Origin of the sequence: Dactylosporangium sp. NPDC050588 (assembly GCF_040654975.1) — a bacterium.
Classification (GTDB): Bacteria; Actinomycetota; Actinomycetes; order Mycobacteriales; family Micromonosporaceae; genus Dactylosporangium; species Dactylosporangium maewongense.
On sequence record NZ_JBFAJA010000001.1, the window covers coordinates 1 to 114,113 of the forward strand.

113 protein-coding genes, 3 tRNA genes and 1 pseudogene (1 of these 117 running past the window's edge) are annotated in these 114,113 nt (G+C 70.7%); 94 read left to right on the forward strand and 23 right to left on the reverse strand.

The features are described from left to right. Positions 1–96: 96 nt before the first annotated feature. The 4 genes from AB0I21_RS00005 to AB0I21_RS00020 form a co-directional block, all read right to left on the reverse strand. Complete coding sequence (locus AB0I21_RS00005; protein WP_360557855.1) at positions 97–2,259, reverse strand: cell division protein FtsK; 2,163 nt, start codon at positions 2,257–2,259, stop codon at positions 97–99. 90 nt (positions 2,260–2,349) lie between these two features. After that, positions 2,350–2,529 carry a hypothetical protein gene (locus tag AB0I21_RS00010; protein WP_360557857.1) on the reverse strand — a complete coding sequence of 60 codons (180 nt, stop codon included), beginning with the start codon at positions 2,527–2,529 and terminating at the stop codon, positions 2,350–2,352. A gap of 89 nt (positions 2,530–2,618) precedes the next feature. After that, entirely contained in the window at positions 2,619–3,488 is an 870-nt protein-coding gene (locus AB0I21_RS00015) for an ABC transporter permease (protein WP_360557858.1), read from the reverse strand. A gap of 60 nt (positions 3,489–3,548) precedes the next feature. Next, positions 3,549–3,857: a DUF6284 family protein gene (locus AB0I21_RS00020; protein ID WP_360557859.1), complete on the reverse strand. Its 309-nt coding sequence runs from the start codon at positions 3,855–3,857 to the stop codon at positions 3,549–3,551. A 23-nt stretch (positions 3,858–3,880) separates the two neighbouring features. Between AB0I21_RS00020 and AB0I21_RS00025 the strand changes: the two genes are divergently transcribed. Together AB0I21_RS00025 and AB0I21_RS00030 are read left to right on the forward strand one after the other, a co-directional pair. Further along, positions 3,881–4,141 carry a hypothetical protein gene (locus AB0I21_RS00025; RefSeq protein WP_360557861.1) on the forward strand — a complete coding sequence of 87 codons (261 nt, stop codon included), beginning with the start codon at positions 3,881–3,883 and terminating at the stop codon, positions 4,139–4,141. Between the two features lie 100 nt (positions 4,142–4,241). Beyond that, positions 4,242–5,732 carry a helix-turn-helix transcriptional regulator gene (locus AB0I21_RS00030; protein ID WP_360557862.1) on the forward strand — a complete coding sequence of 497 codons (1,491 nt, stop codon included), beginning with the start codon at positions 4,242–4,244 and terminating at the stop codon, positions 5,730–5,732. Here AB0I21_RS00030 and AB0I21_RS00035 read toward each other — a convergent pair. Both AB0I21_RS00035 and AB0I21_RS00040 read right to left on the reverse strand, forming a co-directional pair. Then, positions 5,729–9,292: a tetratricopeptide repeat protein gene (locus AB0I21_RS00035; RefSeq protein WP_360557864.1), complete on the reverse strand. Its 3,564-nt coding sequence runs from the start codon at positions 9,290–9,292 to the stop codon at positions 5,729–5,731. The genes AB0I21_RS00030 and AB0I21_RS00035 overlap by 4 nt on opposite strands. After that, positions 9,289–9,720 (reverse strand): hypothetical protein, encoded by a 432-nt coding sequence (locus tag AB0I21_RS00040; RefSeq protein ID WP_360557866.1) that lies wholly within the window; start codon positions 9,718–9,720, stop codon positions 9,289–9,291. Before AB0I21_RS00040 ends, AB0I21_RS00035 begins: the two co-directional genes overlap by 4 nt. 420 nt (positions 9,721–10,140) lie before the next feature. On the opposite strand from AB0I21_RS00040, the gene AB0I21_RS00045 reads away from it, so the two are divergent. From AB0I21_RS00045 to truA, 58 genes are all read left to right on the forward strand, one after another. Next, complete coding sequence (locus AB0I21_RS00045; RefSeq protein ID WP_360557867.1) at positions 10,141–10,467, forward strand: hypothetical protein; 327 nt, start codon at positions 10,141–10,143, stop codon at positions 10,465–10,467. A gap of 160 nt (positions 10,468–10,627) precedes the next feature. Beyond that, complete coding sequence (locus tag AB0I21_RS00050) at positions 10,628–10,846, forward strand: hypothetical protein (RefSeq protein WP_360557868.1); 219 nt, start codon at positions 10,628–10,630, stop codon at positions 10,844–10,846. A gap of 143 nt (positions 10,847–10,989) precedes the next feature. Continuing rightward, positions 10,990–13,446 (forward strand): bifunctional diguanylate cyclase/phosphodiesterase, encoded by a 2,457-nt coding sequence (locus tag AB0I21_RS00055; RefSeq protein ID WP_360557870.1) that lies wholly within the window; start codon positions 10,990–10,992, stop codon positions 13,444–13,446. Between the two features lie 575 nt (positions 13,447–14,021). Beyond that, positions 14,022–14,094 (forward strand) — tRNA-Thr (locus AB0I21_RS00060). A gap of 34 nt (positions 14,095–14,128) precedes the next feature. Continuing rightward, a tRNA-Met gene (locus tag AB0I21_RS00065) sits at positions 14,129–14,201 on the forward strand. A gap of 100 nt (positions 14,202–14,301) precedes the next feature. Next, positions 14,302–14,469: a 50S ribosomal protein L33 gene (gene rpmG, locus AB0I21_RS00070; RefSeq protein ID WP_033357682.1), complete on the forward strand. Its 168-nt coding sequence runs from the start codon at positions 14,302–14,304 to the stop codon at positions 14,467–14,469. An 83-nt stretch (positions 14,470–14,552) separates the two neighbouring features. Beyond that, on the forward strand, positions 14,553–14,999 hold the full coding sequence (locus AB0I21_RS00075; RefSeq protein WP_344501851.1) for a MaoC family dehydratase N-terminal domain-containing protein: 447 nt from the start codon (positions 14,553–14,555) through the stop codon (positions 14,997–14,999). 1 nt (position 15,000) lies between these two features. Then, positions 15,001–15,399, forward strand: a complete 399-nt coding sequence (locus AB0I21_RS00080; RefSeq protein WP_344501850.1) for a MaoC family dehydratase — start codon at positions 15,001–15,003, stop codon at positions 15,397–15,399. A gap of 123 nt (positions 15,400–15,522) precedes the next feature. Continuing rightward, positions 15,523–15,595 (forward strand) — tRNA-Trp (locus AB0I21_RS00085). 175 nt (positions 15,596–15,770) lie between these two features. Beyond that, positions 15,771–16,235, forward strand: coding sequence for a preprotein translocase subunit SecE (gene secE / locus AB0I21_RS00090; protein WP_360557873.1), 465 nt, complete (start codon positions 15,771–15,773; stop codon positions 16,233–16,235). Positions 16,236–16,288: 53 nt separating this feature from the next. Continuing rightward, positions 16,289–17,002, forward strand: a complete 714-nt coding sequence (gene nusG, locus AB0I21_RS00095) for a transcription termination/antitermination protein NusG (protein WP_360557875.1) — start codon at positions 16,289–16,291, stop codon at positions 17,000–17,002. Positions 17,003–17,122: 120 nt separating this feature from the next. Next, positions 17,123–17,554, forward strand: a complete 432-nt coding sequence (rplK, locus tag AB0I21_RS00100; protein ID WP_033357679.1) for a 50S ribosomal protein L11 — start codon at positions 17,123–17,125, stop codon at positions 17,552–17,554. Positions 17,555–17,636: 82 nt separating this feature from the next. Then, entirely contained in the window at positions 17,637–18,359 is a 723-nt protein-coding gene (gene rplA, locus AB0I21_RS00105) for a 50S ribosomal protein L1 (RefSeq protein WP_360557877.1), read from the forward strand. 61 nt (positions 18,360–18,420) lie between these two features. Further along, positions 18,421–19,203: an ATP-binding cassette domain-containing protein gene (locus AB0I21_RS00110; RefSeq protein ID WP_360557879.1), complete on the forward strand. Its 783-nt coding sequence runs from the start codon at positions 18,421–18,423 to the stop codon at positions 19,201–19,203. Beyond that, complete coding sequence (locus tag AB0I21_RS00115; protein WP_360557881.1) at positions 19,200–19,889, forward strand: hypothetical protein; 690 nt, start codon at positions 19,200–19,202, stop codon at positions 19,887–19,889. The genes AB0I21_RS00110 and AB0I21_RS00115 overlap by 4 nt, the downstream gene beginning before the upstream one ends. A gap of 247 nt (positions 19,890–20,136) precedes the next feature. Then, positions 20,137–20,706 carry a 50S ribosomal protein L10 gene (gene rplJ / locus AB0I21_RS00120; RefSeq protein WP_360557882.1) on the forward strand — a complete coding sequence of 190 codons (570 nt, stop codon included), beginning with the start codon at positions 20,137–20,139 and terminating at the stop codon, positions 20,704–20,706. A gap of 39 nt (positions 20,707–20,745) precedes the next feature. After that, entirely contained in the window at positions 20,746–21,132 is a 387-nt protein-coding gene (gene rplL, locus AB0I21_RS00125) for a 50S ribosomal protein L7/L12 (protein WP_360557884.1), read from the forward strand. Between the two features lie 525 nt (positions 21,133–21,657). Continuing rightward, entirely contained in the window at positions 21,658–25,083 is a 3,426-nt protein-coding gene (locus AB0I21_RS00130) for a DNA-directed RNA polymerase subunit beta (RefSeq protein ID WP_344501842.1), read from the forward strand. Positions 25,084–25,166: 83 nt separating this feature from the next. Continuing rightward, entirely contained in the window at positions 25,167–29,054 is a 3,888-nt protein-coding gene (locus AB0I21_RS00135; protein WP_344501841.1) for a DNA-directed RNA polymerase subunit beta', read from the forward strand. 75 nt (positions 29,055–29,129) lie between these two features. Next, positions 29,130–29,465: a hypothetical protein gene (locus AB0I21_RS00140; protein WP_360557886.1), complete on the forward strand. Its 336-nt coding sequence runs from the start codon at positions 29,130–29,132 to the stop codon at positions 29,463–29,465. A gap of 1 nt (position 29,466) precedes the next feature. Continuing rightward, positions 29,467–29,934, forward strand: a complete 468-nt coding sequence (locus tag AB0I21_RS00145) for a hypothetical protein (RefSeq protein WP_360557888.1) — start codon at positions 29,467–29,469, stop codon at positions 29,932–29,934. Between the two features lie 367 nt (positions 29,935–30,301). After that, positions 30,302–30,676, forward strand: a complete 375-nt coding sequence (gene rpsL / locus AB0I21_RS00150) for a 30S ribosomal protein S12 (RefSeq protein ID WP_033357671.1) — start codon at positions 30,302–30,304, stop codon at positions 30,674–30,676. A 1-nt stretch (position 30,677) separates the two neighbouring features. Continuing rightward, positions 30,678–31,148, forward strand: a complete 471-nt coding sequence (rpsG, locus tag AB0I21_RS00155; protein ID WP_033357670.1) for a 30S ribosomal protein S7 — start codon at positions 30,678–30,680, stop codon at positions 31,146–31,148. Between the two features lie 46 nt (positions 31,149–31,194). Then, positions 31,195–33,294, forward strand: coding sequence for an elongation factor G (fusA, locus tag AB0I21_RS00160; protein WP_360557890.1), 2,100 nt, complete (start codon positions 31,195–31,197; stop codon positions 33,292–33,294). Positions 33,295–33,424: 130 nt separating this feature from the next. Next, positions 33,425–34,618 (forward strand): elongation factor Tu, encoded by a 1,194-nt coding sequence (gene tuf, locus AB0I21_RS00165; RefSeq protein ID WP_344501837.1) that lies wholly within the window; start codon positions 33,425–33,427, stop codon positions 34,616–34,618. Positions 34,619–34,958: 340 nt separating this feature from the next. Beyond that, positions 34,959–35,267: a 30S ribosomal protein S10 gene (gene rpsJ, locus AB0I21_RS00170; protein ID WP_018347762.1), complete on the forward strand. Its 309-nt coding sequence runs from the start codon at positions 34,959–34,961 to the stop codon at positions 35,265–35,267. Between the two features lie 11 nt (positions 35,268–35,278). Next, a complete protein-coding gene (gene rplC, locus AB0I21_RS00175) occupies positions 35,279–35,950 on the forward strand; it encodes a 50S ribosomal protein L3 (protein WP_360557892.1) in 672 nt (223 codons plus the stop codon). Beyond that, positions 35,947–36,612, forward strand: coding sequence for a 50S ribosomal protein L4 (gene rplD / locus AB0I21_RS00180; protein WP_344501835.1), 666 nt, complete (start codon positions 35,947–35,949; stop codon positions 36,610–36,612). Before rplC ends, rplD begins: the two co-directional genes overlap by 4 nt. A 2-nt stretch (positions 36,613–36,614) precedes the next feature. After that, positions 36,615–36,917 (forward strand): 50S ribosomal protein L23, encoded by a 303-nt coding sequence (gene rplW, locus AB0I21_RS00185; protein ID WP_203845079.1) that lies wholly within the window; start codon positions 36,615–36,617, stop codon positions 36,915–36,917. Positions 36,918–36,929: 12 nt separating this feature from the next. Beyond that, a complete protein-coding gene (gene rplB / locus AB0I21_RS00190; protein WP_344501834.1) occupies positions 36,930–37,769 on the forward strand; it encodes a 50S ribosomal protein L2 in 840 nt (279 codons plus the stop codon). Between the two features lie 12 nt (positions 37,770–37,781). Further along, positions 37,782–38,063, forward strand: a complete 282-nt coding sequence (gene rpsS / locus AB0I21_RS00195; RefSeq protein WP_203845081.1) for a 30S ribosomal protein S19 — start codon at positions 37,782–37,784, stop codon at positions 38,061–38,063. Between the two features lie 26 nt (positions 38,064–38,089). Beyond that, positions 38,090–38,620, forward strand: a complete 531-nt coding sequence (rplV, locus tag AB0I21_RS00200) for a 50S ribosomal protein L22 (protein ID WP_360557895.1) — start codon at positions 38,090–38,092, stop codon at positions 38,618–38,620. Continuing rightward, positions 38,620–39,465 (forward strand): 30S ribosomal protein S3, encoded by an 846-nt coding sequence (gene rpsC, locus AB0I21_RS00205; protein WP_344501833.1) that lies wholly within the window; start codon positions 38,620–38,622, stop codon positions 39,463–39,465. The genes rplV and rpsC overlap by 1 nt, the downstream gene beginning before the upstream one ends. Positions 39,466–39,468: 3 nt before the next feature. Then, positions 39,469–39,894 carry a 50S ribosomal protein L16 gene (gene rplP, locus AB0I21_RS00210; protein ID WP_190249381.1) on the forward strand — a complete coding sequence of 142 codons (426 nt, stop codon included), beginning with the start codon at positions 39,469–39,471 and terminating at the stop codon, positions 39,892–39,894. Then, positions 39,894–40,133: a 50S ribosomal protein L29 gene (rpmC, locus tag AB0I21_RS00215; protein ID WP_344501832.1), complete on the forward strand. Its 240-nt coding sequence runs from the start codon at positions 39,894–39,896 to the stop codon at positions 40,131–40,133. The genes rplP and rpmC overlap by 1 nt, the downstream gene beginning before the upstream one ends. 2 nt (positions 40,134–40,135) lie before the next feature. Next, on the forward strand, positions 40,136–40,417 hold the full coding sequence (gene rpsQ, locus AB0I21_RS00220; RefSeq protein WP_033357658.1) for a 30S ribosomal protein S17: 282 nt from the start codon (positions 40,136–40,138) through the stop codon (positions 40,415–40,417). A gap of 76 nt (positions 40,418–40,493) precedes the next feature. After that, the gene (gene rplN, locus AB0I21_RS00225) at positions 40,494–40,862 is read left to right on the forward strand and encodes a 50S ribosomal protein L14 (RefSeq protein ID WP_033357657.1); all 369 of its coding nucleotides are present in this window, start codon (positions 40,494–40,496) and stop codon (positions 40,860–40,862) included. 2 nt (positions 40,863–40,864) lie between these two features. Further along, a complete protein-coding gene (rplX, locus tag AB0I21_RS00230) occupies positions 40,865–41,179 on the forward strand; it encodes a 50S ribosomal protein L24 (RefSeq protein ID WP_033357656.1) in 315 nt (104 codons plus the stop codon). Further along, positions 41,179–41,742 carry a 50S ribosomal protein L5 gene (gene rplE, locus AB0I21_RS00235; protein WP_344501831.1) on the forward strand — a complete coding sequence of 188 codons (564 nt, stop codon included), beginning with the start codon at positions 41,179–41,181 and terminating at the stop codon, positions 41,740–41,742. The genes rplX and rplE overlap by 1 nt, the downstream gene beginning before the upstream one ends. A 13-nt stretch (positions 41,743–41,755) precedes the next feature. Continuing rightward, the gene (locus AB0I21_RS00240) at positions 41,756–41,941 is read left to right on the forward strand and encodes a type Z 30S ribosomal protein S14 (protein ID WP_033342853.1); all 186 of its coding nucleotides are present in this window, start codon (positions 41,756–41,758) and stop codon (positions 41,939–41,941) included. 64 nt (positions 41,942–42,005) lie between these two features. Continuing rightward, positions 42,006–42,413 (forward strand): 30S ribosomal protein S8, encoded by a 408-nt coding sequence (gene rpsH / locus AB0I21_RS00245; protein WP_033357654.1) that lies wholly within the window; start codon positions 42,006–42,008, stop codon positions 42,411–42,413. Positions 42,414–42,426: 13 nt separating this feature from the next. Then, on the forward strand, positions 42,427–42,969 hold the full coding sequence (gene rplF, locus AB0I21_RS00250; RefSeq protein ID WP_344501829.1) for a 50S ribosomal protein L6: 543 nt from the start codon (positions 42,427–42,429) through the stop codon (positions 42,967–42,969). 8 nt (positions 42,970–42,977) lie between these two features. Next, complete coding sequence (gene rplR / locus AB0I21_RS00255; protein WP_344501921.1) at positions 42,978–43,361, forward strand: 50S ribosomal protein L18; 384 nt, start codon at positions 42,978–42,980, stop codon at positions 43,359–43,361. A 14-nt stretch (positions 43,362–43,375) separates the two neighbouring features. Continuing rightward, positions 43,376–43,999: a 30S ribosomal protein S5 gene (gene rpsE, locus AB0I21_RS00260; RefSeq protein WP_344501828.1), complete on the forward strand. Its 624-nt coding sequence runs from the start codon at positions 43,376–43,378 to the stop codon at positions 43,997–43,999. 2 nt (positions 44,000–44,001) lie between these two features. Next, positions 44,002–44,184, forward strand: a complete 183-nt coding sequence (rpmD, locus tag AB0I21_RS00265; protein WP_033357651.1) for a 50S ribosomal protein L30 — start codon at positions 44,002–44,004, stop codon at positions 44,182–44,184. Between the two features lie 4 nt (positions 44,185–44,188). After that, complete coding sequence (gene rplO / locus AB0I21_RS00270; RefSeq protein ID WP_344501827.1) at positions 44,189–44,650, forward strand: 50S ribosomal protein L15; 462 nt, start codon at positions 44,189–44,191, stop codon at positions 44,648–44,650. Positions 44,651–44,909: 259 nt separating this feature from the next. Further along, on the forward strand, positions 44,910–46,247 hold the full coding sequence (secY, locus tag AB0I21_RS00275; protein ID WP_344501826.1) for a preprotein translocase subunit SecY: 1,338 nt from the start codon (positions 44,910–44,912) through the stop codon (positions 46,245–46,247). After that, positions 46,247–46,900, forward strand: a complete 654-nt coding sequence (locus AB0I21_RS00280) for an adenylate kinase (RefSeq protein ID WP_344501825.1) — start codon at positions 46,247–46,249, stop codon at positions 46,898–46,900. The genes secY and AB0I21_RS00280 overlap by 1 nt, the downstream gene beginning before the upstream one ends. Before the next feature lie 2 nt (positions 46,901–46,902). Next, positions 46,903–47,742: a type I methionyl aminopeptidase gene (gene map, locus AB0I21_RS00285; protein WP_360557897.1), complete on the forward strand. Its 840-nt coding sequence runs from the start codon at positions 46,903–46,905 to the stop codon at positions 47,740–47,742. 238 nt (positions 47,743–47,980) lie between these two features. Continuing rightward, positions 47,981–48,502 carry a DUF1707 domain-containing protein gene (locus AB0I21_RS00290; RefSeq protein ID WP_360557899.1) on the forward strand — a complete coding sequence of 174 codons (522 nt, stop codon included), beginning with the start codon at positions 47,981–47,983 and terminating at the stop codon, positions 48,500–48,502. A 187-nt stretch (positions 48,503–48,689) separates the two neighbouring features. Then, complete coding sequence (infA, locus tag AB0I21_RS00295) at positions 48,690–48,911, forward strand: translation initiation factor IF-1 (RefSeq protein WP_007073013.1); 222 nt, start codon at positions 48,690–48,692, stop codon at positions 48,909–48,911. 75 nt (positions 48,912–48,986) lie between these two features. After that, entirely contained in the window at positions 48,987–49,103 is a 117-nt protein-coding gene (rpmJ, locus tag AB0I21_RS00300) for a 50S ribosomal protein L36 (RefSeq protein WP_014687778.1), read from the forward strand. Between the two features lie 181 nt (positions 49,104–49,284). Then, positions 49,285–49,665, forward strand: a complete 381-nt coding sequence (gene rpsM / locus AB0I21_RS00305; protein ID WP_344501822.1) for a 30S ribosomal protein S13 — start codon at positions 49,285–49,287, stop codon at positions 49,663–49,665. 41 nt (positions 49,666–49,706) lie between these two features. Further along, complete coding sequence (rpsK, locus tag AB0I21_RS00310) at positions 49,707–50,117, forward strand: 30S ribosomal protein S11 (protein WP_033357646.1); 411 nt, start codon at positions 49,707–49,709, stop codon at positions 50,115–50,117. A 2-nt stretch (positions 50,118–50,119) separates the two neighbouring features. Further along, positions 50,120–50,746, forward strand: coding sequence for a 30S ribosomal protein S4 (gene rpsD, locus AB0I21_RS00315; RefSeq protein WP_033357645.1), 627 nt, complete (start codon positions 50,120–50,122; stop codon positions 50,744–50,746). Between the two features lie 85 nt (positions 50,747–50,831). Further along, positions 50,832–51,857, forward strand: coding sequence for a DNA-directed RNA polymerase subunit alpha (locus AB0I21_RS00320; RefSeq protein ID WP_033357644.1), 1,026 nt, complete (start codon positions 50,832–50,834; stop codon positions 51,855–51,857). A gap of 28 nt (positions 51,858–51,885) precedes the next feature. Next, positions 51,886–52,434, forward strand: a complete 549-nt coding sequence (rplQ, locus tag AB0I21_RS00325; protein ID WP_360557902.1) for a 50S ribosomal protein L17 — start codon at positions 51,886–51,888, stop codon at positions 52,432–52,434. A 76-nt stretch (positions 52,435–52,510) separates the two neighbouring features. Then, positions 52,511–53,317: a tRNA pseudouridine(38-40) synthase TruA gene (gene truA, locus AB0I21_RS00330; RefSeq protein ID WP_360558108.1), complete on the forward strand. Its 807-nt coding sequence runs from the start codon at positions 52,511–52,513 to the stop codon at positions 53,315–53,317. Positions 53,318–53,370: 53 nt separating this feature from the next. On the opposite strand, the gene AB0I21_RS00335 is transcribed toward truA, so the two are convergent. After that, positions 53,371–56,262 carry a hypothetical protein gene (locus tag AB0I21_RS00335; RefSeq protein ID WP_360557904.1) on the reverse strand — a complete coding sequence of 964 codons (2,892 nt, stop codon included), beginning with the start codon at positions 56,260–56,262 and terminating at the stop codon, positions 53,371–53,373. A 137-nt stretch (positions 56,263–56,399) separates the two neighbouring features. Here AB0I21_RS00335 and AB0I21_RS00340 point away from each other — a divergent pair, with 137 nt between their 5' ends. Genes AB0I21_RS00340 through AB0I21_RS00355 form a run of 4 tightly spaced genes read left to right on the forward strand, consistent with a single transcriptional unit; the run spans position 56,400 to position 59,816 of the window. Then, positions 56,400–57,026: a methyltransferase gene (locus tag AB0I21_RS00340; protein ID WP_360557906.1), complete on the forward strand. Its 627-nt coding sequence runs from the start codon at positions 56,400–56,402 to the stop codon at positions 57,024–57,026. Between the two features lie 3 nt (positions 57,027–57,029). Next, the gene (locus AB0I21_RS00345; RefSeq protein WP_360557908.1) at positions 57,030–58,682 is read left to right on the forward strand and encodes an ATP-binding cassette domain-containing protein; all 1,653 of its coding nucleotides are present in this window, start codon (positions 57,030–57,032) and stop codon (positions 58,680–58,682) included. A 56-nt stretch (positions 58,683–58,738) separates the two neighbouring features. Continuing rightward, positions 58,739–59,542, forward strand: a complete 804-nt coding sequence (thiD, locus tag AB0I21_RS00350; RefSeq protein WP_360557909.1) for a bifunctional hydroxymethylpyrimidine kinase/phosphomethylpyrimidine kinase — start codon at positions 58,739–58,741, stop codon at positions 59,540–59,542. A gap of 28 nt (positions 59,543–59,570) precedes the next feature. Further along, entirely contained in the window at positions 59,571–59,816 is a 246-nt protein-coding gene (locus AB0I21_RS00355; protein WP_344501816.1) for a DUF2630 family protein, read from the forward strand. A gap of 24 nt (positions 59,817–59,840) precedes the next feature. Here AB0I21_RS00355 and AB0I21_RS00360 read toward each other — a convergent pair whose 3' ends face one another. The 3 genes from AB0I21_RS00360 to nirB are packed head-to-tail and all read right to left on the reverse strand — an operon-like array spanning position 59,841 to position 63,777. After that, entirely contained in the window at positions 59,841–60,950 is a 1,110-nt protein-coding gene (locus AB0I21_RS00360) for a uroporphyrinogen-III synthase (protein WP_344501815.1), read from the reverse strand. Between the two features lie 29 nt (positions 60,951–60,979). After that, complete coding sequence (gene nirD / locus AB0I21_RS00365; protein ID WP_360557911.1) at positions 60,980–61,330, reverse strand: nitrite reductase small subunit NirD; 351 nt, start codon at positions 61,328–61,330, stop codon at positions 60,980–60,982. Continuing rightward, positions 61,327–63,777 (reverse strand): nitrite reductase large subunit NirB, encoded by a 2,451-nt coding sequence (gene nirB, locus AB0I21_RS00370; RefSeq protein WP_360557912.1) that lies wholly within the window; start codon positions 63,775–63,777, stop codon positions 61,327–61,329. The genes nirD and nirB overlap by 4 nt, the downstream gene beginning before the upstream one ends. Positions 63,778–63,980: 203 nt before the next feature. On the opposite strand from nirB, the gene AB0I21_RS00375 reads away from it, so the two are divergent. The 11 genes from AB0I21_RS00375 (at position 63,981) to tsaE (ending at position 76,947) form a co-directional block, all read left to right on the forward strand. Then, on the forward strand, positions 63,981–64,691 hold the full coding sequence (locus AB0I21_RS00375; protein ID WP_360557914.1) for a hypothetical protein: 711 nt from the start codon (positions 63,981–63,983) through the stop codon (positions 64,689–64,691). Between the two features lie 142 nt (positions 64,692–64,833). Continuing rightward, on the forward strand, positions 64,834–66,186 hold the full coding sequence (locus tag AB0I21_RS00380) for a nitrate/nitrite transporter (protein ID WP_360557916.1): 1,353 nt from the start codon (positions 64,834–64,836) through the stop codon (positions 66,184–66,186). Between the two features lie 161 nt (positions 66,187–66,347). Beyond that, positions 66,348–66,791, forward strand: coding sequence for a 50S ribosomal protein L13 (gene rplM / locus AB0I21_RS00385; RefSeq protein ID WP_360557918.1), 444 nt, complete (start codon positions 66,348–66,350; stop codon positions 66,789–66,791). 44 nt (positions 66,792–66,835) lie between these two features. Then, positions 66,836–67,324, forward strand: coding sequence for a 30S ribosomal protein S9 (gene rpsI / locus AB0I21_RS00390; RefSeq protein WP_344501919.1), 489 nt, complete (start codon positions 66,836–66,838; stop codon positions 67,322–67,324). A gap of 106 nt (positions 67,325–67,430) precedes the next feature. Then, positions 67,431–68,783 (forward strand): phosphoglucosamine mutase, encoded by a 1,353-nt coding sequence (gene glmM / locus AB0I21_RS00395; RefSeq protein WP_360557920.1) that lies wholly within the window; start codon positions 67,431–67,433, stop codon positions 68,781–68,783. A gap of 118 nt (positions 68,784–68,901) precedes the next feature. Further along, the gene (locus AB0I21_RS00400) at positions 68,902–69,660 is read left to right on the forward strand and encodes an SDR family oxidoreductase (RefSeq protein ID WP_344501808.1); all 759 of its coding nucleotides are present in this window, start codon (positions 68,902–68,904) and stop codon (positions 69,658–69,660) included. Positions 69,661–69,795: 135 nt separating this feature from the next. Then, positions 69,796–71,661, forward strand: a complete 1,866-nt coding sequence (gene glmS / locus AB0I21_RS00405; protein ID WP_360557922.1) for a glutamine--fructose-6-phosphate transaminase (isomerizing) — start codon at positions 69,796–69,798, stop codon at positions 71,659–71,661. Positions 71,662–71,695: 34 nt separating this feature from the next. Continuing rightward, entirely contained in the window at positions 71,696–73,129 is a 1,434-nt protein-coding gene (locus tag AB0I21_RS00410; protein WP_360557923.1) for an NAD(P)H-hydrate dehydratase, read from the forward strand. 1,111 nt (positions 73,130–74,240) lie between these two features. Then, the gene (gene alr / locus AB0I21_RS00415) at positions 74,241–75,371 is read left to right on the forward strand and encodes an alanine racemase (RefSeq protein WP_360558110.1); all 1,131 of its coding nucleotides are present in this window, start codon (positions 74,241–74,243) and stop codon (positions 75,369–75,371) included. After that, positions 75,368–76,453: an alpha/beta hydrolase gene (locus AB0I21_RS00420; RefSeq protein WP_360557925.1), complete on the forward strand. Its 1,086-nt coding sequence runs from the start codon at positions 75,368–75,370 to the stop codon at positions 76,451–76,453. Before alr ends, AB0I21_RS00420 begins: the two co-directional genes overlap by 4 nt. After that, entirely contained in the window at positions 76,450–76,947 is a 498-nt protein-coding gene (gene tsaE, locus AB0I21_RS00425) for a tRNA (adenosine(37)-N6)-threonylcarbamoyltransferase complex ATPase subunit type 1 TsaE (RefSeq protein WP_360557927.1), read from the forward strand. Before AB0I21_RS00420 ends, tsaE begins: the two co-directional genes overlap by 4 nt. 14 nt (positions 76,948–76,961) lie before the next feature. Here the strand turns inward: tsaE and AB0I21_RS00430 are convergent, their stop codons facing one another. Beyond that, positions 76,962–79,016 carry an Hsp70 family protein gene (locus AB0I21_RS00430; protein WP_360557929.1) on the reverse strand — a complete coding sequence of 685 codons (2,055 nt, stop codon included), beginning with the start codon at positions 79,014–79,016 and terminating at the stop codon, positions 76,962–76,964. A 124-nt stretch (positions 79,017–79,140) separates the two neighbouring features. Here AB0I21_RS00430 and tsaB point away from each other — a divergent pair, with 124 nt between their 5' ends. From tsaB to AB0I21_RS00460, 6 genes are all read left to right on the forward strand, one after another. Next, on the forward strand, positions 79,141–79,815 hold the full coding sequence (gene tsaB / locus AB0I21_RS00435) for a tRNA (adenosine(37)-N6)-threonylcarbamoyltransferase complex dimerization subunit type 1 TsaB (protein ID WP_360557930.1): 675 nt from the start codon (positions 79,141–79,143) through the stop codon (positions 79,813–79,815). Further along, entirely contained in the window at positions 79,812–80,255 is a 444-nt protein-coding gene (rimI, locus tag AB0I21_RS00440) for a ribosomal protein S18-alanine N-acetyltransferase (protein WP_344501800.1), read from the forward strand. The genes tsaB and rimI overlap by 4 nt, the downstream gene beginning before the upstream one ends. Continuing rightward, positions 80,245–81,288 (forward strand): tRNA (adenosine(37)-N6)-threonylcarbamoyltransferase complex transferase subunit TsaD, encoded by a 1,044-nt coding sequence (gene tsaD / locus AB0I21_RS00445; RefSeq protein ID WP_360557932.1) that lies wholly within the window; start codon positions 80,245–80,247, stop codon positions 81,286–81,288. The genes rimI and tsaD overlap by 11 nt, the downstream gene beginning before the upstream one ends. Positions 81,289–81,756: 468 nt before the next feature. Beyond that, positions 81,757–82,014, forward strand: coding sequence for a hypothetical protein (locus AB0I21_RS00450; RefSeq protein WP_344501918.1), 258 nt, complete (start codon positions 81,757–81,759; stop codon positions 82,012–82,014). A gap of 78 nt (positions 82,015–82,092) precedes the next feature. After that, positions 82,093–83,871, forward strand: coding sequence for an ABC transporter ATP-binding protein (locus AB0I21_RS00455; protein ID WP_360557934.1), 1,779 nt, complete (start codon positions 82,093–82,095; stop codon positions 83,869–83,871). Next, entirely contained in the window at positions 83,871–85,616 is a 1,746-nt protein-coding gene (locus tag AB0I21_RS00460; RefSeq protein ID WP_360557936.1) for an ABC transporter ATP-binding protein, read from the forward strand. Before AB0I21_RS00455 ends, AB0I21_RS00460 begins: the two co-directional genes overlap by 1 nt. Positions 85,617–85,620: 4 nt before the next feature. Here the strand turns inward: AB0I21_RS00460 and AB0I21_RS00465 are convergent, their stop codons facing one another. Together AB0I21_RS00465 and ybaK are read right to left on the reverse strand one after the other, a co-directional pair. Further along, complete coding sequence (locus tag AB0I21_RS00465) at positions 85,621–85,905, reverse strand: DUF1707 domain-containing protein (protein ID WP_360557938.1); 285 nt, start codon at positions 85,903–85,905, stop codon at positions 85,621–85,623. Positions 85,906–85,945: 40 nt separating this feature from the next. After that, entirely contained in the window at positions 85,946–86,425 is a 480-nt protein-coding gene (gene ybaK / locus AB0I21_RS00470; RefSeq protein WP_354890841.1) for a Cys-tRNA(Pro) deacylase, read from the reverse strand. Positions 86,426–86,442: 17 nt separating this feature from the next. Between ybaK and AB0I21_RS00475 the strand changes: the two genes are divergently transcribed. Beyond that, positions 86,443–87,189: a hypothetical protein gene (locus AB0I21_RS00475; protein WP_344501794.1), complete on the forward strand. Its 747-nt coding sequence runs from the start codon at positions 86,443–86,445 to the stop codon at positions 87,187–87,189. On the opposite strand, the gene AB0I21_RS00480 is transcribed toward AB0I21_RS00475, so the two are convergent. Then, positions 87,183–88,331: a class I SAM-dependent methyltransferase gene (locus tag AB0I21_RS00480; RefSeq protein WP_360557941.1), complete on the reverse strand. Its 1,149-nt coding sequence runs from the start codon at positions 88,329–88,331 to the stop codon at positions 87,183–87,185. The two genes, AB0I21_RS00475 and AB0I21_RS00480, sit on opposite strands and share 7 nt — an antisense overlap. A 4-nt stretch (positions 88,332–88,335) precedes the next feature. Next, positions 88,336–89,118: a hypothetical protein gene (locus tag AB0I21_RS00485; protein WP_360557943.1), complete on the reverse strand. Its 783-nt coding sequence runs from the start codon at positions 89,116–89,118 to the stop codon at positions 88,336–88,338. Positions 89,119–89,349: 231 nt separating this feature from the next. Between AB0I21_RS00485 and groES the strand changes: the two genes are divergently transcribed. The 3 genes from groES (at position 89,350) to AB0I21_RS00500 (ending at position 93,011) form a co-directional block, all read left to right on the forward strand. Beyond that, positions 89,350–89,664, forward strand: coding sequence for a co-chaperone GroES (gene groES, locus AB0I21_RS00490; protein WP_203845131.1), 315 nt, complete (start codon positions 89,350–89,352; stop codon positions 89,662–89,664). A gap of 92 nt (positions 89,665–89,756) precedes the next feature. Next, the gene (gene groL, locus AB0I21_RS00495) at positions 89,757–91,406 is read left to right on the forward strand and encodes a chaperonin GroEL (protein WP_360557945.1); all 1,650 of its coding nucleotides are present in this window, start codon (positions 89,757–89,759) and stop codon (positions 91,404–91,406) included. A gap of 138 nt (positions 91,407–91,544) precedes the next feature. After that, positions 91,545–93,011, forward strand: a complete 1,467-nt coding sequence (locus tag AB0I21_RS00500; protein ID WP_360558112.1) for a molybdopterin-dependent oxidoreductase — start codon at positions 91,545–91,547, stop codon at positions 93,009–93,011. A gap of 178 nt (positions 93,012–93,189) precedes the next feature. Here the strand turns inward: AB0I21_RS00500 and AB0I21_RS00505 are convergent. Beyond that, positions 93,190–93,528, reverse strand: a pseudogene (locus AB0I21_RS00505) (WhiB family transcriptional regulator); the annotation flags it as partial. 180 nt (positions 93,529–93,708) lie between these two features. Between AB0I21_RS00505 and AB0I21_RS00510 the strand changes: the two are divergent. Next, on the forward strand, positions 93,709–94,470 hold the full coding sequence (locus tag AB0I21_RS00510; RefSeq protein ID WP_360557947.1) for a LuxR C-terminal-related transcriptional regulator: 762 nt from the start codon (positions 93,709–93,711) through the stop codon (positions 94,468–94,470). A gap of 64 nt (positions 94,471–94,534) precedes the next feature. Here AB0I21_RS00510 and AB0I21_RS00515 read toward each other — a convergent pair whose 3' ends face one another. After that, the gene (locus AB0I21_RS00515) at positions 94,535–94,927 is read right to left on the reverse strand and encodes a DUF5319 domain-containing protein (protein WP_327008183.1); all 393 of its coding nucleotides are present in this window, start codon (positions 94,925–94,927) and stop codon (positions 94,535–94,537) included. A gap of 155 nt (positions 94,928–95,082) precedes the next feature. Here AB0I21_RS00515 and guaB point away from each other — a divergent pair, with 155 nt between their 5' ends. Both guaB and AB0I21_RS00525 read left to right on the forward strand, forming a co-directional pair. Next, positions 95,083–96,603: an IMP dehydrogenase gene (gene guaB, locus AB0I21_RS00520; protein ID WP_360558114.1), complete on the forward strand. Its 1,521-nt coding sequence runs from the start codon at positions 95,083–95,085 to the stop codon at positions 96,601–96,603. Between the two features lie 38 nt (positions 96,604–96,641). After that, positions 96,642–97,760: a GuaB3 family IMP dehydrogenase-related protein gene (locus AB0I21_RS00525; protein WP_360557949.1), complete on the forward strand. Its 1,119-nt coding sequence runs from the start codon at positions 96,642–96,644 to the stop codon at positions 97,758–97,760. Positions 97,761–97,913: 153 nt separating this feature from the next. Here AB0I21_RS00525 and AB0I21_RS00530 read toward each other — a convergent pair whose 3' ends face one another. Both AB0I21_RS00530 and AB0I21_RS00535 read right to left on the reverse strand, forming a co-directional pair. After that, on the reverse strand, positions 97,914–98,327 hold the full coding sequence (locus AB0I21_RS00530) for a roadblock/LC7 domain-containing protein (protein ID WP_344501915.1): 414 nt from the start codon (positions 98,325–98,327) through the stop codon (positions 97,914–97,916). Positions 98,328–98,329: 2 nt separating this feature from the next. Next, positions 98,330–101,530, reverse strand: coding sequence for a nitrate- and nitrite sensing domain-containing protein (locus AB0I21_RS00535; RefSeq protein WP_360557951.1), 3,201 nt, complete (start codon positions 101,528–101,530; stop codon positions 98,330–98,332). Positions 101,531–101,732: 202 nt separating this feature from the next. On the opposite strand from AB0I21_RS00535, the gene AB0I21_RS00540 reads away from it, so the two are divergent. Next, on the forward strand, positions 101,733–102,992 hold the full coding sequence (locus AB0I21_RS00540; RefSeq protein WP_360557952.1) for an ABC transporter substrate-binding protein: 1,260 nt from the start codon (positions 101,733–101,735) through the stop codon (positions 102,990–102,992). Here the strand turns inward: AB0I21_RS00540 and AB0I21_RS00545 are convergent. Next, positions 102,970–104,202 carry a hypothetical protein gene (locus AB0I21_RS00545; protein ID WP_360557954.1) on the reverse strand — a complete coding sequence of 411 codons (1,233 nt, stop codon included), beginning with the start codon at positions 104,200–104,202 and terminating at the stop codon, positions 102,970–102,972. The genes AB0I21_RS00540 and AB0I21_RS00545 overlap by 23 nt on opposite strands. 117 nt (positions 104,203–104,319) lie before the next feature. Here AB0I21_RS00545 and AB0I21_RS00550 point away from each other — a divergent pair, with 117 nt between their 5' ends. From AB0I21_RS00550 to AB0I21_RS00570, 5 genes are all read left to right on the forward strand, one after another. After that, a complete protein-coding gene (locus AB0I21_RS00550) occupies positions 104,320–106,005 on the forward strand; it encodes a GMC family oxidoreductase (protein WP_360557955.1) in 1,686 nt (561 codons plus the stop codon). Positions 106,006–106,159: 154 nt separating this feature from the next. Next, positions 106,160–107,713: a glutamine-hydrolyzing GMP synthase gene (guaA, locus tag AB0I21_RS00555; RefSeq protein WP_360557956.1), complete on the forward strand. Its 1,554-nt coding sequence runs from the start codon at positions 106,160–106,162 to the stop codon at positions 107,711–107,713. Positions 107,714–107,786: 73 nt separating this feature from the next. Continuing rightward, on the forward strand, positions 107,787–108,722 hold the full coding sequence (locus AB0I21_RS00560) for an NUDIX domain-containing protein (RefSeq protein ID WP_344501783.1): 936 nt from the start codon (positions 107,787–107,789) through the stop codon (positions 108,720–108,722). A gap of 108 nt (positions 108,723–108,830) precedes the next feature. Next, entirely contained in the window at positions 108,831–109,559 is a 729-nt protein-coding gene (locus tag AB0I21_RS00565; protein WP_360557958.1) for an NUDIX domain-containing protein, read from the forward strand. A gap of 290 nt (positions 109,560–109,849) precedes the next feature. Further along, the gene (locus AB0I21_RS00570; RefSeq protein WP_360558117.1) at positions 109,850–110,809 is read left to right on the forward strand and encodes a CDP-alcohol phosphatidyltransferase family protein; all 960 of its coding nucleotides are present in this window, start codon (positions 109,850–109,852) and stop codon (positions 110,807–110,809) included. 629 nt (positions 110,810–111,438) lie between these two features. On the opposite strand, the gene AB0I21_RS00575 is transcribed toward AB0I21_RS00570, so the two are convergent. From AB0I21_RS00575 to AB0I21_RS00585, 3 genes are all read right to left on the reverse strand, one after another. Next, complete coding sequence (locus AB0I21_RS00575) at positions 111,439–112,707, reverse strand: phosphatidylserine decarboxylase (RefSeq protein WP_344501781.1); 1,269 nt, start codon at positions 112,705–112,707, stop codon at positions 111,439–111,441. 82 nt (positions 112,708–112,789) lie between these two features. Continuing rightward, a complete protein-coding gene (locus AB0I21_RS00580; protein ID WP_360557960.1) occupies positions 112,790–113,059 on the reverse strand; it encodes a hypothetical protein in 270 nt (89 codons plus the stop codon). Beyond that, positions 113,056–114,113, reverse strand: partial view of a PspC domain-containing protein gene (locus AB0I21_RS00585; RefSeq protein WP_360557962.1) — the 3' portion only. 898 nt of this gene lie beyond the right edge of the window; 1,058 of the gene's 1,956 nt are visible here — the last part of the coding sequence; the start codon falls outside the window, past its right edge; its stop codon occupies positions 113,056–113,058. The genes AB0I21_RS00580 and AB0I21_RS00585 overlap by 4 nt, the downstream gene beginning before the upstream one ends.

A 114,113-nucleotide genomic window follows, 5' to 3' on the forward strand; every position in this document is an offset into this window, starting at 1 on the left:
TGGCGCTACCCGCTACCTCGGTGGGTAGCGGCTGGCCAGGTTGGTAGCGGGGTGGGTAGCGGCGGCGCTACCGGGTAGCGGCGCCGCCGCTACCGTTCAGGCGCTCTTGCGGCGGTCGATCGCGGTGTCCACATCGGACACGCGGGCGCCTCGGAGGACCTCGCCGCGCACCTTGACGTTCACGCTCGGTACACGGTCGCGGAGTTGCGCGGAGATCGCGTCGGCGGTGATGTCGGCGTAGTGCTCCGGCAGGGCGTCGGCGAGCCGGGCGGCGATGGTGGCCCAGTGCAGGCCGTTCTCCCCGGCGAGGAACACCGACCGGACGTCGGCGAGGGTGTCGCGCAGGTCGCGGGTGATGGTCTCGCCGATCGCGGCGCCGGACAGGGTGCCGGCGGCCTGCCGGTGCTTGCGGGCGGCGGTGAGGATCTTCTCGGCGTCGGTGTGGTCGGCGAGGTACGTGCGCACCGTCGGCGTGTCGTCGCTGGCGCCGTAGAGGTAGCCGACGCCCCGGTACTGCGGGCCGCTGGGCAGCGCGGACGCGTCGTAGCCCTCGCTGTACGCCTCACCGCCCAGGACCGCCTCGGAGACGACGCGGTTGCCGCATTTGAGCGCGAACCGCACGGCGTGGTTGTCCCGGTACCGGTTGAACAGCCGCCCGACGTCACCGGCACCGACGCCGGAGGGCTTCTGGCTGCTGGACAGCAGGATCACGCCCGCCGAGGGGCCGACGGCCATGATGTAGGACAGCAGCGCGGCGATCTCCTTGTTCTGCTCCTGGCTGTCCAGCTCGTAGTACGCCTGGAACTCCTCCATCACCAGCATCCACACCGCGAGCTGCGGATACTTCCGCGACAGCTCCCGCGTGATCTTCCCCTCGGGGCACTCGACCGTGGACAGGGAGGAGAGGAAGTCGTTGACCTCCTGGATGTGGGCCTTGACCTCGCGGAGCACCTCCAGCAGGTGCTCGACCGGGTCGTTGTCGCGGCTGTTGGGCACGGTGCCGAACACCATGCGGTGCGCCACGAGGCGGAACTTGTCCCAGTCCGGCGACATCTTGCCGTCGACCACGATGAGCCGCACGTACGGGTCGAGCGCGGCGAACAGCGCCAGGAGCCGGGTGGCGAACGTCTTGCCCTTGCGGGGCTGAGCGCCGACCATCACCGACACCCACATCAGCAGCAGCCCGACCTTCCGGCCGCGCTCGTCGAGGCCGAACGGCGCTTCGGTCCAGATGTCGCGGACCTTGCCGTCCAGCAGCGGCGTGCGCCCGGCCGGGATGGCGAGGGGGTCGCGGTCGGCGACGAACAGCACGTGCCGCCGGTGGCTGGACGGGTCGCGGGTCAGGAACACCTGGTTCACGGACACGTCGAGGCCGGATGCGATGGCGCCCTTGGCGTTGAGGACGTGTTCCCACGTCTTGCCGTACGGCAGGTCGATGACCACCTGCGAGCCGGAACCGGAGGCGTCGCGGGACATCGTGGAACCGAAGGTGACCTGCTGGTTGGGCTTGTCCGGGTGGCCGAGCCCGGCGGCGTAGTAGGCGCGCAGGATGATGTCGGGGTTGACCCGCCGGTACCGCCCGGCGACCACCGCCGGGCGCAGGATCGGCTTGTCCTGCGGGCGGCCGAGACGCGCCAGCCCGCACACCAGCCCGGCGGCGGCCAGCCCGGTCACCCACCACGGGGCCATGGCGTAGGCAACCGGACCGCCGATGGCGAGGGCGGCGGTCTCGGCGGCCAGGACGATGCCGCGCCATGCACGGGTGGCCTTGACCTCGCGGTGCAGCTTGTACCAGGTCGCCGGGTCGTTCGCGTCGGCGGCGGCCTGCCGGAGTCCGTACTGCTCCGACAACCACCACCACCGCAACTGGCGGCCGACTACCTTGAACAGGCCCACGGTGGCCCAGAACCCGGCCTGCATCGCGTACCAGGGCGCCCGGACGGCGTGGTACCCGGCGCGGTGCAACGCGTCCTCGGCGATGTCGCGGACGGTCGCCTTGAAGTTCTGCCAGCCCAGCAACCGCGTCGGGATGATCGGGCGGCGCCCCTTCGCGTCGGCCGGCGGCGCGTCGACCAGCACGCCACCGCGCTCCGGCTCCTCGTCGAGCGGGATGTCGAAGTGGCTGTCGGCGTTGGTGCCGTCCCGGCGCGCGCGGGCGGCGCCCAGGTCGACCACGTCGGCGACGTCGGCAACCTCGGACTCGTACTTGGACCAGTCGAACCCGTTCGGGTGCTCGCGGTCCGGTTCGTCGCTCGTCATGCTGGAGGTCTCCTGACTTCCTGATGGAGGGAAGGGGGACCGGTGCGCGGTCACGGTTTCCTAGGCCTTGGGGCCGCGCACCGGGCGGAGCTAGAACGGGTTGCGGGGCAGCGGGTCGCCCTTGACCAGCGCCGCGAGGCTCTGGCTCAGGTGCTCGGCGATGTACTGCCGGTCGGCCCACTCGTTGTCGAGGTGGTTGTTGCTCCACGCGGCCAGCTCGGACAGCACGCGCAACAGCGCTTGCAGATCGGCTTCGGCGTTGCTGGTCATAACGGTCTTCTCCTGACTTCCTGATGGAGGAAAGGGGACCGGTGCGCGGCCACGGTTTCCTAGGCCTTGGAGCCGCGCACCGGGCGGAGCTAGTCGCGGTTGGCGTGGATGAGGTGGGCGAGTGCGGCGCCCATGCCGAGCACGGCCACGGGCAGGCAGGCAACCGCCGTGGTGATCCACCAGGGCGCCGAGGTGACCCCGGCGGCGGTGAGCAGGTGGTACGCGACCTGTCCGGCGGCGCCGAAGATGAGCGACCCGACCGCGGACCAGCGGGCGAACCGGCGCACCGACGCGCCGTAGGCGCTGGAAAGCCACACGGCCAGGGCGTACGCGGCGTACGTCTCGACGCCGATCGGGAGGGTGATGGCGGTGTTGATGCTGAACCCGTCGGCGATGCCCGGGAGCGGGTGGATGACGCCGAACCCGGTCAGCTCGCCGAGGCCGACCCACCCGGACCAGATCGCGACGAACGCGGGCAAGGCCAGGACCCAGACCGGCCAGGAGCGCGGCTTGCGCCCGGCGGGCGCCACGGTGGGCGGCGCGGCCGGGGCGGGCGGCGTGGTGATGTTGGCGCCCGGGTGTCCGTCACCCGTGGCCAGCGGCGATGCCTCGGGCGTCTCGGCGACCAGCTCGACGTCGACCGGCACGGCAGGCTCGGGGGTGTCGGTGTCCGGCTCCAGGTCCGGCACGACGTGCAGCGACCGAACGGCCGGGGGCTGCGCCCACGGCGAGGTGGGCGGCTCGGGAGTGGCGGTGCGCTCGTCGGCCTCGCGCTGGCGGGTGTCGCGCTCGTCGGTGAGCGCCTCTCGGATCGCGTTGGCCTTCGGCGCGCCGATCTTGAACTCCTTCATGAGCGCGTTGCGGGACGGGATGTCGCCGATCGTCTCGGCGAGGGCTCGGGCCTGCGGCATCAGCGCCTCGATCGGGGCGGGGTAGGCGCTGGCAACGGCGTTGGTCATCTCAGACCTCCGAGAGGAGTAGGTGAGGGTGGCGGAAGCAGCAGCGGTCGTCATGCGCGTTCACGCGGCCCGGCGGGTGGCGCTCGAACGGCGCACGAACAGCGCGACGGTCTCGCGGATCACGGCCGTCCGGGCGTGCCGCAGGCGCCGCACCTCCAGGCCGTCGACCGGGCCGGTGCGGTCGAGCATCTTGAGCTGCACGTCCAGCAGGTCAAGCTCCGCCTCGATCAGCGGCCACTCGTCGTCGATCTGTGCCAGATCCTCGGCGGTCGGTTCGGATTTCACAGGGTGTCCCTTCAGCGGTTCCTGGAAGCTTGAAGCGCTTCTCTGTTGCGCAACACGGTAGCGATACGCAGACCTGTTGCGCAAGGGTGTTGCGGTACTGTCGGCGAATGACCGATGCGCGAGACAGGCTCGTCACGGCGGCGAAGCGCTACCGGCGCACCGAGGCCGCTCACGAGGAGGCGCGCCGCGAGGTGCAAGAAGCGCTGGTGGCTGCCCTAGAGGCCGGGGTCGGCCCTACGGAGGTCCAGCGGTTGAGCGGCCTCACCGGTGCGTACATCCGCAAGCTGGCACGCGAGCGAGGGGTTCCGCCGGCGCCGCCGGGACCGAAGTCGTCTGCCCGTGTTCATGGGGATCAGTCAACCGCCTGACCAGCCGGAAGTTGAGACCGTCAATGCGGCGGCAAGCAGGCGCCGACTAGGCATCGACTAGGCATCTGTCGGCAAGGCGGAATAAAAACGGGGAGGAATCATGCCGAATAGCAAGCCCGGCGCGACGCCCAACATCGCGCTGTACAACCTGCGAGACTCTCGGGCAGAGACTCAGGACGACGTGGCGGAGGCCCTGAACAGGCTCGCCGACGCGCGAGGTGTGAAGACGGCCATCACCGGTAACCACGTCTCCCGATGGGAGCGAGGTGTCGTTCACCCGAGTCGGCTGCACTGCCAGCTGCTGGCCGCGCACTTCGGCGTCACGGTCGCCGAGCTCGGCCTGACGCGGCAGCGAAGCGTCCCGGCAGGGCACCCCGGACGGGTGCTCGGCGCGCCCGACAACGTCCTGTCGATCGACGACACGGCTATGGAGGAAGACCCACGCGTGGAAGAGTCACAGCGCGAATGGCTGCACACCCGCCGCAGGCTCAACGCTCACCATCTGCCGCTGGCGCAGTCCGCAGCGCACCTCTATCCGGAGGAGTACCGCATCGGTGAGACGGGAGTCCTGTCTCGGCCCGACTGGATGCACTCGCCGATGCTCGACCTGCGGGACATCGAGCTGGTGTACGAGCCGGACGCGCCGCCGCCGGAGGTCGACGGCACGGAGGAGTTCACCAGCCACCTGCGCCCGCTCCGCGCGCCCGGCCAGCGGTACCAGCGGTACAGCCACGCAATCCGCGACGTGGCGCGCCCGAAGCTGCTGGAGAACCGGTACTCGTGGCGCCTGCTGGAGGCGGCCTTCTCCGACGGGAAGGGCAGGCTCCGCTTCGGCGACATGAACTACTTCGACGCGATGGACACGTGCGAGGCGATCGCGCACGAGACCAGCTCGGTACTCCTGGTCAATGACGGCCAGGTCGCGCCGGCCACGTGGCGCGGCATGCGCTTCCGGAAGGCCATCGGCGACCCGTTCGACCTGGCGCGCCGGGCGATGCTGCTCTCCATCAACACGCTGACCATCCGCAAGGACGGCTCCTCGGCGAGCATGATCCTGCACAAGCGCAGCGCGGCGAACGTCGCCACCTCCGGCGGCGTCATCGGCGTCATGCCGGCCGGTGTCTTCCAGCCCTCCACGGTCCGCACCAGGGACCACAGCAACGACTTCGACCTCTGGCGCAACATCATGCGCGAGTACTCGGAGGAGTTCCTCGGCAACCCGGAGCACTCCGGCGACGGCCCAGGCGCCGACTACACCCAGGAGCCGATGCGCTCCCTGGACAAGGCGCGCGACGAGGGCGGCATCCGTGTCTTCTTTCTCGGCATCGGCGTCGGCGCCTTGGACCTGTGGGGCGCCATCGAGACCGTCGCCGTCTTCGACGCCGAGGTCTTCGACGAGATCTTCACCGACATCGTCCACATCAACGACGAGGGCTCGGTCCTCCGCGTGGGCAGCGCACTACCCACGGTCCACATTCCCTTCACTAAGCAGGTGATCGACGATCTCTGGGCCACCGGCCGCCTCGCGACAGAGACCGCGCTGACGCTTAGGGCGGCATGGTCGAATCGGGAGCAGTTGCTTGGTCGCTAAGCCCGACGTAGGCGATCGTCGTTCGAATTTACTGACCTGTGCGAAGCCTCTTCAAGCTGTCGGCGGAGGTCGTTGGCCTCCTCCGTGCGTCCGAGAGCCGTCAGCACATCCGCAAGGGTTGTGAAAGCGGCGAGCAGCTTTCGGCCGAAAATCTGTGGCAGTTGTTCGGCCAGCACTCCGAAAATATCGATTGCCTCCGTGATCGCGTCCAGCGCATCGGGCTTACCCTCTCGTGCTTTCACACAAGCCCTCGCGTAGGACCGCAATGACATAGCGAGGCTGGCCTGGTAGGCGGCCGGGTCAAGCAGGGCCAGTGCGCGGAAGATGCCAACGGCTTCCTCGGCGGCGGTCAGGGCATCTTCCCATCTGCCAAGCCCAGACAGATGGTTGCCGAGGTTATGTAACGACCCGGCGAGGGCGAGTAGGTGCGCACCCGGGTTTGCGTCGGCAAGCTGGCGGCGGATGTCGAGGGCTTCCTTTGCCGCTGCCAACCCCTCCTCCCACAGGCCGAGCGCGGATAGGCGGTTGCCGAGGTTATTCAGCGATGCGGCGAGGTCGGGCTGGTAGGCGGCGGGGTTGCCTTCAGTCAGGCGGCGGTAAATTCCGGTGGCTTCCTTAACCGGGTGTAGGGCCTCCTCCCGCTGGCCGAGCGCGGATAGGCGGCTGCCAAGGTTATTCAACGATGCGGCGAGGTCGGCCTGGTAGGCGTCCGGGTTGACCTCGGCCAATTGGCGGCGAATGTCAACGGCTTTCTCAACTGCGGTCAGGGCCTCGTCGTGCCGGCCGAGTTCGGCGAGGTGATTACTAAGGTTATTCAACGACGCGGATAAGTTTGGCAGATAGGCGGCGGAATTGCCCTCGGCCAATTGGCGGTAGATGCGGGTAGCTTCCGCAGTGGACGCGAGAGCTTCGTCCCGTTTGCCCAGTTTGGACTTGAGCATGCCAAGGTTGTTCAACGCTGTGGCGAGGTCGGGCTGATGGGCGGCGTTGTTCGTGCCGGACAGTCGGCGACGAATAGCGACAGCTTCCTCAATCATGGACAATGCTTCGTTCCGCCGACCGAGTTCGGCCAGGTGGCCGCCGAGGTTGTTCAACGCTGCGGCGAGGGCAGGCTGGTAGGCCGCCGAGTTGGTCTCGGCGAGCCTGCGATAGATGCCAACGGCTTCCTCGGCTGCGACCAAGGCAAGGTCTTGATGGCCTAGCTCCGCAAGATAACTGCCGAGATTGTTCAACGACATGGCGAGGTCGGGCTGGTAGGCGGCGGGGTTGTTCTTGGAAAGCCTGCGGCGAATGGCAACGGCTTCCTCGGCTGGAGCGAGAGCAGCGCTTCGCTGCCCTAGGCGGAAGAGGTGACCTCCGAGGTTGTTTAACGACATGGCAAGGTCAGGCAGATAGACAGTGGGCTCGGTATCGGCCAACCTGCGGTGGATGTCGATGGCTTCCGTGGCAGCGGCGAAGGCTGCGTCTTGCTGGCCGAGCTCCGAGAGGTGGGCACCTAGGTTCATCAGCGACACGGCGAGGCTGGGCTCGTAGGCGGCGGGGTCGGCCTTGGAAAGCCTGCGGCGAATAGCGACAGCTTCCTCGACTGGGGCCAGTGCCTCCTTCCGCAGGCCTTCGTCGGACAAGAACATGCCAAGGTTGGTCAACGCTGTGGCGAGGCCGGGCTGGTAAGCGTCGGGATCGGTCTCGACCAGTCTGCGGAAAATGCCAATGGCTTCGTGGGCTGCCGGCACGGCCTCCTTGCGTTTGCCTACCTCAGACAGGAACGTGCCGAGATTGATCAACAATTCGGCTAGGCCGGGCAGATGGGCCGGGTCGGCCTCGGCCAGTTGACGACGGATGTCTAGGGCCTTCTCGGCCGCGGCCAAGGCTTCGTCTCGTCGGCCAGCGTTGGAGAGACGCCAGGCGTGGTTGGCATGGATTTCGGCGTGAATGACGGGGTCGCTGCTGGTGGTGAGCCGGTGGTGGGCAAGAGTGGTGGTGATGGCGGCAGCGGCAGGGTCGAGGTCAATGTGTCGGTTGCCAGGTAGCAGAGCCGCGATCGCTTCAAGCGCAGTGGGGTCAACGTGGGGGAGGTCGGCTAGTCGTGTGAGGGTGGTTCCGCCAGCTGCCAAGGCAATGCTTGGATGCTGCCGGACAAATGGATATAGCACGTTAGTAGCGATGTGAGGCCATCGCTGAGCGGTTTCGACCAGTACGGTGAGTGCTGTCGCTGTCCACGCTGATGGGACGTTGTCGGCGGCCGATAGCAGTGCAGCCGGTGCGGCGATTGCCCAATCATCGACGAGCCCGCCGGTGTTGGCGTGCGGGTGGCCGGGGGTGCACAGGGCGATAAGATCTTCGCCGAGTCGGTCGGGATGTAGGGCTTCGAAAACGGTGGCTGGGTCGGCGGGCGGAACGCATGCTCGGTGATCATCGATAAGCTGATCGGCATCGGGAACATTTGCAGCTAGGTCAACGCGGAAGATTGCAGCTCTGGCGGTAAGGCGCGGCAGGGCACCGGTAAGCGTCGCAACAAACGTCACACGATGCATTACCTCCGGCCGAGTGCGCATGGGATCCTCGGCGCGGGTGTGCAGGTGTTGCCAGTGTGCGTACTCACGGCGCAACAAGTACGCCGAGATCGCATGCGGCGCAGTTGGAGTAGCGTCCCCGTGGCGGTAAGCCTCGACTGCGGCGAGGGCGGCCATGTGAACCGCGAGGACTTGCGCGAATCCGGGTTGCTCCAGACCGGGTGGCGCCGACCACACAGAGTTGTCGTTGACGCCGAGCGCGGTTGCGAAGTGCTGGGCGGCGGCGCCGTACAGGTCGTCGCGGTTCTGATTGAGTCCGAGCGGCGGCAGTACTGAGTCGTCGGCGCTCATGCCGAGGTCACTGTCCAGCCGGTCGGCGACTGCCTGCCACCAGAACCCGGACGAGCGGGCCAGCAGAAGTACCCGTAGCACGAACGGTGTCCGTGCGGCGATGGCGTGCAGGTCGGTCAGCAGCGCCAGCAAGTGCGAAGCGGGCCATCGGTCGGCGTAGTCGACAACCACCAACACCCGGCCGTCGGTCAGCAGATTTACCCGACTGGCCGGAGCATCCAAACCCAGCGCCGTCGTCGCAGGAACACCTGAGGCGGTTGCGCCTGGAGTGGTGGTGTGGACTGCTCGCCAGACAGTCCAGCCTGTAGCGCTGCAAAGAGCGGCGAACTCGTCGGCGAGGCGGGTCTTGCCCTGCCCGCCGGCAGAGTGGATCAGGCGGACGGTCGGCGCGTCGGACTCCGCCCATTCCGCGAGATCGTGCACCTGCTGTTCGCGGCCGGTGAACGGCACCACCCGGTAGCGGGGCAGGAGCAGCCGGCTTGGCTGCGCGCGTGCGCTTGATTGCGGCAGTTTCTGCGCCTCGGCCTGGAACTCCTTGATCTGATAGGTCAGCGGCGCCCGCGAGTTGATTGTGAGGGTCACTGCTCCGGCGACGTCGCTGAGCTGGATCACCGGCCCGAACGCGAGGCTGCCGATTACCGCCTGCGAAGCAGTAGTCTTCTGCCACCCGGTGAACAACCGGGACCAGTCGCTCACCGGTCGATGTCGGCGTCACCGCCGACGCCGTCAACCTGATGCACCGACCCGGCCACCTGCGACCCGGTCACGGACTGCCCGCCCGGCGGTGCTGCCAGCGGGGTGGACGGCGCGGGCGGTGGAACCACCGGGCCAGCTGGCGGCGTGCCGGTCGAGCCGATGCGGACGTTGCCCTGAACGCCACGGACCTGCGTCACACCGCCGCCGACCGATGATCCAGTCACCGACTGTCCGCCCGCCCCTGAGCCACGGCGAGCCAGCATCACCCCGTACGCCGACAGAGCGAGCCCCAGCACCGCGCAAACAGCGCCGACTACGCTAGCGATCTTGTCGGCCGCGTCCAGATCGGCGACCGCTCCCCACACCCCGCCGCCGATCAGCAGCAGCCCACCCGCCACGCACGCTCCGGCCCGCCATCCCTGCGTCATTGCTTCATCATCGACGGCGGTGACGACAAGGGCAGTCGCCGACCGGTCACCGACAGTGTGACTCGGCCGTGGTCGGACAGATCAGCTCGATTGGCCGACCGGTCAGATAGGGCGTGAGGGAGCGGTGCCTTGGCGGCGCCACAACTTGCGGCACGGCAACAGCGCGGCAACAGGAGGATGATTCGGGGTGTTTGTGCAGCTAGAGGGCTTTGGTCGGTTCGGACTGTAAATCCGTCGCGAAAGCTACAGAGGTTCGAATCCTCTACCCGCCACCGGCAAGACAGCACGGCCCCGGACCGGGGGTGACTCTGGTCCGGGGCCGTTCTCGTTCCGGCGACCCCCGGACCTGTAGGCAAGCTACCGGTTGAGCTCGACCCCGAAGCTCCGAAAATTGTCGTACATGCGTTCTAAGATGTACCCATGAATGAGCGGCAGTGGTGGAACGGGCGGTGGTCCCGGCTCGGGCGGCGGGACGTCTTCGTGCGCAACGCGGCCGACGGTCGGTGGCAGGTGGAGCTCCGGCGCGGCGGCCCCGACGGGCGGCTCCGGGTCCGGTCGTTCGACTCCGAGCGGGATGCGGTCGGCTGGGTCGAGTCCGCGGTCCTTGCCGACGACGACCCCGAAGCCGGTTGGCGTGAGATGCGCGACGAGGCCAACCGTCTCCCGTCCGTCAGGGGACGAAAGATGGGCAGGTCTGACTCCCGGCGTCGCGGAAAAGTTGCCAGGGATTTAGATCAGGCGGGCTGATGTAGCCGGATCGCCACTATCGGAATCGGCCGAAAGGTCGATTCTTCCGTGGCGGCGCTTCATCCTGGCCCTCGCACTGTTGGATCAGACGTTGGCTGTGGCAGGATCGTGGGTATCCATACGGGACCCTGATGTCACTGCGATCGCATGGGAGCGACAGATGCGAGAGACGACGCCTGGCCGGTGGATGACACGGTTCGCGGTGATGATCGGCGCTGGCGTGGTTGCGCTCGGTGTCTCGGCCGGTGCAGCGCATGCGAGCACGGACAGTGAGGGATCTGTGGTGAGACTGGTGAGCGTTCTGCGCGCCATCCAGCCGCACGCTGCCCCGCCGGTGGTCGAGCCGATCTTTGTCACTGAAGGCTGGGACTGGAGCTAGCCGGACCGCCCGCGTCGCGGACGGTGTGATGCACCAGGCTCCATGCCCGAAAGGTAGGGGAATGGGTGCCGGCTCCAAAGGTTCCGATCAGCCGCTCTGAGGTCCACTCGTGGCTGATCACGGCTCCCCTGTTCGTCCTGGGGGTGCTGCTCTCGCTCCCTATCCTGCTCTCGGACCGGCCGTCACACGTCGGGCACCACTATGGTCACGCGCTGGCGCTGCTGGCGCTCGCGACCCTCGCCACGCCGCTGGAGCTCCGCTTCGACATCAGGCGGCAGGGCCTGAGCACCAAGATGAACGAGATCCCGCTTATCCTGGCGCTGTACTACCTCTCGCCGTGGCTCGTCCTGGCGGTGCGGGTGACGGCCGGGCTGCTGTGGAACATCTTCGGCGCGCGGTTCAGCTCGCACAAGGTCGCCTTCAACGCCGCCAGCCACTTCGCCGGCACCGCGACGGCCAACCTGATCGTGTTCCAGTTCGGGCTGCACGGCGGCGGCTCGCCGCTGACGTGGCTGGTGCTCGGCATGGCCATCCTCGCGGGCAACGTGGTCACCCTGGCTGCCATCGCGGGCGTCATGGTGCTGCTGCAGGGCGTCGGCCAGCTGCCGCAGTTCCTGAAGTCGTCGGTCCCCGGGTTCGCGGTGATGGGCGTCAACATCGTGCTGGGCCTGGTCATGCTGCTCGCCCTGGTGGCCAGCGACTGGGGTGCGCTGCTGCTGGTCGCGCTGGCGATCGTGCTGTTCATTCTGTATCGCTCCTACACGCAGTTCTTCCGGCAGCACCGCAACCTCACCGAGATCTATGCGTTGACGCGTGAGATCGCCGCGACCAACCACGACGGCACACTGCCGGACGTGCTGCTCGGTCGGGTGCGGGCGCTACTGACCGCGGACTCGGCGACGCTCTGGCTGCCGCGGCACGGGCGCCATCACGAGATGCTGCTGTCGTCCAGGTTCGACTACCAGGGGCTGCTGGACAGCGCCCCGACACCGGACCTGTTCCGGCAGCTGGCGATGCGCACCGGGCAGACCGTCGTCGCCGGGCCCAGGGCCGGCGGGCCGGAGCTGCAGTCCGCGCTGCAAGAGGCGCAGGTCAAGGACATCATCGTCGTGCCGCTGCGCTCCAGCGGCGTCGCGATCGGCACGCTGGAGGTCGCCGGCCGGCTCGGCGCCCAGGTGCTCTTCGGCAAAGAAGACGTGCAGCTGCTGGAAACGGTGTCGCTGCAGGTCGGCGCGGCGGTCGAGAACAGCCGCCTGGTCGACCGGCTCCAGTTCGACGCCAACCACGACGCGCTCACCGGCCTGGCCAACCGGCGCCGGATGCTCACCGCGTTGGGTGAGGCGATGACCGGCCGGGGACCCCGCGAGGTCGTCGCCGTGCTGCTGTTCGACGTCGTGGCGCTGCGCGAGGTCAATGAGTCGCTGGGGCACGACGCCGGCGACCAGGTGCTGATCCAGGTCGCGAAGCGGCTGCGCGGGCTGGCGCCGCAGGGTGCGCTGGTGGCACGGGTCGGCGGCGACGAGTTCGCGGTCGAGCTGCGCACGGCCAGCGCCGAGGCGGCCGCGGCGGTCGCCGACACGCTGCGGGCGGGGCTGCGCGACCGGATGGTCATCGACTCGCTCACGATCGACGTCGACACCAACGTCGGTGTGTCGATCTACCCGGACCACGGCTCGGAGCCCGAGGCGCTGCTGCAGCGGGCCGTGGTGGCCACGTCGGTGGCGAAGTCGCGCGGGATCGTCCAGCTGTTCAACGCCGGCCTGCAGTCGCGCTCCGTGCGGCGCGTCGGGCTGGCCGCGGACCTGGACGCCGCGCTCAACACCGGCGAGCTGGAGGTCTACTTCCAGCCCAAGGTGTCGCTCAAGGACCGCCGGCTGGTCGGGGTGGAGTGCCTGGCCCGCTGGGAGCATCCGGTGCACGGTCAGGTGGCGCCGCCGGACTTCGTCGCGGTCGCGGAGCACACCGGTCAGCTCGCCCGGCTCAACAGTGTGGTCCTCAGGGAAGGCATCCGCAGGGCCCGTGAATGGGCCGACGCCGGGCGTTCGCTCACCGTGGCGGTCAACATCTCGGTCCGCACCCTGGGCGACGCAGACTTCCCGTTACAGGTGTCGGAGCTGCTCGAGGAGCACGGCGTGCCGGCCGAGCGGATCATCCTGGAGCTCTCCGAGCAGGAGCTGCTCGGCAGTGGCCGCAGCGGTCCCGCCCTGAAGCGCCTGCGCGAGCTGGGCGTGCTGCTGTCCGTCGACGACTTCGGCGCGGGCCGGTCGTCGTTCGCGGACCTCAGCCGCCTGCCGGTGCAGGAGGTCAAGATCGACCGCGCGTTCGTGCAGGGAATGGCGACCGACACCGCGGATCTCGCGATCGTGCGGACCGTCGTCGACATGGCCCGCCACTTCGGGCTCGCCGTGGTCGCCGAAGGCGTTGAGAGCGAGCTCACACTCGGGTTGCTCGAAGACATGCACTGCGATATGGGTCAGGGCTTCCTGTTCAGCCGCGCACTGCCCTACGAGCGCTTCGAGTCCTGGCTCCAGATCCAGGCCGACGCCGACCCCACCGTCCCACCCGCGGGCGAGGTCCGCTGGCTCCGCGCCGTGCCGTAGCCCCACTCCAGCCGCCGAGCCCCGTGCCCTGCGCCGTGCCGTAGGTCCGCCAACCGATGCGGCGGGGCGACACGGGCGGGGCGATGCGGCCAGGGACGCGGCTCCGGCGCGGTGGTCACCAGGCGTGGGCGTGCCGGGCGTAGGGCGTGCCGGGCGTAGGGCGTGCCGGCGGACGTTGCCCCTAGAGGCCCCTGTGCCTCTCGGAGAGGCCCGAGCGGTTCCACGACATGTGGGGACCAAGGGTCCCGGTCGTCCGCCGACCTCCCGGCCGAATCGTCACCCGGCGGCGGACCCCGGTGCAGGGGTTCGTGGCGACACGCGAAGCAGCGCCCTGGACCGGGTCTGCGCGACATTCAGGACGGCAGGGCAGGCAGTGATGCTGGACGGTGGCGCATCCGCGAGAAGGGGGTGACGTGGCCCACTCGGCGAGTGTGGGAAGGATCGGCCGGGGCGGGGAGACACGCCGGAGGCAGGGGGCACAAGCTGGGCAAACACCACTTCGGGGAACTCGATTTCGTGCCACGGCGAGGGCCGTGTACGCTTAGCGAGCGCATGTGCGGGATCGCACTTGATGCGCCCCCTTAGCTCAGTCGGCAGAGCGTCTCCATGGTAAGGAGAAGGTCTACGGTTCGATTCCGTAAGGGGGCTCGAGAGACCGGGCTTGAGTCATCGAGTCCGCCGCGGCGGTGTAGCTCAGATGGTAGAGCAAGCGGCTCATAATCGCTGTGTCGCCGGTTCAAGTCCGGCCACCGCTACAGACGCACCACAGAGGTCGCCCGATTCGGCGACTGCCAGTGTGAGCCGCTATGCTCGTTCGCTGGACCTGAACCCCGCTCTGAAGGAAGGCACTTCGCCATGGCCAAGGCGACCGACGTTCGTCCGAAGATCACGCTGGCGTGCACGGAGTGCAAAGAGCGGAACTACATCACGAAGAAGAACCGCCGTAACGACCCGGACCGCATCGAGCTGAAGAAGTTCTGCCCCCGGGACGGCAAGCACACCGTGCACCGCGAGACGCGGTAACCAGTCTCAGGAACGAAGGAACCAAGGAACAAAGCCCCGGCCCACGGCCGGGGCTTTTTCGTGTCAGCGGTAAGTTGCACACCATGCCGTTGGATCAGTCGTACATGGGTCGGGTGTTTCCGCCGACCCCGCCATACGAGGTCGCCCGGGAGAAGATCCGGGAGTTCGCCGACGCGGTGAGCGCCAGCGACCCGGTGCACCGGGATCTCGCCGAGGCGCGCGCCAAGGGCTACAAGGACGTGATCGCCCCGCCCACGTTCGCGATCATCCTGAGTCAGAACGCCGGGCAGCAGCTGGTCGAGGACCAGGCGTTCGGGTTGGACTACAGCCGGGTGGTGCACGGCGGGCAGACGTTCCGCTACGAGCGGCCGATCGTCGCCGGCGACCACCTGGTGACGGTGATGGCGGTGGAGGAGATCAGCAGCCGCGCCGGGCACGCGTTCCTGACGACCAGGCACGAGGTGTCGACCGTCGAGGGCGAGCTCGTCGTGACGATCTGGACCCGGCTCGTGGTCCGTGGGGAGGGCTGAGATGCAGGTCGGCACCGTTTTCCCGCCGCAGACGTTCCAGGTGACCCGCGCCGATCTGGTGCGGTATGCGGGGGCCTCCGGCGACTTCAACCCGATCCACTGGAGCGACCGCGTCGCGACCTCGGTCGGGCTGCCGGGTGTCATCGCGCACGGCATGCTGACGATGGCCCTGGCGGGACAGGCGGTTGCCTGCTGGGTGGGTGGCACCGCGTCGATCGTCGAATACTCCACCCGGTTCGCCAACCCGGTGGTGGTCCCGGACGACGACAAAGGCACCGAGATCGTGGTGAGCGGCGTCGTGAAGCGGGTAGCGGAGGATGGTGTCGCGCAGATCGACATCACCGCCACGTGCAACGGCGACAAGATTCTTGGTGCCGCAAAAGCCCTGGTCAGGGCGTAGGGGGCGACTCGGTGGAGGGGGGTGGTTGGGATATCCCACCCGAACCCGTACACTGGTCGCCCGTGGGGTGAGCAACCTCTCGGCACCCTCTGAAGAGGGGTCCGGGAGGCGCGATCACCACGAAGGGGTGTGGCGCAATTGGCAGCGCAGCGGTCTCCAAAACCGCAGGTTGCAGGTTCAAGTCCTGTCGCCCCTGCGCCGAAGGCCTGACCTGGGTCTGGGGTGCCCGATCCGCCGATCGGGTCGGACCTCCAGCGGTCACGGGTTGGTCCCGCCGAGTGCCGCCGGCTCATCGCCGGTGGCCCTGGTCGGGCGGATCCGCGGGCCACTCATCGGACCGAGCACTCGCGAGATCACGGAAGAGGGCGAAAGTGGCCGAACGCAGGCGACGCGGGACCGACCCCGCCGACGATCGCCGTGACGAGGAGCTCAGCGCCGAGGACGCGGCCATCGAGGAGGAGTTCGCCGATGAGCTCGATGAGCTCGACGGCGACCTTGGCGATGACGTGGACGCCGATGACGACGACGCGGACGGCAAGACGGTCCTGACGAAGTCCAAGGACGCGAAGGCCAAGTCCAAGGACGTCAAAGAGACGGACAAGAAGAAGACCAAGGTCAAAGAGGGCAGCTCGAACAACATCTTCGCGCGGCTCATCAACTTCGTCCGCGAGGTTGTCGCCGAACTGCGTAAGGTGATCTGGCCGACCCGCAAGGAGCTGACCACTTACACGGTGGTTGTCGTCGTGTTCGTGATCGTGATGCTGACGATCGTGGGTGGCCTCGACTACCTGCTCGCCAAGGGCGTCCTCTGGGCCTTCGGTAACAAAGCGGAGTAGTCCACAGCGGACCGGCCGCAGATGCGAAGACTTGACAGACGGAAGTGAGCAGCGTGCAGGAATTCGACGAGACCGCCTCAACCGACGACGAGCAGCACGAGGAAACGTCGACGGTGATGACGGCCGCCACGCCCAGCACGGCCCCCGAGCCGGCAGGGGCGGCGACCGACGCCGAGGACCCCGTCGCCGAGCTGCGTGCCGCACTGCGATTCGCGCCCGGTGACTGGTTCGTGGTGCACTCCTACGCCGGGTATGAGAACAAGGTCAAGACGAATCTCGAGACCCGTATCACGAGCCTCGACATGGAAGAGTTCATCTACCAGGTCGAGGTCCCGACTCGTGAAGAGGTCGAGATCAAGAACGGCAAGCGCACCCAGGTGCAGAACAAGGTCTTCCCCGGCTACATCCTCGTCCGGATGGAGCTGACGGCGGAGTCCTACTCGTGCGTGCGCAACACGCCCGGCGTGACGGGCTTCGTCGGCGCGACCGACCGGGCCGACCGGCCGGCGCCGCTGTCGCTGGACGAGGTCCTCAAGTGGCTCGCGCCGGTGGTGCAGCAGGAGGGCAAGAAGGCGGGCAAGCCCGAGGTCAAGGTCCTCGACTTCGAGGTCGGCGACTCGGTCACCGTCACCGACGGCGCGTTCGCCTCGCTGCAGGCCACGATCAGCGAGATCAACGCCGATCAGCAGAAGCTCAAGGTCCTGGTCTCGATCTTCGGCCGGGAGACCCCGGTCGAGCTCAACTTCAACCAGGTCACGAAGATCTAATTCGTCTGCGGTACGCTTGAGCGTCCGGCCAAGTGCCGGGCGCTCAGTCGTGCGTGGAGACGGTCGCGAGCCGTCATACAACAAGGCACGAAACTCCAGCCCAGGAAGACGAAAGCAGCCATGCCTCCGAAGAAGAAGCTCGTCAAGACCTTCACGCTTCAGTTGCCGGGCGGCCAGGCCACTCCGGCGCCGCCGGTCGGCCCCGCGCTCGGTCAGCACGGTGTGAACATCATGGAGTTCGTCAAGGCGTACAACGCCCAGACGGAGTCCCAGCGCGGCGACATCATCCCCGCGCAGATCAGCGTCTACGAGGACCGGACGTTCACGTTCATCCTCAAGACCCCGCCCGCCGCCCGCCTGCTGCTCAAGGCCGCCGGCGTGCCGAAGGGATCGGGCGTGCCGCAGAAGGACAAGGTCGGCTCGATCACCAAGGCCCAGCTGCGCGAGGTCGCCGAGAAGAAGATGGCCGACCTCAACGCCAACGACATCGAGCAGGCGGAGAAGATCATCGCCGGCACCGCCCGTTCCATGGGCATCGTCGTCAAGGACTGACGGCACCACCGAAGACCCAAGACCAAGGAACACGTGGGAGGGCGCACGAGCGCCCGCACCTTGACCACAGGAGCAAAGCGACATGTCGCAGCACGGCAAGAACTACCGCAAGGTCGCCGACCTTGTCGACCGCAACGCCCTGTACAGCCCGCTCGGTGCGGTGAAGCTGGCCAAGCAGACCAGCACCGTCAAGTTCGACCCCACCGTCGAGGTGGCCATGCGGCTGGGCGTCGACCCCCGCAAGGCCGACCAGATGGTCCGTGGCACGGTCAACCTGCCCCACGGCACCGGCAAGACCGCCCGCGTCATCGTCTTCGCGCAGGGCCCGAAGGCCGCCGAGGCCGAGGCCGCCGGCGCCGACGCGGTGGGCACCGACGACCTCGTCGCCCGGATCCAGGAAGGCTGGCTGGACTTCGACGCGGCGATCGCCACCCCCGACCAGATGGCCAAGATCGGCCGGATCGCGCGGATCCTGGGCCCGCGCGGCCTGATGCCGAACCCGAAGACGGGCACGGTCACGATGGACGTCACCAAGGCGGTCAACGAGATCAAGGGCGGCAAGATCACCTACCGGGTGGACAAGCACTCCAACCTCCACCTGATCATCGGCAAGGCGAGCTTCTCCGAGCAGCAGCTGGTGGAGAACTACGCGGCGGTCCTCGACGAGGTCAACCGGGCCAAGCCGAGCGCGGCCAAGGGCAAGTACCTGAAGAAGATCTTCATCACCACCACCATGGGCCCCGGCATCCCGGTCGACCCGAACCGCACGCGCAACCTCCTCGAGGACGACGCGTCCGCGGAGTAAGCACAGCGGCACGACGACGGCGGGCATCCGAGGGTGCCCGCCGTCGTCTATGTTCGGGGGCGTGCAGTTCCACGACGTCTGGTTCCGGTACGCCCGTAATGCGGCGTGGACCCTGCAGCACGTCGACCTGGAGCTCGGTCCCGGCGAGACCGCGGTCGTGCTCGGCCCCAACGGCTCCGGCAAGTCGACCCTGCTCCAGCTCGCCGCCGGGGTGCTGAGGCCCGGCCGGGGCGCGGTCTCCGGAAGGCCGCCGGTGGTGGGCTGGGTCCCGGAGCGGTTCCCCGCCGACCAGCCGTTCACCGCCCGGGCCTACCTGACGCACATGGCGGCGATCCGCGGAGCCGACAGCGCCGGCATCGACGAATGGGCCGACCGCCTCAATTTCGTGGGGTTTCTCGATGTACGCCTGAGCCGCCTCTCCAAGGGCTCCGCCCAGAAGGTGGGCCTCGTCCAGGCGCTGCTGGACCCGCCGGGCCTGCTGGTCCTCGACGAGCCGTGGGAAGGCCTCGACGCCGCGACCCGTGAACAGGTGCCGGCGATCGTCGCCGACGTCGTGGCCCGCGGCGGGTCGGTGCTCATCAGCGACCACCTCGGCGAGGTCGCCCGCCTGCCGGGGGCCCGCCGCTGGCACGTCCGCGACGGCCGGGTGAGCGAAGACAGCCGGGTGGGCGAAGGCGGCCGGGTGGGCGAAGGCGGCCGGAAGGGCGCGACCGGCCCCCGGGGCGAGCGCCCCGCCGCCAGGCGCATCATCGAGCTCGCCGTCGCGGCGACGCACGCGGACCGGGCGGTGGCGAGGCTGCGCGCCGACGGGTTCGACGTCCTCGGCGTCCGGGAGGAGCGGTGACCGCGCTGGTCAGGATGCGGCTCGCGGGCTTCGTCCAGACGGGCCGGGCCGCCGCGCCGCTGCTGGCCGCCCTGGTCGTGCTGTCCATCCTGTACGGCGGCGGGCAGTCCCAGGCCGGCGAGGCCTACGGGGTGTCCGCGGCCGTGCTGTTCGCGGTCCTGGCCTGGCAGACGAAGCTCCTGCTCGACGTGGAGCCCGACGTGCAGCGGCGGATCGGCCGGGTCGCGCTCGGCGCCGGCCGGGAGACCGCCGCGGGGGTCGCCGCGGCGCTGGTCGCCGCCCTGCCGGTGATCCTGGTCGCGATGATCCTTCCGTGGCTCGTCGGCGGCGTCACCGGACCGCAGAAGGCCGGCGACCCGCCGCTGGGGGAGGGCATCGCGCTCGGCCTGTGGGCGCACCTGCTGCTGCTCCTGCCCGCCGTCGGCCTCGGCGCCCTGGCCAGCCGCGCGGTGTCCGGGCAGGCGGCCCGCGGCCTGGCCATCCTCGTCGGCGGCGTGGTCATGGCGGTCGTGCTCGGCCTGAAGAGCTCGCCGGCGCCGTGGCTGGCCCCGCCGCTGATGACCACCGCCCGCGACACCGTCGGCGGCGCCGACCCGACTGCCGTCGCCGTCACCACCGGCTGGGGCGTCGTGTGGGCCGCGCTCGCCGTCGCCGCCTACGCCCACCTGCGGCGCACCAGGCCGTAGACGCGCCGCGATTTGGTGGCGCACGGCGAGTCAAGTACAGTTTCCAGCGAAACCCGAAGACCGCTGGTCATGTCCGCGTGAGCGGACATCGAAGGCCCTGTGTCAACGCAGGCGACCCGCGCAGGGCCGGACAAGCGTTGCCGACACATGTCGCTCCGCCCCGTGCGCCCCTGCGCCCGGGGCGTTTTTCGTTGCCGCGAGTGCGCCCGAGAGCGTGGCCAGCACCGTAGCAAGAGAGAGGAGGGACATGGCGGACAAGCCGGTTCGAGACGACAAGGCCACCGCGGTCGCGGAGCTCACCGAGAGCTTCCGGGGCTCGACGGCCACCGTGCTGACCGAGTACCGCGGCCTGACCGTGGCGCAGCTCAAGACCCTGCGCCGCAGCCTGGGCCGCGAGACCACGTACGCCGTCGCGAAGAACACGCTCGCGAAGCGTGCCGCGACGGACGCGGGCATCAGCGGGCTCGACGATTTGTTCTCCGGTCCTACCGCGCTCGCTTTCGTCTCCGGCGACCCGGTCGAGGCGGCGAAGAGCCTCCGCGAGTTCGCGAAGGCCCACCCGCTGCTCGTCATCAAGGGCGGCGTTTTCGAGGGCAAGGCCATCAGCGCGGACGAGGTCCGTCGCCTGGCCGACCTGGAGTCCCGTGAGGTGCTGCTGGCCAAGCTGGCCGGCGCCATGAAGGGCAGCCTGTCCAAGGCGGCTTCGCTGTTCCAGGCGCCGCTGTCCAAGACGGTCCGCACGGTCCAGGCCCTGGCCGACAAGCGCGCAGAGGCATCCGGTAGCGCGGCAGAGGAATCCGGTAGCGCGGCCGAGTAGGCCCGTGCTCCACACCACTTTTTCGAAAGGAACGCCAACATGGCGAAGCTGAGCACCTCCGAGCTCCTCGACGCGTTCAAGGAGATGACCCTGATCGAGCTCTCCGAGTTCGTGAAGGAGTTCGAGACCACGTTCGACGTGACCGCGGCCGCCCCGGTCATGATGGGCGGCGGTGGCGGCGGCGCCGCTGCGCCGGTCGAGGAGAAGGAAGAGCAGTCGGAGTTCGACGTCGTGCTCGAGGGCGACGGCGGCAAGAAGATCCAGGTCATCAAGGTCGTGCGCGAGCTGACCGGCCTGGGCCTCAAGGAGGCGAAGGACCTCGTCGAGGCCGCGCCGAAGGCCGTCCTGGAGAAGGTCAACAAGGAGACCGCCGACAAGGCGAAGGCCAAGCTCGAGGGCGAAGGCGCCAAGGTCACCCTCAAGTAAGTCCGCTCCAAGCTGGAGGGCGGGTCGCCGGGTAGCCGGCGGCCCGCCCTTTCGCATGAGAGGTGTAAGGACCCAAGATCTAGGGGTGGCCACCACAACACCTTGTGATCGGAGTGCGAGATTTCCGTCACGGTGGCCCGACGCGCGTGGGAACCCTTGACGCGATGACCTGGTGGCAGGCACGCTAATCAGGCACTGCCTTCCGCGGACGCGGCGGCCGGTGGCCCGACAGATGTGCCCCGATCCTTCTTGGGTCTGGTTCAGCGCACATCGGCCGATGAGCCCCAGGCCTCGACCGACGCGAGCGGCTCGGCCGGTGGAACAGCGATCTTCAACAAGATCGTTGAAACATCGTGCACGGGGCCGCTCGACAGCGGTTAGCCTTTCGGCTACACTGCTAGTTTGCGCTGTCTTCTGACTTCACCTCTGGCGTGGAGTGCCTCTTCGTGGGCACTTTGCATCGGGGGTCGTCAGGCTGCACGCAAAACGGCCTGTCTGCACCACCGGTCCTCGGAAGGACGCATCTTGGCAGCTTCCCGCCCTGCGAAGACCAGTTCGAGCGCATACGCTCCCCGCCGGGTCTCCTTCGGCAGGATCACCGAACACCTTGAGGTTCCCAACCTCCTTGCCATCCAAACCGACTCGTTCGACTGGTTGGTTGGCAACGAGAAGTGGCAGAGCCGCTCGGCCGGTGATCCGCACGCCCGTTCCGGGCTGGCGGAGATCCTCGATGAAATCAGTCCCATTGAGGACTTCTCCGGCACGATGTCCCTGTCGTTCTCCGCGCCCCGCTTCGACGAGGTCAAGGCTCCCATGGAGGAGTGCAAGGAGAAGGACCTCACCTACTGCGCGCCGCTGTTCGTGACGGCGGAGTTCACCAACCACACCACTGGCGAGATCAAGAGCCAGACGGTGTTCATGGGTGACTTCCCGATGATGACGCCCAAGGGCACCTTCATCATCAACGGCACCGAGCGCGTCGTGGTGAGCCAGCTCGTCCGGTCGCCGGGCGTGTACTTCGACAAGCAGCCGGACAAGACCTCCGACCGCGACCTCACCAGCGTCAAGGTCATCCCGAGCCGGGGTGCCTGGCTGGAGTTCGACATCGACAAGCGCGACACCGTCGGTGTCCGCATCGACCGCAAGCGCCGGCAGGCCGTCTCCGTCCTGCTCAAGGCCATCGGTTGGTCCGCCGAGCGCATCCGTGAGAAGTTCGGCTGGTCCGAGCTCATGATGACGACGCTCGAGAAGGACCACATCGCCGGCCAGGACGAGGCCCTGCTAGACATCTACCGCAAGCTCCGCCCCGGCGAGCCGCCGACGCGTGAGAATGCGCAGACCCTCCTCGACAACCTCTTCTTCAACCCGAAGCGATACGACGTCGCCAAGGTCGGTCGATACAAGTTCAACAAGAAGCTCGAGTTGGACCTCCCGATCAACCAGGGTGTGCTGACGGAAGAGGACGTCGTCGCCACGGTCGAGTACCTCTGCCGCCTGCACACGGGCGAAGAGGGCTACGAGGCCGACGACATCGACCACTTCGGCAACCGGCGCCTGCGCACGGTCGGCGAGCTCATCCAGAACCAGGTCCGCGTCGGCCTGTCCCGGATGGAGCGCGTCGTCCGCGAGCGCATGACGACGCAGGACGTCGAGGCGATCACGCCGCAGACCCTGATCAACATCCGTCCCGTCGTGGCGGCGATCAAGGAGTTCTTCGGCACGTCGCAGCTGTCGCAGTTCATGGACCAGACCAACCCCCTCGCGGGCCTGACCCACCGCCGGCGCCTCAGCGCGCTCGGCCCGGGCGGTCTGTCGCGTGAGCGGGCCGGCTTCGAGGTCCGCGACGTGCACCCGTCGCACTACGGCCGCATGTGCCCGATCGAGACCCCTGAAGGTCCCAACATCGGTCTCATCGGCGCGCTCTCGACGTTCGCGCGGGTCAACCCGTTCGGCTTCGTCGAGACGCCGTACCGGAAGGTCGTCGACGGCCGGGTCACCGACCAGATCGACTACCTGACCGCCGACGAGGAGGACCGGTTCGTCAAGGCGCAGGCCAACGCTCCGCTCAAGAGCGACGGCAACTTCGCCGAGGACCGCATCCTCGTCCGCCGGAAGGGCGGTGAGGTCGACAACGTCCCCGCCGACCAGGTCGACTACATGGACGTGTCGCCGCGGCAGATGACCTCGGTCGCCACCGCGATGATCCCGTTCCTCGAGCACGACGACGCCAACCGTGCACTCATGGGCGCCAACATGCAGCGCCAGGCGGTGCCGCTGGTCAAGGCCGAGGCTCCGCTCGTCGGCACCGGCATGGAGTACCGTGCCGCCGTCGACGCCGGTGACGTGGTCGTGGCCGAGGTCGCCGGCGTGGTCGAGGACATGTGCGCCGACTACGTCACGATCCACCAGGACGACGGCCACCGCCGGACCTACCTGCTGCACAAGTTCCGCCGCTCCAACTCCGGCTCCTGCGTCAACCAGAAGCCGGTGATCTTCGAGGGCGACCGGGTCGAGGCGGGGCAGGTCATCGCCGACGGTCCGTGCACCGACGAGGGCGAGATGGCGCTCGGGCGCAACCTGCTCGTGGCGTTCATGCCCTGGGAGGGTCACAACTACGAAGACGCCATCATCCTGTCCCAGAAGCTGGTGCAGAACGACGTCCTCACCTCGATCCACATCGAGGAGCACGAGGTCGACGCGCGCGACACCAAGCTGGGGCCGGAGGAGATCACCCGCGACATCCCGAACGTCAGCGAGGAGATGCTCGCCGACCTCGACGAGCGGGGGATCATCCGGATCGGCGCCGAGGTCGTGACCGGCGACATCCTGGTCGGCAAGGTCACCCCCAAGGGTGAGACCGAGCTGACCCCGGAGGAGCGCCTGCTCCGCGCGATCTTCGGCGAGAAGGCCCGCGAGGTGCGCGACACCAGCCTCAAGGTGCCGCACGGCGAGACCGGCACGGTCATCGGCGTGCGCACGTTCAGCCGGGAGGACGGCGACGAGCTGTCCCCGGGTGTCAACGAGCTGGTGCGCGTCTACGTGGCCCAGAAGCGGAAGATCCAGGACGGCGACAAGCTCGCCGGCCGCCACGGCAACAAGGGCGTCATCTCGAAGATCCTCCCGGTCGAGGACATGCCGTTCCTCGAGGACGGCACCCCGGTCGACATCGTGCTCAACCCGCTCGGTGTGCCGAGCCGGATGAACATCGGCCAGGTCCTGGAGACCCACCTGGGGTGGGTGGCCAAGACAGGCTGGAAGATCGACGGTGACGACACCGAGTGGAAGCGGGCGCTGAAGGCCATCAACGCGGGGGAGTCCGAGCCGGACACCAACGTCGCGACCCCGGTCTTCGACGGCGCCAAGGAGGAAGAGATCGCCGGCCTGATGAGCAGCACGCTGCCCAACCGGGACGGCAACCAGCTCATCGGTGCCAGCGGCAAGGCGCGGCTGTTCGACGGCCGCTCCGGCGAGCCGCTGCCGGACCCGATCGCGGTGGGCTACATCTACATCCTCAAGCTCAACCACCTGGTGGACGACAAGATCCACGCCCGTTCCACCGGCCCGTACTCGATGATCACGCAGCAGCCGCTGGGTGGTAAGGCGCAGTTCGGTGGTCAGCGCTTCGGTGAGATGGAGTGCTGGGCGATGCAGGCCTACGGCGCCGCCTACGCGCTGCAGGAGCTGCTGACGATCAAGTCCGACGACGTCCTCGGACGCGTCAAGGTCTACGAGGCGATCGTCAAGGGCGAGAACATCCCGGAGCCGGGCATCCCGGAGTCCTTCAAGGTGCTCCTCAAGGAGCTGCAGTCGCTGTGCCTGAACGTCGAGGTGCTCTCCAGCGACGGCGTGGCCCTCGAGATGCGCGAGACGGACGACGAGGTGTTCCGCGCCGCCGAGGAACTCGGCATCGACCTCTCCCGGCGTGAGCCGAGCAGCGTCGAGGAAGTTTGATCCGTGGGCGGGCGCCCCGCGAAGGCGCCCGCTCCACGACCTAGCAATTACCCGAGCAACTGAATCGTGAGGACATAGACGAAGTGCTCGACGTCAACTACTTCGACGAACTGCGCATCGGTCTGGCCACTGCCGACGACATCCGCCAGTGGTCGCATGGCGAGGTCAAGAAGCCCGAGACGATCAACTACCGCACCCTGAAGCCGGAAAAGGACGGGCTCTTCTGCGAGAAGATCTTCGGTCCGACCCGGGACTGGGAGTGCTACTGCGGCAAGTACAAGCGGGTCCGGTTCAAGGGCATCATCTGTGAGCGCTGCGGCGTCGAGGTGACCCGTGCCAAGGTCCGCCGCGAGCGCATGGGCCACATCGAGCTCGCCGCCCCGGTCACGCACATCTGGTACTTCAAGGGCGTGCCCAGCCGGCTCGGCTACCTGCTCGACCTGGCGCCGAAGGACCTCGAGAAGATCATCTACTTCGCGTCGTACGTGATCACGAGCGTCGACAAGGAGGCCCGCCACCGCGACCTCGCCACCCTCGAGAACGAGGTCTCGGCGGAGAAGCGCCAGGCGGAGAACGCCCGCGACTCGGAGATCGAGAAGCGCGCCGCCAAGCTGGAGCAGGACCTGGCCGAGCTCGAGGCCGAGGGCGCGAAGGCCGACGTGCGCCGCAAGGTCAAGGAGTCCGGCGAGCGCGAGATGCGCCAGATGCGGGACCGCGCGCAGCGTGAGATCGACCGTCTCGACGAGGTCATGGACACGTTCCGCAAGCTGGACCGCAAGAACCTCATCACCGACGAGCTGCTCTACCGCGAGCTGCGCGACCGGTTCGGTGAGTACTTCACCGGCGCCATGGGTGCCGAGGCGATCAAGGCGCTGCTGGAGAACCTGGACCTCGACGACGAGGCCGAGTCGCTGCGCGAGACCATCCGCAGCGGCAAGGGCCAGCGCAAGATCCGGGCCCTCAAGCGGCTCAAGGTCGTCGCGGCGTTCCTCAACACCGCCAACTCGCCGCTGGGCATGGTCCTGGACTGCGTCCCGGTCATCCCGCCGGACCTGCGTCCGATGGTGCAGCTCGACGGTGGCCGGTTCGCCACCAGCGATCTCAACGACCTGTACCGGCGCGTGATCAACCGCAACAACCGGCTCAAGCGCCTGATCGACCTGGGTGCCCCGGAGATCATCGTCAACAACGAGAAGCGGATGCTGCAGGAGGCCGTCGACGCGCTGTTCGACAACGGCCGCCGCGGTCGTCCGGTCACCGGCCCGGGCAACCGGCCGCTGAAGTCGCTGTCCGACATGCTCAAGGGCAAGCAGGGTCGCTTCCGTCAGAACCTGCTGGGCAAGCGCGTCGACTACTCCGGCCGTTCGGTCATCGTCGTCGGCCCGCAGCTCAAGCTGCACCAGTGCGGCCTGCCGAAGCAGATGGCGCTGGAGCTGTTCAAGCCGTTCGTGATGAAGCGCCTGGTGGACCTCAACCACGCGCAGAACATCAAGTCGGCCAAGCGCATGGTCGAGCGTCAGCGTCCGGTCGTGTGGGACGTGCTGGAGGAGGTCATCGCGGAGCACCCGGTGCTGCTCAACCGCGCGCCGACCCTGCACCGCCTGGGCATCCAGGCCTTCGAGCCGCAGCTGGTCGAGGGCAAGGCCATCCAGATCCACCCGCTCGTCTGCACCGCCTTCAACGCCGACTTCGACGGCGACCAGATGGCCGTGCACGTGCCGCTGTCCGCGGAGGCGCAGGCCGAGGCCCGCATCCTCATGCTGTCCAGCAACAACATCCTCAAGCCGGCCGACGGCAAGCCGGTCACCATGCCCACCCAGGACATGGTCATCGGCCTGTACCACCTGACGCACATCCAGAAGGGCCTGACGGGCGAGGGGCGCACCTTCAGCTCCGACGCCGAGGCGCGGATGGCGTTCGACAACGGCGAGCTGCACCTGCAGGCACCGGTGAAGATCCGGCTCCGGGGCATCATCGGGGTCGACAACGGCGCCTCCGGTCAGCCGTGGGAGGCCCCCGAGGGCTGGCAGTCCGGCGACACGGTCACGGTCGAGACGACCCTCGGCCGGGTGCTCTTCAACGAGACGCTCCCGGTGGGGTACCGCTTCGTCAACTACGAGATCCGCAAGGGTCAGCTGTCGGCGATCGTCAACGACCTCGCCGAGCGCTTCCCGAAGGTCTCCCTCGCGGCGACCCTGGACGCGCTCAAGCTGGCCGGCTTCCACTGGGCCACCTGGTCCGGCGTCACCATCGGCATGGAGGACGTCATCCAGCCGCCTCGTAAGCGCGAGATCCTCGAGCGCTACGAGAAGGAGGCCGAGCGGATCGACAAGCAGTACCAGCGCGGTCTCATGACGGCCGAGGAGCGCCGCGGCGAGCTCATCGAGATCTGGACCAAGGCGACCGGTGAGGTCGCCAAGGAGATGGAAAGCGCGCTGCCGCAGGAGAACCCGCTGTGGAAGATGATCAACTCGGGCGCCCGCGGTAACCTGCTCCAGCTCCGCCAGATCGCCGCGATCCGTGGCCTGGTGGCCAACCCGAAGGGTGAGATCATCCCGCGGCCGATCAAGGCCAGCTACCGGGAGGGTCTGTCCGTGCTGGAGTACTTCATCTCCACGCACGGTGCCCGTAAGGGTCTGGCCGACACCGCGCTGCGGACCGCCGACTCGGGTTACCTGACCCGTCGTCTGGTCGACGTGTCGCAGGACGTCATCATCCGCGAGGAGGACTGCGGCACCGATCGCGCCATCCCGATGACGGTCGGCGAGCTGCACGACGGCGTCATGCGCATCCACCAGCACGCGGAGACGGGCGTGCACGCCCGTACCCTCGCCGACGACGTCCGCGACAAGGACGGCAAGCTCGTCGCCGAGCGCGGCACGGACATCAACTCGATCACGGTCGACCTGCTGGTCGCCGCCGGGACCGAGACCGTCCGCGTCCGCAGCGTGCTCACCTGCGAGTCGAAGCTCGGCGTCTGCGGCGCCTGCTACGGCCGGTCGCTGCCCACGGGCAAGACCGTCGACGTCGGCGAGGCGGTCGGCATCATCGCCGCCCAGTCGATCGGTGAGCCGGGCACGCAGCTGACGATGCGTACCTTCCACACCGGTGGCGTCGCGGGTGAGGACATCACCCAGGGTCTGCCCCGTGTGCAGGAGATCTTCGAGGCCCGCGTGCCGAAGGGTAAGGCGCCCATCGCCGACACCCCCGGTCGCGTGCGCATCGAGGACGGCGAGCGGATGCGGAAGATCATCATCGTGCCGGACGACGGCAGCGAGGAGATCGTCCACGACAAGCTCAGCCGGCGCGTCAAGCTGCGCTACCAGGACGGCGAGCACGTCGAGGTCGGCGAGAAGCTCACCGAGGGCACGATCGACCCGCACGAGCTGCTGCGCATCATGGGTCCCCGGGCGGTCCAGGTCCACCTGACGTCCGAGGTCCAGGAGGTGTACCGCTCGCAGGGCGTGCTCATCCACGACAAGCACATCGAGATCATCATCCGGCAGATGCTCAAGCGGGTCACGGTCATCGACTCCGGCTCCACCGAGTTCCTGCCCGGTGTGCTGGTCGACCGTGCGCTCTTCGAGGCGGAGAACCGTCGCGTCGTCGCCGAGGGCGGCGAGCCGGCGGCCGGCCGTCCCGTGCTCATGGGTATCACCAAGGCGTCGCTGGCGACGGAGTCGTGGCTGTCCGCGGCCTCGTTCCAGGAGACGACCCGGGTGCTGACCGACGCGGCGATCCACGCGCGCAGCGACTCGCTGATCGGTCTGAAGGAGAACGTCATCATCGGCAAGCTCATCCCGGCCGGTACGGGCATCAGCAAGTACCGCAGCATCCGGGTCGAGCCGACCGAAGAGGCGAAGGCGAAGGTCTACTCGATGACCGGCTACCCGGAGGCCGACTACGGCTTCGGCCCGGCCAGCGGGCAGGCGGTCCCCCTGGACGACTTCGACCTGGGCTCCTTCCGCTAAGCACCACCGGACGACGAAGAGGGCGGGGACCCCACGGGCCCCGCCCTCTTCCCATGGACCGGATAGGCTCGGGTGGTGACGTCCTCGACGCGCCATCCGCTCGACCCCGACCCGGTCCGGGCCACCAAGGCCTCGGCCGTGTTCGGGCTGGGCCTGCTGTCGGTGGTGACCGGGCCGTTCCTCGGCGGGGCGATCCCGGCGACCCTGGCGCTGCTGCTGGCCCGGCAGTCGCACCGCGAGCTGGTGGCCGCGGAGGGCTTCCTGCTGGGCGCCAGGAGGCTGCGCAACGGCGTGCGGCTCGCGTGGACCGGCATCGTGCTGTCGATCGCCACGCTGGTCGTCCTGGCGATCCTGGGCCTGCTGGCCTATGCCCGGGGCCGCGGCACGGACTTCGACCCGCTGGTGAACTGACGTGACCTACCCCTACCAGCACCAGCAGCAGCAGCCCTACCAGCACCAGCAGCCGGCCCGGCCCGTCGCGCAGCAGGGCATGCGGATCGACGTCGTCCAGGGAACCCCCTTCGGGGTGGCCTACCCCCTTGTTCAGGCGACCCCGAGCGGCCCCGCCATCGGCAGCCTCGTCGCCGGCATCGCATCGGTCTTCGTCGGCCTGTTCGTGGGCTGCCTCGGCCTGCTCGGCGCGCCCGAGGGGTGGGGCCCGCTCGCCGGCGGCGCGTTCACCGTGCTGGCCGTGTTCCTCGGCCTCGGCGCGATCGGCCTCGGCGTCTTCGGCATGCGCCAGGTCCGCCGAGCGGGCCGGCTGGTCAGCGGCCGCGGGATGGCGATCACCGGGGTGGTGCTGGGCTCCACCGGCGCGGGCGTCGGCGTGCTGTCCCTGCTGCTGGCCTTTGTGGCCGCGGCCACCTCGACGAGCCCGTGAGCGCCCGTGAGGGCGCCGCTGACCGGCCCCGACGCCGAGAACGCGACCCCCGGGACGGACGGATCAGACACCAGGTACTCTTGGTGTGAAGAGTGTTCCGTCATGGGGCCGAGCCGTCGATTTTGACCAGCGTCCTCACGGTGGGTACTCTTTCCCCTCGTGCCCGGCTTTGCCGGGCAACTCGTGCGTGCGTCCACAACGGCCCGCCTCCGCGGGTTGAGGGTGGACGCAAACCGCGAAACCCGGTTGGCACTTCTTGGACCGGGTTCGCGCGGCGGGCGACACGCCCGACCGCGGGTGCCGGTCACGCCGTGGAGACAGCGAAGAAGAAGACGTGCGGCCGCGAGGCCGAAGGGAGACAGGCCCAGTGCCTACGATCCAGCAGCTGGTCCGCAAGGGCCGCCAGGCGAAGCTGAGCAAGACCAAGACGCCGGCGCTCAAGGGCAGCCCGCAGCGGCGTGGCGTCTGCACGCGTGTGTACACCACCACGCCGAAGAAGCCGAACTCGGCCCTGCGCAAGGTGGCCCGCGTGCGACTGAGCAACGGTATCGAGGTGACGGCCTACATCCCCGGTGTCGGTCACAACCTTCAGGAGCACTCGATCGTGCTGGTCCGTGGTGGCCGTGTGAAGGACCTCCCCGGCGTCCGGTACAAGATCATTCGTGGTTCGCTGGACACCCAGGGTGTCCGCAACCGCAAGCAGGCTCGCAGCCGGTACGGCGCGAAGAAGGAGAAGAGCTGACATGCCGCGTAAAGGCCCCGCGCCGCGCCGGCCCCTGGTGGCGGACCCGGTCTACAACTCCCTGCTCGTCACCCAGCTGATCAACAAGATCCTGGTCGAGGGCAAGCGTCAGCTCGCCGAGCGCGTTGTCTACAGCGCCCTCGAGGGTTGCCGGGAGAAGTCGGGCACCGACCCCGTCGTCACGCTGAAGCGCGCGATGGACAACGTCAAGCCGACCCTCGAGGTCCGCAGCCGCCGCGTCGGTGGCGCGACCTACCAGGTGCCGGTCGAGGTGCGCCCTCCCCGGGCGACGACGTTGGGCCTGCGCTGGCTGGTCACCTACTCGCGCGCCCGTCGTGAGAAGACCATGGTGGAGCGGCTCATGAACGAGCTGCTCGACGCCAGCAACGGGCTCGGTGCTTCGGTGAAGCGCCGCGAGGACACCCACAAGATGGCGGAGTCCAACAAGGCCTTCGCGCACTACCGCTGGTAAGCGACGCTTTTCCAGCAATCCGACGAGAGCGAAGTAGGGATTCGAAGTGGCTGCCGTAGACGCTGCCCTCGCCAAGGTCCGCAATATCGGCATCATGGCGCACATCGACGCCGGTAAGACGACGACGACCGAGCGCATCCTCTTCTACACCGGCATCACGTACAAGATCGGTGAGGTCCACGAGGGCGCCGCCGTCATGGACTGGATGGAGCAGGAGCAGGAGCGGGGCATCACCATCACCTCCGCCGCCACGAAGTGCGAGTGGAAGGGCCACGTCATCCAGATCATCGACACGCCCGGCCACGTCGACTTCACGGTCGAGGTCGAGCGGTCGCTGCGGGTCCTGGACGGCGCCGTCGCCGTGTACGACGGTGTCGCCGGCGTGGAGCCGCAGACGGAGAACGTCTGGCGGCAGGCCGACAAGTACAACGTCCCGCGTATGTGCTTCGTCAACAAGCTGGACCGCACCGGTGCGGACTTCTTCCGCTGCGTGCAGATGATGGTCGACCGGCTCAACGCGACCCCGCTGGTGCTGCAGATCCCGATCGGCCTGGAAGGCGACCACATCGGCGTCGTCGACCTGCTGGAGATGCGCGCCCTGACGTGGCGTGGCGAGACCCAGAAGGGTGAGGACTACGCCATCGAGGAGATCCCCGCGGATCTCGTCGACCAGGCGAACGAGTACCGGGACAAGCTCCTGGAGACGCTGTCCGAGACCGACGACGACATCATGGTCCGCTACCTCGACGGCGAGACCTTCGACGTCAAGGAGCTCAAGGCCGCGATCCGCCGGGCCACCATCGCCGGCAAGCTCAACCCGGTCGTCTGCGGCTCGGCGTTCAAGAACAAGGGCGTTCAGCCCATGCTCGACGCCGTCGTGGAGTTCCTGCCGTCGCCGCTGGACATCCCGGCGGTCGAGGGTGTGGCCACCGACGGCGAGACGCCGCTGCAGCGCAAGCCGTCCAACAGCGAGCCCTTCTCCGCCCTGGCCTTCAAGATCCAGACGGACAAGCACCTCGGCAAGCTCACCTACGTGCGTCTCTACTCCGGCACGCTCGAGTCCGGTTCCCAGGTGGTCAACTCCACCAAGGACCGCAAGGAGCGGATCGGCAAGATCTACCAGATGCACGCGAACAAGCGTGAGGAGCGCCCCAGCGCTCAGGCGGGTGACATCATCGCCGTGCAGGGTCTCAAGCAGACCACCACGGGTGACACCCTCTGCGACCCGGCCCACCCGGTCATCCTCGAGTCGATGACCTTCCCGGAGCCGGTCATCCAGGTCGCCATCGAGCCGAAGAGCAAGGCCGACCAGGAGAAGCTGGGCACCGCCATCCAGCGGCTGGCCGAGGAGGACCCGACCTTCCGCGTCAAGAACGACGAGGAGACCGGGCAGACCATCATCGCCGGCATGGGCGAGCTGCACCTGGACATCCTGGTCGACCGGATGCGCCGCGAGTTCAGCGTCGAGGCCAACATCGGCAAGCCGCAGGTGGCCTACCGCGAGACCATCAAGGGCACCGTCGACAAGATCGACTACGTGCACAAGAAGCAGACCGGTGGCTCGGGTCAGTACGCGAAGGTCATCGTCAAGATCGAGCCGCTCGAGATGACGGCCGACGGCCCGACCTACGAGTTCGTCAACGAGGTCTCCGGCGGTCGCATCCCGAAGGAGTTCATCCCTTCGGTCGACGCCGGCGCGCAGGACGCGATGCAGTACGGCGTGCTCGCCGGCTACCCGATGGTGGGCGTGAAGCTGACGCTGCTCGACGGCCAGTACCACGAGGTCGACTCGTCGGAGATGGCGTTCAAGATCGCTGGTTCGATGGTGATGAAGGAGGCGGCCCGCAAGGCCTCTCCGGCCCTCCTCGAGCCGTTGATGGCCGTCGAGGTCACCACCCCGGAAGAGAACATGGGTGACGTGATCGGCGACCTCAACTCCCGGCGTGGCACCATCCAGGCGATGGAGGAGCGCGGCGGTGCCCGTGTCGTCCGCGCCACGGTGCCGTTGTCGGAGATGTTCGGCTACGTCGGCGACCTGCGGTCGAAGACCCAGGGCCGGGCGAGCTACTCGATGCAGTTCGACTCCTACGCCGAGGTTCCCGCGAACGTCGCCAAGGAGATCATCGCGAAGGCGACCGGGGAGTAGTTCCCGGTCCGCGGCCGCGAGGCTGCATCAGCGGGCCTGAAGGCTTCAGCCGCCAGACCCAAGTCGACAGGGTGCGTCGACGCTTCAGGCGTCGACGCACCGCGAACCAGAAGTCCACAGGAGGACACCAGTGGCGAAGGCGAAGTTCGAGCGGACTAAGCCGCACGTCAACATCGGCACCATCGGTCACATCGACCACGGGAAGACGACGCTGACGGCGGCCATTACCAAGGTGCTCCACGACCGCATGCCGGACGTGAACCCCTACACCCCGTTCGACGAGATCGACAAGGCGCCGGAGGAGAAGGCCCGCGGCATCACGATCTCGATCGCGCACGTCGAGTACCAGACCGAAGCCCGGCACTACGCCCACGTTGACTGCCCGGGCCACGCCGACTACATCAAGAACATGATCACCGGTGCCGCGCAGATGGACGGCGCGATCCTGGTGGTCGCGGCGACCGACGGCCCGATGCCGCAGACCCGCGAGCACGTGCTGCTGGCCCGCCAGGTCGGCGTCCCCTACATCGTGGTGGCGCTGAACAAGAGCGACATGGTCGAGGACGAGGAGCTCCTGGAGCTCGTCGAGCTCGAGGTCCGTGAGCTCCTGTCGAGCCAGGAGTTCCCCGGCGACGACGCGCCGGTCGTGCGCGTCTCGGCCCTGAAGGCCCTCGAGGGCGACCCGAAGTGGTCGGACGCCCTCATGGAGCTCATGGGCGCCGTGGACAGCGCGATCCCGCAGCCCGAGCGTGAGACCGAGAAGCCGTTCCTCATGCCCGTCGAGGACGTCTTCACGATCACCGGTCGTGGCACCGTCGTCACCGGTCGTGTCGAGCGTGGCATCCTCAAGCCGAACGAGGAAGTCGAGATCGTCGGCATCAAGGCCAAGTCGATGAAGACCACCTGCACCGCCATCGAGATGTTCCGCAAGATCCTCGACGAGGCGCGCGCCGGTGAGAACGTCGGCCTGCTCCTGCGTGGTATCAAGCGCGAGGACGTCGAGCGCGGCATGGTCGTGGTGAAGCCGGGTAGCAACACCCCGCACACCGAGTTCGAGGCGACCGTCTACATCCTCTCCAAGGAGGAGGGTGGCCGGCACACCCCGTTCTTCCAGAACTACCGTCCGCAGTTCTACTTCCGCACCACGGACGTCACCGGCGTCGTCACGCTGCCCGAGGGCACCGAGATGGTCATGCCCGGCGACAACACCGGCATGACCGTGCAGCTCATCCAGCCGATCGCCATGGAGGAGAACCTCCGCTTCGCGATCCGCGAGGGTGGCCGCACCGTCGGCGCCGGCCGTGTGACGAAGATCCTCAAGTAAAGACCTGAGGCACCCCGATTTCACTTTGTCGCACCTCGTGCGGCATAATGGTCGGGTTGCGTCGCGGGGCGGTCGAGACTGCTCAATGAGAAGTCTCGGCCGCTTCCGCGCGGCGTCAGTTCTATGACTGGCGCGAACCTCCGCGACTGGGCGTGGCACGCCCTGGGGTAGGACTCCGAAAGCCACCAGCGGCCCTGAGAAGGACGTCGGCGGCGGAGCCTGGCCCTTGGCCGCGACACGCCCGACCGCGGGGGTCGGACAAACCAAATAGGCGGCACCGGACCCTTCGGGGTTCCGCGAGGTCGAGAGACCTCGCATGAGAGAGGGAACTGAAGCCACCATGGCGGGACAGAAGATCCGCATCCGGCTCAAGGCCTACGACCACGAGGTCGTCGACTCCTCGGCGCGGAAGATCGTCGAGACGGTCACGCGCACCGGGGCTCAGGTCGCTGGGCCGGTGCCGCTGCCCACTGAGATCAACCGCTACTGCGTGATCCGCTCGCCGCACAAGTACAAGGACTCGCGCGAGCACTTCGAGATGCGCACGCACAAGCGTCTGATCGACATCATCGACCCGACCCCGAAGACGGTTGACTCGCTCATGCGGCTCGACCTGCCGGCTGGTGTCGACATCGAGATCAAGCTGTAGGGACCGGACTTATGGACAGGCAAGTCAAGGGCATCCTGGGTGAGAAGCTCGGCATGACCCAGATCTGGGACAACGGCAAGGTCGTCCCGGTGACTGTGGTGCAGGCCGGCCCGTGCGTCGTGACCCAGGTGCGCACGGCTGACAACGACGGCTACTCCGCGGTCCAGCTCGCGTGGGGCCAGATCGACCCGCGCAAGGTCAACAAGCCGCGGTCGGGCCACTTCGCCAAGGCGGACGTCGCTCCCCGCCGGCACGTCGTCGAGCTGCGGACCACCGACGCCGGCGAGTACTCGCTCGGCCAGGAGATCACCGCGGACCTCTTCGCCGCCGGCCAGCGGATCGACGTCACCGGCCGGACCAAGGGCAAGGGCTACGCCGGTGTCATGAAGCGGCACGGCTTCCACGGCCTCCGCGCGAGCCACGGTGTCGAGCGCAAGCACCGCTCGCCCGGCTCCATCGGCGCCTGCGCGACCCCGGGTCGCGTCTTCAAGGGCGTGAAGATGGCCGGCCGCATGGGTGGGGCGCGCTTCACCGTGCAGAACCTGACCGTCCAGGCGGTCGAGCTGGAGCAGGGCCTGATCCTCATCAAGGGTGCGGTCCCCGGTCCGAAGGGCAGCCTCGTGCTGCTGCGGAGCGCCGCCAAGGTCGCGGTGAAGGCGCAGAAAGGTGGGATCACCAAGTGACCACCGTTGACATCAAGACGGCTGACGGCGCCACCAACGGCACCGTCGAGCTGCCGGACGACATCTTCGACGCGCAGGCCAGCATCCCGCTGCTGCATCAGGTCGTCGTCGCGCAGCTCGCCGCGGCCCGCCAGGGCACGCACAAGGTCAAGACCCGCGGGGAGGTGTCCGGCGGCGGCAAGAAGCCCTACAAGCAGAAGGGCACCGGCCGTGCCCGTCAGGGCTCGATCCGCGCGCCGCAGTTCACCGGCGGTGGCGTCACGCACGGCCCCGTGCCGCGTGACTACACCCAGCGGGTGAACAAGAAGATGAAGGCCGCCGCCCTGCGTGGCGCGCTCTCCGACCGGGCCCGCGAGGGTCGCATCCACGTCGTGGAGAACTTCATCAACGGCGACACCCCGAAGACCAAGGACGCCCTGAAGGTGCTGCGCGGCATCACCGACGCGCGCCGGGTCCTCGTGGTCCTCCCGCGCGACGACGAGGCCAACTGGCTGAGCCTGCGCAACGAGCAGTCGGTGCACCTCCTGGTCGCCGACCAGCTCAACACGCACGACGTGCTCCTCGCCGACCAGGTCATCTTCACGACCGCGGCGTTGGACGAGTTCCTCGGCGTGCCGGCCGCCGGCGCTGCCGACGCCGCCGAGACCACCGAGGAGGCCTGATCATGGCGACGATCGCCGATCCACGCGACGTGATCATCCAGCCGGTGGTCTCTGAGAAGAGCTACAGCGAGCTCAACCGCAACTGGTACACGTTCCTGGTGCACCCGGACGCGAACAAGACCGAGATCAAGATCGCGATTCAGCAGATCTTCAACGTCCGCGTCCTGTCGGTCAACACCATCAACCGCGAAGGCAAGCGCAAGCGGACCCGCACTGGCTGGGGCAAGCGCAAGGACACGAAGCGGGCGATGGTCAAGCTCGCCGACGGTGACCGGATCGAAGCCTTCGGCGGACCGGTCAGCTGAGGGGTATAGACGATGGCTATCCGTAAATACAAGCCGACGACCCCGGGTCGTCGTGGTTCGAGCGTCGCCGACTTCGCCGAGATCACCCGATCGACGCCCGAGAAGTCGCTCCTCGTTCCGCTGCCCAGCAAGGGCGGACGCAACGTCCACGGCCGCGTCACCGCGCGCCACCAGGGCGGCGGCCACAAGCGTCAGTACCGGCTGATCGACTTCCGGCGGGCGGACAAGGACGGCATCCCCGCCAAGGTCGCGCACATCGAGTACGACCCCAACCGCACCGCGCGCATCGCGCTGCTGCACTACGCCGACGGCGAGAAGCGGTACATCATCGCGCCGAAGGACCTGAAGCAGGGCGACCGCGTCGAGGCCGGGGCCGGCGCCGACATCAAGCCGGGCAACAACCTCCCGCTGCGCAACATCCCGGTCGGCACCACCGTGCACGCGGTGGAGCTGCGCCCGGGTGGCGGCGCGAAGCTGGCCCGCTCGGCCGGCGTGGGCATCCAGCTGCTGGGCCGTGAGGGCCAGTACGCGACGCTGCGCATGCCGTCCGGCGAGATCCGGCGCGTCGAGGTCACCTGCCGGGCGACCGTCGGCGAGATCGGCAACGCCGACCAGTCGAACATCAACTGGGGCAAGGCCGGCCGCATGCGCTGGAAGGGCAAGCGCCCGACCGTCCGTGGTGTCGCCATGAACCCCATCGACCACCCGCACGGTGGTGGTGAGGGTAAGACCTCGGGTGGTCGCCACCCGGTCAACCCGAAGGGCAAGCCGGAGGGCCGCACGCGGCGCAAGGGCCAGCCGAGCGACCGACTCATCGTCCGTAGGCGTTACGCCACCCGGAAGCGCGGCTAAGGAGCCTGAGCAATGCCTCGCAGCCTCAAGAAGGGCCCGTTCGTCGACGACCACCTCATCAAGAAGGTGGAAGTCCAGAACGCCAAGAACTCCAAGAACGTCATCAAGACCTGGTCGCGCCGGTCGACGATCATCCCCGACATGCTCGGGCACACGATCGCCGTCCACGACGGGCGTAAGCACGTTCCCGTCTTCGTGACGGAGGCGATGGTCGGGCACAAGCTCGGCGAGTTCGCGCTGACCCGCACGTTCAAGGGTCACGAGAAGGACGACCGGAAGAGCCGCCGCCGTTAAGGCAGCCAACTAAAGGGGATTTCCCAATGCCAACGAAAGCAGCGGCGGCGCTGCCCGGTGCCCGGGCGATCGCGCGCCATGTGCGCGTGTCGCCCATGAAGGCCCGCCGGGTGGTGAACCTCGTCCGCGGCCTGCCCGCGCGCGACGCACTGACGGTGCTGCAGTTCGCCCCGCAGTCGGCGAGCGAGCCGGTCTACAAGGTGCTGGCGAGCGCCATCGCCAACGCAGAGAACAACGAGCGGCTCGACCCGGACTCGCTCCTGGTCGCCGAGGCGTACGTCGACGAGGGCCCGACGCTCAAGCGGTTCCGTCCGCGGGCGCAGGGTCGCGCGTACCGGATCCGCAAGCGGACCAGCCACATCACCATCGTGGTCGAGAGCGTCCCCGCCGCCCAGGCCCGCGCGGCCAAGGCCGGCGTGGCGAAGGCGACCAAGGCGGCGAAGGCCGTGACGCCGGAGACCGACGAGGTCGAGGCGCCCGCGGCGAAGAAGGCCGCTCCGGCGAAGAAGGCCACGAAGGCGACGCCGAAGGCTGACGCCGAGGAAGGGACCGAGTAATGGGTCAGAAGGTTCACCCGCACGGGTTCCGGCTCGGCATCAGCACCGACTGGAAGTCCCGCTGGTACGCCGACAAGCTCTACAAGGACTACATCGCCGAGGACGTCAAGATCCGTCGGATGATGTCCAAGGGCCTTGAGCGCGCCGGCATCGCCAAGGTCGACATCGAGCGCACCCGCGACCGGGTCCGCGTGGACATCCACACGGCCCGCCCGGGCATCGTCATCGGCCGTAAGGGCGCCGAGGCCGACCGCATCCGCAACGAGCTCGAGAAGCTCACCGGCAAGCAGGTGCAGCTCAACATCCTCGAGGTGAAGAGCCCCGAGTCGGACGCGCAGCTCGTCGCGCAGGGCGTGGCCGAGCAGCTGTCCAGCCGGGTCAGCTTCCGCCGTGCGATGCGCAAGGCGATGCAGTCCGCGATGAAGAACACGCTCGTCAAGGGCATCCGGGTGCAGGTCTCCGGCCGCCTCGGCGGCGCCGAGATGAGCCGCACGGAGTTCTACCGTGAGGGTCGTGTTCCGCTGCACTCGCTGCGGGCCAACATCGAGTACGGCTTCTTCGAGGCCCGTACCACCTTCGGCCGCATCGGCGTGAAGGTCTGGATCTACAAGGGCGACGCCGTCCCGGGTCGCGAGGCGCCGGCCGAGGCCGCCGCTCCGCGCGGTGGCCGTCGCGAGCGCACCGACCGGCCCGAGCGGCCGCGTCGCGGGCGCTCCGGCTCCTCCGGCACGACCGCCGGTGGCACCGAGGCCGGCCGGGCCGCCGCTGCGGCGCAGGCCGCCGAGGTGACGCCCGACGCGGCCCCGGCGGAGTCCGCTCCGGCAGAGACGCCTCAGGAGGGCTGACGAATGCTGATCCCTCGTAAGCCCCCGAAGGGCTTCCGCAAGCCGCACCACCCGGACCGTCACGGCCCGGCCAAGGGCGGCACCCGCGTGGTCTTCGGTGAGTTCGGTATCCAGGCCCTCGAGCCCGCGTACATCACGAACCGCCAGATCGAGGCGGCCCGTATCGCCATGACCCGGCACATCCGTCGTGGCGGCAAGGTCTGGATCACGATCTTCCCGGACCGCTCCATCACCAAGAAGCCGGCCGAGACCCGCATGGGTTCCGGCAAGGGCTCCCCCGAGTGGTGGGTGGCCAACATCAAGCCGGGCCGGATCCTGTTCGAGATGTCGTTCCCGAACGAGCAGATCGCCCGCGAGGCAATGCGCCGCGCGATCCACAAGCTTCCGCTGAAGTGCCGGATCGTCACGCGTGAAGGGGCTGATGTCTGATGGCCGCCGGAATCAAGGCGACCGAGCTGCGCGAGCTCTCCGACGAGAGTCTGGTCGAGAAGCTCCGGGAAGCGAAGGCGGAGCTGTTCAACCTCCGCGTCCAGTCGGCCACCGGCCAGCTGGACAACCACGGGCGGTTGCAGATCATCCGCAAGGACATCGCCCGGATCTACACGATCATGCGCGAGCGTGAGCTGGGTCTCTCAGCCGCGCCCGACGCTGTGGCTGAGGTGGCATGAGCATGAGCGAGCAGACGACCGAGAGCACCGAGGTGCGCGGCCGCCGCAAGGTCCGCGAGGGCCTCGTGGTCAGCGACAAGATGAACAAGACCGTCGTCGTGGCGGTCGAGGACCAGGTCAAGCACCCGCTGTACGGCAAGGTCATGCGCCGCACCAACAAGCTCAAGGCGCACGACGAGCAGAACGCGTGTGGTATCGGCGACCGGGTGCTGCTCATGGAGACCCGGCCGCTGTCCGCCACCAAGCGCTGGCGGGTCGTGGAGATCCTCGAAAAGGCCAAGTAAGGCCGTCGTTCCGCCAAGCTCGGCACCGGCCCTCGAAGCGCCGGTGCCGAGAACTGGCAGACATTAGGAGACAAGCGTGATTCAGCAGGAGTCGCGGCTGCGCGTCGCCGACAACACGGGTGCCCGGGAGATCCTGTGCATCCGTGTGCTCGGTGGCTCGGGTCGCCGCTATGCAGGCATCGGCGACATCATCGTGGCCACCGTGAAGGACGCCATCCCGGGCGCCGGCGTGAAGAAGGGTGACGTGGTCAAGGCCGTCGTCGTCCGGACCACCAAGGAACGGCGCCGGCCGGACGGGTCCTACATCCGGTTCGACGAGAACGCCGCCGTGATCATCAAGGACGGCGGTGACCCCCGTGGTACCCGCATCTTCGGCCCGGTCGGGCGTGAGCTCCGGGACAAGCGTTTCATGAAGATCATCTCGCTCGCGCCGGAGGTGTTGTAACCATGAAGGTCAAAAAGGGCGACACCGTCCTGGTCATCGCGGGCAAGGACAAGGGCACCCGGGGCAAGGTCCTCACCGCCCTCCCGCGCGAGGACAAGGTCATCGTCGAGGGCGTGAACCGCGTCAAGAAGCACACCCGGATCCGCACCACCCAGCGTGGTTCGAAGACCGGTGGCATCGTGACCCAGGAAGCCGCCATCCACGTGTCCAACGTGATGGTGATCGACTCGGACAACAAGCCGACCCGCGTCGGTGCCCGCATCGACGAGGACGGCGTCAAGACCCGCACGTCGCGTCGCTCCGGTAAGGATCTGTGATGACGACGGTCGACAAGGTGAACCCGCGCCTCAAGCAGCGCTACCGCGACGAGATCGCCGGCAAGCTGCAGGAGCAGTTCAAGTACGCCAACGTGATGCAGATCCCGGGCGTCGTCAAGGTCGTCGTCAACATGGGTGTCGGCGAGGCGGCCCGCGACTCGAAGCTGATCGACGGCGCGGTCCGCGACCTGGCCACGATCACCGGCCAGAAGCCGCAGATCCGTCGCGCCACCAAGTCCATCGCGCAGTTCAAGCTGCGTGAGGGCATGCCGATCGGCGCGAAGGTCACTCTCCGCAACGACCGGATGTGGGAGTTCCTCGACCGGCTGCTGTCGATCGCACTGCCGCGTATCCGCGACTTCCGCGGTCTCGACGGGCGCAAGCTCGACGGCAACGGCAACTACACCTTCGGTCTCACCGAGCAGTCGGTGTTCCACGAGATCGACCAGGACCGCATCGACCGGCCGCGAGGGATGGACATCACCGTGGTCACCACCGCTCGCACGGACGAGGAAGGTCGCGCGCTGCTCAAGCTGCTCGGCTTCCCCTTCCGTGAGAACTAGGGAGAACTGACCAATGGCGAAGAAGGCCCTCATCCTCAAGGCCGCCGCGAAGCCCAAGTTCGCGGTCCGCGCTTACACCCGCTGCCAGCGCTGCGGCCGGCCCAAGGCCGTGTACCGGAAGTTCGGGCTGTGCCGCGTGTGCATCCGTGAGATGGCGCACCGCGGCGAGCTGCCCGGCGTCTCCAAGGCCTCCTGGTAAACCTCCTTCGCCGTAGGCCCGCCCACAGCGGCGAGGAACCGCGGCGAGAAAGGCTGACAAAGCAATGACCATGACCGACCCGATCGCAGACATGCTGACGCGTCTGCGCAACGCCAACCAGGCGTACCACGACCGGGTGTCGATGCCCTACTCGAAGATCAAGGCGAACATCGCCGAGGTTCTCAAGTCCGAGGGCTACGTGTCCTCGTGGCAGGTTCAGGAGCCGGAAGAGGGCAAGGTCGGCAAGACGCTGATCGTTGAACTCAAGTACGGCCAGAGCCGTGAGCGCAGCCTCGCCGGCATCCGCCGCGTCTCGAAGCCCGGTCTCCGGGTGTACGCGAAGTCGGTGGAGATGCCGCGCGTGCTCGGTGGCCTCGGTGTGGCCATCATCTCGACGTCCCAAGGGCTGCTCACCGACCGGCAGGCCCGCAAGCGAGGGGTGGGCGGGGAAGTCCTCGCCTACGTCTGGTAAGGGAGAGCCTTCAATGTCTCGAATCGGACGTAAGCCCATCGCGGTGCCCGCCGGCGTTGACCTGCGGGTCGACGGTCAGGTCGTCACCGTCAAGGGACCCAAGGGCGAGCTGAACCACACGATCGCCGAGCCCATCACGCTGGAGAAGGCCGAGGACGGCTCCTTCAGCGTCGTGCGCCCCAATGACGAGCGCAAGGCCAAGGAGCTGCACGGCCTGACCCGCACGCTCATCGCGAACATGGTCATCGGCGTGACCGAGGGCTACCGCAAGAGCCTCGAGATCGCCGGCACCGGTTACCGCGTCACCGCGAAAGGCGCCGACCTGGAGTTCGCGCTCGGGTTCTCCCACCCCGTGCTCGTGACGCCCCCCGCGGGCATCACGTTCACCGTCGAGCGGCCGACGCTGTTCCACATCGCCGGCATCGACAAGCAGCAGGTGGGCGAGGTCGCCGCCAACATCCGCAAGATCCGCCCGCCGGAGCCGTACAAGGGCAAGGGCGTGAAGTACCAGGGCGAGGTCATCCGCCGTAAGGCTGGAAAGGCAGGCAAGAAGTGAGCGCCACGCTGCTCAAGCGCCGCAACGCAGGCGGCACCGCCGCGGCGCGCCGAGTCGGGCGCGCACGCCGGCACTTCCGCATCCGCAAGCACGTCAGTGGCACCGCCGAGCGTCCGCGCCTGGTCGTCACCCGCACGCTGCGGAACATCACGGCGCAGATCGTCGACGACCTCAAGGGCCACACGCTGGCCTCGGCGTCGACGCTCGACGCGAGCATCCGCGGCACCGACGGCGACAAGAAGGCGCTGGCCACCAAGGTCGGCACCCTCCTCGCCGAGCGGGCGAAGGCCGCGGGTGTCGGCAAGGTCGTCTTCGACCGTGGCGGAAACCGTTACGCCGGCCGCATCGCGGCCCTGGCTGACGCCGCCCGCGAAGCCGGACTCGAATTCTAGGAAAGGGAACGTTCATGCCTGGTCCTCAGCGCAGGGGCGGCGGGTCCGGTGGGAACACCGAAGGTGGCGGCCGTCGCGAGAATCGTCGCGAAGGAGGCGGCCGCGGCAACGCGCCCGCCGAGAAGACCCCGCACCTCGAGCGGGTCGTCGCGATCAACCGTGTCGCCAAGGTCGTGAAGGGTGGTCGTCGCTTCAGCTTCACCGCCCTCGTCATCGTCGGTGACGGCGACGGCACCGTCGGCGTCGGATACGGAAAGGCCAAGGAGGTGCCCGCGGCCATCGCCAAGGGCGTCGAGGAGGCCAAGAAGCACTTCTTCAAGGTGCCGCGGATCGCGGCCTCGATCCCGCACCCGGTGATCGGCGAGGACGCCGCGGGCGTCGTGCTGCTCAAGCCGGCCTCCGCCGGTACCGGCGTCATCGCCGGTGGCCCGGTGCGTGCCGTCCTGGAGTGCGCGGGCATCCACGACGTGCTCTCCAAGAGCCTCGGCTCCTCGAACGCGATCAACATCGTCCACGCGACGGTGGCGGCGCTGAAGAAGCTCGAGGCGCCGGAGGCCGTGGCCGCCCGTCGCGGTCTGCCGGTCGAGGACGTCGCTCCGGCGGCCATGCTGGCCCAGCGGGCCGGGGTCGGTGCATGACCATGGCGCGCCTGAAGGTCACCCAGATCCGGTCCGAGATCGGCACCAAGCAGAACCAGCGGGACACGCTGCGTTCGCTCGGCCTGAAGCGGATCCGCGACGTCGTCGTCAAGGAAGACCGTCCGGAGATCCGCGGCATGATCCACACCGTGACGCACCTGGTCACCGTGGAAGAGGTGGAGTAATCCGATGACGATCAAACTGCACCACCTGCGGCCCGCCCCGGGCGCCAAGACCGCGAAGACCCGTGTCGGTCGCGGTGAGGGCTCCAAGGGTAAGACCGCCGGTCGTGGCACCAAGGGCTCCAAGGCCCGCAAGAACATCTCAGCGGCGTTCGAGGGTGGGCAGATGCCCCTCCACATGCGCCTGCCGAAGCTCAAGGGCTTCAAGAACCGCAACCGCATCGAGTTCCAGGTCGTCAACCTGGCCCGGCTCGCGGAGCTGTTCCCGAAGGGCGGCACCATCGGGGTCGACGAGCTCGTCGACGCCGGCGCCGTCCGTAAGGGCGAGCTGGTCAAGGTCCTCGGCGACGGGGAGCTCGGCGGCGTGAAGCTGCAGGTCAGTGCGCACAAGTTCAGTGCGACGGCCAAGGAGAAGCTGGAAGCAGCGGGCGGCTCCGCCACGCTGCTCGGCGGCTCCGCAGCGGAGTAGAGAACGCGCTACCGTGGCGTCCACCGGAGCATCTTTGGTGGGCGCCACGCGGTGCCTCAAGGACAGTCGGAGCACCACCCGAAGGACCACCTGAAAAGCTGAGGGATCGCCGGGGCGTGATGTGCTGCGGGCATCCTGTTAGAGTCCGTTGCGCAGTAACACGCTCTGCTCAGCCGTTCAGTCGCACCACCCGCACCAAACGCACCACCAGGACCCCACCTCGTCGGCCGCCCGGCCGCCTTGCGCAGGAGGAAGAACGTTGCTCTCCGCCTTTGCCAGCGCGTTTCGCACGCCTGACCTGCGCAACAAAATCCTGTTCACATTGCTGATGATCGCGCTCTACCGGGTGGGTGCCACGCTCCCCAGCCCCGGTGTGTCGTTCGGCAATGTGCAGAAGTGCCTCGACATCGTCGAGAGCGGTGACAGCAGCAACGTCGCGACGCTGCTCAACCTGTTCTCCGGTGGCGCGCTGCTGCAACTTTCAGTCTTCGCGCTCGGCATCATGCCGTACATCACCGCGAGCATCATCCTGCAGCTGCTGACGGTCGTGATCCCGCGCCTGGAGCAGCTGCGCAAGGAAGGCCAGTCCGGCCAGGCGAAGATCACCCAGTACACGCGCTACCTCACCCTCGGGCTCGGCGTGCTGCAGGCCTCGGCGATCGTCGCCCTGGCGCGGTCCGGCCAGCTCTTCAACGGCGCGTGCGACCAGACGCAGTTCCCGGTCATCCCGGACACCGGCAAGATCCCGCTGTGGCTGACGCTCACCGTGCTGGTCATCACGATGACCGCCGGCACCGGCATGGTCATGTGGTTCGGCGAGCTGGTCACGGACCGCGGCGTCGGCAACGGCATGTCCGTCCTGATCTTCACCTCGATCGCCGCCCGGCTCCCCAACGAGGGCCTCTCGATCTTCCAGGACGACAAGACCACGTTCTTCGTCATCGTGGGCCTCGCGGTCGTCGTCATCGCCTTCGTGGTCTTCCTGGAGCAGGCCCAGCGTCGCATCCCGGTGCAATACGCGAAGCGCATGATCGGCCGCCGCATGTACGGCGGGACGTCGACCTACATCCCGCTGAAGGTCAACCAGGCGGGTGTCATCCCGGTCATCTTCGCCTCGTCGCTGCTCTACCTGCCTGACCTGATCACCAGGTTCGCCGGGTCGGACACGACCAACAAGACCGTCCTGTGGATCCAGCGCAACATCGTCGCCCAGGACAAGCCGGCGCACATCATCCTCTACTTCATGTTGATCATCTTCTTCACGTACTTCTACGTGTCGATCACGTTCAACCCCACTGAGGTCGCGGACAACATGCGCAAGTACGGCGGGTTCGTCCCCGGTATCCGGCCGGGCAAGCCGACCGCCGAGTATCTTGACTTCATCCTCAGCCGCATCACCCTCCCCGGCGCGCTCTACCTGGGCATCATCTCGATCCTGCCCAACCTGCTCATCGGGGTCGTCGGTGGCGGACAGGCTCTGCAGAACTTCCCGTTCGGCGGCACCGCAGTGCTCATTATTGTTGGTGTGGGCCTCGAAACGGTGAAGCAGATCGAGAGCCAGCTCATGCAGCGCAACTACGAAGGGTTCCTCCGGTAGTGAGGCTGGTGCTGGTAGGTCCCCCCGGGGCGGGCAAGGGGACCCAGGCCGAGTTCATCGCCGCGCACCTCGCCGTGCCCAAAATCTCCACGGGAGACATCTTCCGGGCCAACGTCGGGCAGGGCACCCCGCTCGGCGTCGAGGCGAAGCGCTACATGGACGCCGGCCAGCTCGTCCCCGACGAGGTCACCATCAACATGGTGTCCGACCGCCTGTCGGAGGGCGACGCGGCCGACGGCTTCCTCCTCGACGGCTTCCCGCGCACCGTCCCGCAGGCCAACGCCCTCGACAAGCTCCTCGCCGACCTCGGCACCGGGCTCGACATCGTGCTCGAGCTCGTCGTGGAGAACGAAGAGGTCATCCGGCGGCTCTCCGGCCGCCGGACCTGCCGCGGCTGCGGCAAGATCTGGCACGTCGAGTTCGACGCGCCGACCCACGAGGGCGTGTGCGACCGCTGCGGCGGCGAGCTCTTCCAGCGCGACGACGACAAGGCCGAGACGATCGCCGAGCGGCTGAAGGTCTACGCCCGGGACACCTCGCCCCTCGTCGACTACTACGGCGCGCAGGGCAAGCTGGTGGGCATCGACGCCACCGGACCGGTCGAGGACATCACGGTCCGCGCGATCGACGCCCTGCGCTCCTACGGCGGCTGACCGTGGCGCACCAGGTCGAGATCGAGCTCAAGACCCCTGAGCAGATCGGCCACATGCGCCGCGCGGGCCTGGTCGTCGCCGACGCCCTGGCCCGCATGCGGGCCGCGGTCCAGCCCGGCGTCAGCACCGCCGACCTGGACGCGATCGCGGAGGAGACGATCCGGGCCGCCGGCGCCATCCCGTCCTTCAAGGGCTACCACGGCTACCCGGCCTCGATCTGCTCCTCGGTCAACGACCAGGTCGTCCACGCCATCCCCAGCGCCCGCCAGGTGCTGCGCGCCGGCGACCTGATCTCGATCGACTGCGGCGCCGAGCTGGACGGCTGGCACGGCGACGCGGCGATCACGGTCGGCGTCGGCGAGATCAGCAACGACCTGCGCCGCCTGGTCACCGTCGCCGAGGACGCGATGTGGGCCGGCATCGCCGCCGCCGCCCGCGGCGTCCGCTCCGGCAAGGGCCGCCTCACCGACATCTCCTTCGCGATCCAGTCCGCCGTCCGCAAGGCCGGCCGCTACGGCATCGTCGACGGCTACGGCGGCCACGGCATCGGCAGCGCCATGCACCAGGACCCGTTCGTGGAGAACTCCGGCCGCCCGGGCAAGGGCCCCGCGCTGCGCCCCGGCATGGCCCTCGCCATCGAGCCGATGATCACGAAGGGCAAGCCGAAGGTCGCCGAGCTCGACGACGGCTGGACCGTGGTGACGGTCGACGGCTCCGTCGCCGCCCACGTCGAGCACACGATGGCGATCTGCGACGACGGCGTCTGGGTCCTCACCGCCCCCGACGGCGGCAGGTCCCGCCTCGGCGAGCTCGTCACCGCCCGCCAGCAGGTCAACGCCTAGCTCATCGCGCCGGGCCCACCGCCGGCGTCAGCGCGACACACAGCCGTTTTCTCCCCGCCGGGCTCTTCCATGGTCCGGTAGACCTTGTGCGGCCATGACTGCGCGAAGTGTTCCGGATCGCGGAACGGGGCGGACGGGAAGGGTGAGCGGCAGTCGTACCGTGGCGGGCCAGGGTGGAAGAACGGCGTGCGCGGATGGGATGCTTCTTGCGGGGAACGCGACTCGGGGAGGGTGGCAAATGGCGGTGGACCGGCGGGAGCACCTGCGCGCGGCCGACGTCGACCGGCAGTTCGTGGCGGAGCGGCTCAAGGCCGCGGTCGACGAGGGCCGGCTGTCACTCGGCGAGTACGACGAGCGGCTGAAGGACACCTACGCCGCGCGGACCTATGGCGACCTCGACGTGATCCTCAGCGACCTGCCCGGCTTCCGCCCCGTGGACAGCGGCGCGGTGGCACCCGCGAGCGGGTATGCGTCGGCGCCCGCGCCGGCCGAGCCCGAGGCCAGGGCGCAGTTCAGGCGGCAGCCGCACTGGCTGCTCGGGATCTGGAGCGGCTGGCTGATCGCGGTCACCGTCAACGTCGTGATCTGGGCGCTGGTCAGCATCTCCAGGGGCGACGCGGCGTACTTCTGGCCGATGTGGGTCGCCGGGCCGCTCGGTGCGGTGCTGCTCGCGACGTCGGTGAGCACCTATCTCGCAGGCGGGCCGGATGCCGCGCGGGAGCTGAAGCGGGAGCGCAGGCGGCAGCGGCGCGGGGGTTGAGACCCCGATTTGGTGCATCGCGCTTGCCGCGCGTAGACTCGTCCATTGGCGCAAAGCGTCCACTCAGGCATGCCCCCACGCGCTTCTAGTGGCAGGCCTGAGCCGCGGCTGGCGCGGGTCCTCCAACAGGGCCCGTGAAAAGGATGCAAGCGTCGACACCCAACCCGATCGTCAGGTAGCGGAGGACATGCCGAAGAAAGACGGGGCCATCGAGATCGAGGGCCGAGTGATCGAGCCACTCCCGAACGCGATGTTCCGGGTGGAGCTCGCCAATGGCCACAAGGTCTTGGCGCACATCAGCGGGAAGATGCGGCAGCACTACATCCGCATCCTGCCCGAGGACCGAGTGGTCGTCGAGCTGTCGCCTTATGACCTGACTCGCGGGCGCATCGTCTACCGCTACAAGTAAATCGGTGTCGGTTCCCAGGAAACGGTCGGGACTGTCGCTCCCATGTAGGGGTGCGCAGCGAGAGTTAGGCAAACCGTGAAGGTCAAGCCGAGCGTCAAGCGGATCTGCAACAACTGCCGGATCATCCGGCGGCATGGCCGGGTCATGGTCATCTGCAGCACTGACCCGCGCCACAAGCAGCGCCAGGGCTGAGTCCCGGCGTCGCCAGATCCACTGCACCACCATGTTTTAGCCCGTTCCAGCCCCGGGCCACCGCGCGCGACGCGTGCGGAGCGCGTGGGCTGCACCCCCGGTCGGAGGCCGGGGCCCGTCTGTGGGCAGACGGGAGTGGAGCGGGCTCAGACCTCCGCACACGCAAGGAGCACGCCCACCTATGGCACGTCTCGTTGGTGTCGATCTCCCGCGCGAGAAGCGCACCGAGATCGCACTCACCTACATCTATGGCATCGGGCGCACCCGATCCATCGAGCTGCTCGCCGCCACCGGTATCGACGGCAACAAGCGGGCTCGTGACCTCACCGATGAAGAGATCGTGCAGCTGCGCGACTACATCGAGCAGAACTTCAAGGTCGAGGGCGACCTGCGCCGCGAGGTCGCCGCGGACATCCGCCGCAAGGTCGAGATCGGCTGCTACCAGGGCATCCGGCACCGCAAGGGCCTGCCCGTGCGCGGTCAGCGCACCCGGACCAACGCCCGCACCCGCAAGGGTCCGAAGCGCACGGTCGCCGGCAAGAAGAAGCCGGGCAAGAAGTAGTAGCTGGTCGGTAGAGAAAACAATCTAGGAGCGCATAGAGAATGCCGCCGAAGGCTCGCGCCGGCGCGACCGCTGTCAAGAAGGTCCGGCGCAAGGAACGCAAGAACGTCGCCCACGGGCAGGCGCACATCAAGAGCACCTTCAACAACACCATCGTGTCGATCACCGACCCGACCGGTGCTGTCATCTCCTGGGCCTCCGCCGGCCAGGTGGGCTTCAAGGGCTCGCGCAAGTCGACCCCGTTCGCCGCGCAGCTGGCCGCCGAGGCCGCCGCTCGCCGCGCGATGGAGCACGGCATGCGCAAGGTCGACGTGTTCGTCAAGGGCCCCGGCTCCGGCCGGGAGACCGCGATCCGCTCCCTTCAGGCCGTGGGCCTCGAGGTCGGGCAGATCAGTGACGTCACGCCGCAGCCGCACAACGGTTGCCGTCCGCCGAAGCGCAGGAGGGTCTGACGATGGCTCGTTACACCGGGGCTGACTGCCGCCGCTGCCGTCGCGAGAAGATGAAGCTGTTCCTCAAGGGCAGCAAGTGCGACGGGCCGAAGTGCCCGTTCGAGTCGCGCCCCTTCCCGCCCGGCCAGCACGGCCGCGGTCGCCCGAAGGAGACCGAGTACCTGCTCCAGCTGCGCGAGAAGCAGAAGGCCCGCCGCATCTACGGCGTCCTCGAGCGGCAGTTCGCCGGCTACTTCGACGAGGCCGTGGCCAAGCCCGGCAAGACCGGTGAGGAGCTGCTCAAGATCCTCGAGTCGCGCCTCGACAACGTGGTCTACCGCGCCGGCCTCGCCACCTCGCGTGACGCGGCCCGCCAGCTGGTGAGCCACGGCCACATCCAGGTCAACGGCAAGAAGGTCGACATCCCGTCGTACCGGCTGCGCGAGCACGACATCGTGCAGGTGCGGCAGAAGTCGCGGGAGCTCACCCCGTTCCAGATCGCGCAGGGCCTCGCGGGCAGCAAGACCGTCCCGGCGTGGCTCGAGTTCATCCCCAGCGAGCTCAAGGTCCTGGTGCACAGCCTGCCCGCGCGGCAGGTCATCGACACCCAGGTCCAGGAGCAGCTGATCGTCGAGCTCTACAGCAAGTAGTTGTCTTGTGGGGGCGGGGCGATCACGCTCCGCCCTCTCGGAGCGCGTCAAATAGCGGGCGCGCAACGAACTGGAGGAACCGCAAGTGCTCATCTCCCAGCGTCCGAGCCTCGCCGAAGAGTCGATCAGCGAGACCCGGTCAAAGTTCACCATCGAGCCGCTCGAGCCCGGCTTCGGCTACACCCTCGGCAACTCGCTGCGTCGCACCCTGCTCAGCTCCATCCCGGGTGCCGCGGTGACCAGCATCAAGATCGACGGTGTGCTCCACGAGTTCACCACGATCCCCGGTGTCAAAGAGGACGTCGTCGAGCTCGTCATGAACGTCAAGGAGCTGTGCGTCAGCTCCGAGCACGACGAGCCGGTCTCGATGTACCTGCGCAAGCAGGGCCCCGGCGACGTCACGGCGGGCGACATCCAGCCCCCGGCCGGCGTCTCCGTGCACAACCCCGACCTGAAGCTGGCCACGCTCAACGGCAAGGGCCGGCTCGACATGGAGCTGACCGTCGAGCGGGGTCGCGGCTACGTGACCGCGAACCAGAACAAGCAGCAGGGCCAGGAGATCGGTCGGATCCCGATCGACTCCATCTACTCCCCGGTGCTGAAGGTCACGTACCGCGTCGAAGCCACCCGCGTCGAGCAGCGCACCGACTTCGACCGGCTCATCATCGACGTCGAGACCAAGGCGTCGCTGACCCCCCGCACCGCGCTGGCCTCCGCCGGCTCCACCCTCGTCGAGCTCTTCGGCCTGGCCCGTGAGCTGGACGAGACCGCAGAAGGCATCGACATCGGCCCGTCGCCGCAGGACGCGCAGCTCGCTGCCGACCTGGCACTGCCGATCGAGGAGCTCGACCTCACCGTCCGCTCGTACAACTGCCTCAAGCGCGAGGGCATCAACTCCGTCGGGGAGCTGATCAGCCGCACGGAAGCAGACCTCCTCGATATAAGGAATTTCGGTCAGAAGTCGATCGACGAGGTCAAGATGAAGCTCGCCGGGATGGGTCTGGGTCTCAAGGACTCCGCCCCGACGTTCGACCCGGCACACGTCGTGGACTCGTTCGCCGATGTTTCCTACGACGACACCGACGACTACCGCGAGACCGAGCAGCTCTAACCGGCTGCTGTTTGATTGAGGAGCCCCAATGCCCACGCCCACCAAGGGTCCCCGCCTCGGCGGCAGCCCCGCGCATGAGCGGCTGATGCTGGCGAACCTCGCCACCTCACTGTTCAAGCACGGTCGCATCCAGACCACCGAGACGAAGGCCAAGCGGCTTCGCCCGCTCGCCGAGCAGCTCATCACCAAGGCCAAGCGCGGCGATCTGCACGCGCGCCGTCAAGCGCTCGCCGTGGTGCGCGACAAGGACGTGGTGTTCCAGCTGTTCGACCAGATCGCGCCGCGGTTCGCCACCCGGCCGGGTGGCTACACCCGGATCGTGAAGACCGGCCCGCGCAAGGGTGACGCCGCTCCCATGGCGATCATCGAGCTGGTCGAGGAGCTCGAGGTCGCCGCCGCGCCGGCGCCGCGCAAGGCCGCCGCCCGGAAGGCCGCCAAGGCCGACTCGATCGCGGTCCTGGCCGGCGAGGACACCGACGAGGCCCCCGCGGCCGCGTCGGCGACCGCCTCCGACGAGGCCGCCACGGCGGAGTCGACGGACGAGCCGGCCGCGGACGAGGACGAGAAGAAGGCCTGACCACAGGCCTGAAATCGACGGCCCGGCACCCCGCGCGACGGGGTGCCGGGCCGGTTCTTTTGGAGGGTGTGCGTTGATCCGTGTCCGCCTCGACGTGGCGTACGACGGGACCGACTTCTCCGGCTGGGCGGTCCAGCCGACCCGCCGCACCGTCGCCGGCGAGCTGACCACGGTCCTGACCCGCCTGTTCGGCACGGTCGAAGGGCTGACGGTCGCGGGCCGCACCGACGCCGGGGTCCACGCCACCGGCCAGGTCTGCCACGTCGACGTCCCCGACGAGCGCTGGGCGGCCCTGTCACCCACGCTGCTGCGCAAGCTCGCCGGCCTGCTCCCGCTCGACGTGCGCGTCCACGCGGCCGCGGAGGTCCCACCGGAGTTCGACGCCCGCTTCTCGGCCCTGTCGCGCCGGTACGAGTACCGCGTCACCGACGCCGTGGCGGGCGCCGAGCCGCTGCGCCGGCACGACACGGTCGCCTGGCCCCGGCCACTGGACCTCGACGCCCTGAACGCCGCCGCCGCCGGCCTGGTCGGCGAGCACGACTTCGCCGCCTTCTGCCGCCGCAAGGAACACGCCACGACGATCCGGGCGGTCAACCGCCTCGACTGGCGCCGCGACCCGGACGGCATCCTCGTGGCGACCGTCCAGGCCGACGCGTTCTGCCAGCAGATGGTCCGCAGCCTCGTCGGCGCCCAGCTCTTCGTGGGCGACGGCCGCCGCGACCCCTCGTGGCCCGCCGGGCTGCTCAGCCGGAGGGTCCGCGCCGACGAGGTGACGGTCGCGCCGGCGCACGGCCTGGCACTGGTCGAGGTCAGGTACCCCGACGACCCTTCGGAGCTCCGCCTGCGCTCGGAGCAGACCCGCCGCCGCCGCGACGCCGAGTGACCGGTGATCCGGTGACGGATCCGGCCGCCATGACGACCGGATCCGCTACCTGATCAGGACGGGGGCGGGACCGAGCCGGGGAGGGACGCGGCGGGGGTGGCCTCCGGCTGGATGATGGCCCGGTTGCCGATGATGCCGTTCTCCAGGTAGGTCTCGACGATGTCGTACGTGATCTGGTTGGGGTACGGGTCATCGGGCGCGAAGTCCTTGCCGTCGACCCTGGCGATCACGACGAACGCGATGAAGTGCCCCCGGTAGTTCCAGCCGAGCTGGGTGGGGGCGCGGACGATCGCGTCGGTGCCGGTGCCCGCGCCGACGCTCATCCCGGCGAAGCGGCCCTTCTGGCCGTCGACGATGGGTTTGACGCCCTCGAACGCGGTGGCGGCGGACTTCTCGGTGTCGAGGTTGAAGATGCCGGCGGTGATCAGGTAGTCCTCGTTGGGCGACTTCATCGTCGCCCGCACGACCTCGGAGCAGCCGGCGCCGGCGAGCAGGGTCGCCAGCTGGTCGGTGGCCGCGGTCTTGCAGTCGGGGGAGGCCTGCGTCTTCAGGATCAGGTACGGCGGCTCGTCCGGCACCGCGATGATGTTGTTCTGCGGGAAGACCTCGGCCTCGGTCAGCGGGTTGGGGTCGACCTGCCGGCTGCTGATGTCGCGCTTCTTCGGGCCGGCGTTGGCGGTCGAGCGGGCCGACTCGGGGCCGTTCTTCTCGTCCTTGAAGATGAACCAGGAGCCCAGGCCGCACGCGCCGAGCAGCACGATCACGCCGATGACGCTGAGCGCGGCGATCCAGCGGTGCGGGCGGTGCTCGACGCCGCGGGCCGGCTCGGCCGTGGTGGTGCGGCCGCCGCCGGGGCGCCGGCTGTCGGGGCGGTCCGCGGGCCGGTTGCCGGGTGGCTCCCGGAGCGCCCGCTTGGTGCCGCCGGTGGTGTACTCGCCCGTGCCGCGGGCCGCGCCGCCTGGACGCCCGCGGCGGCCGGTGCCCGACGGCTCGTCGAACGGCAGGCCGTCGTCGAGCGGGCGGCGCTGGTGGGGTGCCTCGTCGGCGCCGGGGCGGCGGCGGGTCGCGGTGCCGCTCGCCTCGAACGCGGCGCTCGCCGGTTCGTAGCCGTTGCCGGTCCGGTCGAAGCCGGGGCCGGTGGGCTCGAAGCCGCGCCGCCGGGCGGTGCCGGTGTCGTCGCGCCGCGGGGGCATGTCGTCGAACCCGCGCCCCCGCACGCCGGTGTCGTCCCGCCGGAGCCCCGACGTGTCGTCCCGCCGGAACCCGGAGGTCTCGTCTCGGCGGAGGCCGGAGGTCTCGTCTCGGCGGAGCCCGGAGGTGTCGTCGCGGTCCGCGCCGGAGGGGGCGCCGGTGTAGAAGCCGCCGCGGCGGCCGGTGCCGGTGCCTGGCTCGGTGGAGCCGGGGCCGTAGCCCGACCCGGTGGAGGGGCCGCCGACGAACCCGGGGCCGGAGCGTTGCCGGCCGACGCCGGGCTCGGGGCCTGACGGCTCGAAGCCACCGCGCTCCCGCCGGGACGTGCCGGTGTCGTCGCGCCGGAACGCGGCCGGGTCCTCGGCACCGCGGGACCGCCGGCCAGGGCCCGTCTCCGTTGCGGCGGCGGCTGGTGTACCGGTGTCGAACCCACGGCGTCCCGACGTCGTCTCGGGGCCGGCGTCGCGGGCACGCCGCCCGGCCGTCGGGCTCTGCGCTGCCCCGCCGGCGGCGCGGCGGCCGGTGCTGTCGGGGTCGTCGAACCGGCGGCGGGCGCCCGTCGGCGAGTCGGCCTCCTCCGCGGCGCGGCGGGCCCGGCGGCCACCACCCGAGCCGCTGGTCGGGCTGCCCGGGGGACCGCTGACAGGGCCGCGAGAGCCGCCTGAGCCGCTGGTGGGGCTGCTGTCGGGGCGCATCGTCGGGAAGATCGGCACGAGCGGCGGCGGCTCGGTCGAGGTCCCCGGCGGCGTGTAGTCCGCGAGGGGCTTGATGATCGGCTCGAGGGCGGGCCCGTGCGCGTACGACTCCGAAGGGCGACCCTCCGCGGCCCGCCGGCCGGCGGGCTCGTCGTCGGTGCGCGCCCGGCGCCGGCCGCCGCGCGGCTCGGTGGTCTCCACGGGCGGTGGCGGCTCGATCGCGGCGCGTGCCGGCGGTGGCACGGTGGCCGGCCTGGGGAACACCCCGCTCGGCGAGTCGCCGCGCCCGGCCCGCGGCCCGGCGGGCTCGTCGCGCACCGGCCGGAACGCTCCACCGGCCGAGTCGTCCCGCAACGGCCGGAACGACGTCGGCTCGTCGCGCGGCCCCCGGAACGACCCGCTGGGCGAGTCGTCACGGGGAGCGCGGAAGGACCCGCTGGGGGAGTCGTCGCGGGGGGAGCGGCCCGGGCCGCCGGCGGCGTCGCGCGGCGCGCGGAAGGAGCCGCTGGGCGAGTCTTCGCGAGGTGCCCGGAACGACCCGCTGGGCGAGTCTTCGCGAGGAGCGCGGAACGACCCGCTGGGGGAGTCGTCGCCCGGCGCCCGGCGCCGGCCGCCCTCCGGGGCTCGGGGCCCGGCCGGGGGCGGCACGGCAGAGGCCCGGAACACCCCGCTGGGTGAGTCGTCGCGGGGGGAGCGGCCCGGCCCGCCGGTGGCGTCGCGCGGCCCCCGGAACGACCCGCTGGGCGAGTCGTCGCGGGGCGCTCGGAAGGACCCGCTCGGCGAGTCGTCGCGCGGCGCCCGGAAGGATCCGCTGGGCGAGTCGTCACGGGGAGCGCGGAACGACCCGCTCGGCGAATCGTCCGGACGCGAACGACCACCCCGTCCTCCGCCGCGGAGATCGTCGAAGGCCGGCTCGTCGTACGACGGCGGTGGCGGCGCCGTGAACGGGTCGGGTCCGCTGCCGCGGAGACCGGCCAACCAGTTGTCGGCCTCGTCCGCCTCGTCCCGGCGGAACGAGTCGGAGCGCCGCTTCCGGCGCTGCTCGTTCCCAGAAGTCATGTCGCACAGGGTAGCCGAGACTCCTGGGAGGTGGCGTGTCGGCGATGTTTCGCACTATCCGAACGAGTGGGCCGCCAGCAGGGGCGTTCACCTCCTTGGGGACAATGCGTTGCGTCACCGGTCGAAGGAGGGGCATCGTGTCCGGCGAGCACTACTTCACCGCGGAGCCGGCGGCCGCCGAAACCCGGCACACCGTCGAGTTCACCGTCGACGACCAGGAGTTTCGCCTGGTGGCGTCGGCCGGGGTGTTCTCCGCGAACCGCCTGGACCCGGGCACCGCCGTGCTGCTGCAGCGCGCCCCGCTGCCGGACGCGGCGGAGACCGGGCCGCTGCTGGACCTCGGCTGCGGGTACGGCCCGATCGCCGCGGTCCTGTCCCGCAACGCGCCGCGGGCGACGATCTACGCCGTCGACGTCAACCAGCGGGCCCTGGAGCTCGCGCGGGAGAACGCGGGCCCGAACGTGGTCACCGCGCTGCCCGGCGACGTGCCGGACAGTGTCGGGTTCACGCAGATCTGGTCCAACCCGCCGATCCGGATCGGCAAGCCGGAGCTGCACGCGCTGCTGCTGCGCTGGCTGCCCCGGCTGGCCCCGGACGGCGTCGCGTGGCTGGTCGTGGCCAAGAACCTCGGCGCCGACTCGCTCCAGCGATGGCTGGAAGAGCAGGGGTTCAGCGCCGCCCGGCACGCCAACCACAAGGGCTTCCGGATCTTCGAAGTCAGAAAAGCGGGCGACGGACCGGCGGACGCGGCGCAGAATTCCTGACTCGTGGGATACGTGGACGTGGCAGGGGTCGGGCACACGCTCGCGGACGGTCGTGAGCTGTTCGCCGAGGTGTCGTTCAGGGTCGGTGAGGGCGCCAAGGTCGCGCTCGTCGGGCCGAACGGCGCGGGCAAGACGACGCTGCTGAAGATGGTGGCCGGTGACCTGCCGGTGCGGACCGGCGCGATCGCGCGCTCCGGCGGGCTCGGCGTGATGCGCCAGTTCATCGGCATGATCGGCGACGACCGCACCCTGTACGACCTGGCGCTGCAGCTCGCCCCGGACGGCCTCAGGCAGGCGGGGGAGCGGCTGCACGCCGCCGAGGTCGCCATGCACGCCGAGGGCACCGAGAAGGCGCAGCTGCGGTACGCGAACGCGCTCGCCGCGTGGGGTGAGGCCGGCGGGTACGACGCCGAGGTCCTCTTCGACACGGTGAGTGTCGCCGCGTTGAACAAGCCGTGGGACGAGACCCGGGACCGGCCGGTGCGGACCCTGTCCGGCGGGCAGCAGAAGCGGTTCGCCCTGGAGCTGCTGCTGCGCGGCGACGACGAGGTGCTGCTGCTCGACGAGCCCGACAACTTCCTGGACGTGCCGGGGAAGCGCTGGCTGGAGGATCGGCTGCGCGAGTCGGCGAAGTCCGTCCTGTACGTGTCGCACGACCGTGAGCTGCTCGCCAGGTCCGCGGACCGGGTCGTCGCGGTCGAGGGCGGCTCGGCGTGGGTGCATCCGGGCGGGTTCGCGTCGTGGCACGAGGCGCGGGTCGCCCGGCACGAGCGCCTCGACGAGCTGCGCCGCCGCTGGGACGAGGAGCACCAGAAGCTCAAGGACCTGGTCCTCATGTACAAGACGAAGGCCGCCTACAACGACGGGCTCGCCTCGCGGTATCAGGCGGCGCAGACGCGGCTGAAGAAGTTCGAGGAGGCGGGCCCGCCGCCGACCCCGCCGAAGGACCAGGACATCCGCATGCGGCTGTCGGGCGGGCGCACCGGCAAACGCGCCGTCATGTGCGAGCAGCTCGAGCTGGACGGCCTGACGTACCCGTTCGACCTGGAGATCTGGTACGGCGACCGGGTCGCGGTCCTCGGCGGCAACGGCACCGGCAAGTCGCACTTCCTGCGGCTGCTCGCCCGCGGCGGCACCGACCCGGACCCGACGCAGACCCCGATCGGCGTGCAGATCGCGCCGGTCGCGCACGGCGGGCAGGTGCGGCTCGGCGCGCGGGTGCGCCCTGGTCACTTCTCGCAGACGCACGACCGTCCGGAGCTGCTCGACAAGACGCTCGTGGAGATCCTGTGGCGGGGTGACGACTGGCGGACCGGGCTGCCGCGGCCGCAGGCGATGCCGGCGCTGTCACGGTACGAGCTGGCGGCGCAGGCCGACCAGCGCTTCGGCACCCTGTCCGGCGGCCAGCAGGCCAGGTTCCTGGTGCTGCTGCTGGAGCTGTCCGGGGCGACGCTGCTGCTGCTCGACGAGCCGACGGACAACCTGGACCTGGCCAGCGCCGAGGCCCTGGAGGAGGGGCTGCGCACCTTCGACGGGACGGTGATCGCCGTGACGCACGACCGCTGGTTCAGCCGGTCGTTCGACCGGTTCGTGCTGTTCCGGGCCGACGGTGAGGTCGTGGAGGTGCCGGAGCCGGTGTGGGAGGGGCGCGGCTGACGTCCTGACGGACGCGTTGTCCGTGGCGCTGCGTCACCACGTGCTCACATTGCCCGGTGAATCCCTCTGTTGTGCTCACCGTCGGCGCGTCCGACTCGTCCGGTGGCTCCGGAATACAGGCCGACCTGCGCACCCTCGCCGCGATGCGGATGCACGGGGCGTCAGTCGTGACGGCGGTGGTGTCGCGGAACACGCGCGGCACCACCGATGTGTTCCCTCAGCCGACGACCGTGGTGTCGGGGCAGCTCGGCAGCGTCCTGGAGGACCTACCGGTCGCGGCGGTCAAGACCGGCATGTTCCCCAACCCGGAGACGGCGGTCGCGGTCGCCGCCAGGGCCCGGTCGGGCGCGCTGCCGAACCTCGTCGTCGACCCGGTCCTGGAGGCGGCCGGCGGCGGGTCCAGGAGGGGCCTCGCCGCGGCGGTGGAGCGGCTCCTGCCGCACGCGATGGTCGCCACCCCCAACCGGGAGGAGGCGTCGCTGCTGGTGGGCTGGGAGGTCGTGACGCCCGCCGACATGGCGAAGGCGGCGGCGCAGCTGTCGGCGGGGGGTCCGCGGTACGTGGTGATCACCGGGGGTGACTTCGTCACCGGCGACGACGCGGTCGACATGATGTGGGCCGACGGCGCGGCGCGGCTGCTGCACAGCCCGCGGGTCGCCAGCCGCAACACCGACGGCTCCGGCGCGACGTTCGCGACGGCGGTGGCGGCGCGGCTCGCCATGGGTGACGACCCGGTCGAGGCGGTCACCTGGTCGAAGGGGTTCGTCGGCAGGGCGATCAGCGACGCCGCGGACTGGCGGATCGGCGCCGGCACCGGACCCATCGACCAGTTCGGGTGGTCGTCACTCACCCTCCGCTGACGCCGGCGAGACCGGGCATGATGACGGGATGGACGAGAAGACGTTGATCCACCAGATCTCGGCGCTTGTGGACGACGAGCACAAGCTGAGGACCCAGCTGCAGGCGGGCAAGATCTCCGAGGACGAGGAGCACGAGCGGCTCCGCGCCATCGAGGAGCAGCTCGACCAGCTGTGGGACCTGCTGCGCCGCCGCCGGGCGGCGAAGCTGCAGGGTGTCGCCCCCGACGAGGTCGAGCCGCACGCGGTCGACGAGGTCGAGCACTACCTGCAGTAGCGGGGGCGTCGCCGGCCGCCTGCCTCAGTCGATGCGGAGGCGGTAGCCGCGTTTGACGACCGTCTGCACGAACGCGGGGCCGCCGAGGGCGGCGCGCAGGCGGGCGACGGCCATCTCGACGGCGTGCTCGTCGGCGCCGCGGGGCAGCTCACGCAGCAGCGCCGCCCGGGACAGGACCCGCCCGGGCGACGCGGCGAGCGCCCGCAGCACCGCCATGGGGCCGGGGGCGAGCGGCTTCAGCGTGCCGTCGATGATCGCGGCGTGCCCACGCAGCGTGACCGCGGCGCCCGCGACGTGCAGCGTCGGGGCGCGCTTGGGCAGCTCGTCGACGAGGATGCGCACGAGCGCGCCCAGGCGGGCCCGCTGCGGCGCCGCCACCGGCACGCCGAGGCGTTGCAGCGGCGCGGCGGTGACCGGGCCCACGCATGCGGCCAGGACGTCGGTCCGCAGCGCCTCCAGGACGTCGGGGGCGTCGGGGCCGGCCACCCGCAGCAGCGAGCTGACGGCGGGCGCGGACGTGAACGTGACCGAGTCGACCAGCCGCGAGCAGATCAGGTCGACGAGCCGCCGCAGCGGCGCGGGGTCGACGGGCGGGGCCCACCGGTACACCGGGATCTCCACCACGATCGCCCCGGCGTCGCGCAACGCGGTCGTGAACTCCGGGTGCGGCTCACCGTGCAGCTGCAGCGCGATCCGCCGGCCCGCGATCCCGCCCGGGAACCCGCCGCCGAGGAGGAAGTCGAGGACCTCGTCGCAGCTCTCTGTCTCCGGGGACCAGGCCTCGAGCATGCCGGCGGCGCGGACGGCACCCTTCGCCTTCGGGCCGCGGGCGATGAGGAACGCGTCGTTGAGCCGGGCCCGTAGCGACTCGGCGAGCCCCCAGCCCTCGGCGGCTTCGAGCCAGCCGCGCAGACCGATGCCGGTCGTCGCGATCACGATCTCCGGCGCGACGTCGACGCAGGACACGGTCGCGGCCTTCAGCTCGGTGTCGTCGGCGACCGGCACGATCCGCAGCGCCGGCGCGAGCACGACCCGGGCGCCGCGGCGCTCCAGCAGGGCGCTGAGCTCGTCGCGCCGCCGGTCGGCGGTCACCGCGACCGTGAACCCGGCGAGGGGCAGGTCCTCACCCGACATCGGCTTGGCCTCCAAAACGCTGGCCGCGCTCACGTCACAGCCTCGGCCGCCGCCAGCTCGGCCGCCGCCACTTCGACGAGGCCGTCGCGGACGCGCACCGGGTAGACGGGCACCCGCACCCCGGGCTGGTCGAGGCATTCGCCGCTGCGCAGGTCGAACGCCTGCTTGTGCATCGGCGACGCGACCGTCGGCACGTCGCCGCGGCTGCCGACGATCCCGCGGGACAGCACCGCGGCGCCGCTGATCGGGTCGAGGTTGCCGATCGCGTGCACGTCACCGTCGTACGTGCGGAACAGCGCCACCTGCGCCCCGTCGACCAGCGCGGCGACGCCACGCTCCGGCTCCAGGCGGGGGAAGGGGCACACGACGGTCCACTTCATGGGCGCACTCCAAGGACGACGGGGACGGGCTGGCCGCGTTCGGAAGCGAACGTGATCGTCGGGTCGGGGGTGTCCGGCGCGTTGACGAACGACACGAACCGGGCGAGCCGCTCAGGGTCGTCGATCGTCGACCGCCACTCGTCGACGTAGGAGCCGACGTGGTGCGCCATCATCGATTCGAGCTCGCCGGCGATGCCGAGGGAGTCCTCGACGATGACGGCCTTCAGGTAGTCCAGGCCGCCGTCCATCGCCTCGATCCACGCCGACGTGCGCTGCAGCCGGTCGGCGGTGCGGATGTAGAACATCAGGAACCGGTCGACGAGCCGGATCAGCTCCTCGGTGGTGAGGTCGCCCGCGATCAGGTCGGCGTGGCGGGGCCGGAAGCCGCCGTTGCCGCCGACGTACAGGTTCCAGCCGTTGTCGGTGGCGATGATGCCGAAGTCCTTGCCCTTCGCCTCCGCGCACTCCCGCGCGCAGCCGGACACGGCCGACTTCAGCTTGTGCGGCGCGCGCAGCCCGCGGTACCGCAGCTCCAGCTCGACGGCGAGCCCGACGGAGTCCTGCACGCCGTACCGGCACCAGGTCGACCCGACGCACGACTTCACGGTCCGCAGCGCCTTGCCGTAGGCGTGCCCGGACTCGAAGCCGGCGGCGACGAGCCGGTGCCAGATCGCCGGCAGCTGCTCGACGCGGGCGCCGAGCAGGTCGATGCGCTGCCCGCCGGTGATCTTCGTGTACAGGTTGAAGTCGCGGGCGACCTCGCCGATGACGATCAGCTTGTCGGGGGTGATCTCCCCGCCGGGGATCCGCGGGATCACCGAGTAGGTGCCGTTGCGCTGGATGTTGGCCAGGAAGTGGTCGTTGGTGTCCTGCAGCGCCGCCTGCTCGCCGTCCAGGACGTAGTCGTTGTGCAGCGACGCGAGGATCGAGGCAACCGTTGGCTTGCAGATGTCGCAGCCGCGCCCCGTGCCGTGTTCGGCGACGAGCTGTGAGAACGTGCGGATGCCGCGGACCCGGATGATGTCGAAGAGCTCCGCCCGCGACTGGGTGAAGTGCTCGCACAGCGCCTTGCTGGGCGCGACGCCGCCCTCGGCGAGCAGCTGCTTCAGCAGCGGCACGCACGAGCCGCAGCTGGTGCCGGCGCGGGTGCACGCCTTCAACTCCGCCACGTCGGTGCAGCCCTGCTCGTGGATCGCCGTGGTGATCTGGCCCTTGGTGACGGCGTTGCAGGAGCAGATCTGCGCGTCCTCGGACAGCGCCGCGCGGGGCGCGTCACCGGCGAGCAGCGCGAGCGGCGACGCGGGCAGCGGGCCGCCGACGCTGGCCCGCAGCGCCGGGTACGAGCCGGCGTCGCCGACGAGGATGCCGCCGAGCAGCGTCTGCGCGTCGTCGGACAGGATCAGCTTCGCGTACGTGCCGCTCGCCGGGTCGAGGTAGACGACGTCGAGCAGGTCGGTGCGCAGCGCGTCGCCGAAGCTGGCGACGTCGACGCCGAGCAGCTTCAGCTTCGTCGACGTGTCCGCGCCCGGGAACGACGCCTCGCCGCCGAGGAGCCGGTCCGCGACGACCTCCGCCATCGCGTAGCCGGGTGCGACGAGGCCGTAGCAGCGGCCGTCGATCTCGGCGCACTCGCCGATCGCGTACACCGCCGGGTCCTCGGTGCGGCAGGTCTCGTCGACGACGATCCCGCCGCGCGCCCCCGTCGGGAGGCCCATCGTGCGGGCCAGCTCGTCGCGTGGCCGGATGCCGGCCGCGACCACGACGATGTCGGCCGGGATGTGCGCCCCGTCGGACAGGGTCAGCGCGAGCGTCGCGTTGACCGTCTGGGTCTGGCGGATCGCGGTGGTCGCCGCGCCCAGGTGCACCCGGACGCCGAGGTCCTCCACGTACTTGCGCAGGACCGCGCCGCCGGCCTCGTCGACCTGCACCGGCATCAGCCGCGGCGCGAACTCGATCACGTGCGTGCGCAGGCCCAGCAGGCGCAGTGCGTTCGCCGCCTCCAGGCCGAGCAGGCCGCCGCCGATGACCGCGCCGACCTCGCGACCCTGAGCGTGCGCCCGGATCGCCTCCAGGTCGTCGAGGGTGCGGTAGACGAAGACGCCCGGCTGGTCGACGCCGGTGATCGGCGGCACGAACGCCGACGAGCCCGTCGCCAGGACCAGCGCGTCGTACTCGTACATGGCGCGCGCGGTGGTGACCTTGCGGGCGGCCCGGTCGATCGCCAGGGCCGGCTCGCCGAGGTGCAGGTCGACGCCGTCCGGCACGTCGTAGGTGAGCTCCTCGGCGGAGACGCCGTCGAAGAACGCCGACAGCCGCACCCGGTCGTACGCGGAACGGCTCTCCTCGGCGAGAACCGTGATCTCCCAGGTGTTCCCGGTGTCCCGGGCGCGGAGCGCCTCCAGGAACCTGTTCCCGACCATGCCGTGACCGACAACGACGACCTTCATGGCCAAAAGGCTGACGCCGGGCGGTTTCGCTCCAGGGTCCCAAATGTTTCGCGCCTGCTAAGAGCGCCTCACTAGAGCGTTGAGCAGGACGTTACGGCGCAGCCACAGCCTGGTGAAGGTTGTGCCAGATCGTCCCACGGTACGGTTCGACGATCTGCTCGCGGGGGTAGACAGTAACGGACCCCAATATGAGGAGGAACCAGATGCGCTCGACCGCCAAGGTCACCATCGTGGCCATGACGGCGCTGGGCGTCGGGCTCGCCGGCTGCAGCGGCGACGCCGGCACCCCCGGCGCCGGTGCCAGCGGCAAGACCTCGGCCGGTGCCTCGGCGGGGGCTCCGGGCGGCTCGGCCGGCGCCACGTCCGGCGCCCCCGGCGGCACGTCCGGGACCGGCACCGCGGCGCCGTGCCTCGTCGGCACCTGGAAGGCGACCGGGCTCGACGGCAAGCTCAGCGGGCCCGTCACCGGGACCTTCACCGGCGGCGGCGGCACCACGCTGACCGTCGACAGCGCCGGCAAGGCCCAGGTCGACTTCGGCGCCATGAAGCCGGTCACCTTCGCGTTCACCGTCTCCGGCGGCGACGTCAAGGGCAGCTTCGGCTACGGCGGCAAGGTCAACGGCACCGTCAAGACCCCGTCGGCGGCGACCGGCACGTGGGAGCCCGTCGGCACCGTCGACTTCAGCACCCTCACCGTCACCGTCGACCTGACCAGCCCCGCCGCGGTCCGGGTGGCCGACAAGGCCTCCATCGCCGACTTCGCCGGCACCGGCACCGCGGACACCGGCGGCGCCGTCGACGCCCAGCCCGTCCTGAAGAAGAGCAGCTACGACTGCTCGGGCGGCACCACCCTGAAGCTCGGCCCCCCGCAGGGCGGCCCGGACACCGGCACCTGGATCTTCACCAAGGCCTAGCAGCCGATCTCTGCCCTGAAGCTCTTCCGGGGGCGGCCGTCCGGTTCTCACAACCGGGCGGCCGCCGACGTGGGGGAAACGTTTCGGTCAGGACAAGTAGCGGTGCGCGCGACCGAAACGTGGCGTCCTTAACTTCCGCGTCATGACTCTCGCCGTGGAAACCACCGAGCCTGGCGCACAGCCCCCGGCCCCCCGCCGCGGCGGCCGCTGGATCAGCGACTGGCGGCCAGAAGACCGCACCTTCTGGGAGGACGGCGGCGCGAAGATCGCGCGGCGCAACCTCATCGTCTCCATCCTGTCGGAGCACATCGGCTTCTCCATCTGGAGCCTGTGGTCGGTCTTCGTGCTCTTCCTCGGCCCGAAGTACGGCTTCGACCCGGCCCAGAAGTTCCTGCTCACCAGCGCCCCGACGCTCGTCGGCGCGGTGCTGCGGCTGCCCTACACGTTCGCCGTCGCCACCTTCGGCGGCCGCAACTGGACGATCTTCAGCGCCCTCATGCTGCTGGTGCCGAGCATCCTGGCCGGCATCGTCCTGGAGCCCGGCGTCTCCTTCACCACCCTGCTGATCGTGGCGTCCGTCGCCGGCGTCGGCGGCGGCAACTTCGCCTCCTCGATGGCCAACATCAACGCCTTCTACCCGCAGCGGCTGAAGGGCTGGGCGCTCGGCATCAACGCCGGCGGCGGCAACATCGGCGTCCCCGCCGTCCAGCTCGTCGGCCTGCTCGTCCTCGCGACCGCCGGCGCCGGTCACCCGCGCCTCATCATCCTGATCTACCTGCCGCTCATCGTGATCGCGGCGACCCTCGCGGCGCTGTACATGGACAACCTCGCGCACGCCGCGAACGACCGGCGGGCCATGCGCGACGTCATCAAGGACCGCCACGCGTGGATCATGTCACTGCTGTACATCGGCACGTTCGGCTCGTTCATCGGCTTCGGCTTCGCGTTCGGCCAGGTGCTCCTCGTGCAGTTCAAGTCCGACTTCGACACCCCGGTGAAGGCGGCCTACCTCACGTTCCTCGGCCCGCTGCTCGGCTCGCTCATCCGCCCTGTCGGCGGCCTCCTCGCCGACCGCTTCGGCGGGGCCCGGATCACCTTCTGGAACTTCGTCGGCATGGCCCTCGGCGCCACCCTGGTGCTCACCGCGTCGCGGCAGCACTCCCTGCCGCTGTTCCTGACCGGGTTCATCGCGCTGTTCGTCTTCAGCGGCATCGGCAACGGGTCGACCTACAAGATGATCCCGGCGATCTTCCGCGCCAAGTACCCCACGGACGAGAACCAGTCCCGGCGGCTCGCCACCGCGCTCATCGGCGTCGCCGGCGCGATCGGCGCGGCCGGGGGTGTGCTGGTCAACCTCGCGTTCCGGCAGTCGTTCCTCGCGTACAAGACCGGTGACGGTGCGTACATCGCCTTCCTCGCCTTCTACGCCGTCTGCTTCGCCGTCACCTGGTTCGTCTACCTCCGCAGGTCGCCCGGCAGGCTCGAGGGGGTCTGAGGCCGTTTTGACTCGCACAACAGCGGCCCGGTATCGTGGACCGCTGTTGTGCGATGACAAGGCGTCCCCACTGTTCGGGTACGCTAGGTGGTCGTGCGCCCCTTTAGCGCCGCCATGAGAGCGCACCCCAGAACCGACGACGTGGAAGACAAGGTAGACCTGTGGGTACGTACAGCCCGAAGCCGGGTGAAATCGAGCGCGTGTGGCACGTGATCGACGCGTCGGACATCGTGCTCGGCCGCCTGGCCACGCACGCCGCCACGCTGCTGCGCGGTAAGCACAAGCCGACGTTCGCCCCGCACGTTGACACCGGCGACTTCGTCATCGTGATCAACGCCGGCAAGGTGGCGCTGACCGGCAACAAGCGGCAGACCAAGGTCGCCTACCGCCACTCGGGTTTCCCGGGTGGGCTCAAGAAGGTGGGCTACGAGGAGCTGCTGACCAAGAACCCGGAGCGGGCGATCGAGCTGGCCGTCAAGGGCATGCTCCCGCACAACCGCCTCGGCGCCCGGCAGATCCGGAAGCTGAAGGTCTACGCGGGCGCCGAGCACCCGCACGCCGCGCAGCTGCCCCAGCCGTTCGAGATCAAGCAGATCGCGCAGTGAGCGCGGACGAAGGACTGAGCGTGACCGACGAGACCGTCGAGACCATCGACACCGAGGCCGCTGAGCCGGCCGCTGCTGCTGTCGCCACCGTCGAGACCCCCGCCGTTGAGGCGACGGCCAAGGTCCCGACCCGTTCCCGCCGCGCCGGCCAGCCGATCCAGACCGTTGGCCGCCGCAAGGAGGCCATCGTCCGGGTCCGCCTGGTTCCCGGCACCGGCAAGTTCCTCCTCAACGGCCGCGAGCTGGAGAACTACTTCCCCAGCAAGGTCCACCAGCAGTCCGTCAAGGAGCCGCTGGTGATCGTCGAGAAGCTCGAGCAGTTCGACGTGTTCGCCAACCTGCGTGGCGGCGGCACCACCGGTCAGGCCGGCGGCCTGCGCCTCGCGATCGCCCGCGCGCTCGTCGAGAACGACCCCGACGACCGCCCGGCGCTGAAGAAGGCCGGCTTCCTCACCCGTGACGCCCGCGCCACCGAGCGCAAGAAGTACGGTCTGAAGAAGGCCCGTAAGGCTCCGCAGTACTCGAAGCGCTAACCAAGCTTCGCGGCCGGGTGCACCCTGGAGGTGTACCCGGCCGATTTGCGTTCGCGGCCCTTTAGGATCGACGGTTCGCGGCCTAAAGCTCAACGGAGGTATCGCAGTGGGGCGACTCTTCGGCACCGACGGCGTCCGCGGACGCGCCAACGCCGACCTGACTCCCGAGCTGGCAATGGCCGTCGCCATCGCCGCGACCCAGGCGCTGTTCGAGCGCGACCACTCCCACGCGCCCCTGGCGGTCGTGGGCCGCGACCCGCGGGCCAGCGGAGAGATGCTGGAGGCGGCCGTCGTCGCCGGCCTCACCAGCGCCGGCGCCAACGTGATCCGCGTCGGCGTCCTGCCCACCCCGGCCGTCGCCTACCTCACCGGCGTGCTGTCCGCCGACATCGGCGTGATGCTGTCCGCGTCGCACAACCCGATGCCCGACAACGGCATCAAGCTCTTCGCCGCCGGCGGTCACAAGCTCCCCGACGAGGTCGAGGACGAGATCGAGCGGCTCATGGCCGAAGGCACCAAGGTGCGCCCCACCGGCGCCGGTGTCGGCCGCGTCACCGACCTCGACGACGGCGAGGACCGCTACGTCCGGCACCTGCTGACGTCGCTGCCCGGCCCGCTCGTCGAGCTCAAGGTCGTCGTCGACTGCGCCAACGGCGCCGCCTCCTCCGCCGCCCCCGAGGCGTACCGGCGGGCCGGCGCGTCCGTCGTCGCGATCAACGCGGACCCCGACGGGCTCAACATCAACGAGAACTGCGGCTCCAACCACCTCGAGCAGCTCCGCGCCGCCGTCGTCGAGCACGGCGCCGACCTCGGCATCGCCCACGACGGCGACGCCGACCGCTGCCTCGCCGTCACCGCCGCCGGTGACGAGGTCGACGGCGACCAGATCATGGCCGTCCTCGCCCTCGCCATGCGCGACGGCGGCCACCTCAAGGACGACACGCTCGTCGCCACCGTCATGAGCAACCTCGGCCTGAAGATCGCCATGGCCGACGCCGGCATCCGGCTCCTCGAGACCCGCGTCGGCGACCGGTACGTCCTCGACGAGCTCCGCGCGAAGGGCCTCGCCCTCGGCGGCGAGCAGAGCGGGCACATCGTCATGCCCGCCTTCGCGACCACCGGCGACGGCGTGCTCACCGCCCTGCACCTCATGGGCCGCATGACCGGCACCGGCCGGACCCTCGCCGACCTCGCCTCCGTCGTCCAGCGGCTGCCGCAGGTCCTGATCAACGTGCCCGTCGGCGACCGCGCCGCGGCCGCCAAGGCCGCCCAGGTCCTCGACGCCGCGAAGCAGGTCGAGGCGGAGCTCGGCGGCGCCGGCCGGGTCCTGCTCCGCCCGTCGGGCACCGAGCAGCTCGTCCGGGTCATGGTCGAGGCGTCCACCCTGGCGATCGCCCGCGAGGCCGCCGAGCGCATCGCCGCCATCGTCCGCACGGTCTCCCCCGTTTCTCCCGTCTAGCCCCGTCTAGCCCCGGCTCCGCTCGCTTTCCGGGTCACGCGCGGTGGCGGCGGGTCGTCTCGTACCGACGCCGCCATGGTCGACATGAGGGGGTCTACCCGGGAGTAACGTGCGGCGCATGACTGACGCCCGCACCGTTCTCGTCACCGGCGCATCCCGCGGCATCGGCAAGGCGACCGCCGTCGCCTTCGCCGCGCAGGGCTGCAACGTCGTGCTCACCTCCCGGGACCAGGAGGCGCTCGACGCCGTCGCGGAGGAGATCCGCGCCGCTCACCCGTCCGCGGGGGTGCTCGCCCACGCCGCGCACGCCGCGGAGCCCGACCAGGCCGGCGCCGCCGTCGACGCCGCCATGGCCCGGTTCGGCGCGATCGACGTCCTGGTCAACAACGCCGGCACCAACCCGTACTTCGGCCCGCTCATGGACATCGACCCGGTCCGCGCGGAGAAGACCGCGCGGCTCAACCAGTTCGGCCCCGTGCTGTGGAGCCAGCTGGCCTGGAAGGCGTCGATGTCGTCCCGGGGTGGCGCGATCGTCAACGTCGCCTCCGTCGGCGGGCTGCTCACCGAGCCCGGCATCGGCTACTACAACGCGACGAAGGCCGCGGTCATCCACCTCACCCGCCAGCTCGCCGCCGAGCTCGCCCCAGCGGTCCGGGTCAACGGCGTCGCGCCCGGCATCGTGCGCACCAAGCTCGCCCGCGGGCTGTGGGAGAACAACGAGCAGTACCTCAGCGAGCACCTCCCGCTGGGGCGGATCGGCGAACCCGACGACATCGCCGACGTCATCACCTTCCTGGGCGGGCCGGCGTCGCGCTGGATGACCGGCCAGACGCTCGTCATCGACGGCGGCGCCCAGATCCGCTCCTCGCTGGCCTGACCCCGCCTGTCACGCGTGCCACCCCCGGCCCGGGGGTGGCACGCGTCGCTTTCGTCCCACTGTGCGCAGACGTCGTGCGCAATCACGACAGTTTCGAGCATCGGGCATGCTCGAATGTCTGCTACGGTACGGGACATGTGCGGAATCGTGGGGTACGCCGGTTCGCGTCCGGCCCTGACCATCGTCCTCGACGGCCTGCGCCGGCTGGAGTACCGCGGGTACGACTCCGCCGGGGTCGCCATCGTCGACGACGTCCTGCGCACCGCCAAGCGCGCCGGCAAGCTCGCCAACCTCGAGAAGGCCCTGCAGAGCGAGGACGGCCTCGACACCGGCACCACCGGCATCGGCCACACCCGCTGGGCCACCCACGGCGGCCCCACCGACCGCAACGCGCACCCGCACCGCTCCGTCGACGGCCGGGTCGCCGTCATCCACAACGGCATCATCGAGAACTTCGCGAAGCTGCGCACCGAGCTGGAGCAGCAGGGCATCGAGTTCGCCAGCGACACCGACACCGAGTGCGCGGCGCACCTGCTGAGCTTCGAGGTCTCCCGCAGCCCGGTGGAAGACCCCGCCGAGCGGCTCGCCGACGCGATGCGGGCCGTCTGCCGCCGGCTCGAAGGCGCGTTCACGCTGCTCGCCGTCGACGCCCAGGCCCCGGGCGCCGTCGTCGGCGCGCGCCGCAACTCGCCGCTCGTCGTCGGCCGCGGCGAGGGCGAGAACTACCTCGCCAGCGACGTCGCCGCGTTCATCGAACACACCCGCGAGGCCGTCGAGCTCGGCCAGGACCAGGTCGTGCTGATCACCGGCGACGCCATCGTGATCACCGACTTCCTCGGCAACCCCGCCGAGGGCAAGGACTTCCACATCAACTGGGACATCTCCGCCGCTGAGAAGAGCGGCTACGACTACTTCATGCTCAAGGAGATCGCCGAGCAGCCGCACGCCGTCGCCGAGACCCTCCTCGGGCGGCTCAACGAGCAGGGCGACCTGCTGCTCGACGAGGTGCGCCTCACCGACCAGGACCTCCGCGACGTCGACAAGGTCTTCATCGTCGCGTGCGGCACCGCGTATCACGCCGGCATGGTCGCCAAGTACGCGATCGAACACTGGACCCGCATCCCCTGCGAGGTCGAGCTCGCCAGCGAGTTCCGCTACCGCGACCCCGTCCTGGACCGCTCCACGCTCGTCGTGGCCATCTCCCAGTCCGGCGAGACCATGGACACCCTCATGGCCCTGCGGCACGCGAAGGAACAGAAGGCCCGCGTCCTGGCCATCTGCAACACCAACGGCTCCACCATCCCGCGCGAGTCCGACGCCGTCCTGTACACCCACGCCGGCCCCGAGATCGCGGTCGCCTCGACCAAGGCGTTCCTGACCCAGCTCGTCGCCTGCTACCTGGTCGGCCTGCACCTCGCGCAGGTCCGCGGCATCAAGTACGCCGACGAGGTCGGCGCCGTGGTCGCGCAGCTGCAGGAGATGCCGCAGAAGGTCGAGCAGGTCCTCGCGATGATGGAGCCGATCCGCAAGCTCGCCCGGGAGCTCGCCGACGCCAAGAGCGTCCTGTTCATCGGCCGGCACGTCAGCTACCCGGTCGCCCTCGAAGGCGCGCTCAAGCTCAAGGAGCTCGCCTACATGCACGCCGAAGGGTTCGCCGCCGGCGAGCTGAAGCACGGCCCGATCGCCCTCATCGACGAAGGCACCCCCGTCGTGTGCGTGGTGCCGTCGCCCCGGGGCCGCGGCGTCCTGCACGACAAGGTCGTCTCCAACATCCAGGAGGTACGGGCGCGGGGCGCTCGCACGATCGTGATCGCCGAAGACGGCGACACGGCGGTCGAGCCCTACGCCGACCACCTCTTCCACGTGCCGGTCACCCCGACGCTCCTGGCGCCGCTGGTCACGACCGTGCCGCTGCAGGTCCTCGCCTGCGAGATCGCGTCGGCCCGCGGGCACGACGTCGACCAGCCGCGCAACCTGGCCAAGTCGGTTACCGTCGAATAGGCGTATGTGACAGGCTTGGCGCTGTGATCGTGTCATGAGAGCCGCCTGGCGGGTGGCGCAAGTCCGTGCGGCCGAAGAGGCCTTCATGAAGACCCTGCCCGGCGGTGCGCTCATGCAGCGCGCCGCCGCCGGCCTCGCCAGGCGCTGCGCGCAGACCCTGCCCAAGGTGTACGGCAGCCGCGTCCTGCTCCTCGTCGGCCCGGGCAACAACGGCGGCGACGCGCTCTACGCCGGCGCCTTCCTCGCCCGCCGCGGCGTACACGTCTCAGCGCTGGTCCTGGACCCCTCCCGCGTCCACACCGGGGCGCTCGCCGCCCTGCGCGCCGCCGGCGGCGTTGTCGGTTCATCGTTTGCCGGCGGGTTCGACCTCGTCGTGGACGGCATCCTGGGCATCGGCGGCCGTGGCGGTCTGCGGGAACCGGTCGCGAGCCGGGTCGCCGACGTCGCCGGCGCGCTGCGCGGCACCCCGGTCATCGCCGTCGACGTGCCGTCCGGCGTGGACGCCGACACCGGCGCCGTCACCGGCATGGCCATCCACGCCGACATCACCGTCACCTTCGGCGTCCTCAAGCCCGGCCTGCTCGTCGGCCCCGGCGCCGTCCACAGCGGCCTCGTCGAGCTCGTCGACATCGGCCTGACGCCCTTCCTCACCGGCGACCCCGCCTGCTACGTGCCCGACGCCTCCGACGTCGCCGCCTGGTGGCCCCGCCCCACCGCCGACGACAACAAGTACTCCCGCGGCGTGGTTGGCGTCGCGACCGGCTCCGACGAGTACCCGGGGGCCGCCGTCCTCTCCGTCGCCGGCGCGCTCGCCGGCCCCGCCGGCCTCGTCCGCTACGCCGGCGGCGCGGCCCCACTCGTCCGGATCCAGCACCCGACGGTCATCGCGAGCGACCGGGTCGCCGACGCCGGCCGGGTCCAGGCCTGGACGTGCGGCAGCGGCATGGGCACGGACGAGCGCGCGTACGCCGAGCTGCGCACCGTCCTCGGCGCGCCCGTCCCCGCCTGCCTCGACGCCAGCGCCCTCACCCTGCTCGTCGACGCCCGCATGGCGGACTGGCTCCGCGACCGCGACGCCCCGACCGTCGTCACCCCCCACGACGGCGAGTTCCAGCGCCTCGCCGGCGGCGCCCCCGGCGACGACCGCGTGGCCGCCGCCGCGCACCTCGCCGAGCGCATGGACTGCGTCGTCCTGCTCAAGGGCAACCGCACGATCGTCGCCACCCCCGACGGCCGCGTGTACGTCAACCCGACCGGCACCCCCGCCCTCGCCACCGGCGGCACCGGCGACGTCCTCGCCGGCCTGCTCGGCTCCCTGCTCGCCGCCGGCCTGCCCGCCGAACAGGCGGCGGTCGCGGCTGCCTTCACCCACGGCCTCGCCGGCCGCCTGGCCGCCACCACCGGCCCGGTCACCGCCGCCGACGTCGCCACCCACCTCCGCGAGGCGGTGTCAACCCTGCGCCCCTGACCCCCTCCGGCAATCCGCCCCGACACGCCGATCCCAGTCACGCTGCGTGTTCGCCCGCTCGGAAATTTTTCGGGCGGTGCTAGGGTCGATGAAAGAGGCCGACGACACCGAGCCGGTTCCCGCGGTTCCCCGGTGCTCTCGCAGTCGAGCCACTCCTCGGTCGCGACCGGCCGCAGCTCGTCGAGGTCGCCGACGAGCCGGGGGCGCAGCCACGCCGAGACGGTGTCGTCGAGCGCGTCGCCGCGCCACAGCGCGAGCGCGTCCCGCAGCAGCGCACCGGCCATCGAGAAGTTGCCGATCTGGCCCGGCAGCGCGGTCTCGATGGCTGCCTCCTTCGTGGCTCCCGTGCTCTGCCGATGTCCAAGCCGCGACGCCCGCTCCCACGCATGCCACGACCCCAACTCGCGCGCGGTGCGCTGGCTCGGACCGGGTGTCTGGCTCGGACCGGGTGTCTGGCTCGGACCGGGTGTCTGGCTCGGACCGGGTGTCTGGCTCGGACCGGGTGTCTGGCTCGGACCGGGTGTCTGGCTCGGACCGCGTGTCTGGCTCGACCGCCGCGCAGTCGCTCGGACCGCGTGCCTGGTTTGCGTGGCGTGCCTGGTTTGTGTGGCTCGGCCGCTCGCGGGTCCCGGCTGCGCGTGAAGCGTGGCTGTTCACGGGCTGTGGTTGCGCGTGGGGGATCGGCTGCTCACGGGACGTGGCCGCGCGTGAGGGGGTCGGCCGTTTGTGGGGCGTGGTCGGTCGTGGAGCTGGCTGCTCGTGGGGCGCCTGGATCGCGCGGTTCGGCTCGGCCAGCGCTGAGCGTGGAGCAGCGTTGGGCGTGGAGCGGGTCTGAGCGTGGAGCGGGGCCGGGCGTGGAGCGGGGCTGGGTGTGGAGCAAGGCTGGCGTTGGGTGTGGAGCAAGGGCGGCGGCGTGGAGCAGGGCTGGGCGTGGAGCAGGGCCGGAGCAGGGCTGGAGTCGGGCGCAGAACAGGGCGCAGAAACAGGGCGCGGAACAGGGCGCGGAACAGGGCGTGGAAAGGGCGCGGAACAGGCGGGGAGGTGCCGCTGGAGGTTGGGGCCGGAACTGGGGTTGAGCCGGGTGGTGGGGGCACCGCTTAGGCTTAGGCGCATGTGGCAGGCTCAGGTCCGGATCGACCTCGACGCGATCCGGCACAACGTGGCGACCCTCAAGGGGATGCTGCGGCCTGAAACGGCCCTGATGAGCGTCGTGAAAGCCGACGCGTATGGGCACGGCATGCTGCGCGTCGCAGAGGCCGCCGTGCGGGCCGGGGCGACCTGGCTCGGCACCGCCACGCTCGACGAGGCGCTGGCGCTGCGTGAGCACGGCGTCGGCGGCGGGGTGAAGATCCTTTCGTGGTTGCACAGTCCCGGGCGGCCGCTGGGCGAGGCGGTCGCGGCGGACGTGGACCTGTCGGCGTCGTCGATCGACGCGCTGGACGAGATCGTGGACGCGGCGCGGAAGGTGCGGCGGGTCGCGGCGGTGCATCTGAAGATCGACACGGGGTTGTCGCGGAACGGGGCGGGGCGCGGGGACTGGCCGGCGTTGGTCACGGCGGCGGCGAAGGCGCAGGCCGGCGGGGACGTGGAGATCGCGGCGATCTGGAGTCACTTCGCGTGCGCGGACGAGCCGGGGCACCCGTCGATTCTGCGGCAGCAGCTGGCGTTCGACGAAGCGCTCGACGTGGCGGCCGGGCTGGGGGTCGAGCCGCCGCTGCGGCACTTCGCGAACTCCGCCGCGGCGCTCACGCTGCCCGAGAGCCACTTTGAGCTGGTTCGAGTGGGTTTGTCGACGTATGGGCTCTCGCCCATTCCGGGGGGCGCGCCTGACCTGCGGCCCGCGATGAGTGTCCATGCGCGCGTGGCGCTGGTGAAGGCCGTCCAAGCCGGCGAAGGCGTGTCGTACGGCCACACGTACAAGATTCTCAAGGACACCAAGCTGGCGCTGGTGCCGGTCGGGTACGCCGACGGGGTGCCACGCTCGGCGAGCAGCCGCGGGCTCGTCCACATCGGCGGGAAGGTGCGCCGGGTCGTCGGACGGGTGTGCATGGACCAGATCGTCGTGGACTGCGGCGACGACGACGTCCGCGCCGGCGACGAGGCCGTGCTCTTCGGAGCCGGCACGCGCGGAGAGCCGACCGCCGACGACTGGGCCGTTGCCGCCGACACGATCAACTACGAGATCGTCACGCGGATGGGCAGCAACAGAACGCCGCGGGTGTACCTGGGAGAGAGCGCATGACGGGTAGCGAGGTCGAGAAGAGCAGCCGGCGCCGGAAGGTCGGGATCATCGGCGCGATCCTCGGTGTGGCCGCCGCCGGTGTCGCCGCCGGGGTCGCGACCGAGCGATACCTCGTGCACCGGTCCAAGAACGCCGACGACATCTACGCCGACGAGGAGTTCGGCGTCTGGGACTCCGACGAGGAGCTGACCGTCACCACCGACGACGGCATCGAGCTGCACGTCGAGATCGTGAACGGGCCGGAGGACGGGCCGGAGGACGCGCCCACGCTGGTGTTCGTGCACGGGTTCTGCCTCGACATGGGCACATTCCACTTCCAGCGCAGGGCGCTGGAGGGCAAGCACCGCATGATCTTCTACGACCAGCCGGGCCACGGCCGCTCCGGGAAGCTCCGCAAGGGCGAGTACTCCCTCGACGCCCTCGGCGCGGGGCTCCGCGCGGTCCTGCAGGCGGCCGCCCCGACCGGCCGGGTCGTCCTGATCGGCCACTCCATGGGCGGCATGACCATCATGGCGCTGGCCGAGCAGGTCCCGGAGCTGTTCGAGTCGCGGGTCGACGCCGTCGTGCTGATCTCCACGTCCGCCGGCAAGCTGGACCAGGTCACGTTCGGCCTGCCGGAGGTGGTCGCGAAGTTCAAGCGGCCGCTGCTGCCGGTCGTCGGCATCGCCGGACCGATCAGCTCCGGTGTCGTCGACCGCGCCCGGCGGGCGTCCACCGACCTCGCGTGGCTGCTGACCCGCCGGTACGGCTTCGGCACCGCCCGCCCGAGCCCCGCCCTCGTCTCGTACGTCGAGAAGATGAACACCACCACGTCGACGGACGTGATCGCGCGGTACCTGCGGACCCTCTACACCCACGCCCGGCTGCTGGTCCTCGGGCCGCTGCGCAAGGTGCCGGTGCTGCTCGTCTGCGGCGACCGGGACGTGCTCACCCCGCTCACCCACACCCGGGAGATCGCCGCGGTGCTGCCGGAGGCGGAGCTGGTCGTCGTCGCCGACGGCGGGCACGTCGTGATGCTCGAGCACGCCGAAGAGGTCAACGACGCCATCGAGACGTTCCTGAAGAAGGTCCAGGACCGGTGACGCCGCAAGCGGTACAGCTGCCGACGGCCGCCGACACGCACGAGTTCGGGCGGAAGCTCGCCGCGGTCCTCCACGCCGGGGACATCGTGCTGCTCACCGGGCCGCTCGGCGCCGGCAAGACGGCGCTCGCGCAGGGGATCGGCAAAGGGCTGGACGTGCAGGGCGCGGTGACGTCGCCCACGTTCGTGATCGCCCGCGTGCACCGTCCCGTCGTCGCCGGGCGCCCCGCGATGGTGCACGTCGACGCGTACCGCCTCGGCGACGTCAAGGACCCCATCGGCGAGCTCGACGCCCTCGACCTCGACGCCACCGTCGAGGACTCGGTGACGCTCGTCGAATGGGGTGAGGGGTTCGTCGAGCACCTCGCCGACGACCACCTCGAGCTGCGCCTGACCCGCCACGACGACGACACGCGCACCGTCACCGTCGTCCCGCACGGCGCCGGCTGGCCCGCCCGGGTGGCACATCTCGTACCGGCGAAGAAAACGCCATGAAGCAGCGCTGAAGCCTAGGCGGGCTGCAGGACTTCCCAGACGTCGATCGATGTGCCTTCGTCGTCGGTCCGGCGGGCCAGCAGGTGCCGCCCCTGGTGGCAGAACGCGGTCCGGACCTGCCGCGCCGGCGACAGGTCCGCGCGGAACACCTCCGCCTCCGTCTCGACATCCCGCACGCACACCGAGCCGTCGAGCACCGCGGCCCGCAGCCGCCCGTCGGGGCTCGCCATCTCGGTCGCGAACGCGTCCGCGCGGCTCGTGCCCGTGTAGCCGGCGAACCGCCGCATCAGGTCCTCCCCGACGATCCGGTCGAGCCGCGCCCCGGTCGCCAGGTCCCACACGGTGGCCACGTCCCGCCGGTACCGGCCGACGCTCGCCGCACCCTCACCGGACGCGACGAGCCGCCACTCGCCCTCGTTGACGAGGACCGCGTCGGGCCGGTGCCCGTCGGAGAAGCTGCTGGTCATGCGCCCCGACAGGACGTCCCAGACGGCGAAGTGCCCGTCGGCGTCCCAGGTGACCAGCGCCAGCTGCTGGTTGGGGCCGAGCGCCACCTGCCCGTGCTGCGGGCGGCCGGCGCCGCGACCGGGGCGCAGCTCCGTGACCAGGGCACCGCTGTCGACCGCGCGGACCTTCACGTATTCGCCGGTCCGCGACCACTCGACCAGCATCCGGCGGTCCGGCATCAGCAGCCAGTCGCCCGCGACCCGCAGGTGGTGCCGCTTCGCGAGCTGGAACCGTTCGGCGGTCGGCACGATCCGCACGTGCGCCGCGGCCGCGCCCGACACCACCATGCCGCCGACCGGCACGCGGTGCTCCAGCAGCACGCCGCCGGTGCGTCCCGCGGTGAGGTCGAAGACCCGGTCGTCGGCGGTGCGGACCTGCGCGAGCGGCGCGCCCGCCGGATACGGCTCGCCCTCCTTCGCCAGCCAGCGCACCAGCCGCCCCCGCCCGCCGGGGACCGTCCACGCGAGCGGCTCGACCCGCCACGGCGCGGGGTCCGCCGGCAGCGTCCGCGTCCCCCTGTCGCCGGCCAGCCGGGCCGCGCCGCGCAGCATCGCCAGCTCCGGCTCCGGCGGCCGTGTCACCGGACGGCCGAGCCCCGCGTGCAGCGCCTGCGCCACCCCGGGCAGGTGCGAGCAGCCACCGTTGAGCACCACGGCCGCCAGCTCCGCCGGCACGATCCCGGCCCGCGCGACCACCGCCCGGCAGCTGGCGATCAGCCACCGGTTCGCCGGTTCGGTCAGCTGCTCCAGAAGGTTCCGGCGGATGGTGTACGGCGGAGCTCCCGGCTCGACCTGGTCCGTCGCCTCCGGCGCCTCGCTCAACCGATGCTTGAGCCTGCGCACGATGTCGAGAGCATGGAGGTTGGCCCGCACGCTGGTGTCGCCGCCGGCCGCGAACGCGGGCTCCACCCACTCCGCCAGGGTGGCGCGCAGGTCCGCGGCGAGCACCACGTCGAGGTCGCGCCCGCTGCCGGAGCTCTCCTGGCTCAACGGCACCGCCATCCCGCGCTGCACCTGCGTCAGCGTGGCGCTCCAGGTCGCCCCGAGGTCGCAGACCAGCACGTACGCGCCGTCGGGCAGGTCCAGCTGCGCCAGCGGGTCGGCGACCGCCGCCGACGGGTCGTGCACCAGCTCCACGTCGGGGAACCCGGCGACCGCCGCGGCCGTCACCAGCATCTCCCTGCGCGGGTCGTGCGTCCGGTACGCCGCCGGCACCGTCACCGCGAGCCGCCTGACGTCGCCGTGCTGCCGCCTCGCCTCCTGGACGACCGCGTCGAGCGCCGCCGCGACCAGCTCGGCGCCGTTGACCAGCTGGTCGCCGAGCCAGATCGGGGCGTTCGCGTCGACGGCCCGCCGCACCCCGTCGACGTAGTGCCGTGGATGCTGGTTCCTGAGCTGCTCCCCGGCGACCAGCCGCTTGCTCGCCGGGTCGAGGCTCGCCCCGCCGGGCCAGCGGGCGGCGCCGGTCGCCGGATCCCGCACGAGATGCAACTGGTCCCGCGTGACGACGGCGGCGGACAGTGCCCAGGACCCCAGGTCCACGACCAGGACCGGCTCAGTCATACCGCTCTCCCTGCCGCGCGCGGGTCGATGTCGGCCGATGCTAGGCCTGGCTCGTTGCGGGCCTGTTAACTGACGCGGACGACGACCGCGGGAAGTGTCGGACCCGGTCGGTAGAGTTGGCGGCGTGCTGGTGATGGTGGTGGACTCCTCGACGCCCGCGGTGACGGCCGCGCTCGTCCGCGTCGACGAGCTCGCGGTCACCGTCGTCGCCGAGCGCGTCACCGTCGACGGCAAGGCCCACGGTGAGCTGCTCGCCCCGCAGATCCATGCGGTCCTCGCCGAAGGTGAGGTGGCGCCCGGCGACCTGGCCGCGGTCGTCGCCGGCACCGGCCCCGGCCCGTTCACCGGCCTGCGCGCCGGCATGGTCACCGCCGCCGCCCTCGCCCACGCCCTCGACGTCCCGGTCTATGGCGTCTGCTCCCTCGACGGCATCGGCCACCCCCTCCCCGGCCGCGTCCTCGTCGCCACCGACGCCCGCCGCAAGGAGATCTACTGGTCCGTCCACCACGACGGCACCCGCGTGACCGATCCCGCCGTCGACAAGCCCGCGGCGGTGGCCGCCGCGATCGCCGCCGGGGAGGTGCCTGCCGTCGACGGGGCGGCGGGTGACGGCGCCGGGAAGTATGCCGATGTGCTCGGCCTGCCGGTGCTGCCGCTGTTGTACCCGTCCGCGCGGGCGCTCGCCGAGCTGGCCGCCGACCGGGTCCTGTCCAAGGCGCCCAGCGAGGCGCTCGTCCCGCTCTACCTGCGCAGGCCCGACGCCGTCGCGCCCGGCGAGCGGAAGCCGGCGCTGCGGTGAGCGTCCAGCTGGCCGAGCTCCGCTGGTTTCACATCGAGTCGCTGCTGCCGATCGAGGACGAGCTGTTCGGTGAGGAGCGATGGTCCGCGGGCATGTTCTGGAATGAGCTGGCCAACGGTCACCACTATCTCGTGGCCCTCGACGGTGAGCGGGTCGTCGGCTATGCCGGGCTGGCCCTCGCCCCGCCCGACGAGGCGTGGATCCAGAATGTCGGGGTCCGCAAGGACGCGCAGCGGCAGGGCATCGGGCGGCGGCTGCTCGAGGCGCTGCTCGACGAGGCGGCCCGGCACGGCATCCAGCAGGTGCTGCTCGAGGTCGCCGTCGACAACCTGCCCGCGCAGAAGCTGTATGCCGGCTACGGGTTCGAGGGTGTCGGCGTCCGCAAGGGCTACTACCAGCCGAGCAACACGGATGCGTTGGTGATGAGACGTGAAGACTGAGCCCCTCGTCCTCGGCATCGAGACGTCCTGCGACGAGACGGGCGTCGGCATCGTCCGCGGGCACACGCTGCTCGCCGACGAGGTCGCGTCCAGCGTGGAGGAGCACGCGCGGTTCGGCGGGGTCGTCCCCGAGGTCGCCAGCCGCGCCCACTTCGAGGCGATGGTCCCGACCGTCCAGCGCGCCCTCGGCACCGCGGGGATCACGCTCGGCGACGTCGACGCGATCGCCGTCACCGCCGGGCCCGGGCTCGCCGGTGCGCTGCTCGTCGGTGTCGCCGCGGCCAAGGCGTATGCGCTCGCCGCCGGCAAGCCGATCTATGGCGTCAACCACCTCGCCGCGCACGTCGCCGTCGACACCCTCGAGCACGGCCCGCTGCCCGAGCCGGCGATCGCGCTCCTCGTCTCCGGCGGCCACTCGTCGCTGCTGCGGGTCGACGACCTCGCCGGCCGGGTCGAGCCGCTCGGTGCCACCATCGACGACGCCGCGGGGGAGGCGTTCGACAAGGTCGCGCGGCTGCTCGGGCTGCCGTTCCCGGGCGGCCCGCCGATCGACCGCGCCGCCCGCGACGGGCAGATCGTCATTCCGTTCCCGCGCGGGCTGACCGCCGCCCGGGACCTGGTCGAGCACCGGTTCGACTTCTCGTTCTCGGGTCTGAAGACCGCGGTCGCCCGCTGGGTCGAGGCCCGGCAGCGCACCGGCGAGCCGGTCCCCGTCAACGACGTCGCCGCCAGCTTCCAGGAGGCGGTCTGCGACGTGCTCACCGCCAAGGCCGTCGACGCCTGCCTCGCCGGCGGCGTGCGGACCCTCGTCATCGGCGGCGGCGTCGCCGCCAACTCCCGCATCCGCGCCCTCGCCCAGGAGCGCTGCGACAAGCACGGCATCACGCTGCGCGTCCCGCGCCCCAAGCTCTGCACCGACAACGGCGCCATGGTCGCCGCCCTCGGCTCCCACCTCGTCGCCGCCGGCACCGCCCCGGGCCGGCTCGCCCTGCCCACCGACTCCGCGATGCCGATCACCCTCGTCACCGCCTGACCAGCAGCACCCCTGCACAGCGGAAGCCACCGCCCAGCGAGCGCGTCCACCCGCCGGGCGGCGGCGTTGGCGGGAGCGGCTGTTTGAAGGAGCGGCCGTCCGGCGGGCGGAGTCGTTCGGCGGGAGCGGCCGTCCGGCGGGGGAGCCGTTTGGCAGGAAGAGTTGTTCGACGGGGAGTGGCTGTTCGGCGGGGGAGCCGTTTGGCGGGAGCGGCCGTTCGACCTGCACAGCGGAATTCACCGTTCGCCGGGGGAGTAGAGCGACCAACCGGAGCAGCCAGGCCGCAGGAGCGGGCCGATCAGCCGGAGCAGCCAGGCCGCAGGAGTGGGCCGACCAGCCGGAGCAGCCGGTCCGCCGCAGTGGGCGGCCAGTCAGAGCAGGCGGCTCGCAGGGGGCGGTCGGTGGGGTGGCATGGTGGGCAGGAGCGGGAAGGACGGTGGGAGTGGCATGGGAGTAGAGTCCAGCGCCGTGATCGTGCGCATGTGGGAGGTCCGGGCGCACCCGGAGGCGTTCGACGAGCTGCTGTCGTGGGTGTGTGAGGCGATGCTGCCCAAGGTCGAGGTGCATCCGTTGCACATCAGCAGTGAGGTGTACTCGTCGACGGACCATCGGCTGGTGGTGATCGCGAAGTGGCGGGGGAGCACGCCTGAGGAGTTCGCGGACCCGCCGTCGCATCTCGTGTCGCGGCGGCCGCAGGCGTGGGACTTCACCGAGGTCGACCGCTGAGGACGGGGCGCGGGGGCGGTCCGGCGGGCGGAAAATGTAAGGCGTCCGACCGGTCTTCCGGGTTACCGTCGGCGGGCCATGAAACGGTTGCCGATCGACGAGCCGGGGGAGCCTGACAGCAGGTCCGCCGCGCGGTTTCTGCTGTGGGTGCTGCGGCACCAGCTGCCGACGATCATCGCGGGGATCGCGCTCGGGATCGTCTGGATGGTGAGTCAGGCGCTCGTGCCGGCGGCGCTCGGTGCGGGGGTCGACGCGTTGACCAGCCATGACCGGGGTGCGCTGGGCGTGGCGGGTGGGGCGCTGCTCGGGCTCGGGACGGTGACCGCGGTCAGCGGCATCATGCGGCACCGGTTCGCCGTCACGAACTTCCTGTCCGCCGGGTTCCGGACCATGCAGGTCACCGCCCGGCACGCGACGCGGCTCGGGGCGACCCTGCCGAAGAAGGTCGCCACCGGCGAGGTCGTGAGCATCGGCACCACGGACTTCGACCACGTCGGGTACGCGATGGACGTCACCGCCCGCGGGGGTGGGGCCGTCGTCGCGATCGTCGTCGTGTCCGTGCTGCTGCTCGACGTGTCGGTGCCGCTCGGGCTCGTCGTCGTCATCGGCGTGCCGCTGCTCGTGGCCGTCGTGGGGCTGCTGCTCAAGCCGCTGCACCAGCGTCGCCGCGCGCAGCGGGAGCTCGCCGGCGCGCTCACCGGCCGCGCCGCCGACATCGTGTCGGGGCTGCGGATCCTGCGCGGCATCGGCGGTGAGGACGTCGTGTCGGGGCGGTACAGGACCGAGTCGCAGCAGGTGCGCGCCGCCGGCATCCGGGTCGCGAAGGTCGAGACGCTCCTCGAAGGCGCCCAGATCCTGCTGCCGGGGCTGTTCGTCGCGCTGGTCACGTGGCTCGGCGCCAGGTTCGCCGTCGCGGGCAGGATCACGCCGGGTGAGCTGGTCGCGTTCTACGCGTACGCGGCGTTTCTCGTCAGCCCGCTGCGGACGCTCACCGAGGTCGCGGAGAAGGTGACCCGCGGGCACGTCGCCGCCGGCCGCGTCGTGTCGCTGCTGCGCGTCGAGCCCGAGCTGCACGACCCCGCCCGTCCGGAGGCGCCGCACGACGGCGACCTCGAAGACCCCGGGTCGGGCTTCACCGCGGGCCACGGCCGGCTCACCGCCATCGCCGCCGCCCGCCCCGAGCACGCCGCGGCCATCGCCGACCGGATCGGCCTGCTCGACCCCGGGTCGGAGGCGAGGCTGCTCGGCGTGCCGCTGCGGACCATGCGGATCGACGACGTCAGGTCGCACGTGGTCGTCGCCGACAACGACGACCGGCTCTTCCGCGGGCGGCTCCGTGACGAACTGGGCGGCCACCAAACCACCAAGAGCGACCAAACCACCAAGAGCGACCAAACCACGAAGAGCGACCAAACCACGAAGAGCGACCAAACCACGAAGAGCGACACCGCCGTGCTGGGCGCGCTGGAGACGGCCGCGGCGCAGGACATCGTCGACGCGCTCCCCGACGGGCTCGACACGGAGATCGCCGAGCGGGGGCGCGACTTCTCCGGCGGGCAGCAGCAGCGGCTGCGGCTCGCCCGCGTGCTCGCCCTCGACCCGCCGGTCCTGGTGCTCGTCGAACCCACCAGCGCCGTCGACACCCACACCGAGGCCCTCATCGCGCGGCGCCTGCCGGCCGCCCGCGCCGGCAGGACCACCGTCGTGTGCACCACCAGCCCGCTGCTGCTGGACCGGGCCGACGTGGTCGCGTTCGTCGACGCCACCGGCCGGGTCGCCGCCACCGGCACCCACCGCGAGCTGCTCGCCACCTGCCCCGCGTACAGCGCGACCGTCACCAGGGAGGAGGAAGCCTGATGCTGCTGCCCGTCGCCTCCGGTGCCGAGGTCCGCGCGTACCTGCGGCGGCTCGTCCGCGAGCACCCGCGGATGCTGGCGCTGGTCGTCACCCTGCACGTCAGCGCCGCCGTCGCCGGTCTCGTCACCCCGCGCCTGCTGGGCGACCTGGTCGAGAAGACCTCCGCCGGCACCACCACCTGGACCGTCGACCGGATCGCGCTCACCATCACCGGTTTCGTCGTCGCCGTGTCGGTGCTGGTGCGCTACGCCAGACTCGCCTCCGCCCGCCTCGGCGAACAGGTCCTCGCGACGCTGCGGGAGGAGTTCGTCGACCGGGTCCTCGCCGTCCCACCGTCCACGGTGGAGCGTGCCGGCACCGGCGACCTGCTCACCCGGGCGTCCCGTGACGTCGAGGGGACCTCGGACACGGTCCGGTTCGCCGTGCCGGAGGTCGTCGTCGGCATCCTGCAGGTCATCCTGACGATCGGCGCCGTCGCGCTCGTGTCGCCGCTGTTGCTGCTGCCGGCCCTCGTCGCCGTGCCGATCCTGTGGGGTGGTTCGCGCTGGTACTTCCGGCGGGCGCCGGCCGGATACCTCGCGGCCAGCGCCGCGTTCGCCGAGCTGACCGACGGGCTCGCCGAGACCGTCGAGGGCGCCCGGACCGTGGACGTCCTGCGGCTGCGGCGGCGCCGGGTCGAGCGCACCCAGGAGCACCTGCGCGGCCTGTACGACCGGAACATGTACACGCTGAAGCTGCGCACCGTCTGGTTCCCGCTGACGGAGTTCGGCTACGCGCTGCCGGGCGCGGTCACGCTCGTCGCCGGCGGGTGGTTCGTCGCCGAGGGGTGGGCGACGGTCGGCCAGGTCACCGCGGCCGTCCTGTACTTCCTGGCGCTCATCGACCCCCTCGACCGGGTCCTGTCGTGGTTCGACCACCTGCAGGTCGGGTTCGCCTCGTTCGCCCGGATCGTCGGCGTCCAGTCGGTGCCGGTCCCCGCCACCGGTGCCGCCGCGGTCCCCGCCGACGAGCGGATCGTCGCGCGGGGGGTGCGGTACGCGTACGTCGACGGCCGCGACGTCCTGCACGGCATCGACCTGGAGGTCCGGCCCGGGGAACGGCTCGCGATCGTCGGCCCGTCCGGCGCCGGCAAGTCCACCCTCGGCCGGCTCCTCGCCGGCATCTACCCGCCGGGCGGCGGCACCGTCACCATCGGCGGCGTCCCGCTGTCGGACCTGCCGCTGTCGTCGCTGCGCCGGCATGTCGCCCTCGTCACACAGGAGCACCACGTCTTCCTCGGGACCGTCCGCGACAACCTCGTCCTCGCCCGCCCGTCGGCGACGACCGCGGACCTCCGGCACGCGCTCGCCACCGTCGACGCCCTCGACTGGGTCGACGCCCTGCCCGCCGGCCTCGACACCGTCCTCGGCGAGCCGCCGCTGTCCCCGGCCCAGGCGCAGCAGCTCGCCCTGGCCCGGCTCGTCCTCGCCGACCCGCACACGCTGGTCCTGGACGAGGCGACGTCCCTCATCGACCCCCGTGCCGCCCGCCACCTGGAGCGTTCACTGGCGGGCGCGCTGCACGGGCGGACCGTCATCGCCATCGCGCACCGGCTGTTCTCCGCCCACGACGCGGACCGGGTCGCCGTCGTCGAGGACGGCCGGATCACCGAGCTCGGCACCCACGACGACCTGGTGGCCGCCGGCGGTGCCTACGCCGCCCTGTGGCGGTCCTGGCACGGCACCACCCACCAGCCCACGGCGTAGCGGGTCAGTGGAACGCGGCGTAGACGAGGCCCAGCAGGACGGCCGCGACCAGCGCGATCGCGAACACCCACAGCACGTGGCGGTCGTTCGACGCGCCCGCGGGCACCGGCGTCGGTGCCGGTGGCAGCGCCGGCAGGTCGTGGGTGGCGGCGCGCAGCTCGGCGAGGGTCTTCGCGGCGAGGACGGTGTCGCAGCGGTCGGTGAACTCGTCCAGGGTGAGGCGGCCGGCCTGGGTGTGGTGCTGGAGCGCGTCGATCACCCGCCGGCGGTCCTCGTCGGAGGCGCGCATGGCCGGCGCGTGCGGGCGGGCCTCGTCCGGCGGGGCATGGTCAGTGGGTCGCGATGGGGGCGAGGACGGCGCCGGTGACCTTGACCAGGTCGTCGGGGGCGAGCTCGATCTGCAGGCCGCGCCGGCCGCCCGAGACGTACATCGTGGACAGTCCGGACGCCGAGGCGTCGATGACGATCGGGAGCCGGGAGCGCTGGCCGACGGGGGAGATGCCGCCGGTCACGTAGCCGGTGGCGCGTTCGGCGGCGGCGGGCTCGGCCATCGCGGCGCGTTTGCCGCCGACGGCGGCGGCCAGGGCCTTCAGGTCCAGGGACGCGGAGACGGGCACGACACCGACCGTGAGCTGCCCGTCGACGGTGGTGACGAGGGTCTTGAAGAGGCGGTCGGGCGCGACGCCGAGGGCGGCCGCGGCGGCCTCGCCGTAGGAGGCGGCCCGGGGGTCGACCTCATACGTGTGTGGAGTGAACACGATCTTCTGCCGCGCCAACAGTGCGGTCGCCGGGGTGCCCTTGCTCGCCACTGGCCCACAATAGCGAGATGCAGATCGGTGCCGTCCAGATGTACCTGGGCTTCGGGCACATCTTCCTGGGCGCCACCAGCGGCCGGGACATGTCCGTGTTCGACGGCGACGGGCCGATCACGGCGACGGACCGGCACGTGCGGGTGGCGGCCAGGCCGCAGGTCGGGCTGGTCAGGGTCAGGCTGTGGCAGGGGGCGGGGCCGCGGGTCGGGCGGCTGGTGTTCGACGGGGTGCTGGACCTGCCGGACGCGCGGTTCTGCGTGGAGGAGGCGACGGGGCTGTCGCGGTTCGTGACGAAGGTCAGCTCGGTGGAGCCGCGGGTGCTCGTCGCCGTCGACGACCCGGGGCACGCGTCGCGGATCGACGTGGTGCTGGAGCCGGAGTTCGTGCCGCGCAGCGCGCAGGTGTGGACGTCGGGCGATCCGCCGTTCCCGAAGCTGACGGTCGCGCCGACCGCGCCGCGGCACCGGGCGGACGTGTTCGCCGACGCGCTCGCCGGGCACGACTTCCCGCGGCGGCGGCTGGCGGCGGCGCTGACGGTGATGGCGGAGGAGCGGCGGGTCCGGGGGTCGGAGCAGATCGTCGCGTTCTTCATCAACGACGTCGTCGAGTGGCTGCGGTGGCTGCACGAGCGCGTGACGTGGGACATGTGCCGGGAGTCGGGGCGGATGCTCACGGAGCAGCTGGGCCGCCGCCCGCCTGAGGACCTCGCCGACGACGTCCTCATCGACCTCCAGCGGCGCCTGGGGCAGCAGCTCTACTGAACGACGGGCCGCAGCAGGAGCACGGCGGGGGCGCCGGCGACCCTGGTCAGCGCGATCACCGCGGGCCGGGTGCCGGACAGGCGCAGCGACCTGCGCAGCTCCTCCACGTCCAGTGCCGAGCCGCGTTTCAGGATCGTCAGGGAGCCGACGTCGAGGGCGCGCAGCGCCGCCCGGAGTCGCTTCAGGGCCACCGGCAGCTGGTCGAGCACCTCGTAGCAGCGCCCGAACGGGGTCGGCACGGCGGAGGCGGTGTAGACGTAGGCGATGGTCGGGTCGGCGAGGGCGCCGTCGACCGTGGCGGCGAACTCGGCGACGAGATGCGACCGCACCACCGCCCCGTCCGGGTCATACACGAAATTTCCGACCTGTCCGACGGGTGCGGCGGTCGTGCCGGAACCGGTCAGCGAGCAGACCTGTGCACCCTGGAACAGGGTCGCGCGGCGGGGAGCGGCCGCGAGGGGGCCGCACCAGGCGGCGGCCTCGACCACGTCACCGTCGACCGAGACCCATTCTCCTTCCGCGCCGGGCGGCAGCAGCGCGTGGTCGATGCCGGGCGCGAGCTTCAGCACCGTCATCGGCACCCGCGCCGCCAGGCCGACCACGAAGTCCCACGGCGGCGAGTAGGCGCGGGGGTCGAACACCCGCCGCCCGCCGGACGTGCGCCTGGCGGGGTCGCAGAACACGGCGTCCACCTCGTCGAGGGGCACCTCGGTCGCGTCGCGGGCCTCCACCAGTACACCGGCCGCCAACCCCAACGCGTGGACGTTGGCCGACGCCGTCGAGGCCGTCTCCGGCGAGGCGTCGACCGCGTGCACGCGCAGCCCGGCGCGGGCGAAGGCGATCGTGTCGGCACCGATGCCGCAGCCGAGGTCGGCGACCCGGGTGGCGCCCGCGGCGGCGAGCCGGGCCGCTCGCCGGGCCGCGACGGGAGCCCTGGTCGCCTGTTCGAGGCCGGCGCGGGTGAAGTGCATCACCGCCGCGTCGGCGCCGAACTTCGCGACCGCCTTGCGCCGCAGCGCCACCTGGGTGAGCGCGGCGGCGGCGAGGTCGGGTGGGAAGCCGGCCGCCCGCAGCGCCGATGCGGCGGCGAGCGGGTCGCCGTCAGGGAGTGCGGCCGCGGCCTGGATCGCCTGTTCGAGCATGCGTCTATGAAATCCCTAGGATGCCCCCGGCCTTGCCGAGGCTCTTGCGAACCTTGAAGGTATAGCTGTCGCCGGCGTTCGACGAACCGTGCACGAGCCAGTAGTCGCCCTTGTCCTCCTTGGGCTGGCTCTCGGTCCAGTTCGGCGGCGCCTTCTTGCCGCCGTAGCTGCTGGCGATCGACTGGCTGGAGTAGCTGGCCATCCGGGCGGTGTTGCCGTTGTACCAGGCGTTGATGAAGCTCTGCACGTAGCTGGACGCGTCCGACGGATACTCGGTCTTCTCGATGACGACGTCGGTGATGGCCTGCGGCTTGCCCAGGTTGTGCTCGTCGATCGTGACCTGGAGCTGGTCGCCGTGGTCGTTGCGCAGGACGCACTCGGAGCCGTCCTTCTTCACGTACTTCCAGTTGTGGTCGGCGCCCTTCTCGATGTACTGGAAGTTGGACACGGCGCCGCTGCTCGCGAGCTGCTTGATCCGGTTCATGTCGTTCTTGGTCCAGGCGGACACGGCGGCCTGGCAGTAGCCCTTGGCGTCACCCGGATAGGTGGGTCCGGCGGCGCTCTTGTCCGCGACCGGATCCTGGGTGCCGCCGGTCCCGCCGGTGCCCCCGGTGCCGCCACCGCCGGGCGACGCCGAGGCGCCGCCGGGGCCCTCGCCGAACTCGGCCGAGTTCGAGGGGCCGTTGCTGGCCTCCGCGGCAACGTCGCCGCCGTCCTTCTTGCCGCAGGCGGCGAGGGACCCCATGGCCAGGGTCGCGACGATCAACGTGCCGAGCAGCCTCTTCATACAGGTGAGCGTAGATCGGTATGCGATGTCCGGCCGCTGTCCGTCGCGTAGCCGACGACGGGTGAATTCGTGGCGTGTTTGGCACTCTCCTTGACGGAGTGCTAGCCAGCGACATAACCTCCGATTAGCACCCTCGACATGAGAGTGCCAGCCAACCGGCTGGAGCCGGCACCCGCGACGACGGCTTCACCGGGCACTCGATAGCGTAAGAAATCGATACCCCAGGAGGGTATGCCCGTGACTACCGCGACGAAGGTTGCGATCAAGCCGCTCGAGGACCGCATCCTGGTCCAGGCCAACGAGGCTGAGACGACCACCGCCTCGGGCATCGTCATCCCGGACACCGCCAAGGAGAAGCCCCAGGAGGGCACCGTCCAGGCTGTGGGCCCCGGTCGCATCGACGACAAGGGCAACCGGGTCCCGATCGACGTCAAGGTCGGCGACACCGTCATCTACTCGAAGTACGGCGGCACCGAGGTCAAGTGGGGCGGCCAGGAGTACCTCGTGCTCTCCGCCCGTGACGTCCTCGCGGTCATCGAGAAGTGACCCAGACCAAGTAGATCAGTGGCCACCGCCCCGGACCCGTGCGCAGGAGCGCTGCGGCCGGGGCGGTGTCGCTTTGAAGGGACATCACACGCATGGCGAAGATCCTGAGCTTCTCCGACGATGCGCGGCACCTGCTGGAGCATGGCGTCAACCACCTGGCCGACACGGTCAAGGTCACGCTCGGCCCGCGCGGTCGCAACGTCGTCCTGGACAAGAAGTTCGGTGCCCCGACGATCACCAACGACGGCGTGACGATCGCGAAAGAGATCGAGCTCGCCAACCCCTATGAGAACCTCGGCGCCCAGCTGGTCAAAGAGGTCGCCACCAAGACCAACGACGTCGCCGGCGACGGCACCACCACCGCCACCGTGCTGGCCCAGGCGCTGGTCCGCGAGGGCCTGCGCAACGTGACCGCCGGCACCAACCCGGCGGGCATCAAGCGCGGCATCGACCAGGCGACGGCCGCCGTCGTCAAGGCGCTCAAGGACAAGGCGACCCCGGTCGCCAGCCACACCGAGATCGCCCAGGTCGCCACCATCTCCGCGCAGGATGCCACCATCGGCGACCTGATCGCCTCCGCGATGGAGCGCGTCGGCCGCGACGGCGTCATCACGGTCGAGGAGGGCTCGACCCTCACGACCGAGCTCGAGGTCACCGAGGGCATGCAGTTCGACAAGGGCTACATCTCCCCGCACTTCGTGACCGACGTGGAGTCGCAGGAGGCGGTGCTCGAGGACACCTACGTCCTCGTCACCACCCAGAAGATCGCCGCCATCGAGGAGCTGCTGCCGCTGCTGGAGCAGATCGTCAAGGACAACAAGCCGCTGCTGATCATCGCCGAGGACGTCGAGGGCCAGGCCCTGTCGACCCTGGTGGTCAACGCCATCCGCAAGACCTTCAAGGTCGTCGCGGTCAAGGCGCCCGGCTTCGGCGACCGGCGCAAGGCGATGCTCCAGGACATCTCGATCCTCACCGGTGCCGAGCTCGTCGCCCCCGAGCTGGGCTACAAGCTCGAGTCGGTCGGCACCGAGGTCCTCGGCAAGGCCCGGCGCGTCGTCGTGGGCAAGGAGCTCACCACGATCGTCGACGGCGCCGGCGAGCAGAGCGAGGTCTCCGCGCGGGTCGAGCAGCTCCGCAAGGAGATCGAGGCCTCCGACTCCGACTGGGACAAGGAGAAGCTCAACGAGCGGGTCGCCAAGCTCGCCGGTGGGGTCGCGGTCATCAAGGCCGGCGCCGCCACCGAGGTCGAGATGAAGGAGCGCAAGCACCGCATCGAGGACGCGATCTCCGCGACCAAGGCGGCGGTCCAGGAGGGCATCGTCCCCGGCGGCGGCGCCGCCCTGGCCCAGGTGCTCCCGGTCCTCGACGGCGACCTCGGCCTGACCGGCGACGAGAAGGTCGGCGTCTCGATCGTGCGCAAGGCGCTCGTCGAGCCGCTGCGCTGGATCGCGCAGAACGCGGGCTTCGACGGTTACGTCGTCGTCGGCAAGGTCGCCGCGCTCGACTTCGGCCACGGCCTCGACGCCGCCACCGGCGAATACGTCGACCTGGTCAAGTCCGGCATCGTCGACCCGGTGAAGGTGACCCACAGCGCGGTCTCCAACGCCGCCTCGATCGCCGGCCTGCTGCTCACGACCGAGAGCCTGGTCGTGGACAAGCCGGTCGCCCCCGAGCCCGCCGCCGCCGGTGGCGGTCACGGCCACGGGCACGGCCACGGCCACTCGCACGGCCCGGGCTTCTGAGTTCCGAGCGTCGGAAGAAGGGCCCGGTCCTGTGACCGGGCCCTTCTTCCTTATGGATCGATTACCGCCCTTGGTGGGTGGTGGTGCGCGGCGCAGACTGGAGCCGTGCTCAGCAAACGGAACGGCGCGCTCGCCGGCATGGCCGCCGCAGGGGCGGCGCTCGGCGTCGCCGAGGTCGTCTCGATCCTGACCGGCGCGACCACCTCCCCGCTCGTTTCCGTCGGCGGGGTCGTGATCGACGCGGTGCCCGCACCCGTGAAGGACTTCGCGGTCGCGGTCTTCTACACGTACGACAAGATCGCGCTGCAGGCCGGGACGCTGCTGATCCTCGCCGTCTTCGCGGCCGTCGTCGGGATCCTGTCACTGCGCCGGATGATGTACGGGTATGCCGGCATCGGCCTGTTCGCCGTGATCGGCGTCCTGGCGGCGATGACCCGCCACGACGCGCCCTGGTACGCGTTCGTGCCGGCGGTCGCCGGGGCGCTCGCCGGCGCGGGGGTGCTGCGGTGGCTGCTGGTCCGGCCGCCGATCGAGTCGTATGAGCAGCGCCGCTTCTTCCTGCGCGCCGCCGGTGGCACGCTCGCCGCCGCGTTCGTCGCCGGCTTCACCGCCCGCTGGTGGGCGACCCGCCGCGACGTCGAGGCCGACCGCGCGGCCGTGCGCGTCCCGGTCGTGCCCGACGCCGCCACGCCGTTGCCGGCGGAGGCCGACGCCAACCTGCCGGACCTGGCCCCGTTCGTGACGCCGAACAAGGACTTCTACCTCATCGACACCACCCTCGTCGTGCCGCAGGTGTCGCCGGAGGACTGGACGCTGCGCATCCACGGCCGGGTCGAGAAGCCGCTCACCCTCACCTTCGACGAGCTGCTCAAGCGGCCGATGATCGAGCGGTACGTGACGCTCGCCTGCGTCTCCAACGACGTCGGCGGCGGCCTGATCGGCAACGCGAAGTGGCAGGGCGTGCGGATCGCCGACCTCCTCGACGAGGTCCGGCCGAAGGCCGGCGCCGACCAGGTGGTCAGCAGGTCCGTCGACGGGTGGACCGCCGGCACCCCGACCGCGCTGCTGCGCGACGGGCGGGACGCGATGCTCGCGATCGCGATGAACGGCGAACCGCTCCCGATCGAGCACGGATTTCCCGTTCGGATGGTGGTGCCCGGCCTGTACGGCTACGTATCGGCCACGAAATGGCTCGCCGAGCTGGAACTGACGTCGTTCGCCGACTTCGACGCGTACTGGATCAATCGCGGCTGGGCCCGGAAAGGGCCGATCAAGACACAGTCGCGGATCGACACGCCCCGCGACGGCGGCCGGCCCGCGGCCGGCCAGGTCGTCATCGCCGGGGTCGCCTGGGCCCAGCACCGCGGCATCTCCAAGGTCGAGGTCCGCGTCGACGACGGCCCCTGGCAGCAGGCGAAGCTCGCCGCCGTGCCGTCGATCGACACCTGGCGGCAGTGGACGCTGCCGTGGACCGCGACGCCCGGCAAGCACCGGCTGACCGTCCGCGCCACCGACAACGGCGGCGACACCCAGACAGACGCCGTGGCGCCGCCGGACCCCGACGGCGCCACCGGATGGCACTCGGTGCAGGTCGAGGTGCGCTGACCTGCCCATGTCCGCCGGCGCGGCGGCCGGCGGCTCGTACTTGGAGACTCGATCCCCGCCGTTACCGGGCGGCGGGGCGGGCGCGGTCGGTGCCGGCGCGGCGCCGCTGGGCCGGCACGCTGGGCGCCGGGTGGGTGCGGATCGTGCGCAGCTGGATGGGCGGCGGCGAAGGACGCAGCCCGAGCTTCGCCTCCAGACGCGACACGTCGACCTTCTCCTGGCCCCGCACGGCGCAGTCCTCCCAGCCGACGGCCAGCAGCCGCAGGCGCTCGCCCTCGCTGAAGCCGCCCCACACGCCGTACGGCTCGCGGGTCGCCAGGGCCTGCGCGGCGCACTGCGCCCGGACCGGGCACGCCCGGCACACGTTCTTCGCCGCCGCCTCTCGCCGGCCGCGCGACGCGCCACGCTCGCCGTCCGGGTGGAAGAACTGCGCGCTGTCCCGCCCGCGACACAGGCCGAGACGCTGCCAGTCCCACATGTCCGCGATCGGGCCGGGCAGTCGAGTCACATTCGTCATTCGCCCCTCCTTCCTAGCTTGCGGGCCGGAATTCGCGAGTGGCACAAACCTTGTACAACGCGCGAGACCGCCGCAGGTAACGGGATGTCGTCGGTCAATTTCTCGTAGGCCAATCGCGGCGAAACCACGTCTAGATCTCGCCATTTCGTGTTTCTCTCTTTGAGAGAGAGGAGCACGACGGTGCGTACGATTTTGGTGTGTGTGCGAACACAGGTCGCGGCACAGACGGTCGCCGCAGCCGCGGCCAGGCTCGGAGTGGCACACGCGGTGCGGACCGCCGTCACGATGGTCGAGGCCCTGGCCCGTCTGAGTGAGCAGCCCGCGGACCTGGTGCTGGCCGACCCGACCCTCGCCCGGCCCGACAGCGCGGAGTTCTCCCGCCGCGTCCTGGCGGTGTCGCCGGGCTCGACGGTGGTCTTCTTCGGCACGGAGGAGCCGCGCGCGGCGGCGGCGGCGATCGCGGCCGGCGCCAGGGCGGTCATCCGGGTCGACACGGCGGACCCGGTCACGACGCTCGCCAAGGCGGTGCTGCTGGTGCTGAGCCAGGTCGGCCGCGGCAGCAACGGTGAGCCGGTCCTGCCCGCGCGGGTCGGCACGCCGGCCCAGACGCCCGGCGGGATGCTTCCGGCGGGCCGGGGGCTGCCCGGTGCGGCGAGGACGGCGGTCGGGGTGCCCAACGCGCGCATCGTGGGCGCCGGCGTGCCGCAGCAGCGCGGCGACATGCCCGGCGAAGCGCCGCGGCGGCGCGTCGAGCTCACCGAGCGCGAGCTGCAGGTGCTGCGCGGCATGGCGGACGGCAAGAGCAACGCCGAGATCGGCCGGGAGCTCTTCGTCTCCGAGGACACGGTCAAGACGCACGCTCGCCGGCTGTTCCGGAAACTGGGAGCACGCGACCGGGCACACGCCGTAGCGGCGGCCTTCCGTGCCGGGTTGGTGAGCTAGCGTCGCGTGCCATGCCGCGTCGGTACCCCGCGCGCGGCAAACCTAAACGAAGGTCCCCAGGGACTCAGCCTTCGTTGTCGTCCGTGGCGCTCGCGAGTGCGTCGTGGACCCCGTCAGCGTAACCCCGCGCGTACTCCCATGTGACGTAATGGTCCGGGTCCGGGTCGAAAGCCGGCTCGTGCACCCGCGGCCGGCCCGACGTGAGCAGGTGCTTCAGGTTTCCCCGCAGCAGGTCCCAGTCGAAGTAATGCGGCTCGTGGCAGTCCTCACACTCGATGACGAGCCCACGGACACCGATCGCCGTGAGCAGCGCCTGGTAGATCTCGAGGTCGGCAAGGTCCTCGAGAACGTCCTGGCGCTCGGCGGCGGTCAACGGGTCGTCGGCACCGCTGTCGTCGAGCTCGGCCGAAGGATCGGCCGGGTCACCGGCGAACGGGTCGATGGGCTCTTCGTGCACGCCTCAACGGTAGCCCTAATACCGGCATGTGTGGGGCTCGGTGTGCGGAGCGGTAGTAAGCCAGGGCACGTCCGGCTATGGCGGAGGGGGTGCGCCGTCGGGGCGGAAGTACGATGAGACGCACCCGCCGGAGACCGAGAGCTGGGATGCGCTTCATGGAATTCTCGCCGCGACCTGACGTGCTGTCACGCCCTTCCGGCAGCTCCGAGCTGCCTTTGGGCCTGACCTTCGACGACGTGCTGCTGCTTCCGGGCGAGTCGGACGTCGTGCCGAGCGCCGTCGACACGTCGAGCCACGTCACCCGCAACATCACCCTGCGCATCCCGCTGGTCTCCAGCGCGATGGACACGGTGACCGAGGCCAGGATGGCGATCGCCATGGCGCGCCAGGGCGGCATCGGCACGCTGCACCGCAACCTGTCGATCGACGACCAGGCGCAGCAGGTCGACCTGGTGAAGCGGTCCGAGGCCGGGATGGTCACCAACCCGGTGACCTGCTCGCCCGACGACACCCTCGGCGAGGTCGACAAGCTCTGCGGGCGATACCGGATCTCCGGCGTCCCGGTCGTCGACGGCGCCGGCCAGCTCGTCGGCATCGTCACCAACCGCGACATGCGCTTCGTGTCCGATCCGGCGACGCCCGTCCGCGACATCATGACCGTCACCCCGCTCTACACGGCGCTGGTCGGGGTCAGCAAGGACGAGGCCCGCGCGCTGCTGCGCAAGCACAAGGTCGAGAAGCTGCCGATCGTCGACAGCTCCGGCAAGCTCCGCGGCCTCATCACGGTCAAGGACTTCTCCAAGAGCGAGAAGTTCCCGCACTCCACCAAGGACGACGCCGGCCGCCTGCGGGTCGCCGCCGCCGTCGGGGTCGGCGACGACTCCTACAAGCGCGCCCGCACCCTCATCGAGGCCGGGCTCGACATCGTCATGGTCGACACCGCGCACGGGCACAACCGGCAGGTCGTCGAGATGGTCGCCCGGCTGAAGAAGGAGACCACCGTCGACGTCGTCGGCGGCAACGTCGCCACGTATGCCGGCGCGAAGGCCCTCGCCGAGGCGGGCGCCGACGCGGTCAAGGTGGGCGTCGGTCCCGGCTCCATCTGCACCACCCGGGTCGTCGCGGGTGTCGGCGTGCCGCAGATCACCGCGATCATGGAGGCCGCCCGGGCCTGCGCGCCGCTCGGCGTGCCGGTCATCGGCGACGGTGGCATGCAGTATTCCGGCGACATCGCCAAGGCGATCGTGGCCGGCGCCAGCACCGTCATGCTCGGCAGCCTCCTCGCCGGCTGCGAGGAGAGCCCCGGCGACCTGATCTTCATCAACGGCAAGCAGTTCAAGTCCTACCGGGGCATGGGCTCGCTCGGCGCGATGCAGTCCCGCGGCCAGGCCCGGTCCTACTCCAAGGACCGCTACTTCCAGGACGACGTCCTGTCCGACGACAAGCTCGTCCCCGAGGGCATCGAGGGCCAGGTGCCCTACCGTGGCCCCCTCGCCGCGGTCGCCCACCAGCTCGTCGGCGGGCTGCGCTCCGGCATGGGCTTCGTCGGCGCCGCCACCGTCCCCGACATGCACGAGCGGGGCCAGCTCATCCGGATCACCGCGGCCGGGCTCAAGGAGAGCCACCCGCACGACATCCAGATGACCGTCGAGGCACCCAACTACCACTCGCGGTAGACACCCCTAGCAGGGCTTAACAATGGCAGGAGCGGCAAATGCGTGACGTGGTCGAGATCGGGCTGAGCAAGAGCGCCCGGCGTGGCTACCACCTGGACGACATCGCGATCGTCCCGACACGGCGCACCCGTGACGTCGATGACGTGTCGACCAACTGGCAGCTCGACGCGTATCCGTTCAAGATCCCGTGCGTGGCGCACCCCTCCGACGCCATCATGAGCCCGGCGACCGCCGTCGAGCTCGGCCGCCTCGGCGGGCTCGGCGTGCTCAACGTCGAGGGCCTCTGGACCCGCTACAGCGACCCGAGCAAGATCCTGGAGGAGCTGTCCGGGCTGGACGACGACTCCCGGGCCACCAGGCGCCTCCAGGAGGTGTACGCGGAGCCCATCAAGCCCGAGCTCATCGGCGAGCGGGTCAAGGAGATCCGCGACGGCGGCGTCACGGTCGCCGTCCGCGTCTCCCCGCAGCACACCCTCGCCCTCGCGCCCGTCATCCTCGACGCCGGCGTCGACCTGCTGGTCATCCAGGGCACCCTCGTCTCCGCCGAGCACGTGTCGACGACCGACGAGCCGCTGAACCTCAAGGAGTTCATCGCCGACCTGGACCTGCCGGTCATCGTCGGCGGCTGCACCAACTACCAGACCGCGCTGCACCTCATGCGCACCGGCGCGGCCGGCGTGATCGTCGGCATCGGCGCCGACGAGTGGTCGACGACCGACCGGGTCCTCGGCATCCGCGTCCCGATGGCCACCGCCATCGCCGACGCCGCCGACGCCCGCCGCGACTACCTCGACGAGACCGGCGGCCGGTATGTCCACATCATCGCCGACGGCAACCTGCAGACGTCCGGGGACATCGCCAAGGCGCTCGGCTGCGGCGCCGACGCCGTCATGGTCGGCGAGCCCCTGTCGCGCAGCGGGTCCGCCCCGGCCGGCGGCGCCTGGTGGCACTCCGCCGCCAGCCACCCGAAGCTGCCCCGCGGCTCGTTCGGCTCCGCGGAGGAGTCCCTCGGCGACCTCGAGAAGGTCCTGTACGGCCCGTCCGAGGACCCCGACGGCGTACTCAACCTGTTCGGCGGCCTCCGGCGCGCGATGGCCAAGTGCGGCTACCGCGACCTGAAGGAGTTCCAGAAGGTCGGCCTGGTCCTCGACCGCTGACCGGCGCGCGACGCCTGACGGCCCGGCCCCCGCCTCGGGGTCCGGGCCGTTTCGCATCCCCCCGGGAGCGCCCGGCTCCCATGACCCGGAAGAGGCCGCACGAGGTCTTCCGGATCACGCGAGAAGGTCAGCGGGGAGGGGCAGCGGGGAGGGTCAGCGGGGGAGGGCCTGCTGGAGCTCGGCCCGCAGCGCCGGGGTGAGCATCTCGCCGGCCTGCTTGGCCAGGCGGGCCATCTCGTAGCCGACGACGCCGATGTCCGCCTCGCGGCCGGCGAGCACGGCCAGGATCGAGCCGTCGCGGATCGTCATGACCAGGAAGAAGCCCTGGCCCATCTCGACCACGGTCTGCTTGACCTCGTCACCGTCGAAGATGCGGGCGGCGCCGCTGGTGACGCTCACCAGACCCGACGTGACGGCGGCCAGCTGGTCCGCGCTGTCGCGCGGCAGATGGTCCGACACGGCGACCAACAGGCCGTCGGAGGACACCACCACCGCGTGCGCGATGCCCGGCACCCGTTCGGTGAAGGCGTTGATCAACCAGCTCAGGTCCCGTGCTTGTTGGCTCAGGGTCACGCCGTGCTCCCTCGATGATCGTTGATCGGCACCGTGGGTACCTCGTCCTCGTTCGCGGCCCGGTGCACGCCACTGTAGAACCGGGTGAGCATGCTGCTGACGCTCGCCGGGTCCGGCTCGGTGTGCGACGAGACCTGGATCGGCTGGGTCACGTCAGGTCTGGTCTCCGCCTGCCCAGTGTCACCCGGCAGCTGTGCCAGCGGCACCCGGATCGGCAGGCCGCTGGCGCTCGTGCCCGCGGTCACCGGGGTCCGCTGCGCCGGGACCGCCGGGGCCGACGACGCCGGCGCGTCACCCGCGCCGCCCCGCGACCACCAGCGGGTGCCCTTGGCGGGCGGCGCGGTGTTGCCCCGCGCGGCCGCGCCGATGATGTCCTCGGCCCGGCTCGGCCCGCGCCGCTGCGCGCCCGCGGCGGGCCCACCGTTCGCGGTCCGCTGCGCGGGCGGCCCCGAGGCGGGACCCGCCGGGCCACCGCCGGCCCCCGGCACACCCGAGACGGGCGCACCAGGGCCCACACCAGGGCTCACACCAGGGCCCGCACCGTTGCCGGCCACGGGCACACGCGGCCCCGGCACCTGCGGCCCGGGGCCGCCGGAGACAGGGCCGGCCGGACCGCCCGAAGCGGGAACCCCTGCGACAGGCACGCCGGGGCTCTGAAGTCCGAAGCTCGACGCCGGGACGCCCGACGCCGGTACACCGGAGACCGACGCACCCGACACAGGCATGCTCGAGACCGGCACCCCCGACACGGGCGCCGCGCGCAGTGGCATCCCGGACACCGGCATGCCGGACACCGGTACACCGGACACGGGCGCACCGGAGACAGGCACGCCGGACACGGGCGCCCCCGAAACCGACGCCGGCACCGGCTCGGCACTCGCGGCGGCGGAGGCATCGGCGGCAGCGGCGCCCGAAGCGGAGGCGGCGACCGGCCAGGTCGGCAGGGCGACCGGTCCCGCCGGCAGCGGCGGCGCCGCGACCGCCGGCACGTCCCCTTCGGCGGGCGACCCGGCGGTGCCGGCCCCGCTCGGCCGCCCGGGCAGCGCCGGCAGGACGGCCGTCGGCGCGTCCTCGGCGGAGATCATCGCGGGCACGGGCCGCGCCTCGTCGGCGGCGATCGGCAGCCGCGACATGCCGGCGATGCGGTTGCCGCTGCCGTGGTACAGCCCGGCGCCCTCCGGCGGAGCGGCCAGGAGGCGGGCGGGCAGGGTCACGTAGGCGGTGACGCCCTCGTCGGAGGCGTCGAGCCGGACCTGGACGCCGTGCCGCGCGGCCAGGTGGCCGACGACGACGAGACCCATCCGCTCGGACGCGGCCACGTCGATGGCGATCGGCGCCGACACGCGGTCGTTGGCTTCGACGAGCCCGGACTCGGTCATGCCGAGCCCGCGGTCCTCGATGACGATCGTGGCCTCGCGGGTCTGCTTCGAGGGCCAGCCGGACACGGTGACGACCGTGTCGGGCGGCGAGAACGTGGTCGCGTTCTCGAGCAGCTCGGCGAGCAGGTGGACGATGTCGGAGACGGCGTGCCCGACGACGAAGATGTCGGTGGCGACGTCGTGCCGGATCCGCGCGTACTGCTCGATCTCCGCCATCGCCGCGAGCGTCACCGCGGAGAGGGACACGGGCTGCGCCCAGCGCCGGGTGGCCTCGCTGCCGGCGAGGACGAGAAGGTTCTCGTCGTTGCGGCGCATGCGGGTGGCGAGGTGGTCCAGGCGGAAGAGGTTCGCCAGCTGGTCGGGGTCGGTCTCCGCGGACTCCAGCTGGTCGAGCAGCTGCAGCTGGCGCTCGACCAGGGTCTGCGAGCGGCGGGCCAGGTTGACGAACATCGAGTTGACGTTGCGCCGCATGACGGCCTGCTCGACGGCGAGGCTGACGGCGCTGCGGTGCACGGCGGTGAACGCGTCGGCGACCTCACCGATCTCGTCGGTGGAGCGGACCCTGGTGGTGGTGTCGACGGTGACGGTCTCGCCGCGGGGGAGGGTCCGCAGGCGTTGGATGGCCTCGGGGAGGCGGTGCTGCGCCACGTCGAGCGCCTGGGCCCGCAGCTGCCGCAGCGAGCGCGCCATCGACCGGCCGATGAGCCACGACAGCAGCAGCGCGATGAGCATGACCAGGACGATCACGGAGGTGGCGACGATGGCGTCGGTGCGCTGCGAGGCACTGCGGTTGGCGGCGCCCTCGATCGCGTCCTCGAGCAGCTCCTGCTCGATGGTGCGGATGTAGTCCAGCTCGCTGGTGCTGGCGAGCCACCACTCCTCGGGGGTCACGCCGACGGCGGCGCCCCGGGCGCGGGAGATGACCTGCTGCTGGAGGCGGGCGACCGTGCCGACGGCGGTCTGGCGCAGGTTGCGGTCGTAGAGGGCCAGGTGCCGCGGGCTGGCGGAGTCGCGGAAGCGCTCGGCGGCGGCCACCTGCCGCGCCTGGATCTCGGAGAACGTCTCGAAGTCGTCAGGGGCGAACTTGCCGGCGCTGGCGGCCGCGAAGATCCGCCCGCGCAGCTGGTCCTTGAGCTCCTTGGCCTGCGCGAGGTCCATGAGGGAGGCGACCTCGGTGACCGACTGGGAGTCGCCGCCGATGTCGGGGCGGTCGGGGACGAGCCCGAACAGGTGCTGGATGGTGGAGGAGTACTGGTCGAAGACCGCGTCCTGGCGCAGCCACCGCTGCTTGACGCCCTCGCGGACCAGCTGCAGGTCGGCGAAGTCGGCGGCGACCCGGTTCTGCGACTGGTTGAAGATCGGGTTGGCCAGCAGCGGGCGGGCGGCGGCGGAGAAGGCGGCGAGGGCCGCGTCGGTGGCGGCGTAGTTCGCGGCCAGCTCCTGGTTGCTCGAAGTCGAGCCACTCGGCGCTTGGACGGTGGTCGATTTGGCGAGAACTCCGGCCGTTCGGTCCCTTTCCAGCTGCAGATAGTGGATCAGATTGGTCAACTGGCGGCCGACCTTGACCCCTTGGGCGAATTGGTCAAGCTTGGAGGCGTCCTGGACGGAGGCGTTGATCTGGACGCCGGCGATGACGAGGAAGGCCACGGCGGGCAGCACGAGGACGGCGGCGAGCTTGGTCGGCACGCGCCAGTCGCGGACCCGGAACAGCGACGCGCTGCGCCGCTGCGGCTCCCCTGGCCTGCGGCGCCGGTGGCTGTTCACCTTCATGACGACGGCGGGAGCCCTCGATGAAGGTGGCGAAGCGAAGGTCTGCACCCCTCACACCTTTCGCATGCGTCATCGCGCTGCCTGGGCAGCGTGCGAGCCTTATCAAACCAGGGTTGCGACATCTGTCCAACCACGGCATTGTGGTCCAGGTCACATTACTTGGCATTCGACTTCGGGGTTGAAACGCATCGACCAGACGGGAAGGATACGCACCGTCCGACCAGCCGCGTGTCCCAAGGAGCTTCCTGTCGTGCACACCCTCGGCCGCCGGCCCGCCGTGGCCGCGTTCGCCGTGGTCACCGCGCTGCTTCTGACCGCCTGCACGAGCAAGGGCAACCCCGCGCCGAAGCCGCCGGCGTCGATCGCGATCGGCCTGCTGGTCTCCACGACCGGGCCGAACGCCGCGATCGGCCAGCAGGCGCAGCTCGGCGCGAAGCTCGCGATCGAGCTGGTCAACAACGACGTCACGGACCTGAAGCTGCCCCTGCCGCTGGCCGCCGGCGCCGGCCTGCGCAACGGCACGAAGCTCACGCTCGTCGTCGGCAACAGCGACAGCGCGCCGGAGAAGGTCGAGAAGGAGGCGTCGCGGCTCGTGCACGACGGCGCCGTCGGGCTCGTCCTGGCCGACACCCTGGACGTCGCCGCCCCCGCCGGCCGCGAGACCGACACCATCGGCGTCGCGCTCGTCGACGCGCTGAGCACCGCGGACACGTTCGCCGACCTCAACCGGGCGGCGCACTTCCGCATCCAGCCCAGCGACCGGCAGGCGATCTCGACCGCACTGGCGCTGCTGTACCGGGAGCGCGACACCGGCGACGAGTTCAAGCGGGTCATCACCGCGATGGGCAAGGCCAGCGGCACCGTCGGCGAGGAGCTCGCCAACGTGCGCGCCTCGATCGAGGACCTCAGCCTCGCCGCCGGCTACGAGATCGGCGGCAAGCAGCAGATCGCCCTGGAGTCCGGCGGCGCCGGCGACAGCAGCTTCGTCGAGAAGGGCGACGCCGTCCTCGCTTTCGTGCTCAACGCGCAGGACGCGGCGGCCGCGGTGGAGCTCGCCGGCCGGCTCAAGGGCAAGGCGCCGGTCATCGCGCTCGGCCCCGGTGTCGGGGCGCTCGACACGGTCAAGGGCAACAACCAGGTGCTGCGGGCCACGGGCTGGTCCGGGGACTTCGCGGGGCGCAACCCCGTCGCGAGGGTCGTCGGCGGCATGTACGAGCAGGCGTTCCACGCCAAGCTGACCGAGGTCGCGGCGGCCGCGTTCACCGCGACGATGCTGCTCGCGCTGGCGATGAACACCGTCACCACCGACCTGAGCCCGCCGACGATCCGCAACGCGGTGCAGCAGTTCTCGCTGCCGGCGACCCAGATCGTCATGCCGTGGAACGGGATCCGGTTCGACGGCGCCGGCTACAACCAGCTCGGCGCCTGCGTCGTCGAGCAGCACGCCCCCAACGGCTACCTGGTGATCCACCCCGTCGAGCTGGCGGCTACCCCGACGCTGAGCCTGTAGCCGCGAGCAGCCGCCGCAGCTCGTCGGGCTTCTGGTACAGCTCGTTCAGGTCGAGCACCTCGCCGCCGGGCGCGACCAGGCGCCGGGCCACCAGGGGGTGCTCCCGCCGCCAGCCCTGCCGCAGCAGCGTGTGCTCGACGAGCACGGACAGCAGCACGACACCCATCCACGGCGGCGCCGGCTGGTCGTCGGCGGCGGTCTCGCCGCGCCGGGCCCGCTCCACGTCGACCGGCCGGCGCAGCAGGGTGCCGGCCAGCTCGTCACGGTCGTCCGGGTCGCGGCCGAGCACGGCCCGCACCGCCCGCACGTATTCGCGGGCCTGGCGCTCGACCTCTGCGCCGTACACCTCGACCGGCAGCTGCTCGAAGCGCGTCCACTCCCCGTCGCCCCCGATCACCTCGGCGGCGAGCGTGCGCTCCTCCTCGGCGGTCAGGGTTTCCACGTCGACGGCGTCGCCGGCCAGTCCGGGCCGGGGCGCCTCGCCGATGGCGCGCAGCTCGGCGGCGAGCCCGGGGTGCCGCAGCGGCACCTCGTCGAGCAGCGCGCCGCCGTCGACCGCCGGCGCGCCCCACCGCGACAGGCGCAGCCGCCAGCCGGCGTGCAGGTCCGAGATCCGCACCGGCACCGGTTCGGCGGCCGGTTCGGCGGCACCGTCAGGGGTGAGCAGGTGGCGGCCCTCGGCCGCGGCGAACGCGGCGAACGCCGCCTCGATCGTCGCGGCCCGCAGCAGCGCCGCGGCCGCGTCCTCGACGCCGGACAGCCCGCCACCGCCCGCGGCGATCGCCGCCGCGTCACGGACCTGCTCCACCGCGACCCGCAGCGGACCCGTCGCGGCGTGCACCTTGGCGTCCGCCGCCGCCACGAGCAGACCGCGGACCAGCTCGGGGTGCTTCGTGTCCGGCAGCGCCAGCTCGTGCGCCAGGACGATGCGCAGATGGTCGGCGGGCAGCCCCCACACCAGGGGCAGCCCGACGCGCAGCACGCCGCCGGTGAACCGGACGGTGCCGGACCCGGCGAGGGTGACCGCGACCGGTGGGGTCGCGTCCGCGTACTTCGCCGCCTCGGTCACGAGCGAGTGCAGGACCGTGTGGCGGGCGGCGGTCACCTTGGCGGTGTCGGGGCCCCAGTGCTCCTTCATGGGCGCCGGGCCGGCACCGCGCAGCAGCCGGCGGCCACGCCAGGCGGCCAGCCCGCCGGGAAGTCTCGCCATGCGCCTCAGTGTGCCGCACCCCGCCTGGTAGCTGGGGGAGGCGCTCCGGCGGGACTGACGCCGGCCGATGCGAAACTGGGTACTTCCCAGTAACTTACTGGTGAGTCACCATGAGGCGTGCGATATGACGTGGTGGTCATCGGTTCGGGCTTCGGCGGCAGCGTGACCGCGCTCCGCCTCGCCGAGAAGGGCTACTCGGTCGCGGTCCTGGAGGCCGGCCGGCGCTTCGCCGACGACGAGTTCCCCAAGACGTCGTGGGACGCCAAGCGCTTCCTGTGGGCACCGGCCCTGCGCTGCTTCGGCGTCCAGCGGCTCAAGCTGCTGCGCAACGTGCTGGTGCTGTCCGGCGCCGGCGTCGGCGGCGGGTCGCTGATCTACGCCAACACCCTCTACCGGCCGCTCGAGCAGTTCTACGACGACCCGCAGTGGCGCGGCATCGCCGACTGGCGCGCCGAGCTCGCGCCCTTCTACGACCAGGCCGAGCGCATGCTCGGCGTCAGCGTCTACCACCGCATGACCCGGGCCGACCTGGCGATCAAGGCCGTCGCCGAGCGGATGGGCGTCGGCGACACCTTCCATCAGACCCCCGTGGGGGTGTACTTCGGCAAGTCGGGCGTCGACCCGTACTTCGGCGGGGCCGGACCGCTGCGTCACGGCTGCGAGCACTGCGGCTCATGCATGACCGGCTGCCGGGTCGGCGCGAAGAACACCCTGGTGAAGAACTATCTGCACCTGGCTGAGCGGCTCGGCGCAGAGGTCCACCAGTTGACGACGGTGGCGTCGGTACGACCTGAGGACGGTGGCTATCGCGTCGACACCCGCGGGACCGGGCGGCGGCGGGACCGCCGGGCGTTCCACGCGGCGCAGGTCGTGTTCGCCGCCGGCGCCCTCGGCACCCAGGAGCTGCTGCTGCGGATGCGCGCCGACGGGCAGCTGCCCGGGCTGTCGGCGAAGGTCGGCACGCTCACCCGCACCAACTCCGAGTCCATCCTCGGCGCCCGCTCGCTGCGCAAGGACGTCGACTTCACCGACGGCGTGGCGATCACCAGCTCGTTCCACCCCGACGCGCACACGCACATCGAGCCCGTCCGGTACGGACCCGGCTCCAATGCCATGGGGCTGCTGCAGACCGTCCTCACCGACGGCGGGCCGCTGCGGCCGCTGCGCTGGTTCGGGGCGTTCTTCCGGCACCCGATCCGGCACACCCGGGTGCTCTCCGTGCGGCGCTGGTCGCACAAGACGGTGATCGCCCTGGTCATGCAGTCGCTGGACAACTCGCTCAACGTCCGGCTCCGCCGCGGCTGGACCGGCCGTCGCAAGCTCACCACGTCGCAGGGCCACGGCGAGCCCAACCCGGCCTGGATCCCGGCCGGCAACCACGCCGTCCGGCTGCTCGCCGAGGAGATCGGCGGCATGCCCGGCGGCAGCTGGACCGAGGTCTTCAACATCCCGGTCACCGCGCACATCCTCGGCGGCGCGCCGATCGGCGACTCGCCGGAGCACGGGGTCGTGGACGCCTACCACCGCGTCTACGGCCACCCCGGCCTGCACGTGGTCGACGGCGCCGCGGTCAGCGCCAACCTGGGCGTCAACCCGTCCCTGACGATCACCGCCCAGGCGGAGCGGGCCATGTCCATGTGGCCCAACCGCGGCGAGGAGGACCCCCGGCCGCCGCTCGGCGAGACCTACGTCCCGGTGCCACCCGTCCCGCCGGCCAACCCCGCCGTCCCGGCCGGCGCGCCGGCGGCGTTGCGCGTCACCGCCGTGCCGGCGCCGCGACGGCGACAGGAGCACCATTCGTGACGAACGTGCGCGGCACCGCGGTACCGACGCAGCAACGGCGACAGGAGCGCCTTTCGTGACGAACGTGCGCGGCACCGCGGTACCGACGCGGCAAAGGCTGAAAAGAGCGGCAGTGAGGCGCAGGTCACCCCGGGGCGCCGACTAGGCTCGACGCATGACCACGCCGCCGCCGGTTCTCGTCGTCGACTTCGGTGCCCAATACGCGCAGCTGATCGCCCGCAGGGTGCGCGAGGCGCACGTGTATTCCGAGATCGTCCCGCACTCGATGCCGGTCGCGGACATGCTCGCCAAGCGCCCCGCCGCGATCATCCTGTCCGGCGGCCCCTCCTCGGTCTACGAGGAGGGCGCCCCGCAGGTCGACCCCGCCCTGTTCGACGCCGGCGTGCCGGTCTTCGGCATCTGCTACGGCTTCCAGGCGATGGCGGTCGCGCTGCGCGGCGAGGCGAGCCACACGGGGCTTCGCGAGTTCGGCGGCACCCCGCTGAGCATCGCCGAGGGCGGCGGCGTGCTGCTGCGCGGCCTGCCCGACGCCCAGTCGGTGTGGATGAGCCACGGCGACTGCGTCACCGCCGCCCCGGCCGGCTTCACGGTCACCGCGGGCTCGCCGGCCGCGCCGGTCGCCGCGTTCGAGGACGTGTCGCGGCGGCTCGCCGGCGTGCAGTTCCACCCGGAGGTCGCGCACACCCCGCACGGCCAGGAGGTGCTGCGCCGGTTCCTGCACGACATCGCCGGCATCGAGCCCACCTGGACGTCCAACAACATCATCGAGGAGCAGGTCGAGGCGATCCGCGCCCGTGTCGGCAGCAAGCGCGTGCTGTGCGCGCTGTCCGGCGGCGTCGACTCCGCCGTCGCCGCGGCCCTCGTGCACAAGGCCGTCGGCGACCAGCTGACCTGCGTCTTCGTCGACCACGGCCTGCTGCGCGCCGGCGAGGCCGAGCAGGTCGAGAAGGACTACGTCGCCGCCACCGGCATCAACCTGAAGGTCGTCGACGCCTCCGCGCGCTTCCTCGGTGCCCTGGCCGGCGTGACCGACCCGGAGCAGAAGCGCAAGATCGTCGGCCGGGAGTTCATCCGGGTCTTCGAGCAGGCCGCCCGCGACCTGGACGCGGAGGAGCACGTCGAGTTCCTCGTCCAGGGCACCCTCTACCCCGACGTGGTCGAGTCCGGCGGCGGCACCGGCACCGCCAACATCAAGTCGCACCACAACGTCGGCGGCCTCCCCGACGACCTGCAGTTCGCGCTGGTCGAGCCGCTGCGGACGCTCTTCAAGGACGAGGTGCGCGCGATCGGCGCCGCGCTCGGCCTGCCCGAGGAGATCGTCATGCGGCACCCGTTCCCCGGGCCCGGCCTGTCGATCCGGATCATCGGCGCCGTCGACGAGGAGCGGCTCGCCATCCTGCGCGCGGCCGACCTGATCGCCCGCGAGGAGCTCACCGCCGCCGGCCTGGACCGGTCGGTCTGGCAGTTCCCGGTCGTGCTGCTCGCCGACGTCCGCAGCGTCGGCGTCCAGGGCGACGGCCGCACCTACGGTCACCCGATCGTGTTGCGCCCCGTCTCCAGCGACGACGCCATGACCGCCGACTGGTCCCGGCTGCCGCACGAGCTGATCGCGAAGATCTCCACCCGGATCACCAACGAGGTCCGCGAGGTCAACCGCGTGGTGGTGGACGTGACGTCCAAGCCGCCGGGCACCATCGAGTGGGAGTGAGTGTTTCTTCATTCACCCATTGGTCTGAGCGTCGCTCTTGCGACTGGCCTGAAATGCCGGACAATTTATCGACGTGACTCCTGCGTTACAGCCGCTGCGGCGCATCGCGGCCTACTGCGTCATCGCTGACTCCGACGAGTTCCTGCTGGTCCGGGCGTCGGCGAAGGCCGGCACGCCCGGAGTCTGGTCGCTGCCCGGCGGGGCTGTCGACCACGGTGAGCAGCCGGTCGACACCGTCGTGCGGGAGACCGCCGCGGAGACCGGCCTGTCCGTCGCCGTCGCCCGGCTGCGCGACGTGCTCGCCGACATGCGGGCGCTGCCCGACCGCGGCCTGACCATCCACACCGACCGCCTCATCTACGAGGTCACCGTGCGCGGCGGCGCGCTGCGCGACCGCGTCGGCCAGCCCACCGACCTGGCCCGCTGGGTCACCCGCGAGGAGGCCGAGCAGCTGCCGCTGCGCCGCTTCACCGCCGACGCGCTCGGCCTGCGGGAGGCCGCGGTCGACCTGCGCCCCGACGGTGTGCCCGAGGTGCCGTCCTTCTACGCCGTGCCCGGCCCCGACGGCCTGCACCGCGCCCAGCGCTTCGCCGCCTACGCCGTCTGCACCGACCGGCGCAACCGGGTCCTGCTGACCCGCATCTCCGACGGGTACCCGGGCGGCGGCTCCTGGCACCTCCCCGGCGGCGGGACCGACTTCGGCGAGCAGCCCGGCGTGGCGCTCATCCGCGAGCTGGTGGAGGAGACCGGGCAGGAGGGCCACATCGTCGAGCTGCTCGGGGTGGCGTCGCACCGGGACGCGGCCCAGCTCGGCCCCGAGGGGTACCCGATCGACTGGCACGGCGTCCGCGCGTTCTACCGCGTCCAGGTGCCGCGCTCCAGCCGTCCCGTGATCCACGACGTCGGCGGCTCGACCGCCGAGGCCCGCTGGTTCGACCCCGAGGACCTCGACGAGCTGCAGCTGACGGAGGTCACCGAGGAGGCGCTGCGCGGGGCGGGCCTGCGCTAGCTCCTGCCTTTGCCATTTTGGTCTTTTTGCTCTGTTTGTGCTTTTGCTGTGCTTTGTGTGGTGCTGCCCGGTCCTGCTCTGCGGCGGGCGCGTTCTACGCTTGGCGCCATGTGCGCAGCCCGGGTGATCACCGTCTACGGCCGTCGACCCGGAGGGACCGACGACGTCGGCGGGCCGGTCCGGCACGGCGAGAGCCCCGCGACCGCGATGGTCCGGCACTTCGTCGAGCAGGCCGACCTGTCCGTCGTGGTGCTCTCGGTGCTCGACGTGCACGCCGTCATCACGCCCGACCTGCACGAGGACCGGGTGGTCTTCGAGGTCGCCCCGGCCCCCGGCGCGGCCGTCGGCGACTTCACCGAGCGGCCCGACCCCAACGGGCTGCCGACCGGGCAGCGCTTCGCCGCGTACGGCTTCGTCACCGATCCCGCCGGCCGGGTGCTGCTCACTCAGATCGCCCCCGGCTACCCCGGCGCCGGCAAGTGGCACCTGCCGGGCGGCGGCACCGACCCCGGCGAGCAGCCCGGCGAGGCGCTGCTGCGCGAGCTCGTCGAGGAGACCGCCCAGCACGGGGAGATCACCGAGCTGCTCGGGGTCACCCACCGGCGCAACCCGGGCGCGATCGGCCCGGAGGGTTACCCGATCAACTGGCACGCCGTACGGGCGCTCTACCGCGTCCTGGTGCCCTCGCCGACCACACCCAGAGTGACCGAGGCCGCCGGCGGATCGACCGCGGCCGCGGCCTGGTTCGACCGGGCCGAGCTCTCCGGCCTTCAGCTCACGGAGGTGGTCCAGTGGGCCGCCTCACTCCCGCGACGGGACAGTGATCGTGGTCGTTAAGATAAATTACAGGTGAATTTGGTACTACGCTGAGTAGTCCGGCATCAGCACCCGACGAGCATGTTTCTAGGCTGGTTCCTATCTGAGCCATCGCCAAGCGCGACACGATATGCGATGGTGTAGATCGCGAGGCAGTCTCGCGAAGACGGACACAGTGGGGCAAAGGGCCCCGGAATGCGACCGTGGGAACCCCGTTCCTGCATGGAGGATCAGTGCCGAGAGCACCTTGGCAGCGACGACGCACCACGGACAGTCCGCGCCCCGGTGGCAGCAGACAGTGGGCGGGCCGGCTGCGACGCAGCGGTTCGCTCGCCCGCCAGGTGCTCTTCGCCGGGCGGGTCGGTCGTCGCGGTGACGGCAACGTCGCCGGCGCCACCTCGCTGCTCATGCCGCCGCCCGCCGAGACCGAAACCCGCGAGGGCAGGGTCCGGCTCCCGCGCCTGCGTATGCGCCGCCGTGACGGACTGTCACGAGACGTGGTGTCTGTCGCGCCGGTCAGCCCCGCCGTCCCGTCGGTCTCCCTGGGTACGGAAGAGGCGTCGAGCTTCAGCATCCCGCTGCTGCCCGGCGAGCGCACCGTCGGCCGCCGCATCCGCTTCGCCCTGGCCAACGCCTGCACTATCAGCAGCCTCCTGCTGGGCCTGTGCGCGATCTTCGTCGCCGTGAACCACGGCGACGTCCGCATCGCCGCCACCCTGCTGATCGCCTGCGTCGTCTTCGACGGCCTGGACGGCTTCCTGGCCCGCCGCCTCGGCGTCGCCAGCCCGTTCGGCGCGCAGATGGACTCTCTCGCCGACATGTGCTCCTTCGGCCTGGCCGCGCCCGTCGTCGTCTACGCCTGGCTGAGCGACTCGGCCCCGGCCGCCGCCCTCGTGCCCGCCTGCGCGCTCGTGGCCGCCTGCGCCGCGATCCGCCTGGCCCGCTTCAACGTCTCCCCGAAGGACGGCCGCTTCTTCTGTGGCGTCCCGACCACCATGTGTGCGGCGGTGCTCGCCCTCGCCACGCTGATCGCCCCGGAGATGCCCCCGGCACTGCGCGTGGCCGGCGTCGCGCTGCTCGGCCTGGCGATGGTGTCCAGCTTCCCGTATGCGAAGCTCGCCCGCCTGGTGAAGCTGCCGCCGTGGCTCTTCGCCCTGCCGGTGGTCGGTGCTCTGGTGGACTTCCGCCTGACGTTCGTCGCCGTGGTCCTGGCGTACCTGGTGAGCGGCCCGATCCTCTGGCTCCGCCAGCGCCGCCACGCCGCCGCCTGACCTTCCCGCACCTCGCAGCGCCCCGCCTCCGGCTGCCCGGACGCGGGGCGCTTCGCTATTCCCTTGACCCGATACTGCGACCGACCACCACCCGGACAGGCGCCACGCGATCCACCTTCGGTTCCAGCCATCAACTTGAGGGCGGACGACGCAACATCTGGCGTAAAGGCCGCAAACCCGGGCATTGACCAGTGTCTGTCGGGGTGGTGCAGAGCGCTGGGTGCCGGTGCGCCGGAAGGTGGGCGAGCGTGTGGCCGTCGCCGTGCGCGGAGTGCTGATCGCAAGGTCTGCCGGAGGTGGGCGAACGTGCGGCCGTCGCTGCGTGCGGGGTGCTTGGGCTGCCCTTGGCTCAAGTGCCGCGCTCGGTGCCGTGCGGATGGACGTTGCACGATCCGCCCCGGTTTAGAGAGCAGCTTGGGGGGTGGATCGCGCAGGCTCTGTGGCGCAAAGGCCGTAATGCCGGGCATTGATCAGCGTCTGTCGAGTGGGGCGGGGTGCTGGGAACAGGTGTGCCGGGAGCTGGGCGAACGCGTGGTTGGCGCCGTACGCGGGGGCTGCCGGTTCGCGGGCGGGTGTGCCGTGCCGGGGCCGGGGGAGTGTGATCTCCGCCGGCCCCGGGGAGGACGGGCTCAGAGCCAGGTGGCGATGACCGTCGAGCCGCCGACGACCCGGTCGCCGGGGGCGACCGCGGGGGTGGCCTTGTCGGCGGGCAGGTAGACGTCGGTGCGGGAGCCGAAGCGGATCAGGCCGAAGCGCTCACCCTTGGCGAGCAGGGAGCCGACCGGGGCGCGCTGCACGATGCGGCGGGCGATCAGGCCCGTGCGCTGGACGACGGCGACGGGGCCGTGGGCGGTCTCCAGCAGCGTGTACGCCGCGACGTTGTGCTCGGCCTCCGGCTTCATCGCGGCCGCGTAGCCGCCGTCCTCGACGAAGTAGTCGACGACCTTGCCCGCGACCGGGGCGCGGTTGACGTGGACGTCGAGGACGGACAGGAAGACCGCGATGCGGAGGAACTCGATGTCGCCGAAGCGCTTGTCGTGCAGGCGCTCGACGCCGAGGACCTTGCCGTCGCTGGCGGCGACCACGGCGCTCGCGTCCTCGGGGACGTCGCGCTGCGGGTCGCGGAAGAACGCGGCGACGGGCGCGGCGGCCAGGGCCGGGACCAGCCACAGCTTCGACTTCGGCCGGGCGGCCTTGGCCAGGGCGGCGAGGCCGAGCGCGATGCCGGCGGCGGCGACGCCGTTGGAGTCGATGTGCATGCCCCGGGTGAGGGGGACGCTGGAGGGGCGCAGCGCCGGCAGCAGGTTGTGCGCCGCGGCGTGGTGGGCCGGGGTGTGCCGGAGGCGGTGCACGCGGACCGGCGGCACGTTGCGCAGGACGAGGTCGCTGCCCACGCCGTACAGCGCGGCCTGGCGCTCCACCTCGTCGGCGGCGCCGCTCGGCAGGCGGGTCGCCGGGACGACGACCGTGAGGACGCCGCCGGTGGTGACGAGCTTGGTCAGGCCGGCGAGGACGGCCCGGGCGTCGTCGGCGCTGCCCGCGAGGGGCTCGGCCAGGATCACCACGTCGGCGGGCTCCGCCTCGGTGAGCGACTCGACGACGCGGGTCCGGTCGGACACCCAGCGCCCCTGCCGCTCGACGTGCTCCCGGAGCGCCGCGACGGCCCCGGCGGCCGCCGAGGCGCCGGACGTGGCGACGATGGTCAGGCGGTCGTCGGGCAGCAGCGCGTCGATCGCCGCCGCGAGCGTGGCGGAGCCGGCCGCGGCGCCGACCAGGAGGCCGGTCTTGGGCCCGCCGTGACGGGCGAGCTCGGAGGCGAGGACCCGGGCGGCGCGGTCACCGATCTGGATCGGGCGGCGGGAGACGCCGGACGCGCCGCCAACGGGAAATTGGGTCATGTCTGAAGGGCTCCTCAAGAAATACCTGCAAACGAAAAGGCCGGCGGGGGAACGCGCCCCGCCGGCCCAGCATATTCCGTGACTAGTCCGCGTCGTCCGGGTCGTACGCGGGAGGCGCCGAAGAAGCCGGCGGCGCCGACGTGGCGGGCACCGAACTGGACGGCTTGTCGGACTTGTCGGAGCGCAGCGCCCCGAGCAGCCCCAGCAGGCCGAAGACGATCAGTCCGATGGCGACGATCCAGCCGGCGTTGAGATTGACCGAGACCGCTTGGTTGAAGAGCCAGACGATGACGATGCCGAGGAAGATCAGGCCGAACGTGAGGGAGAGGCCATCGGTGCGGTGCGGCTTCACCGGGTCACCTCCAGGTTGCCGTAGCGAAGGTCGAGGTCGAGGTGCAGCTTGCCGCCGCCGGCGCCGTCGGTGCCGAGGTCGGTGAACTCGTTGGTCTGGTTGAACCCGCCGCACTCGCGCCCCAGGACGCGGCAGTCGCCGCCCTCGACCCGGACGTCGACGGACACGTCCACGTTCTTCGGCAGGATGATCTGCATGTTGCCGCCGTACCCGACGCGGAAGCTGATGTTGACGTCCTGGCCGGTGAAGTCCACCTGGCGGAGGTCGGCGTGGATGTTGCCGAAGTCGGTGCGGTAGTCGCTGTCGAGCTCGGTGACGGACATCGGGTTGATGTTGATGTTCTCGACGTCCTTCGTGCTCGGGCCGTCCATCGTCGACGCGGTCGAGATGGCGAGGGCGAGGCTCAGCACGACGCCGAGCAGGATCATGAGCCGGGCCCGGCCGAACCACGCGCCCACGATCAGGCCGAGCGCGACGATCGCGAGCGGCACCGCGAAGTACGTGCTGACCAGGAAGTCGAACGTGGTCACCTCGAGCGCGGCGAGCACGCCGAGCGACAGGCAGATCAGCGAGAAGATGACCCGGCCGAGGCGGGAGCGCGGCTTCGGGGGCTTCGGGGGCTTGGGCGGCTGCGGGGCGAGCCCCGGGTACGGCGACGCGGGCGCCCCCGCCGGGTAGCCGAGCGACGCCGCGTAGGGGCTGCTCCCGCTGAACGGCCCGTGCGGCGCGAACGGCGGCCGGTAACCGGTCGGCGGCAGCGGTGGCAACGGCGGCAGCGGCGGCACGAGCGGTGCCGGCGGCACGGACGGCCGGGCGGGTGCCGGCGTCGCCGGGGTGGCGGCCGGGACGGGCTGGGTCACGGCGGTCTGGTGTTGCAGCCACGCCGGGTGTACGCCTGGCGTCTTGCCGACGGATCCGCCACCGCGCCCGGTGTACGACGGTCCGGCGGACTGGAACGGCGGCACCGACGGCGGGAACGGCGCGGCGGCCGCCGGGCCCGGCACGAACGGCCCGGGCGGCGTCGGCGGCATCGGCGGCATCCAGGGCCGGCCGC

Bases quoted from the DNA above. Each gene is read 5' to 3' on its own strand.
- AB0I21_RS00005 (WP_360557855.1), bottom strand. From the start codon at position 2,259: ATGACGAGCGACGAACCGGACCGCGAGCACCCGAACGGGTTCGACTGG.
- AB0I21_RS00010 (WP_360557857.1), bottom strand. From the start codon at position 2,529: ATGACCAGCAACGCCGAAGCCGATCTGCAAGCGCTGTTGCGCGTGCTG.
- AB0I21_RS00015 (WP_360557858.1), bottom strand. From the start codon at position 3,488: ATGACCAACGCCGTTGCCAGCGCCTACCCCGCCCCGATCGAGGCGCTG.
- AB0I21_RS00025 (WP_360557861.1), top strand. From the start codon at position 3,881: ATGACCGATGCGCGAGACAGGCTCGTCACGGCGGCGAAGCGCTACCGG.
- AB0I21_RS00030 (WP_360557862.1), top strand. From the start codon at position 4,242: ATGCCGAATAGCAAGCCCGGCGCGACGCCCAACATCGCGCTGTACAAC.
- AB0I21_RS00040 (WP_360557866.1), bottom strand. From the start codon at position 9,720: ATGACGCAGGGATGGCGGGCCGGAGCGTGCGTGGCGGGTGGGCTGCTG.
- AB0I21_RS00045 (WP_360557867.1), top strand. From the start codon at position 10,141: ATGAATGAGCGGCAGTGGTGGAACGGGCGGTGGTCCCGGCTCGGGCGG.
- AB0I21_RS00050 (WP_360557868.1), top strand. From the start codon at position 10,628: ATGCGAGAGACGACGCCTGGCCGGTGGATGACACGGTTCGCGGTGATG.
- rpmG (WP_033357682.1), top strand. From the start codon at position 14,302: ATGGCCAAGGCGACCGACGTTCGTCCGAAGATCACGCTGGCGTGCACG.
- AB0I21_RS00075 (WP_344501851.1), top strand. From the start codon at position 14,553: ATGCCGTTGGATCAGTCGTACATGGGTCGGGTGTTTCCGCCGACCCCG.
- AB0I21_RS00080 (WP_344501850.1), top strand. From the start codon at position 15,001: ATGCAGGTCGGCACCGTTTTCCCGCCGCAGACGTTCCAGGTGACCCGC.
- rplK (WP_033357679.1), top strand. From the start codon at position 17,123: ATGCCTCCGAAGAAGAAGCTCGTCAAGACCTTCACGCTTCAGTTGCCG.
- rplA (WP_360557877.1), top strand. From the start codon at position 17,637: ATGTCGCAGCACGGCAAGAACTACCGCAAGGTCGCCGACCTTGTCGAC.
- rplJ (WP_360557882.1), top strand. From the start codon at position 20,137: ATGGCGGACAAGCCGGTTCGAGACGACAAGGCCACCGCGGTCGCGGAG.
- rplL (WP_360557884.1), top strand. From the start codon at position 20,746: ATGGCGAAGCTGAGCACCTCCGAGCTCCTCGACGCGTTCAAGGAGATG.
- rpsG (WP_033357670.1), top strand. From the start codon at position 30,678: ATGCCGCGTAAAGGCCCCGCGCCGCGCCGGCCCCTGGTGGCGGACCCG.
- rpsJ (WP_018347762.1), top strand. From the start codon at position 34,959: ATGGCGGGACAGAAGATCCGCATCCGGCTCAAGGCCTACGACCACGAG.
- rplC (WP_360557892.1), top strand. From the start codon at position 35,279: ATGGACAGGCAAGTCAAGGGCATCCTGGGTGAGAAGCTCGGCATGACC.
- rplW (WP_203845079.1), top strand. From the start codon at position 36,615: ATGGCGACGATCGCCGATCCACGCGACGTGATCATCCAGCCGGTGGTC.
- rplB (WP_344501834.1), top strand. From the start codon at position 36,930: ATGGCTATCCGTAAATACAAGCCGACGACCCCGGGTCGTCGTGGTTCG.
- rpsS (WP_203845081.1), top strand. From the start codon at position 37,782: ATGCCTCGCAGCCTCAAGAAGGGCCCGTTCGTCGACGACCACCTCATC.
- rplV (WP_360557895.1), top strand. From the start codon at position 38,090: ATGCCAACGAAAGCAGCGGCGGCGCTGCCCGGTGCCCGGGCGATCGCG.
- rpsC (WP_344501833.1), top strand. From the start codon at position 38,620: ATGGGTCAGAAGGTTCACCCGCACGGGTTCCGGCTCGGCATCAGCACC.
- rplP (WP_190249381.1), top strand. From the start codon at position 39,469: ATGCTGATCCCTCGTAAGCCCCCGAAGGGCTTCCGCAAGCCGCACCAC.
- rpmC (WP_344501832.1), top strand. From the start codon at position 39,894: ATGGCCGCCGGAATCAAGGCGACCGAGCTGCGCGAGCTCTCCGACGAG.
- rpsQ (WP_033357658.1), top strand. From the start codon at position 40,136: ATGAGCGAGCAGACGACCGAGAGCACCGAGGTGCGCGGCCGCCGCAAG.
- rplX (WP_033357656.1), top strand. From the start codon at position 40,865: ATGAAGGTCAAAAAGGGCGACACCGTCCTGGTCATCGCGGGCAAGGAC.
- rplE (WP_344501831.1), top strand. From the start codon at position 41,179: ATGACGACGGTCGACAAGGTGAACCCGCGCCTCAAGCAGCGCTACCGC.
- AB0I21_RS00240 (WP_033342853.1), top strand. From the start codon at position 41,756: ATGGCGAAGAAGGCCCTCATCCTCAAGGCCGCCGCGAAGCCCAAGTTC.
- rpsH (WP_033357654.1), top strand. From the start codon at position 42,006: ATGACCATGACCGACCCGATCGCAGACATGCTGACGCGTCTGCGCAAC.
- rplF (WP_344501829.1), top strand. From the start codon at position 42,427: ATGTCTCGAATCGGACGTAAGCCCATCGCGGTGCCCGCCGGCGTTGAC.
- rpsE (WP_344501828.1), top strand. From the start codon at position 43,376: ATGCCTGGTCCTCAGCGCAGGGGCGGCGGGTCCGGTGGGAACACCGAA.
- rpmD (WP_033357651.1), top strand. From the start codon at position 44,002: ATGGCGCGCCTGAAGGTCACCCAGATCCGGTCCGAGATCGGCACCAAG.
- rplO (WP_344501827.1), top strand. From the start codon at position 44,189: ATGACGATCAAACTGCACCACCTGCGGCCCGCCCCGGGCGCCAAGACC.
- AB0I21_RS00290 (WP_360557899.1), top strand. From the start codon at position 47,981: ATGGCGGTGGACCGGCGGGAGCACCTGCGCGCGGCCGACGTCGACCGG.
- infA (WP_007073013.1), top strand. From the start codon at position 48,690: ATGCCGAAGAAAGACGGGGCCATCGAGATCGAGGGCCGAGTGATCGAG.
- rpsM (WP_344501822.1), top strand. From the start codon at position 49,285: ATGGCACGTCTCGTTGGTGTCGATCTCCCGCGCGAGAAGCGCACCGAG.
- rpsK (WP_033357646.1), top strand. From the start codon at position 49,707: ATGCCGCCGAAGGCTCGCGCCGGCGCGACCGCTGTCAAGAAGGTCCGG.
- rpsD (WP_033357645.1), top strand. From the start codon at position 50,120: ATGGCTCGTTACACCGGGGCTGACTGCCGCCGCTGCCGTCGCGAGAAG.
- rplQ (WP_360557902.1), top strand. From the start codon at position 51,886: ATGCCCACGCCCACCAAGGGTCCCCGCCTCGGCGGCAGCCCCGCGCAT.
- AB0I21_RS00335 (WP_360557904.1), bottom strand. From the start codon at position 56,262: ATGACTTCTGGGAACGAGCAGCGCCGGAAGCGGCGCTCCGACTCGTTC.
- AB0I21_RS00355 (WP_344501816.1), top strand. From the start codon at position 59,571: ATGGACGAGAAGACGTTGATCCACCAGATCTCGGCGCTTGTGGACGAC.
- AB0I21_RS00360 (WP_344501815.1), bottom strand. From the start codon at position 60,950: ATGTCGGGTGAGGACCTGCCCCTCGCCGGGTTCACGGTCGCGGTGACC.
- nirD (WP_360557911.1), bottom strand. From the start codon at position 61,330: ATGAAGTGGACCGTCGTGTGCCCCTTCCCCCGCCTGGAGCCGGAGCGT.
- nirB (WP_360557912.1), bottom strand. From the start codon at position 63,777: ATGAAGGTCGTCGTTGTCGGTCACGGCATGGTCGGGAACAGGTTCCTG.
- AB0I21_RS00375 (WP_360557914.1), top strand. From the start codon at position 63,981: ATGCGCTCGACCGCCAAGGTCACCATCGTGGCCATGACGGCGCTGGGC.
- AB0I21_RS00380 (WP_360557916.1), top strand. From the start codon at position 64,834: ATGACTCTCGCCGTGGAAACCACCGAGCCTGGCGCACAGCCCCCGGCC.
- AB0I21_RS00400 (WP_344501808.1), top strand. From the start codon at position 68,902: ATGACTGACGCCCGCACCGTTCTCGTCACCGGCGCATCCCGCGGCATC.
- glmS (WP_360557922.1), top strand. From the start codon at position 69,796: ATGTGCGGAATCGTGGGGTACGCCGGTTCGCGTCCGGCCCTGACCATC.
- AB0I21_RS00410 (WP_360557923.1), top strand. From the start codon at position 71,696: ATGAGAGCCGCCTGGCGGGTGGCGCAAGTCCGTGCGGCCGAAGAGGCC.
- alr (WP_360558110.1), top strand. From the start codon at position 74,241: ATGTGGCAGGCTCAGGTCCGGATCGACCTCGACGCGATCCGGCACAAC.
- AB0I21_RS00420 (WP_360557925.1), top strand. From the start codon at position 75,368: ATGACGGGTAGCGAGGTCGAGAAGAGCAGCCGGCGCCGGAAGGTCGGG.
- AB0I21_RS00430 (WP_360557929.1), bottom strand. From the start codon at position 79,016: ATGACTGAGCCGGTCCTGGTCGTGGACCTGGGGTCCTGGGCACTGTCC.
- AB0I21_RS00455 (WP_360557934.1), top strand. From the start codon at position 82,093: ATGAAACGGTTGCCGATCGACGAGCCGGGGGAGCCTGACAGCAGGTCC.
- AB0I21_RS00460 (WP_360557936.1), top strand. From the start codon at position 83,871: ATGCTGCTGCCCGTCGCCTCCGGTGCCGAGGTCCGCGCGTACCTGCGG.
- AB0I21_RS00465 (WP_360557938.1), bottom strand. From the start codon at position 85,905: ATGCGCGCCTCCGACGAGGACCGCCGGCGGGTGATCGACGCGCTCCAG.
- AB0I21_RS00475 (WP_344501794.1), top strand. From the start codon at position 86,443: ATGCAGATCGGTGCCGTCCAGATGTACCTGGGCTTCGGGCACATCTTC.
- AB0I21_RS00480 (WP_360557941.1), bottom strand. From the start codon at position 88,331: ATGCTCGAACAGGCGATCCAGGCCGCGGCCGCACTCCCTGACGGCGAC.
- AB0I21_RS00485 (WP_360557943.1), bottom strand. From the start codon at position 89,118: ATGAAGAGGCTGCTCGGCACGTTGATCGTCGCGACCCTGGCCATGGGG.
- groES (WP_203845131.1), top strand. From the start codon at position 89,350: ATGCCCGTGACTACCGCGACGAAGGTTGCGATCAAGCCGCTCGAGGAC.
- groL (WP_360557945.1), top strand. From the start codon at position 89,757: ATGGCGAAGATCCTGAGCTTCTCCGACGATGCGCGGCACCTGCTGGAG.
- AB0I21_RS00500 (WP_360558112.1), top strand. From the start codon at position 91,545: ATGGCCGCCGCAGGGGCGGCGCTCGGCGTCGCCGAGGTCGTCTCGATC.
- guaB (WP_360558114.1), top strand. From the start codon at position 95,083: ATGGAATTCTCGCCGCGACCTGACGTGCTGTCACGCCCTTCCGGCAGC.
- AB0I21_RS00525 (WP_360557949.1), top strand. From the start codon at position 96,642: ATGCGTGACGTGGTCGAGATCGGGCTGAGCAAGAGCGCCCGGCGTGGC.
- AB0I21_RS00545 (WP_360557954.1), bottom strand. From the start codon at position 104,202: ATGGCGAGACTTCCCGGCGGGCTGGCCGCCTGGCGTGGCCGCCGGCTG.
- guaA (WP_360557956.1), top strand. From the start codon at position 106,160: ATGACCACGCCGCCGCCGGTTCTCGTCGTCGACTTCGGTGCCCAATAC.
- AB0I21_RS00565 (WP_360557958.1), top strand. From the start codon at position 108,831: ATGTGCGCAGCCCGGGTGATCACCGTCTACGGCCGTCGACCCGGAGGG.
- AB0I21_RS00575 (WP_344501781.1), bottom strand. From the start codon at position 112,707: ATGACCCAATTTCCCGTTGGCGGCGCGTCCGGCGTCTCCCGCCGCCCG.